Here is a 115,343-nt window from a genome sequence, read left to right as displayed (position 1 = left end):
CTGGCAACACCTGCTGAAATTGACATTATCACCGATATTGATGACAAACCGTTCTCAGCTAAGGGCATCAGTATATTGATTATCGATGATAATGAAATGGCGTGCGAGTCATTAGTATCAATTCTTCAGCATGACTTTTCAGTAGAGTATACAACATCTCCGGAAAGAGCATTGGAGAAGTTATATCGGAAATCATTTGATCTTGTTTTGAGTGATTTACAGATGCCTATTATCACTGGTGATGACTTATACAGAGAGGTCAAACAGAATAACGGTCCAAATAAAAACACACCGTTTATATTCATTAGTGCATACACCAGTGAAAGCCCAATCAAAGATGTGGATATTTTAACAAAACCAGTAAGATTAAATGATATTAAAAAATCCATAGAATCCGTATTTGCGAATCAGCCCATTCTATAAATCGCACATTATATTTATAGAACTAAAAGATAACCGCCCATACTGGGCGGTTTTGGTCAATTACCTGAATGGTACTGCTGTATTCTAACTGGCCATTTTTCCAACCAATGCATCGGAGTGTACATCACCAATCGGCGCTCATTGGCCAATACGTTTCCCAATACAATTTCACCGGGTATCCCCAGTGATGACAGCTGGATATAGGCCATCGACACAGCCACTACATCGATGTCAACGCAGGAAACCCACATATGCTGTGAAGGTTCGTATCCCAATGTTTGCATCTCTACCGCTGCAGCAATCATCATGCCGCCGGCACCACAACCAGGTTCACTGATGGTGACAAACGGCTGAGTTTGCAACTGTTGCTTCAATCCTGTGAACTGTAACTTGGCCATCATCGATGCCACGCTCCAGGGCGTGAAAAACTGCCCACGGTGTTTATCCCCGAGCTCCAGTTGCATGAACGTCATCCCTAGAAAATCACAAGCCTGGGCATTCAGTGCAATTCGTACCAGGGCAAGTAAGTGCGCTAGGCGTTCGACGTCTTCACGTTCATACCCCTTGATGATCGTCAGATACTGTTTCTCCAGTCTTTCGTCTGGACAGAAGCGATTGTGCATCGCTATCGCGCCACACTGAACGAAGTCAGAAAAGACCTTATACCGATGGTGGTAGCGTGCAGTTTGGCCAAAGAGGCCGACGAATTGTTTCTGTGCTTCACTAAACGTCAACATGGTGAACTCCTTTAACAAGGGAGCTCACCCGTAGTGGGAGAACTCCCCCACGGGAAAAAAAAGACCACCGAACATCGGTGGCCATAGGTTAATGCGTTAACAAAACTCGATGATTAGCCAGCAGCTGAATTCAGTGACAACGGCACAGAACCCTTGTCAGCGTAGGTCAGGTGGATCACTTCACCGACCTCTGTTTCTGCCGCTATTCGTCCGCCGTCGACATGCTCGCCGCGGTCGTAACGATCATAGCCACTGCGCTCTGCGTCGGGCATATACCAGGTATGCTCTACCTGGCAACTGAACAACTCAGATACTGTCCCGATAACTTCGCCAGCAGGCGGGTACCAGGGAGAGTCAAAGTGAACCGTCAACGTGTTGATGCCGTCCCGTATGCAACCGACATTATGGCCTGATGGCCATTCAACGCCGTACTGACGACCATATAGATCGGCCGTGGCCGGCACCTCACGTAACAGGGCCCCTGAACCATTCAGTTCGGATGCCAGGCGTGTAGGTATCAGCATCAGCATGTCACAGGGCACGGTATACTCTGGCATCACGCCCAAACGTTCCCAGCATATGCCGGCATCAATGTCAGGACTCACCCCCACCAGGCCGAACCAGTCCGCATACTGGCGAGACAGTACATCCGCCATACGCGCCTTCGCGACGTTAGGAATGTTTTCCCATTTCACGGCGTCAATTCCCGACTGGCGATAAAGACGCTCAATCAAACGAATATTTTCGGCCGTTAACGGGATATCTGCCTTCAGCAACCCGAACCAGTGTTCAAAGGCCAGATTCTGAGGTGATGCGATCCCCGGATGTGATAACAGATCCGGATAGGGCACATAAACCCCAGGTTTTGTTGTGGCCGGCTTCAGTATGCCGGCGCAGCCGGCCAGAAATAGCCGGCAACTCTGTTGAATGGCATGACGGTAGTCAGGCACAACATGGCCATTGACCCATTGCTGCAGTTCATCCACAAACACGGATTGGCCAGTGATCACTAAACGGTTTTTGCACCAGTTGGACATGGTCGTTCTCCTCTTCATAAAAAAAGAGGGAGCTTTCCCCATCGGGGGAAAGTCTCCCCCGATGGGTTAGGTGTTAAATCATGATGGTCAGGACGATGATTCAGCCCTGCCCTTAGTGGCCTATCTCCTGCTCTATTTCATCGATCACGCCCAGCTCTTCCACCTGGCGCAGATACGGTGATGATGGGGTAAAGGGATTGGTGCGCAGGCGTACCAGGTGGTATTTATCCACCAGGTTGTTGATCGCCTCAAACGGCCGCACTCCCGCTTCCTGCAAAGCCATCACGCACTCCGCCTCACACAGATCGGTATCGTTTAACGCCAGGCCAAAGTATTTGGCCAGTAACCTGCCGGCAATGGTCTGCCAGTAACGTTGTTCAATCGTCATCACCAGACTCCTCATGCCGCAACGGCAGGATCGGTTGTCGCCGGTTTCGCCAGGGGCTTCAGCAAAAACTCTGATGCCTCACGGGCCTGTTTGGCCGCACGAAACAGCGCGCGCTTATCTTCACGTAATACCTTGAGCCAGTGCTCGAGGTAGCTGTCGTGCTGGATGTCGCCAAAGATGCCAAGCTGCGCGCACATAAAAGCACTGCCCAGTTCCGCCACCAGTTCCTCGAACGCATACACCGGATCTCCGAACGCCCGGGAGGAAGACGTGATCCCCTCCCGGTTGAGCCGTGTTGCATGACCGGTGCTGTGCACCAGTTCATGCAATAACGTCGACCAGTAATCCGCCTCGGTCCTAAATTGTTGAACCTGCGGCAGGACAATCTGGTCGCGGATCGGGGAGTAAAATGCCCGGTCCTGGTACACCTGTTCGAGCCGAACGCCACTGGCATCAACGAGGGTGCTGACCTGAGCCTGCGTTTTCGTATCAACCAACGCCCCATCCTCTTCCGGCACTTCTGCCGGCGTAACGCCGACAACGATTTCCGGGAGGTTGTCGCATTGGGCAACGTTAAACAGGTACAGCGGCTTCAGCATGGGTATTCGCGTTTTCAGCGGGTTCCCCTCCTCGTCAAACAGCTGCCGGCCATCAGCATCCTCCACCTGCTTGTCCCAGGGTTTGAATACCACGGCCAGGGTGGCTGTTTCGCCAGCGCGCACATGCCCACCGACGGCTTCCGCCTGCTTGTAGGTCAGCCAGCGATTGGAGTGAAACCCCCTTTCGTCCGCGGCCATCCACAACAGCAGCACATTCACACCGCTGTAGTGATAACCGGTTGTGCCGTTCTGCGGCATGATGCTGGTCGACGCACTGCGGGCCTTATCGGTCCGCCAGGGCTTACGCCAGGGCAACGTTCCCGTCTCGATAGCGGCAATGATTTTGTCCGTGACCTGTTGGTACAGGTCAGGACGTTCGCGACGGGCTTTTGCCGGCCGACGTGATGATGATGATTTCTTCATGGAATGCTCCTCGTAAAAAAAGCGCATTCCTCCCCTGGCGGCGAAGAATACGCCCCAGGGGACAGAAAGTGGTTAGAACGCAGGGTAACGCAGTGCCCCTTTCGGGTTTACCGTGTCAACACGCTGTTTCAGCCGTTCGAACAAGGCCTGATAGTCGTCCCGATCGGCGGGCTTTGCCCGCTTGCAATCGGTATGGCAGGCCGTGGACAACAGGTTGATAGCCCGCTCACGCCAGTGTTTAAACTCTTCCTGGCTGACACAGACCGAGTAATGGACCTCGGCCAGCTGCAGCATACGGGCGGTCATACGGCGAAAGTCGGCGACACACACCCAGTTGACCACGGCGACGTGCATATAGACCGTTTCGGGTAACAGGTGTATCCAGAGCTCATGGCCTTGCGACAGTATTCGTTCGATGCAACTGTCGGTCAGCACCAGCTCCTCGCCAAAGTCATCTCCGCCGACAAGCTGCCGGGACGTCTCATACCAGGCTTCATCCTTTTCGGGATGGCAACCGTCGGCATACGCCAGGTGTTTAATACGTCCGGTAGCATTTCGCTCGCCCACGGTCGGCATCAGATAGACGCCTTCGTCTTTGGCCAGCATCAGCGCACACTGATTGGCGCGAACTTCAGCAATGACAGTGCGCAATTCTGCAGGGTTAAAATGCAACATGGTAAGTCTCCTGTGTGTTGGAGACGGACTTCCCCGAGAGGGAAAGCCCCTCCAGGGAAAATGAGTTAACGCGTTGAAGTCCTGTCGTACTCAACAAGACTGACAGTGCGGACTACAAGGTTGAGATCACGTTCACTTGCTCCTGCTCAAACCCGGGTTTAGCCAGACGTTATCCATCAGGGTGATCACGCTCCAGTGATAGGAGAGCTCGTCGTTATTGATACTGTCCCTGAATTGCACCAGGTGTCTGCGGACTGAATCGTCCGTGAGTATCCGTTCATTCACCGCATCTGGAGCCTTGAGCTCAGGACGCTGCAGATGATGACGCAACCAGATAAGCGGCTGTTCCCAACCACATCCCGCAGTTTGTGTATCCCGCTCTATTCGGAAGCAGCCGGGGCACAGGTTATGTATCAGGAGCAACATCAGCCGGCCGAAGAAATCCTGTCGACTGTCGATCCAGAGAGTCTGCTGTACAGATTGCATGTGTCCCGGCTGCTGAGAAAACTGCAGACCGGCCACATCGAGTACCGCACCGCTGAACAGATCACTGGCCTGGTTAATATCTACAGGCCAGGTCGTCGCCGGCAAAAGCCAGTACACCTCGGTCACCGCAAGCGTTAAATCAATCCACGCGTCCTCTGACGGCGGCTTGTCAAAATACACAGTCGTTATCACGATAAATCCTCCAGAAATAATGAAGGGGGATCTATCCCCCGGACGGGAATAAATCCCCGTCAGGGTGTGTGTCTGCAAGTTGTCAGGCTGTCATGCCGATCACCAAACCTCGAGCTCACCAATAGCGATGTCGGCTTCAACATCGCGCTTGCCTTGCTCCACGGCCTGCGCCCAGTAAGACGCGTGAATATCTTTGCTCAGCGTATCCAGGCGAGTCAGTAGCGCTTGCCCGTTAGCGGAAAGTGTCGGTAAATAGCCGTACTGCATGACCAGCAGGAAACCACCATAGGCCTCTCCTGCATTGATAACGGCATTTTCGACATCATTCAGCTCAGTGGGGTCTTCACGTTCAAGACCCAACCCCAGACGCTGGCAAGCCCGAATACTCATGAGCTTACCTTCAACCAGGCAAAGGAAATGAAACGCATCAAGCGCGGTTTTCACGTTAAGTACGTTGGGTAACTGGGTATGCATCGATAAATCCTCCACAAAAAAGCAAAGCGGGATTTATCCCCAAACGGGTGTAAATCCCCGTCAGGGTATGTGACTGCATGCGACTTAAGCGGCCGGTTTGCAGGCCAGCTGCTGTGCACCGTGATGGTAGCGATGACGCAGATGAACAAACTGTTTCGCCAGTTGTTCCGCTGCACGAACCGCTTCTATCCGGGATGAGAAGATTTGCGTAAACGAATTCAAAGAGTAGGAAAAATCCCTTTTAGAATATCCGGTACGCGACATAAAGGTGGCGCACCAGCCGCCGGATTCCCGAGGAAAAATGATAGCCTTACAACTGACGTTGCGGGTTTCGTTGGTAAACCACTCGGTATCAATGACGTCTTCTGCGCCCGGATGGCCCGGGTATATTCGGCGCCAACATGCACACAGGCGGTCAATGAAGGAGAGTTCAGGCTGAGAAGGCCACAGTGAAAGTACAGACATGGTGTTTCTCCTGTAAAAAAGGGAAACACCGTCCCCAGGGGAAAGGTATTTCCCTGGGGGAGTCGATTGCTAAAAGCGCAATCAGACGATGGTTACTGTATGTAGAAAATGTATAACACCTGCCCTGACGGGATATGATTACCGTCAAGATAATTGCATCGATTGGACACGGTGCCCGGAAGTGAAATACTGAAGGAACCTTCATCACCGCTAAGTGATCCCCGTTCTCAAAGGCTAAACGGAGTTACCGCCACATGGGCTTCCTCTTTCAGGCTACGAGGCTATTGGCAGTCACCCGAAGGCGTTTCTCACAGACCGCTGAAACTTTGGTTGGCACTCACCCGAAGGCGCTTCTCACAGAGTGCTGAAGCATTAGCTGGTTGTCCGAAGACAACAAGTAAGCCTGTTCATTTTCGAATCAAAAGAGAGTTATGTCAACCACAGGGGAACTAAAATCATGCGAGGATTGTACAGTTATTTCAATCTTCAGCAATTATGACCAAGAAGCCAATAGCAGTAATGATTCATCCAAAGAAAAAAGGCTTCCCTCCATACCCCTGTATAAAACTGGTGCATTCGGGTAGAAAACCGTAAAGGTGGAATGACTATTTATCCAGTTGCAGTTTGGGCTATCGATGGATATAAAGTAATCGGATTCATTTATCTTTTCAAAGGGAGAAGCCCGGAATTACTCCCACAACCGCCAGAATATACATACCAATATGTACATCATGATCAACTAACTTCAGCAGTGTAATAGACATAAAAAAATTGCATTATTTTTAATTGAACAGACTATATAGAGAGTTGCACAAGTAAAATCGCCTTACAATTTTAGAGGTCGCAGCCCTGTGAGTGCTGCGACCATTTTGCACCACTCATTCAACGCCATTTTTAAAATAGACCTGCTTGATATAACGGCCTCGCCCGTCACCATGCCCTAAATCCATAGAAACCAATGCATTTGCCTCTTCTCGACTCATACCATTATTAACGTGATGACTTACTGCATCCTTGGCATAAGCATAACGTAAACTATGAGGCGCATCTTTTCCGGTCATACCAGCTTCACGCACGATATTTCTGTACCGCTCTATCGCCGTATGTAACGAAGGTTTATCAATCAGTTTCCCATTATGTGAATCACAATGTTTTATCGCTTTATCTAAAATAGACAAAACTTTCTCACGATTAAACACTGTAGTTTCCCGAGGGCGACCACCTTTTGTCCCGAACACCACCTTTACCCTATCGTTACCATTCAAAATAGTTTGCTTCCATGTTTTTAGTGATTTAGCCGACTGAACCGTCTCCTCCGTTCTAAGCCCCAAATAACGAGATAATTGCATACAGATTGCTACCCCCTCATCTTTTTTAAAAACATGGCTAACAATTGCTGATAACTTTTCATCGGAGAGTGGTGTCTTTGTCCCATCACGACAAGCTCCTGATATACCCAGCGCCTGATTGCTCAACTTATCATGAGAGGGGTCAGCGAGCTTATTACGCCCTGCTGCTGACATGATTGAACGCACTGCTGACATTTCATTTTGGAGTGTCCGCGTTGATATGTTTTCAGCCTTGCGACTATTAATATATTTTTCGACATGGGACGTTTTAACATGCTTAACATCCCTGATTTGGATATTTAGTTTCGCAAGACGTTCAGAAAAACGCTCTGCTAATCTTGAACGGTCTGCAACGGTTTTAAAACTGCCCCGGCCCTGGCGGGCGAGCGTAACCAGCTGCTTGCTGAGCTTTGACATCAACTTTCCTCCCACGGCATACACAACCCTCTGCTTTCCACAAAGCAGACAGATCTGTATCCCGATAATTTCAACCCCGACGGCACGGTTACTTTTGCGCTTCCTGCGTCTCGACTGGTATCTGTGCATCGGGGCGGCGAAATGTTGAGTTATTTCGAGGCTCCCCAGGTCTCTGACCTGTTCGCGGCTTTCGCCGGCCTGACGTTAGTCACGTCTGCCTCCACACACTACTGTTCGTAGTGTCGCCATCGATACCGAGTCGATTTCCTCCTTTTAGATAGTGAAACGTCCAAAACGGTGTTTTCCGTCGTCATTACGTTTAAGTGAATGCGTGTTTAAAACCGTACTGACACAACTACGTGTTGGTCAGATGGTATTAAAACGTTGAAAGCCACGTCATGCGTGGGTTGAGACGTTATGCGCTACGCGCGTCACTTGGTAGTGTCTTCGCCACTTCACAAGTGACGCGCGCTCCTCTGCTCCTAATGAGACTCACGTAAGCGGCCAAATGTACCAAATGGCCTTATACGTGCGTTCAAAAGTCACATAGTCAGCAACAAGTCGTAAAAGATAAAAGAATCAAAACGTTGAAGCTTAAAACCCACCTTGGCGAGTTCCATAGCTGAAAGACGTAATATATACGTTATTGGTGAAAGAAACCGTACCAGGACTGGCGCGGTTGAGTCGCTAATGAACCTTCATCACTGTTGTGATCTCCGTTCTCAAAGGGTAAACGGAGGTACCGCCACATGGGCATCCTCTTCCAGGCTACGAGGATATTGTGACTACCCGAAGGCGTTTCTCACAGGTCACATGAAACATTGGATGGCACTCACCCGAAGGCGCCTCTCACAGAGTGCTGAGACATTGGATGGTCGTCCGAGGGCGACAGTACAACGTAGATAGGTTAAGCGATCTTACTGAAGTCCGTCAATCGCTTGACGCATCCCCCCACTCCAGCCACTGTGCATTACACTACTCAAATAAACATGAGATATGATAGGATGAAAAATAAAAGCACCCTCATCATTCAGACTCTCTGAACGCTTAATGAATAGTTTAAATGCTCGTTCAGAGTCCAGAAATAAACCTCTTACTGAGCATGTGCAAACTGTTCTAGAGGCCACAATTGATAAATAGGATTTTTAAAAACTATTGTAAGATTATAGAAAACCCAGAGGTTGGGATTTTAAATATTCAACAAAAGATTTCCCGAAAATAAAAAACCCACCCAACCCCTCATTAAATAAAAATAACCACCCCTTCCACACTCCTATTTTCACCACAACTACGCAGTTAGTAATTAACATATAAAACAACGACCCACACTACGAAAAATTCGGCAACAAAATAAAAACAGGAAACAATTAATTTTGATTGGTGTTATGTATATCAATGTATTGACCTATCCAATGGTGAAATAGACTCATGCATTGTTAGCATCAAAAAAAACATAGGGGATAATTTTAATCATGACGCCTATTGACAATATTAAACCAAGCTAATTAAAAGCAGATAATTTAACTCCACATCGTATTTACCAGAAAGTATTTATTTCACACCATCAAGTAAATACTGCAATGATTAACTCCATTGGTTGTATGGCGGGTAGCCGAAGGAAGCACAAACATAGGATGGTAAAATACCTTTCGCAACAATTAAAATCTTACCAAATTAGATTTATCGCGACTGAGGATATTTTTTAACTTGTATGCTATGGAAAGGATTTTCTTCATAACAAAACCGCCTCAGCATTCATTATAATAGGAACAAACTATCGCATTCCTATTTATAGCATTGATGTACTACTTGCACTAACAAAACATCTCAGACGTGATAAACTTGACGACTTCAGGATTCCTGGCAATGAGTTAGATAGAATAAATGTGACCACCCAAGTCCGTATTTTACCTCGAAATAATAAATATTAGCCAATTCAGATTGCAATATAAAATAGACCGTTATTCTGAGTTTACAGAGAAGTCCATGCCCGCTATTAATGATGAAAAAACTACAGGAATTATAAATACAATGCCATTGAAATATGTGATGGTTCTCCAATGTGCTTCATTGAAGAACAAGGTCAAAGCAGTGCTATCCGATGACTTTCCATCAGGCTTTATGTGTGGAAAGCAAGATACTGGTTTCGGTGTTGTGAATACCTTCAATACGACGGAGCCGCCCCAGAATACGGTCAAAATTTTCCAGTGAGTCGGAACGTAATTCAACCAACAGATCCCACTTGCCATTTGTGCTATGCAGGGTATAGACCGCCGGGTCTCCCCGCAGCTGCTGCACAATCGCCAACGCTCGGGTGCCTTCCACTGCCACACTCATCCAGGCGCGAATGCGATTTTGCTCAACGCCAGGTTTTACCTTCACGGTATACCCAGTGATGACGCCCTCCTGTTCTAAGACCCCAATACGCTTTTGCACCGTTGCCCGTGATATTTTCATCCGGCTGGCTAATGCCGTTATCGATAAACGCGCATTGTCGCGTAACAGCGCAAGTAATTGCTGATCGGTTAAATTCATTTCAATCTGTTCTTTCTAGTTGCCATTTTGACAAATTTATCATCATTTTGAACACTTATACAACTTCCTGAAGTCAAAACGTTTTCGCATACTGTTGTTTTATGACAACAGAGAGAGTTTTTCATGACACGCTTTATTGATATTGAAGATATGCGCATCCTAGTCGGGCTGTCTGGTGTGGCGAAGTTCATTAGCCTGTTGGTCGATTACATTGAGCAGGATTTCCGCCGTTGGCCTGAATTTGACAAAACACCACGCGTAGCTAGTCATTCCGACATTGGGGTGATTGAACTGATGCCCACTGCTGATACCAATCTTTATGGTTTTAAATATGTCAATGGCCACCCACAGAACGCTCTGCATAACCAACTGACCGTGATGGCATTTGGGGCGTTGGCAGAAACCGCCACCGGTTATCCGCTACTGCTAAGTGAATTTACCCTGGCTACGGCGTTAAGAACTGCAGCCACCTCGGTATTAGGTGCAAAATACCTGATGCGCAGCAATGCCAGGAAAATGGCGGTGATCGGCAATGGCGCTCAAAGTGAGTTCCAGATTATCGGTTTCAATGAGGTACTCGGCTTCACCGACTTCTGGCTGTATGACGTTGACAACAGTGCGACCGAAAAGCTGATAGGTAATCTTAATACCTACCCGGGTATTCGACTGCATTTCTGCCGTTCAGTGGATGAAGCCGTCTCACACGTTGATGTCATCACCACCATCACAGCAGATAAGAGCTATGCCAACATTATTGCCGCATACCAGGTTAAACCCGGTATGCATCTGAATGCCGTCGGTGGCGACTGCCCAGGTAAAACCGAGCTTGATGCTGACATCCTTAACAACGCCGACGTATTTGTCGAGTTCACGCCGCAGTCACGCATTGAAGGTGAAATCCAACAGATGCCAACCGACTTCGCCGTCACCGAACTTTGGGAGGTCATCAATGCTCAGAAAACCGGACGACGCAGCGATGATGCGGTGACCGTATTCGATTCGGTTGGCTTCGCCATCGAGGATTTTTCCGCGCTGCGCCTGATTAACGATATCGCCAAACAACACAATATTGGCAGTAATATTGCGCTAGTTCCCGCGCCAGCTAATCCCCGAGACCTATACAGCCTGCTAGCCCGCCCGGAGTAATGATCACTATGCAAACTGCCCAAACAGTCATGATGGTGCGACCTGCCGCTTTCAAAGCTAACCCGGAGACACTGGAGAGCAACGCTTTCCAGAAGCCATTATCGGCGGTTGAGGACGTTGCAGAAAAAGCGTTAACTGCTTTTGACGGCTACGTTGCAGCACTGCGCAACGCCGGGGTCGAAGTACGTATAATTGACGACAGCGCCGAACGTGAAACCCCCGATTCACTGTTCCCCAACAACTGGATTGCCATGCTAGAAGATGGCACGATTTACACATTTCCAATGGAAGCGCATAACCGTCGCCGCGAACGCCGGATGGATATTATCGCCGATCTGACGCGGGACTATCGGGTTATGCGCCGCATCGATCTTTCCGACTTTGAATCCCGCAATATTTATCTGGAAGGCACCGGCTCATTAATTCTCGATCACGTTAGCCGTATCGCTTATGCCTGTCGATCATCGCGCAGCTCCGAAAAAGCGGGACGGGAATTCGAACACCATTCAGGCTACACCATTCAATGGTTCGAGGCACGGGATCGCCACCAGCAATTGATCTACCACACCAATGTCATGATGAGTGTAGGTGAAAGATTTGCCATCGTTTGCATGGAATCGATCGCTTCGGAATCGGAACGACTGAGGCTGATGAAGCTTCTTGAGATAACAGGTAAAACCCTTATCAACGTCAGCTTTCAGCAGATGGAAGCCTTTGCCTGCAACGTACTGGAGCTGAGAAACCTTCAGGGTCGACCGGTGTATGCCATGTCGACTCGCGCCTGGTCCTCCTTTACGCTTGAACAACAGAAGCTGATTGAGGACTATGCGTCGCTGGCACTGGCACCGATTGATATCATCGAGGATCTCGGTGGTGGTGGTGCTCGCTGCATGTTGGCCGAAATCTTCCTTGAAAAGAAGAGGGTGTTCTCCTGAGGTGTTCCCTTTCAGAGTCTCAATACATGCCCAACCGCCCCGGCTGGGTCTTTGATAATTTCTGACTGCGGACTCAGCGCAGTCAAAAGGCATCTCGTATAACCGGAGTGAATTATGCAGAATAATAAAACCCCGGGGAGCCTGCATCAGGCCCCAGTTGAAAACCGGAAGCTCGCACAACAGTTAGATAATCGCCACATTCAGTTAATCGCTATTGGCGGCGCTATCGGCACGGGTCTGTTTATGGGATCAGGAAAAACCATCAATCTGTCAGGTTCCTCCATCATTTTTACCTACATTATCATCGGTTTCTTCCTGTTCTTTGTCATGCGCGCGTTAGGCGAACTCCTCCTTTCCAGTTCACGCTTTAACTCCTTTGCCGATTTCGCTAGCGAATATCTCGGCCCCTGGGCCGGTTTCTTCATTGGCTGGACCTACTGGCTGAGCTGGGTGGTGGCCTGCATCGGCGATGTGGTGGTGATTGGTGGTTATGCGCAATTCTGGTTCCCACATTTGCCGCTGTGGATCCCTGCCTTTGGTTCTCTGGGGCTGATGCTGGTGATGAATATGCTGTCAGTCCGGATTTTTGGTGAAATGGAATTCTGGTTTGCCCTTGTCAAAGTGGTGGCAATTGTCGCGCTATTGCTGGCTGGGTTTTTTATGGTGATGTCGGGTTACACCTCGCCCGATGGCGTAAAAGCCTCTTTCAGCCACCTGACTGAGAGCGGCACGATGTTCCCTCACGGCATTTCCGGCTTTATTGCCGGGTTCCAGATTGCGCTGTTTTCGTTTGTCGGTATTGAGTTGATTGGCGTGGCGGCAGCAGAAACCAAAAATCCAGAAACTAATCTCCCCAAAGCAATAAATGCAATTCCAGTCAGAATCCTGCTGTTTTATGTTCTTTCACTGGCCTGTATTATCTCAGTATCTTCCTGGCAACATATCGCATCGGACAAAAGCCCCTTCGTTGGCCTGTTTTCGCTGGCTGGGTTGCCCGCTGCCGCTGCTATAGTCAATTTTGTGGTGCTGACATCCGCTCTCTCTTCAGCTAACAGCGGCGTGTTCTCAACCAGTCGGATGCTGTTTGGCCTGGCCAATGAAAATGCCGCCCCCAGAGCATTGGGAAAACTATCGGCGCTCAATATTCCCTTGCGCGGCCTACTGTTGTCCGGATTCTGTATGTTCAGCGGCGCGGCATTACTGTTTCTCATCCCCAGCGTGATGGGCGTTTTCACCCTGCTCTCGACGCTTTCTGCAATCCTGTTAATCTTCATCTGGAGCATTATCCTTTTCTCCTGGCTGGCTTACCGTAAGCAGCACCCAGACCTGCATCATAAGAGTCACTACCGCCTGCCAGGGGGGAGCGCGATGGTCTGGAGTTGCCTGGTCTTTTTCCTGCTAATGCTGGTTGCATTGTCACTGCAGGCAGATACGAGAACCGGGTTAATAATCGCGCCGCTATGGTTTATCTGGCTGGCGATTGCCTGGAGGGGCAGGCAATCGATTACGTCAGCCTTGCCGATCCAGAATAGGGCTAATAAATAGATGGCACAAAAATAGGCTGCCTTAACGGGCAGCTTATTTAATACAAGGTCGGTATGCGCCGGTAACTGAAACGCCTGCATTCGAGGGCCAGCTCAGTGTTTACCGATGATATTTTGCATACCTAACAAATTCATCGCTAATTCGCATGGAATGGGTAACCAGCCCACGAATATATGGTAAGCGGGCAATTTCAAAGCGCTTAAATACTGTCGATATGGGTTCATCTGATGCGCGCTGAGAAAGCATCTGAGCCAACATAGCAGCATCTTCTACACCAGTTAGATAGCCACGCCCCGTCATTGGCGACACAACATGTGCGGCGTCCCCCACAATGGCCAATGCCCCTTTTGCCAGACGAGGCGGGTTATACTCGGCGATAGGTGCCCCACTCAGTACTGCATGCGAAAGCACCCCTTTTACAACGGCTTCGCGCCATAACGGTGGCCATATATCTTTAGCGATATCTGCCAATTCCGCCCTGACCGTACTATCAATTTTACCGCGAACGAGTGAGCCTATAACATGGCCCTCCTCTGTCAAACAGCCCGATTGGTGTAGTAATGTACCTTGGTGTGTATCAAACCAGGCAAATGTTATCTGCCTTTCTCCAGCTTTAAGAGATCCGTCTCGCCCAGGAAGTGTTGCGGCAACGAGTCTGTAACCCTCTACAAATTCGATCCACAATCCTCCATTGGAGGACCAGGCGACTGATCTTTCCAGTTCCCTTTCTTCCACAAGACCTCGCCACACCAGATAGCCGGAATATGTAGCGAAAGGATCTTCCTGCGTAATAGTCTGGCGAACAAGACTCCGATAACCATCAGCACCAATCACTGCTGCAGCATTTCTTTCAGACCCATCGGAAAAACTAATATTGACATATTCGCCCATATCACTAATAGCAGTGACGTTCTTGCTCTCTTCCAGAACGATGCTATGTGTCTCAATCGTGCGAGTTCGGAGCCAGGCATAAAGTGCAGGCCAGGTCGTTAATTCACGATAAGCGGGTACCACTGGCAGAACTGGTTGAGCACGCGGGTCGTAACCTGTTGTAGTAGCAACCAAATCCAAATCGATGCTGAGACTATCACCACCTAAAATATGTCCAGCAGAGCGTTCGATAACACGCACAGGGATCCTATATTTTGCACATGCCAAAGCTAGAGTCAGGCCTGTCAGGGAGCCCCCAATGATGACAATCTCGTCAGACATGGATCCTACCTTGAAATTATTTGACGTCAAACTTAACCTTTGCGCCCCCCTGAATGTAGGGGGCGGTCATTTATAACTTTAACTGGTTAGCCGATATTTAGTGCTTAATCATGAGGTGGAACGATTTCAATTCCATATTTCGGCCCCAACCGGATCATCTTCTCTATTTGTTTGTCATCCATCTCCGGTGGATTTTCTTCGGAGAAGGTTCCCGCCGGTTGACTGACCTCAATGAAGTAATCCTCAAGGCCTGCAGGAACAGCCAAAATGAGCATTTTGGCTGGGGTCGTGCCGATATTTTTAAAATAATGCAGAGACCCCCGAGGTAAAGTCACCCAAGTCCCAACGCCGCCAACGCTTCGAACACCATCGGCAAAGAACTCCAGTTCTCCTTCTAGTACAAAGAAAGACTCTTCCTCGCGAGAATGCCTGTGTGGGGGTGGCCCCTTTTGAGCCGGAATAATCGCTTCCATGACGCTGTATGCCCCGCCCGTCTCACTACCACTGGTCTTGATAGTGTAAATATCTCCAGCGACCCCGGTGAGTTGACCTTCACCAGGTTTCAGTATGCGTGCGCTCATAGTTCCTGACTCCTATACAGACGATTAACGTTTAGGTGGTGTTTGGGCGAAGAAATCAACTAATACAGACGTCAGTTGCTCCGGTTGTTCTTCTGTCAACCAGTGGCCACTACGTTCAATAACCACGCTCTGCACATTGTCAGCCAAAGGCGCCATGATGAGGCCCATTTGATCTCCCATGCAATATTGTCCCCCTACGGCAAGAACAGGCATTGGCAGTTTAGTCTGGGCATTTTGTTGATTGTTAATGGCGTCGATATCAAAAGCTCGGTAATGCTCAAAACTTGCGCGTAAGGCACCTGGGGCACTTAACCGCTCAGCGTACTCATTAAGATCTTCATCGGTTACGGCATAAGTATCGTAGGCCAAGTGGCGAATGAAATCAGTAATGAACATTTTTTCACGCCCGGCAACCAGTGCCTCTGCCAGTCCCGGAGCCCTGAAGAAACCAAAATGATAGAACTGTGGGAATGCAGCGCTGTCAAACAGAGCCTCAAGCCCAAGGCCCGGCAGACCGGCTTCAAGCATCGCTAGCTTGCTGACTTCGTTCGGATGGGCTGATGCATATTCATAGGCAACCATCATACCAATGTCGTGCCCAACCAGATTGATGTCTTCAAAACCGAGGTGATGTACCAATTGGTAGATATCTTCAGCCACTGTGCGTTTGTCATAACCCGTGCTGGGCTTGTCTGAATCGCCAAAGCCACGCAGATCAGGTGCAATCACGGTAAATGTCTTGGCCAATGTCGGGATCATCTGGTGCCATTCACGCCAGGTTTGTGGGAAACCATGTAGTAAAACCAGGGGCTCACCTGATCCGGCCATGACATAGTGAAGGCGAACGCCGTTGACTACCGTAGTCTGATGGCTGATTTCATTTCCTGGTGCTGTTAAAACATTTTCAGTGCTCATAGCTTGTTCTACTCTTTTGTGTTCAACTTTAGATGAACCGAGGTGAGTCAGTGGCTCATGGCTGCCACCTCAGATTTTGTTAAAATCATCTTAGATAAAGTTTTACACTCGGAATATAGAGATAAATGGATTACACCAATCCATCTATGAAGCAATGACAGAGATCCTCACTATTTCATAAGGGCTTAATGACACGCTAGTTGTGGTACTTAAACAAAAAAATTAGTGACTAAACAAATTGTTCCATGGTCTGAGCTTCAGTTTCAATACTTCAGTCCTTGCGTAATTGGGGGCATTAGAAAGGCAGCCTCTGCGACTGCTGACGGCTCGGCAAACTAGTGGTCTGCCTTATCAGGCATGATTACATGCGTTCTTGGGGAGGTCGACATGCCATCAATGATCGCCACTGAAACGTGTATACCTTCTAACCACCGTTTTCTTGCCATCGACTCCGCCAAACGTGTTATCTCAATTTCAGGTTGCTAATCGAAAGTTTTATACTTCCTTACGACAACTCAATTTGACTGGACAAACCAATGTCACAAATACACGATCGCCTTGACTGGAACCTGTTACGTACATTTCTGGCTATAATCCAGGAAGGCAGTATCAGTCGGGCAGCTATCCGATTGCACGTGACACAACCTGCCGTGAGTCTCGCCCTGAAAAGGCTCGAAGAACAACTGGGTGAAAGTCTGATAACTCGTAATGGGGCGAACTTTACAATTACCACAGCAGGGGAACTAGTTTACAAAGAGGCGCTGGCAATTTACGGCAGCATTGCCCGTCTTTCTTTGGCGGTCCAGGATATGCCGCAGGATCTGAGCGGGGTCGTTAGGCTAGCGGTGGTATCAGCTGTTAAAAGTGACATTCTGGACCAGGTATTATCGGAATTTCACTTAGCACATCCGCGAGTAACCTTTGAGATAATGACAGGATCCAGCTCTGAAGTTCAACATGCTTTGCTGCATTTTCAGGCAGCATTGGGCATATCTTTAAAGCATAAAAACGTGCTCGGCCTAGCATACACTCCTCTTCTTCATCAGAAATATTTTTTTTATTGCGGTAAAAGCCACCCTTTGTACGGAAAGACTGATTTGAGCATGGAGGATTTAAAGAGCGAAAAATTTGTCTCATTTGCGAGTGAACAACTTGATGGTGTACTCGCGCCTTTAGCACTTTTTCGTGCTAAACAATCCCTTGATGGCCATACCACAGGTACCAGTTCCAGCCTGCATGAAGTCATTAGGATGATCCGTTCAGGTTTAGGCATCGGCGCCCTGCCTGAACATGTTGTTTCCGAAGAGGCAGCATCGGGAAATTTATGGAAATTACCTCCCTATGAGGGTATGGCAAGGGTCACGCTGTATCTGATGTGGAACGACTCTTTGAAGATCAACAAAGCTGAAGAAACCTTTCTTGATTACCTCAGAAAAAATCTCACCGTGGCAGGCTATTAGCCTGCCCAGCAAACATCCCTCTATGCATTATTGCCTTTCCACCGTAATTAGCTCTGCAATACAGTCAATTTCAAGAGCCCCCCATAATGTCACACATACAGTAGTCCGGGCTGGCGGGGCATGTCCTAAAAGTTCTTGGTAAACTTCATTATAGGGCTGGAGTTGTAAGGGATTTGTCAGATAGCCATTGACCTTGATTACATGGTCAAAATCAGAACCTGCTGCATGAAGTGCAGCTTCAAGATTCAACAGAGTTTGTCGAACTTGTTGTTTAAAGGTTTCAGGTTGGGTTTCTGTACCAGGGATAATGGGGATTTGCCCTGCGGTGAAGACCAGATTACCACTAATGACGGCCTGAGAATATGGTCCTACGACTGCAGGTCCACCAGAGGCAGTAGTAATACGTTTCATGAAATATCCTTTAAAGGGCAGAAAAATGACATGTAGGTGGTTTTTTAAACATTGTTGGTGAGTATTTTATCGGGACAGAGCTTTTTCTCCCCCGGTAATTGATGATTGAGTTTCTGTGAGGTCTTTTTTGAAGGTCTCGGTCAAAAGCAACAACGCAATAAGCGAAACCAGTGCAGACCCAATCATGTACCAAGCAACTGAAGAGCCTTTACCAGTCCAAGACAAGAGCGCTGTGGTCACAATAGGTGTAGTGGCACTGCCTAACAGGCCGGAAAGCATGTAGGAAACAGAAAGCCCTGAGTATCTAACTCGGGTGCCGAAGAGTTCGGCCAGGAATGTTGCTATAGGTCCATAGTTAGCGGCAAAAGCGGTCATCAACAGCCCATACCCTAGGAATACCAGTGGTAACTCTCGTGTGTCCATCAGCCAGAACATCGGAAATGCTACGACGGCCTCAGCCACAATCCCGGCAATGATCACTGGCTTACGACCGAAACGGTCTGATAGAGCCCCAAAAGCTGGTAGCAATACGATACACAGGGCGCAAGAGGCGAGAACAACGGTCAGCATTATGGCCCGGCTAAAACCTAACGTCTGAGTACCGTAGGTTAGTCCAAAAGCAACAATAATATTAAATGATGCTCCGGTGGACATAGTGGCAATACCTCCCAATAACACCTGTTTCCAGTGTTTCCGAGTAATCTCTAGGAGAGGCATTTTTACTACAGATTCTTTTTCTTTAGTTTGTTTGAACACTGGCGTTTCATGAATGTTCAAACGGATATAAAGACCGATACCAATGAGTAGTGCGCTTGCCAGGAACGGAACACGCCATCCCCAGTCGACTAAATCTTCCTGCGGCAAAAAAGCCGACATAGCCAAAAAGGCAAGATTCGCAATCAACGTTCCTACCGGCACTCCAATCTGGACCCATGAACCATAAAGACCACGCTTATTTTTTGGGGAATGCTCAACAGCCATTAATACCGCTCCCCCCCATTCACCGCCCAGTGCAAGGCCCTGAATAAGGCGAAGGGTCAATAATAACACGGGAGCCCATACACCGATGGTGGCATAGTTAGGCAGCAATCCTATTGAAAAGGTCGAGAGTCCCATTGCCAGCAGTGAGATAAGAAGCATAGACTTTCGGCCCAGTTTATCACCGAAGTGGCCGAACAGTGCAGCCCCGACAATACGTGCACCATAAGCAGAAGCAAAAGTCCCGAAGGCTAGTAGCGTTCCGATTAATGCATCAAATGCGGGGAAAAATATTTTGTTGAAAACCAATGCTGATGCAGTTGCAAAAATAAAAAGATCATACCATTCAACTGTTGTACCAATGACACTCGCCAACGCGATCTTGCGCATATTGACTTCAGGTGCGACTTTGGGTATTTCCAATTTAAAACTAGTGGAACTCGTCATAATTCATCTCCAGGGTGATGGGCTGAACGTGATTGCTCAAAGGTTGAGTTTCAACTGCGATAAATCTCGGCCAAACTTTGTCCCTGTTTTAGTCGTCCTATAATCAGCGGCTCCTGTTGCTGTATGTATAATGCTTGTTCCAGGTACTGTTTCATTTGCTCCGCAGGAAGCGATAACACCCCATTTTCATCAGCCAGAATTAGATCACCAGCCTGCACTCTGACACCACCACAATGGATAATTTGGTTGACGGTTCCACCGGTTTTGCCTTTCTTGGTCGTTAGTGGAGAACGTCCTTTGCACCAGACAGGGAAATTTTCGGCAAATATCGCGCTCAGATCTGTGATGTAGCCATCCAACACCACGCCAGCAATCCCAGCTTGTTGGGCAGCTACTGTCATTACCGCCCCCCAGCAAGCATGTTGATCATCGTCCAGGCGTTCGATAACCAAAATGTCACCCGCTTTGGCCACGGCAATCGCCAAGGGCAGGCTATAGCCGTCATTACCCGGCAGAGAAACAGTGACTGCCGGGCCACAACATCTGATCCCTGGAATGACACACTGCAATTGTGGTGCCATAAACCCTTCATCTATCAAGTGACCTAATGTGGCAGTTTCTACCTGAAGAAGTTCATTTATAAGCTGTTGGTGGCCTGTATTACTATCACCTGTTGGCTCCTGATTTAACAAAGACAATTCCACCTCCTCACGCCAACCAGAGAATATATCACTCATGATTTATGATTATTTAATTCCGTAACCACCAAGAAATAACCTAATGATTTGCCCGAGCCAATACTGAATTAATTAAAACATTTGCACCTTGTTCTGCATGTATTGGCTCAATACTTTCAGATTCGTTATGGCTAATACCTCCCGCGCATGGGATAAATATCATAGCTGATGGACAGTGTTTGGAAATATTAATTGCATCATGACCTGCTCCGCTGAGCATACGTTTATATGGATACCCCAGCCTCTTAACCGATTCATCTACCAACTCGATACATTGATGATCAAAAGGCGTCGCCGGGCTTAGCCAATGTTCGGATATAGACAGCGCCATTCCACGGCGAGAAGCAACAGAGACTATGGCCTGACGACATGCCAACTCAAACTGAGTTAACTTTTCATCCTCTGGATGTCGCAGATCAAGGGTAAAGGTCACTTCACCTGGGATAGTGTTGCGTGAAGGAGAAGCTATAGTCAGCTCACCAATGGTCAGCAATCCCAGTGGAGCGAACGTCAAGGCTACCTTCTCCAAATCTCCGGCCATTTCTGCTACTGCCAGTAAGGCATCGCTACGATTTTTCATCGGAGTGGTACCTGCATGGGCAGAACACCCTGTGACGGTAATATCAAGCCAACTGATGGCTTGCCCCCCCGTCACCACGCCGATATTCACCTCGAGCTCTTCAAGGATCGGGCCTTGCTCAATATGTGCTTCGAAGTAGGAATCAAATCGACGCCCCAGGGGGCTGCCGCCAATCCATTTTTCGGCATGCAGTGATTCAGCTACGCTAATCCCTTTGGCATCTTTGCGACGCAATGCATCATCAAGTTTCATCACACCAGTGAATACGGCCGATCCCATCATCGCAGGTGTGAATCGAGCCCCTTCTTCATTGGTCCAGACGGCAATTTCTATGCTGCGCTTAGGGATGATCCGCTTTTCACTCAATGTACGCACAGCTTCCAGGGCGGCAAGTACGCCATAGACACCATCGAAACGCCCTCCCTTGGGCTGGGTATCAAGATGACTGCCTACAACCACAGCATCAAGCTCAGGTTGAGAACCTTCGTAGCGGCAAAACATATTACCAATAGCATCCGTGACGACGGTCATACCCAATCGCTTGCAATCGTTGATAAATTTGTAACGCCCCGCGCTGTCTTCAGCTGACAGTGCTAAACGACTATTCCCACCATTTTTTGTCGCCCCGATAGCGGCCATATCCATGAGGTTTTCCCACAAACGTATACCATTGACGGTTAAAGGTTTGTTTTGTTCTTCAGCATTACAGGTATTGTTTAGATGATTCATTTTTTCTCCAAGTACAACAAGGTGAGGAACGATCACCATGTGAAAAGATCTATTTCACCAACCACTTTCCCGGTTCAGATGACTTTAGAGGCTCAACATCTGAACGAGGCTCATGAGAGAATTAATATCCCAGAGACGTGTTAACGACTTTATTAAGCTGTTTACCTGCCCGTAAAAGGTCAATATTGCTACCTACTTGTTTGACAATGACCTCAAAGGAAGCGGCAGAAGCCATGTGTGGTGTCACCAGGATCCCCTCTGTTGACCATAACGGATCATCGGAAGGCAATGGCTCAACCTGAAAAACATCAATGACAGCCCCTTGTAAATGACCAGAAGTCACACACTCGACGATATCGGACGGGATCATATGCATCCCGCGGCCACAGTTAATCAGGCTTGCCCCTTTAGGAAGTTTCATAAACAGGTCTCGGGATAAGATGCCCTGAGTATCCTGAGTGAGGGGTAATAAGTTGATTAAAATGTCCGTCTGCGACAAAAAGTCATCCAAACCACCCTGCCCATGAAAGGTGTTGATACCCTCAATGACTTTAGATGAGCGTGACCAGCCATTAACCTGATACCCCATTCCGACCAGGCTTGTCCCTACAAACTGCCCGATCTCGCCCAATCCCATAAGACCAACCCGCAACTTTTCAGCAGCTACCTGAGGGTATCTAATCCATTTTTTATGAAACGCATTTTTTAGAACATCATCGAAATTACGATGAAAATAGAGAACGGCCCAGAGTATATATTCATACATACCCTGCTTTTGGCTCATATCAACAACACGGCAAACCTTAATTCCAGAAGCAAGGATCTCTTTGCCGAGGTGGTCAACACCGGCCGCGACGGAATGGACAAGCTTCAGCTTTGGAAAATAACGCATCGCCCCTTCTTCAGGAAACCAACACACTGCGACATCCGCATCCAATGCAGCTTTGTCGTTGGGCAAGACTAACGATATATCCGGCCTGTGAAGCGCGAATGCCTCAATGAGTTGGTGCTGAAAAGATTCAATCGACGTTACAATGACTACATGATTCATGAGCAATAAGACTCTTTCTGATCATCGATAAATGTCTTGGCTGCTTCCCACCCATCGTTGATGATTGTGTCAATGCCATCTCGCTTGAACTGCAATGCAGCATGGCGACAAACTTCTTCATCAGGGAATACCAACTCGCCCCCACCGGAAAGCGCCTTAACCTGAGCTTGGCATGCACGCTCCAGGAAATAAATTTCATGGAAAGCCCAGGCAATATCTTTTCCCGCACCAAGAAGCCCGTGATTACGCAGGATCATCGCATTGTGAATACCGAGATCGTTCACCAGACGATCCCTTTCACTTAGCGAAAGCGCAATACCCTCATAAGTGTGGTATCCGATATTTCCGTAGAATTTCAAAGCATGTTGAGTGAGTGGCAGTAGCCCCTGTTTTTGCGCAGAAACGGCCATGCCATCCGAGGTATGGGTGTGGATGATACAGCGAATGTCTTCACGAGCCTGGTGAATGGCTGAGTGGATAACGAAACCTGCAGCATTAACTTTTTTGTTTTTCTCATATTCTTCAACGATGTTTCCATCGAAGTCGATTTTCACCAATTCTGAAGCCGTCATTTTTTCGAAAAGCACACCATATTTATTTATTAAAAAATGGTTAAACTTTCCAGGGACATGCAGAGAAATATGAGTATCGATCATATCTGTCATTTTGAAATGTGCTATAAGACGATATAAAGCGGCTAACTCGCAGCGAGCCTGCCATTCTGGTGAAGATACTTTTTCACGTAGGGTCATAAGTGTTTCCTTACTTACTGGTCAATATTTAAGTCTAGAATATGACTCTCTGCTTTTGAGTCGGCTTCAGCCTATAATCCCAATTCATGACATTGCAGAAAGCAGACTGGCGACTTGATTGGCTTGATTTATTTTTGTCATCACACCCTCACAACCTCAAGCTACCTTGCCTCTCCCAGAGGGTTATCTCCTTATATCAAAAACAGATCAAGGTAATTATTTTTATAATAGGCATTAATCTTAATTATAATGTTTTTGATCGAGACATTGGCACCAACCTGGTGCAGCTCGATTAAATGATGATTTTCAACATATTGATAGTTAATACTTTTTTGTAAAAAATCAAAAAAATAAAAAAATGCACCAAATAATCTCAACCGTCGCCCTATAATGGGGATTGGATTTTTTGTAAAACGAAGGTCTTATGTCGAATGACATTGAAGGTATTATTTAGAAAGATCAGGATTGAGCAATTATTCATAACTAAAGAGAAATTCTTGTTGCGTAAGTATCTATCTGAACACGTTAAAAAAAAAGCCCTGCATCCATTAAGAATGAGGGCAAAACTGCCAGTACAGGGAATGGCAAATAGTATAATTCTCTAAGTTACTTACTTTCGTTAGCCCTGGGTCACACATTATCCAGGCTATTCTTCAGCACAGCTTTAATCATCTTCTCACTCTATTACTCATCCGCCTGCGGCTGACTCTCCTCAGCCAATGTTCCGGCGCCCTGGCTGACGGTTATGCGATACTCTTCCAGATCAATGGGTAACATCCGAGCAGGGGTTTGACCCCATTAAAATAATGGAGTGTTCTCCTAGTCACTGTAAGCCTAGAGCCAACTCCTGCGACGCTATGTTGCCAGTATAGCCATTCAGGTCCTCATCGCTAACCGCATATGGAGTCATAGGCAAGATTGCGTATGAAATGCCACAGAAACAATTTTCCTCACCCAGCGCGTTGAAGAAACACATAGCCACCATTCAGCGGTCGATAAGACATCATCACCTGAGTTCCATTTGCAATAAATAGGGATTTATGGATCACATTGTTCCATAAATGGGCCATTTAACGCTTTGGTGTACCTACTTTCTTCTAAGAGATAAGAAAAGACATAAGGAAAAAGGCTTTTTTACACGACTATGTATTCCCGCTTGTATGTTCATACCTCTAACTGCCGGTGACCAAACTGGCCAATTAAGCCATTAATGGGATATTCAATTCTTTTTTTGCATGTTTATTCCATAATATTTCGATATATAATTTCGGCATTCACAAGCAATGATTCAGTTAAGTCTCAGAAAATTTGACTCAAGGAGTATTTATGACAGCAATGATTAAAGTTGACCGAACTAAAAAACATCAGCATGGGGCAGGGGAATTTGGTATCGAGATCCTTTGGCCTGGAATGGCCGAGTCATCAGATGACAGCGGTATTGGCGCAATAGGCCGGATTGATCATGCCAAGATCAAACCCGGGACGGTTATCGCCATGCATCCACATAAGGATGATGAAATTCTTACGTATATGCGTAAGGGTCGGATGCTGCATCTGGACACGGTGGATAATGAGGAAGAAATATCCAATACGCGTTTGATGCTGATGAATGCCGGTCATACATTCCAGCATGAAGAACGTATTCTTGGCGAAGGCAATAGCGCTATGGAATGCTTGCAAATATTTGTAAGACCAAAGGAACCTGACCTGTCACCACAGGTTCAGTTTCATGACTTCGATACAGTTTACAGTGAAAACGCCTGGCGGGTTATTGCGGGCCCAATGGATGCACCGTTGATTTTCCGGGCTCAGGTCTGGTTACATGATGCTCATCTGCAACAAGGTAATCAATTGACTCTACCAGCAACGCCGACAACGGGTGTGGTTAGGCTGCTGTATGTTTTTAAAGGCAGTGCGACTGTTGGTGAGAACCACTTGAAAAGTGGCGAAAGTGTCATTATCAATGATGATAATAAACATCAAGTTGTTGCAGATGAAGATACCGACCTGGTTCTTTTCACCACAGACCCAACAGCTAAGGTCTTTCGTGGGGGCATGTTTAGCGGGAATGTACTTTCCAGATAGCTTTCTCCATAGAAATTCAGGCTATAACACCTTGAGATGGTTGAGGGATCCCCACTAATCAGTGCTAATAAATCAACGGACTAGGCCTGTTATATGTTTACACTTTCCAACACTATAACGCCCGATGAACCTCATCGGGCATTTTGTATTGTAGCGGCAGGTGCGGTCGTCTTGTATTGGAGGTTCCCACCAACTTCCTACCTCCTCTTACTACCTGCTCGATATCTTCTGGTCTGCCATGAAGGAACCGGCCAGCTCCATTCTAAACCTCTTGCTCACATGCAGGGTATGCCAGCTGTCATGGAACATGATACCCCACAATTTTCCTCGCCCAAATATCCGTCACCAGACTCACGTATGCCTCTTCCGTTCTTAGAGGGCGGTAGGTAATATCTGCGACTCACAACTGTTCCGTGCGGTTGGCTATCATCTACTCTTCTCCCGCTTTCAGCAAGTTGGGATGACGATAAAAACGATGGTGGCTATGGGTTGCCCTGTGATATACCCCTTTGGGTATCACCAACAACTGTGCGCACCGCAGTATCCGGAACAACTGCTTCAAAGAATTGAGCTTTGACTTCGGATTCAGCCAATCGCTGTTCCAGTTCTTTAATTCACTGTTCTGGCGTCAGGGGACGTTTAGGCATATTACCTCCGTACTGTCTGTTGGAAGGAGAAGAACATCAGTTTAGTTGGCCGTATTGTCGCAGCAAGTTCATCACGGTTACTTGGCCCTGAATACCATAACGGTAAATCATTTCGCCTTTTTCTACCTGTTCGCCATCACCCAATCACCATACAAATCCTCTTACCTCCTGAATTTTATTTCGAAAAATCTTTACGCATCTCATATAGGTAAAAACATTATTATCTTAGTATTTATATCTATTTTAATTAAAAATATAGAATTTATAACCAACCCAGCAATCTTGCACAACAAATTAGAAACACTTCATCATAAAAATGCATATATAGAATTAATCCTAAAAAACACACTCATCCCACAGCTAAAGAAAACAACACAACCATTTGAATTAACAAAAAATAATATAATAAACACCATAAAAACCATATCTTTTCGTAGATTTATACTTAATTTAAACTTGATTATAAATGTGATCATTATCTAACTTTACAGGCAAAGGATTAACGAGTTTGGCTTGGATGCATACTTTGTTACTTCAAAACCCCTGCAATATTCAGGAGAATATATGTCTGAGAATATCGTGAAAGATGTAGTTGATAATGTGTCTGATTTCGTTGATTCCACCGTTGACAGCGGCACCGAAGCAATCGGCGGTGTAGTTGATGCAGTGACTTCCGGTGAAGGTGGCCTATGGGGGTTACTGAAAGGTGTTGCGGGCAGCATCGGGGATTTGGCAGGCGATGTGGTGCAATCCGTACTCAGCCTGGTAGGTGACGTGAGCGGTACCGTCGGTGATTTAGCCAGTAACATTACTGATTTTGTTACAGGTGCACTCGATAAAATCGGGGGAGTAACCGATGTTGTCACTCATGTCACCGACAGTGCGAGCGATGCGACTGATGCACTGATCGCTGCGCTGCAACACACCGGCGGTGACGCACTGACAGAAAGTTCTCCAACAGCAATTGAAGTTAATGGTGTTTCAGCCACTACGGATGCAACTGTACATCACATCGCATAATAACCGATTTAATAAAATTGCTCTATTGGTTTAGGCCGATGCAACCATAGAGTCGGACAAGACTAAATATCTTCATCATTCGCTAGGGATTTATTTCATCATATATACGCATAACAGTAAGTGTCATCTAATTTTTATTCGTGGGGTGGGAAATGAAACCAGAAACAGAAATTATTAAAGTAGGCCAATGGCAGATCTACGTAGAGCGATATATTTACCCTAACATCAGCGACACCGTAATATGTGTCAATGGTGCACTTTCAACTACACTAGCATTCCGTAATTGTGTTAAAAATTTCAAAAATCGTGTTAATGTCATTCTATTTGACCTACCTTTTATTGGAAATTCCAGACCACATAATATGCTAGCTCTTCCATTACCGAAGACGGAAGAAGTATTCATTCTACAAAGTTTGATTAATATATATAGACCTGACTATATATTATCCGTATCTTGGGGAGGGTTAGCTGCGTTAATGACATTATCTACTCGCCCATCCTCAATTCGAAAAGCCATTATTGCATCATTTTCAACCCGAATCACTCCTGCCATGCACAGTTATATCAACCGTGCCAGAGTGTTGTTGGATGAAGGGAAAAACCACGAAGTCGCCACATTGCTTAATGACGAGGTTGGGAAATATTTACCAACATTGCTAAAAAAAGCTAATCATCAACATATTAAAAACCTTGACCATGAGACCTATCGGCAAGCAAGCTTCCATATTGGTCAGATATCTTCTTTATGCCAAGAAGATTACATTGATATTTTTCGACAAATAGAAACTCCGATTTTATTTATAAACGGAGAGATGGATGAGTACACCACTGCGGAAGACATTCGAGATATCAGAAACTATATTACGAACTGCGACTTTATTACCATTCCAGAAACTGGCCACTTCCTCGACATGGAAAGCCGACCAGCCGCACAACGCATCAACGAATTGCTTAACAGTTACTTTTTTGTCGAGAAAGCTATGGCATCCTGAGGTTTTCAAATCTCGCTAATTTGGCTGTACTAAATTATAGTGGCGGCTGGTCTAACAGTCATAGGCATTAGCATTTTTGTGTCCCTGTACGCCACCACTACTCTTGCATTCAACTATGGTGAACTACCGGCAAGTATATACTTGAGCAATAATGACGGATGATGAAATTCATATCTCCTCCAGAGGAATCCCCAGAACAAAAACAAGCATAGAGTTTTGTGACCTACTAATCGTGCTAACAAATTCAATGAGTTCACCTCTATGCCTATACTCGTATTATGCCCGAAGTTTTTACGGGCGCTCTGACTCCATTTCACTCACACTAACGAGTACCGGACTCTATCTCCCAGGCTCTGCACAGGTTAAAAACCAGATAAAACGGATGACCACCTGTTGAGCAATACGTCTTTGCATGATGAGCTTGCTGGATTATCACGCTGAAAATAAAAGACTACATCTGATGTATCAGGCCAATAGCCTGAAATAAAGGCGAGCAATTTCGTATCTGATATTAGCGGATAGCGTCTTACGCCATTCTCCGCTAATTTTCAAACGAACACTGGATGCTGTTCTTATCCACTAAGCCAAAGTTTACCGAAATATAGTGTTGATTTATTAACACTGATTAGTGGGGATCCCTCAGCCGATATGGGTATTATAAATTGATTATAATCAGGAGACTCACGTCGTTGTTTTGCTATTCCCCAATCTCTCACGCAGAAACTCGATAAATCGTTGGGTTTTTGCGGGCAATAGCCGGGTCTCTGTAAGGGCATATACAGGGATCGTATTGCCTTGCCATTGTGGCAATACCTGAATCAATCTTCCCTGTGCCACTTCTTCTGCCGCCACCTGTGCTGGCAACAATACGATCCCCAGAGCAAGGCTGGCCAAACGCCTAATCATACCTACACTATTAAGCGCAAACCTCCCGCTGACAGCGACTTCAGTCATTTCCGAATCTTGATGCAATACCCATTGACCACTCTTGGGAAATCCCAGGCACTCATGTCGTATAAGATCGTCGGGGTGCTGAAGTTCAGAAGCATTTTCCAAGTATTTTGGCGATGCATACAGGTAGGTCGGTAAAGTGGCGAGTTGCCGGGCAATCAAATTAGAGTCTGGCTGTTCTCCCATACGTATCGCGATATCGAAAGGTTCTGTGACTAGATCAACTCTGCGTGGAGTCAGGTCAAACTCAAAGCTAATACCAGGGTATTGTTGGGAAAATTCGGCAATCAGGGCTGACATATAAATAACGGCAAAATCAACTGGTAATGAAGCACGTAACACCCCGGTGGGTTGCGCTAGCATCTCTCCTAACTGTTCATGTGCCAGACGAGCCTCTTCTATAATACGGCGGCAACGATCGTAGTAAATAATCCCTGCTTCCGTCAGCTCAATCTTGCGCGTGGTGCGATGCAAAAGACGCAGCCCGATGGCTTTCTCCAGTGAGCTGATCCTGCGCGAAAGCGTCGAGGTTGGGATTGCAATCGCCTCTGAAGCACGACGAAAACTCATCGCCTTAACGACCTCGACGAACAGCGCCATATCATTCAAGTGTTCCATTCCATTATCCCAATGATGGATCAATGTTTATCACTTTAGCATATTTATCCCTAGTGCGTTTTGATTGATGATTAATACATCACGATAACAGCACAAAGCGCAAGCAAGCCACTGTCAGCGGCTGTTAAAAGTCACAGTAAAAGGTATAAAAATGAATCAGTTATTTACGCCTGTCCGTATTGGATCGTACGTTTTACCTAACCGCCTTGTCATGGCCCCCATGACCCGTTCCCGCGCCGATGACGCTGGAGTGCCCAGCGAATTGGTCCCGATCTACTATGGACAACGTGCCACTGCCGGCATGATCATCACCGAAGGTGTGTTTCCCGCCGCCATGGGTAAAGGGTACGTTCGTTCTCCAGGGATTGAAACTGAGGCGCAGATCGCTGCTTGGCAAAAAGTGACATCAGAGGTGCATGCGCGCGGTGGCCGTATCTTTATGCAACTGATGCACTGTGGCCGGGTTTCACACCCTTCCCTACTGCCGGAAAATGCGCGGCCAGTCGCCCCTTCAGCCATCAAACCTGAAGGTCAGGCATGGACTAATAGCGGTCTGATGGATTTTGTGGTGCCACATGCACTAAGCGTGGCAGAGATTGCCGACGTGGTCGACAATTATCGTCAGGCAACACGGCGAGCTCTTGAGGCTGGTTTTGATGGTGTTGAACTGCATGCAGCCTCCGGTTATTTGCCAGAACAGTTCTTATCATCCGGTAGCAACCAACGCAGTGATAAATATGGCGGTTCTGTTGAAGGCCGCGCTCGTTTTGTGCTGGAAGTGCTGGCAGCCATGGTTGCCGAAGCCGGCGGCGAACGTGTTGGCATTAAGATTTCACCGGAAATGAACTTCAACAGTATCACAGACACAAACCCTCAAGAAACCTATGAGTATTTGGTCGAAAACCTGCAGGGTCTCAATCTTGCCTACCTGCATGTCGCGCTGTTTGGCACCGCTGTGGACTATCACGTTTTACTGCGCCCTCGCTTCAACGGTGCTTATCTCATCGGCAGCGGGCTCGACAAAGATACGGCTGAATCCTTACTGAACGATGGCCAGGCCGACGCCGTTGTATTTGGTTCGGCCTTCTTGGCCAACCCAGATTTAGTAGCACGCTACCATCAAAGTGCAGCGTTGAATGTCGCAGACAAATCGACGTTCTACAGCCCAGGAGCCGAAGGGTATATCGACTACCCATTTCTGCCAACAACCAACAACGTTTGATGCATCACGTTAAGCGCCCTTTAGGGCAACATCATGGGCATGCGTTTTAGCAAGCCTTATTAAATCAAAAGAAATAAGGACTTTATATGACTGCCAATCGTTTTACTGCCGAAAACTCCGCGTTGCTACTGATCGACCATCAGGTCGGTACCATGCAACTGATCAAAAATATCGATCGCGAATTTGCCGCCAAACAATCAATTGCGCTGGCAAAAATGGCGAAAATACTCAACATGCCGGTTGTGATCACTTCCAGCCAGGAAGACCACGCCCAGGGCCCGATTTTACCTGAAATTGCCGCAATCTTACCTGATGCGCATGCAGCTCGAATCAAACGTCCTGGCGTGGTCAATGCATGGGCTTATCCTGACTTCCGCAATGCGGTGCTCGCTACCGGTCGCAAGAATCTGATCATGGCCGGTGTAACGACTGACGTTTGCCTGATTTTCCCAGCCATTGATGCTGCACTTGAAGGGTTTGCCGTACAAGCGGTTATGGATGCTTCTGGTTCGCCGAGCGATCTTTCCGAAGAATTCGCCCGCCAGCGTATGCATGATGCAGGGGTTGTGCTCACCGCCACCAATACGCTGATGGCTGAAATCGGCGATGACTGGTCAACCCCTGTTGGTCAACAGTTGATCGGTTTGTTGTTCAGCGATGTATTCCCAGCTTTGGGTGCCGGCATTGCCTGAGAGCGGAATTAGGCCTCCGTAACTTCAACGATACAGGTAAATATCAGGGGTGATTCCGAATAGGAATTGCCCCTGATGATATTATAACGTTAAAAATCAACTCCGATTATTTCCCCACCACAGAATGACTATTATCTCGCATATAAACTGAGCTGTTTTTTTAATTTAGTTTAGGTGTCCGAAGTGTTTCAGGCAAGTGGACGATAAGATAATCTAAAAACGCCCTGACTGCGGGGTTCATATTTTTCCGGCTAGGGAATATGGCATGAATAATATGATTATGAGTAGCCCAAGGTGTTAACACTTGAACTATCTTTCTCTCCTGCATTGACTGATAAGCGATGACGTCGGGTATCAGCCCTATGCCAATCCCATGTATTACGGCTTCTAATTGAACACGCGGGTTTAAGCAAAATAACAAAGGGGTATGATTTATTGTTAAAATTTCCCCAGTGTTATTATTGGTCAGCTCCCATTTTTGTACACCTTCAAAACGGTCGAGCACTGAACTCAGCGTTCCCATATTCGCCAATTGAGCGGGCGACTCCGGTACTCCGTGTTGCTCGAGGAACCCAGGACTTGCGACTAGGATCAGGCGACTAGTCGCCAACGGTCGAGCAATCAGACCGGGCTCATCGTCAATACGTTTTCTGGCGCGCAGAACCAAATCCATACGTTCTTCAATTACTTGAACAGGTCTGTCGGTCGCATCAATAGTGACGCGGACTTGGGGATAGAGGGTCATGAACCCAGGCAAAATAGCGGCCAAATGGTATTGCGCTAAGACTGTGGGTGAGCTGACACGAATCAAACCATTAGGCTCAGACGTTAAAGCAGATAACGAGTCATAGGCCGCAGTTCCCTCCTTCACCATATCAATGGCATGCAGGTGCAATACGCGGCCTGCCGCCGTCAAGGCAAAACTACGCGAGTTTCTCTGAATAAGACGCACATTTAGCCGCTCCTCAAGCTGCGCGACGCGACGACTTAATAAAGACTTCGTTAACCCTGACTGCCTTTCTGCAGCAGCATAACCTTTATTTTCCGCGACCAGATAAAAATAATAGATATCGTTAAAATCCATGGTCTTGTCCTGTCTTTGAGATCCTGCGTCACATAATTGTTTATTTAAAAATATAACAATACCGTTAAAATTATAACTCTCAAATATTAAAGAAAGGACAATGATGAAAATTTCATTTTCTAACGTAACTCCTATGGAGATGCAAATGCTCAGCAGTCATTTTTCTGCAGCCCGCATTGATATCGAGCAACTGGATAAATTTATGAACCCAGTCATGGGGCTCGATCATTTTCTGATGAGTGGCCCTACCTTTGCGCCTCACCCACACGCTGGTTTTTCTGCCATTTCTTACCTGTTCGAAGATTCCAAAGGTGGAATGCTCAACCGCGATTCCATGGGGCATAGCTTTATCGCACAACCCGGAGATGTCATTTGGACCCAAGCTGCTCATGGACTTGTCCATGATGAGGTTCCTGTGCAAACAGGTCAAAAGGTCCATGGCATTCAGCTATTTGTTAACCTGAGAGGAACAAACAAAAATCTGCCTCCTGAGGTGTTCCATCTCAATGCGTCGGATGCGCCGCAGATTGGCAACAATGGCAACCGAGTACGTTTGTTAGTCGGCTGTTATCAAACATATGTTTCCCCGCTTAAACCGGCTGAACCTTTCTTGATGACAGATGGTTATTATAAGGTAGAAGATGAGCTTGTGCTTCCGCCAGACTGGCGCACCCTATTCTTCCAGCTTAAAGGCGATATGACGATAAACGTTGATGGACATCAGCGTCGTCTGCAAGGCCCCGGGATAGTTGGTTTGCATAATCGTCAGATCACTCAGGTAAAATTGATACCTAATACGGACTCTCATCTGATGGTACTGGCGGGACCGGTCAATAACGAACCTGTTGCCAGTTACGGCCCGTTTATCATGAACAATAAGCAAGAAATAGAAGCTGCCATAACACGATACCGCAATGGCGATATGGGCAGTCTATCCCCACGTCACGGGTGAAGCATCTGCCGCAGACATCCTGCTCTGCGGCAGCGTTAACGAAATGGCAATCATCAATACTATTTCATCAACCGCTGCATAGCCATCACCATCGCCCCCACAACACCAATCATGGCGACAAGCAGAAAATAATCAAGGCCGGCCAACAATGTTGCCTGTTGCTTCAACATCTGAGCTACCCAAGCAAAAGCCATATTATCCGCTACCGCCGTAGTGGCCTGACGGGCATAAAGCGCGCTGACCTGCTCAATTACATCGGTATAATGCGGGTTATTATCACTGATGTAAGTGTTTAATACGGCATAGTGTACCGTGGTACGCCACTGCATGCCGATGGTCGCCGCCGAAATTCCCAGCGCCATACAGAACTGCGCTGCCATATTTTTGACCTGCTGCGCATGAGAGAACACGGTTTCATTGTGTTGAACCTCGCGAAAAGTATGCACGGCGGTGGTGGCCATCACCAACATGATGAATATACCGTTGCACAGCAGCGCCGGTAAAATATCGGTCATGATATTGGCCGTGGGAGTAAGGCCTGACATCAGCCAGCCATAGGCCGCCAACGCGAGAAAACCCGTCACAAAGAATTTTTTTGAGGCGGGACGTTTAGGCATAATGCGTCCCATGATCAACCAGGCGACTAACGCGGATGACAGCCCCAGCGCGTGCCAGTTCCCCACCGTGCTCCAGCTGTATCCCAGAGCCTGTTGTAGGATTTGTGGAATGATATAGTTATTGGCCCCCAGCAGCAAATAGCAAAGAGAGAACAACAATAACCCGACGATGTAGCGTCGATTGGCAAACAACGTGCGCACCATCAACAGCGGTTCTCCCTGGAAGCGGGCCATGCTGTTAAAAAAGTAAATTAAAGCACTCAATCCCGTCAACGCGATAACAGACAGGATCAGCAGGTCACTGAAAAAATTGTAGTTTGAACGTTGTAGTGCCCATAACATAGCGAATGCCCCACCCGCAAGCCACATCAGTAGGAAGGGATGAGACTGGCTTTTGGTCTGTTGCGGCGGTGTCTGCCAAGGCAGACAGAACGATACGGTCATAAAGGTCACTATAGCGACAGCTATCAGGATAAAGAACAATGCTGACCAAGTGTCTTCACTAACGGCCAGTGCCGCAAGGAACGGGGATAACGCGGTGCCCAACGCAAGCCCGGTGGCAAAAACTTTGATACCTGTAAAGCGAAGCGGGCTGGGAGGTAACAGGTTGACTAACACTCTGGCTCCCGTCATAAATGACGCGCCACCGAGAGCCATAACTACCCTGCCAAACAGAAATACATGGTAGGTGTCGCTTTGTGAACAAATCCAGGCTCCAAAGCTAAAAATGGCCAATGAGCTCCAAATGTAAATTCGCCAGCCAATACGTTCAACCAACCAACGTTGCAGCGAGATCATCACGATCGCCACGCAGGCATAAGCCGCTGTGACAAAGCTGTACTCTTCAGGAGAACTACCCGTTTCACCCATAATGGGTGCGGCGGCGAAAGCGATCATACCTGCCTGCAAAAACTCTAACGTCGTCAACAGAAAAATTGTCAGCAGCAGCAGTGTTTGGTGTTCTGGGCGAGTAATATGCCAAGAGGATGTATTAGCCATTTTGCTTCAGGATCTCCTGAATTATCGCCGTTGCCTGGGCATCTTCTTGCTCATACACCGGCGTACTCCAGCGTTGGCGGCGCGTTGGCAAGGCTGATAGCGGAGTTCCCTTTGAACGCGTATCAACGGAGACTTTCATCGACAAGCCCGGCCGCAGAGGATGCTGACGTAATTCCTTGGGATCCAAGGTAATTCGGACCGGAACGCGTTGCACTACTTTTATCCAGTTCCCGGTAGCGTTCTGCGCTGGCAATAAGGAGAACGCACTGCCTGTACCCGGTTCGATTCCAATAACCCGACCGTGGTAGCGTACGTCTCGACCATAAATATCTGAGATCAGGGTCACTTGATGCCCGGCTCTTAATTCGCCTAACTGCGTTTCCTTAAAGTTAGCTGTCACCCACACCGAGTCCAGTGGGACCACCGACATCATTGACGCCCCTGCAGTCACATGTTGTCCGACCTGGACCTTACGTTGCGCCACGACCCCCCCCACAGGTGCAATAACTTGCGTTCTGTGATAATCGAGCCAGGCTTCTCGCAGGGCGGACTCTGCTTCAAGTACGTCAGGATGCGTTTGCAAGGTTGTGTTCTGGGTCAGGGTCTGCGCTGCCTGATATTGACGAATGGTAACATTCAGTGCCGCCTGGGCGTTGTTCAATGCATCGCGCGAATGAGCAAGTTCTTCTGCGGAGATAGCAATACTCTGTCGTAATCCAGAGCGGCGGGTGAAGTCCGCACGTGCTTTATCTAATGATGTTTGGCCAACAGCAATCGATGCTTTTAGTTCTTCGAGGGTTGCATATTGGTTACGCACCTGACGAACCGCTGTAGCAAGTTGTGACTTAGCTTTCTCCAGCGCTAAACGTGCGTCGACCGGATTGATAGTGACCAAGCTATCTCCTTGTTGAACGTAGTCCGTATTGTCTGCTGATATGTGTGTAACTGTCCCCGAAACCTGGGTTGTCACCTGAACCAGGTTCCCTTCCACATACGCATCTTCAGTCGTCGTCGATTGACCGTTCAGGTTTTCCCAAACCGCATACACCACGATCCCTATCAAAAAGATGGAGAATATGAACATAAAAGCTCGCATTTTTTTAGATGGGAGCTTGGTTTTGTTTTCTTCATTAGTCATTGCAGCATGCTTCCAAGTGAGTTACGCGGGAAGCTTATCGGTGTATAGAAATAGGAACAATAATGAAAAATGTGACGGTGAGTCCTGAATACGGGACGCTGAAGCCAGGCGGCCAAACATCACGCACTTTTACTATTAATCCATTTATGAAATAGTGAATTCCATAGTTATGCATTTAAATTAAACTTTAATTACACGACGATAGATAATACTAAAAAATTTTACACATTGTTTTATAAGTGATTATTTTCACTTGGCGATTTGCCGTAATTATTCATTATCAATACTCACAATGTGCATTGAGTTGCCTCTAATATCAGCGTTCTTGAACAAGAATGTGTCATCACCTCATACTTTGAGAAGTCTATGAAATTGAATACATCTGTATTTGCGTTAGCCATGGGAGCTTTTGGCATTGGTGTCACCGAATTTGCCCCCATGGGCATGTTGCCCCTTATTGCTAATGATCTGCATATATCCATCCCTACAGCAGGTGTATTGATCAGTATCTATGCACTGGGAGTAATGATCGGCGCCCCTCTAATGACGCTGCTCACGAGACGTGTGCCAAGACGCACACTGTTGATCGGATTGGCGGCCATCTTCACGGTAGGCAATCTGCTATCTGCAGTTTCCAGCAGTTATGGAATACTATTAGTCGCCAGGTTGATCACTTCACTCAACCATGGAGCTTTTTTTGGTATTGGCGCTGTCGTAGCGGCTAGCCTCGTCCCTGCACATCGCCAGGCTTCAGCAGTTTCCGCCATGTTTATGGGGTTGACGATTGCTAATGTGGTCGGTGTACCTCTGGCGGCGTGGACTGGGGAAGTACTTGGCTGGCGAGCCGCATTCTGGGGGATCAGTGGGATTGGCATCTTCACTATGGCTGCTCTGTGGGTGACGTTACCGGTTATTCCAGCACATGCAGGAAGTAATGTATTGATTGAACTAAAAATTCTGCTACACCGTCCTGTCTGGATCGCACTCGGCCTGACAGTGTTAAGCTCAAGCGCTATGTTCACGGTTTTCACTTATATTGTGCCTATCTTGCGAATAGAGACAGGAGCATCGACATCCTTCGTTACGGCCATGCTCGTCACCTATGGTATTGGCCTGACGGTTGGAAACTGGATCGGTGGACGGTTTACAGATCGCTACCCCAACCAGACACTGATCATATCACTCGCCGCCCTTTCAGGAACACTTGTCCTTTTTGCCCTATTTATGCCCTATATCGTACCAACTACAATACTCGTGTTCCTATGGGGCGTAACGAGTTTCTCCTTGATGCCGCCTTTGCAAATGCGCGTCATGGCAGCCGCTGAAAGTGCACCAAATTTGGCCTCATCGGTGAATATTGGTGCTTTCAATCTGGGCAATGCGGTGGGTGCAGCTCTTGGTGGATTCATCATCGCTGCAGGATTACATTATCCAGCAGTTGTCGTGGCAGGTGCAGTAACTGCAGGGCTTGGTTTGGTTGCGGCACTACTGCTTCATCGCAAATCGGACCGCACCAGACTGTCCCATGGGGATGAAACTACCCTCTAAAATGTACAAATCTACCCGGGTTGCGCATTTATAAATGCGGGCTGTTACAACACGTAGCGGCCCCCTTTAAGTCAGGTGACAAATGCTCTCTGAAGGTAATAACCGTTTACTGACTGGTGAACATTTAAATTTCCGATGTTACCTTCTATAGTTGGCGCAAGAAGATTGGCAATATGGAAGTACCTGACGTAAACGGCTCAAATCCCCTGAGAAAAAGAATGCCCGACTGAATTAGCAGGTTAAAAACTATAGTCAAAACTGGGTCGGGGAAGATAATCATCACCAAAATATTTTCTTTTTAGATCAATCTAATAAAAGGAAGTATTGCACAGAGTACTAGGGGCGCTGTTATATCTCGGGTTCCAGCTGTCGGCGTCAATCATCAGCGTTTCCGACTGTAGCGCGGCCAGAAACTCGTCACGGCTATGGAATTGCGCAAAGCGGCCACATATTAGTCGTTCCTGCTGTGATCTATCGGTACAATATAGCTCATAGCTCATGTTCGCGTACGTACATAGGTGGACGCATGAATGGACATCTTCAACCAACATGGAGGTGTGATTATGAACAAAATGCGGTTAGTCGTATTTACATTGATGCTTGCATTCTTGGCCATCGTTTTTTACACAAAGTGAGATAAGGACATCAATGTCCGCGTTAGCCTTTTCAATAATTAGTGCGGTACCGCCGTCCTGATGCTTATAAACTACGGTTTATCTGGGCGACGACAGGAAGACAAGCGTGTGCAACACGCCTCCTGCAGAGCCAGGCAAATAGCCATTGGTTGTTATTTCAGCTATAGTGGTGAAAAGGCCCAATAATATATAGGGTGACATTATGAGCCAAATTCGAAACCAGCAAGCCTACCAACGTGGCATTAGGATAACACGTATGTGGAAGCGTCTTAAATGCACGATTCTGAAGTGGGATACCAACTGTGTAACTAAAGTACGTAGCCATAAGCTACCAGGTTGGGTCGGACATATTCCAACAACATTTGTAACCATCGGTGTTATTTTCTTCTTGATTGCATATGCGCTTGTTAGCTTGGCTGGCGTTAGTTGTGTTTTTGCTATGTGGGCTATTACTTATATCGTCAAAAATATTTTTAGACCAATCCCCACTGAAATAACAAATTGGAACGATAATAAAAAAAGCAGTTTCGAGCGTTTTTCATGGGAAAATGAGCAACATAAAAATACATACGACAAGCAGTCATGGCATCAAAATGATTAGGCCGGAGGTATCCCGGCCCTCCAATCAACCTTTACTTGCTTTATGTGTGATAGCGCTACTAGCCGCACTTCCCAATTGGCTCCCAGCAGCCTTTGAATCCTGAGTCCCTGTAGCAATCGCGGCCCCAACAGCATGTCCTACACTTACCCCGGCCCAGGACAGCGCCCCCAGCCACAAGGCTGGTAACACGATAAACATAGCCCCCATAACGATGTTCATGATCAAGTCATCAGAGCTGTTCTGAAAACCAGCCACGTTCCAGCGGCTATGCGTATCCGAGCCATATAGCGCCTCCAGCAGCCAGCTGTCCAGCCAACGTGCCAGTTCCCACCAGAAGGTCAGGAAGTTCAGCGCAAACACCACAAACGTCACCGTAATCACCGTCTTATACTCGTAGGCTGCAAAAGCCAGGATGAGCGGCACCATGATATACACCGCCATCAGCATGACAGCCTGTACCATCGGCAGCGCCTGACGCATCGCATCAAATGCCGGATACGCTGCCAGACTCCCCAGCGCGGTCCCGCCCATCGAGGCAATACGGTTAACCGAGTTGTCCAGGGTAAAGTCAGCGTTGCCACCATAGCCGGCATACGCCCGTCCGCCCTGGGAGACGGTCAGGTTATCCGGGCTGACCAGGCGACGTACCACCGCCTCTTTATAGTCCGCGTCCGGTTGACCCATCATCTTCAGCGCAGCAGACATCCGCAACATCACGCCCGGGTCAACCTGCTTTACTACCCTGGCCTCCAGGCCCGTTTCGCTGGCTGACCACCACTCGCTGCAGGTCGGGTACCCACCCCGTCCGGTGTTTGGCCGGCCGCTATCCCGCCCCTCATTCCACGGGAAGCTGGCGCGCGGCGTTTTCGACTGCAGGTTGTTATAGTACCCGCCATTCAGGAAAGTCTTCGACCCCAGCCACTCGATATCACGCAGCATAGCTTTGTCCGTCGTCTGCCCCTGGTCGCGGTTCTGCCAGGTATACAGCGCCAGCGCGTAGCAGTCATTGGTGAAGTCCTGCAGCTCCTTCGCCAGCCCCGGGTTGTTGACCCGACTGTGCTGAACTTCAAAACGGACCTGCCGCAGATCCGGCCGGCACGGAATGGTGGCCACGGCCGCTGAGGTGATGCCTTTTGAGAGCTTATGCACTACCAACCACCATACCGGCACCTTTGCCGTCTGGCCGTTCATGCTCGACATGATGTTGGCGTACCCGGTTTCATCCGGCTTTTTGGGTGTCCAGGTACCGCACATCGCCGCCCGGCTGCTGTCATATTTGATGGTGTCCAGGCTGACATTCATCAGCGGCAGGCAGCAGGCAAGCATCACGAAAAACGCGCCGTAAAGCAGGTTTTCGATGCGCGGCAGGGACAGCATCCCTTTGTTGCCTTCATCTTCCCCTTCCTCTCGCACCTTCAGCCAGATGGCCACCACCTTGAACAGTAATGGCAGCACAAACAGCCCCGTACTGACCAGCAGCTCCCACAGGCCGTTGTTAATCAGCCAGCCGAGCAGCGTCAGGAAATACTCCAGATAGCTGTTGGTCATCATAAGGTCAGCCCTCCCCCAAACAGCGAGTATTCGCACAACAGTGCAAATACCACGCATGCGATGGCCATGCGTTTGAGGGGGGGCCGGTATTCCGGCTTGCAGCCCGGCGCGTGCCAGATTTTCCAGAATCCCCAGGCCAGCACGGCGTATAACGCCAGGCGCCAGCTCAACCAGCCATAACGGGTGCTGTGCACCCAGTCACGCAGCGCAGTACTTTCTCCTGGATGATTGACGCCCCAATGGGCCATCCCCAGTGCTATCACCATGGCGGCCACGAGCATGCCCAACATCTGCAGGACACGCTTTGCCCGCTGGCCGAATCTGCGCCCCTTGCGGGGCGACACACCTTTATTATTTTCGGTTCCAGTCATTGTTACATCCCCACGGTTACTGGTCGCTTTCCGGTACGGCCAACTGGTTGAACTTGGTGTCCGGGCTGTCAACCGATTGACGCTGCGGGTTGGTATCTGCACGGTTGTTCTCACGATCAATGATGGTCAGCACTGCGTTACGCGCAATCTCACGCTTCATTTCCATCTCGTTCTTCAGCGCCGTGATCTCACGGTCCAGTGCCTCGATACGCCGATCGCCCTCTTCCATCGCCACTTTCTGTGCAGAAGCATTGGGTTCAGACATCCCGGTGGTAACCATACGGCGCATGATAAAGGCCGTTTCAATGGTGTCTGCCATCGCCAGCTCGCTGGCCAGGCGACCAACCAGGGCAGCATTGTCCGGGTCGCGCTGCAGCGCCTTGATGACGCCGGCGGTCACTGCCAGGCTGCCCGTTTTGAGTTTGGCCAGGTTGGTCGAGGTGGGTTTCTCTGCTCCGTTGACCAGTTTGGCCAACTGCTCGTTATTTTCTTTGGTTGCCTCTTCCAGCATCGGGGCAAAGCCAGTGCCGGCCACGGTACTGCCGGGCTGTTCGCTGCCTTCACCACTGGTACATTGCGCCGCATCCTTGCAGGTGCGCAGGGAAGAATCCCCCAACACCTTGACCACTGCCGCCGCCGCCTCTTCGCTGCTGGCATATTTTGCACAGGCGCCCCCCGTACAGCTGCTGCCGGAAACGCTGGAGGTACTGGTAACCGGTAACGCATTCATCATGTTGTAGCCGGCCGCCGCCAGGTCATGCGTTGGCTTGATGGCCGGCTGGCCGGCGCCACCCCGCTTTTGCCCGCCGATCCAGGTCTGGCCGGATTGCCCGGTTACCTTCTCCGTGGCATTCATCGACCGCACCGCATCCGCATCCCCGTTATTGACCAGGCTCTTGGCTTCCTCCATCGCGGCAGCCTGGCTCCAGCCGCCGGAGTCCGCCATGTCCATCATCCGCCTGGAGAGGTTCTGACAGTTCAACTGCGCCTTGTCGAACGCGACACCGCCCTGCAGCACCCCGTTGGTCAGCATTTCATACAGGCCAGGGTTAGCACGCTGGATAGCCATCGCCGGCAGGCTGGCCACCGCACCGGTGGCGCCCTGTATGACGGTTCCCATTAGGTTCTTAAACCCGTCGGTGACCCCATTAAGCTGATTACCGATCGTCGTCTTCAGGTCGAAGTTGCCGCACATCAGATCCGAGCTCCAGCCCAGGTTCATGCCCAGCCGCTGCATGTTGCCACGCGTCGCCGGCTGTGAGATCACCGACCCTCCGCCCAGGGAGTAAAACAGCTTGTCAGAGACTGCGCCGCTGGTGTTCTTCCCATATCCCACATTACTGTCATTGACTTGCGACAACGAAACACCAAACAGGGTACCGTTATCGTCATTGTCGTCAGCGTGCACGTTCACGCCGGCTAGCGCCAGGCTGCCTGCAATTAGCAGAGACAGCAGGCTGCGGCGTCCCCAGAGAGATTTATTCATCGTGTTATTCATCGTGTTATTCATCGTTCATGCCTCAAAAGTCCGTGCTGTAGAGGAAACGCTGCCCGCGGCGCTGGCAGCAGCTGTAGGGTTGCCACAGGGCAAAGGCAGCGTTCGCATCCGCTGCCGGCGAATGGTCGCCGTCCGGGAACACTGCACAAGATTGACTGAGCTGCGGTGCCAGCCGCTGCCATTTGTGGTTGCTGGTTCCGGTGTTTTCCTGAACGGCACCTGGTGGCCAGTACCCTTCCGATCTCTGGCCCATCAGGGGCTGATAGACATGGGGCTGGCCAGAACGGGTGATGATATCCGCCACCCGCTGCGCCACCAGGGCGCCGGCTTTGTCGTCATCAACCTGGGTCACAAATCCAGATCGGGGATAGACGTTGCCCCACATATTCGCAGCCGACTGACTGCCGACCTCACGTTGGCCAGGCACCAATGCTTCGGGATAAAGGGATTCGGGCATGCCGGTACGCCATGCCAGGCTATCCAGCGTGCTGAGGAAATACGGCACAAAAGGGGTCGCCGCGCTGCGGCACGAATAGCCGGCAATGCTGCCGCCAATCAGGGACGTCGCCGGGTGGCCAATGGCATCGGCATACTTGAAGTGGAGGTTGGTTTTACGTTGCCCGGGCGTTTTCAGCTCATTATTGCCGCCGCCAGCAGACACGCCGCTCAGCGCGCTGGTAATACTGCTTTCCAGCCCGCTGGCGGCTTGGCTCACCATCGACATTTCACTCCATGGATTGCCTCCCTGGGTGTTATACGCTGACACCACGGCTTCCGGGATAAAGTGAGTGACCTTGACGGAGGTCCGCACCTTGCAGCCAAACGGCGTACACAGCAACCAGTAGCAAATACCGCTGACGCGCCAACTGATGCAGGCCTGCGACACGGCACTCGCGACAATCTGCGCGCTGTTGAGCGCGGCGTTCGCCGCCGGCACGCTGGCCGCGGACAACATAATGGCCACACTGAGGGATTTAAGGGTAAGCCGGGGTTGCCCAAGGGACACCCCATACAAAGAGGGTTGTTGCATATCACTGCCCCCCTTGTGACTGGGTGCGCAGTGCCGTTGCCTCGGCTACGTCAGCCGTGCCATACACCACATCCCTGTCATCAAACACGACGGCCGGCACTTTTGTAACGCCCAGTTCCCAGGCACGGACCACCGCTCGGTAGACCGTGGCCAGTTCCTGCTCATGGGCCTGCCATTGCGGTGACAGCAGCACGGCCTTTGCCTGCCGTTCGGCTTCATCCGGATTCGATGACAGCTCACCAAACGTCTGTGTTTGCAGTTGATCCGGACCGTCAAGGTAGATAACGGATACCGATGCATCGACGTTACTCGGGGGATGGTGGGAATCGGTATAAAGTACCGTGCCGGCAAGCACCGATGCCGGCGTCAGCAGAGGGAACAACGTCAGCAACGTGCTGATTTTCATGGCGTGCACTCCTGCATGGATAGAATCCACACAGGGTGCTACGACGTGGTCAGAAAGGCAGCAAAGAAGTCTTTATTGGATTATGAAAATTTTATCCGTTGATGCTACAACCGACCTTAAGTCATCACGTTCGTAATCGTCATCTTCATTAGTCGCGACTTGATCTGACGATGCTGTGTAGTAGGGCGCAATAAAACATGAGCGTCAGTTAAGAGTGAAGAGCGGAAGTTTACAATTTTTTACTTACCGCAGAAGGCGGCGTAACAAATATTTCTGTGTATTAATTTTATGGGAACCGATCAACATATCTATGATTAATACAAGTATAGGAAACAAGATTGACTAAAAGCTTCAATGAAAGCGTAGACTAATGTTGATTTTGAGAGGGAATGCATGAGCGGTATTGGTATAGCGCAATGAATTGATAAAAATCCGCTTTAAATCAATGTTTTAGAAAATTCATTCTGCTGAGGGGTCTGAGCACTTATTGGGGCAATTTGTGCCACGTCGAAGGTGCCAAGATAGAATATGGCGAGAAGCATGTTGAGGAAACTTTCAGCGGGTAACTTCGCGAAGTACATCCGCGCGGTCAATCTTGATGGCATGATGAGCACGATACTAAATTAGGAGTTTTTCGATGTCAGGAGTTGATTACCAAAAGCAGGCTCAAGATTATTATGGCAAGGCACCTCTCATCATCCTGGGCAGTGGTGCGTCGGCGGCCCATGGCATGTCTGGAATGGGTGCGCTTGCGAAGCACTTGGTCGCAAATACCGATACTTCTGGCTTGTCTGCTGCTGAGATTGTGGCTTGGGGGAAATTCTGTCAGGTTTTATTAGACGGTGTTGATCTGGAGTCGGCGCTACATCAGGTAGCCGTTACTGAGGAACTGACCTCCAGAATTATCACAGCAACTTGGACGCTCATCAGTTCAGAAGACATTCAAATCTTCCACTATAGCCTTCAGAACCAAGCTATGTTTCCGCTGAGTCGCCTGCTGCGCCACATGTTCAAAAGCAGTCTCACCAAAATAAATATCGTTACTACGAATTATGACAGGCTGGCAGAATATGCTTGCGATCAGGAGGGGACCCATCATTACACGGGCTTCTCACACGGATTCTTTCGACGACGCGCTGCACCGAATGAAATAACATCTGCGCGCAGAGTGAATATCTGGAAGGTGCACGGTTCTCTGGACTGGTTTAAGTCGCCCCTTGAAGACATCGTCGCCCTTTCAAACACCCAGGGGATACCTGCTAACTATAAGCCGGAAATCGTGACGCCGGGCACTCAGAAATATCAAACTACGCATTTGGAACCATATCGCTCGACTATTCACAATGCCGACTTGGCAATCAATGCTGCCAACTCCTTCCTGTGTATCGGCTACGGCTTCAATGACGAGCATATTCAACCGAACATCATGGCTAAATGCATTCGTCAGAATACGCCTATCACGATTATTACTTATGCGCTCTCAGACGCTGCCAGGAAGCTCATCCTTGATGGTAAGGCGCAAAATTACTTGGCAATAGAACGGGGAGCCACAGACGAGCAGTCCATCGTCTACTCCTCTTTGGATAAGGCTCCTCTAATAATTGAAAGAAATATCTGGAGTCTTGAAAATTATCTATCACTAATCATGTAGGAGGAAGAGATGCCGATATTTAATTTTAGGGATGAAGATGCACTTGGAAAGGTGGCCTCCGTCGATACAACAAATGTTATCGTTGACGTGGAAAATGTCGACCAGCTAAAAAGGTTGCAAGTCAACCATCTTGCCGTGCTCCAAAGCAGCAAGCCTGGACAGCATCTCATTGGCCTCATCACCCAGGTAACCCGCAAGCGTGGCATCGAGGACATTGCCAACGATGGTATTAGCGAAAAAACCTCAGAACTCAATCTCTGCAAAATCGCCCTGATTGGCACGATGCTAGATCGTGATGGAGAAAGAGAAAATGTGTTTCGCCGCACTCTGGAAAGCGTTCCAGAAATCGACGCGAATTGCTTTTCGCTTGAGGGCGAAAACCTTACGAACTTTATGCGTACACTCTCTAGCGTCTCAGCCGATGGCAATGCCCTGACGCTGGGAAAATACACGCTGGACGAGCATGCCGTTGCATATCTCAACGGTAACAAGTTTTTCCAACGCCACGCCTTCATCGGCGGCAGTACCGGATCAGGTAAATCTTGGACGACAGCCAAGATCATTGAGCAGATGACAAGGCTCTCTACGGCCAACGCCATCGTTTTTGATCTTCATGGTGAATACGCACCATTGGTGGGTCAAGGTATTCAGCATTTCAAGGTGGCCGGTCCCGCCGATGTTGAGGCCAAACGCACCATTGATGACGGTGTACTTTACCTGCCTTACTGGTTGCTTTCGTATGAAGCACTTGTTGCAATGTTTGTTGACCGGAGTGACCAGAATGCGCCCAACCAGGCAATGATCATCTCCCGTGAGATCAACCAGGCCAAAAGAAAATATCTTGAGGAAGGTGACCAGAAAGAAATTCTGAAGCACTTCACCGTAGATAGCCCAGTTCCATTCAATCTAGATGTTCTGATGGGCAGGCTGAACGAGATCAATGTAGAGATGGTTCCGGGGGCATCGGCTGGTAAAGAAAAGCAAGGTGATTTTTTTGGAAAACTCGCCCGGATGATCTCTCGGCTAGAGAACAAAATCTCTGATAGGCGCCTAGGATTCATATTCAGCGGCGGTGGCGACGTTTTGGATTTTTCTTGGCTTGAAAAATTCACCACTGCCATGCTCGGAAGCTCTGTAGAGAATGGCAAAGCTGGTATCAAGGTCATCAACTTCTCCGAGGTTCCATCAGACGTTCTCCCACTGATCGTTTCTCTTGTCGCTCGAGTGACCTTCTCTGTCCAACAGTGGACGCCATCCGAGCTGCGCCATCCTGTTGCGCTTTTGTGTGACGAAGCCCATCTCTACATGCCTCAACGAAACATGGCTGTGTCCGCCGACGATATCTCCTTGGATATTTTCGAGCGCATCGCCAAGGAAGGCCGTAAGTATGGTGTCAGCCTCATCGTGATAAGCCAGCGTCCCTCCGAAGTGAATAAGACGATGCTCAGCCAGTGCAGCAACTTCGTGTCCATGAGGCTGACCAACGCCGAAGATCAGGGCGTGATCAAAAGGCTTTTGCCCGATAGCCTCGGCGGGTTCAGCGACATCCTGCCGACCCTTGATACAGGAGAGGCCTTGGTTGTTGGCGATGCGAGTCTGCTTCCAAGCAGAATCAGGATCGATGAGCCCATAAACAAACCGAATAGCGGCACGGTCAATTTCTGGGATGAATGGCAAAAGCCTGTCAAAAACAAGCGACTGTTGATTGCGGTAGAAAATTGGCGTAAGCAAAACATCCAGTAATTGCTTCACTGGTTGTAAACCTTATTGGCATAGTATCGCAGTTCCCTGAAGTCTCATGCGTGCGATGCCCTTGAGACTTCATATGCAATGTGTGCTGTACAGTGAATCGTCGAGTCCGAGCTTTGCTATCCATTCATCAAAAATACGGCGGTATTGACCTGCTCACACGTAATTATTGCTGTGTAGCGTCAGTAATGCCCGCTCTGGCACATAGCGGACAGTCATATGCTGTACATCAGAACCAAAGGCATCAGCCAAACCACCACTCTTTTTCAGCAGGACGTAGACGCAGAATTATCATACTCTCCCTTGTATGGCCCCTTAAAAAACCGGCCAGAAAGCCGGTCAAAGAATAATAACAACTCAAACTAATTGACCCGAAACCGCTCGCACAAGTCACTCAGATGTAGCAACAAATACACCACATCAGCCGCATCCGGCACGGTGATATACCAGCGCGGGTGGCCATACTCCTCCGGAAGGGGCCACAACGTACTGCCAGTCACTGTGATCAGCACATCGATGCAACGCCCCAACCGGCCCTCCAGATGCAGCGCCACGCTGGTACGGCTCCCGATGCGATGCGGGTGGGCAGTCAGTGTGATCGGCCCCAACAGCCGATCGCGGATAGCCGTACAGAACGTCTCAAGCGCCAGCGCATCCGTTTCGCTTAAGGTGGCCATACCCTGTGGAGGAAGGGAAAACAACGCCGGTTCACGACAAATCTGGCCATGCGGTCGAACAACAGGTTCCGGGTATTTCAGGGTCATCATGCTTCCGCAGCCTCCCCGTTCACCGCCAGACCGCGCAGACGGTCAAGCTTTTGCGCCACCTTGCGGGCCGCCTCAAGTTCGCTGCAACCAAACTCCTGCATCAGCGCGCGGCGCTCGGCCTTCTCTTCTTTCTCGGTCATCCCCAATGCCAAATACAGGCTCGGCGGTACAGCACGAAACAGCGCCTCGAGTTTTTTCGACAGCACTACGCCTTCGGTATAGCAACCGGACAGCTTACTGGCTGACAGTAGCACCGCTTTTTGCTCCTCGGTCAGCGCCTTGAAGCGGGCAATGTCGTTGACCTCCTCCGGCGGCATGGTCAGACAGACCCACCACTCCGCCATGTTCAGCATCTTCTCGGCAATGTCCGGGAAGTCTTTCAGGTTCTGTGTCGCCAGCCACAGCCAGGCGCCGAGCTTACGCCACATTTTGACGATTTTGGTCATGTACGGCGCCAGCAGCGGGTTCACCGTCACGATGTGCGCCTCATCTACCGCGAACACAATGTCCCGCGCCGAGTACTGGTCTCGTTCGGCAATGTTGTTGATGGTGTTGGTCAGGCTCACCATCGTCAGCGCCATCTGCGCCTCATACCCCTCACGCGCCAGATGTCCCAGGTCAATCAGGGTCACATCGGCTTCTGGCCACAGGCTGCCCTCGCGGTTAAACAGCTCCGCCTCAAAACTGCCGGTCTGGGTAAACATCCCGAGCGACTCGGCCATTTCTGCCGCCTTGGCCCGGCGCTGCTCATTACGGATATCACTCCCTTCATCCTTGGAAATGATGTACAGCGCCTTCTGCAGATCTGCCGGCAACATCTGCCGCCCGTCATCATAGGTCTGACGCGCTGCCATCAACAGGGCTTCACGGATCATCGCGCGGTCAGCACGCTTCAACTCGTGCTCTTCCTTAGCGTCACCACCGGTGATCATCATGCGCGCCGAGATCTCCATTTCACCCAGGTAATCCCGCTTGTCGTCATCATCGTCATCATCGGCATCGATGTCCGGCAGGTCATTTTCATCCAGGGCCAGCGTCGTTAATGCATCTTCGACCAGCTTGTGCGCGTAGGAGAACGGTGGCAGCGAGACGCCACTGCTAGGCTTGATACTGACTTTGTTAACCGTCAGCCCCTGGCTTTCAAAGTAATCAGCCAGCAACCCAAACGAGTTACCCGCCTCAGCAATGAACAGACGAGGCCGGTGTATCGCCATCAGTTGCGATAAGGTGGCACACAATGTTGCAGACTTTCCCGCGCCGGTCGGCCCAAAATACAACATGTGTGCATTCTGACTGCGGTCATGCTTGTTGAGTGGGTCAACCGTCAGCGTATCCCCACCGCGGTTGAAGAAGCTCATGCCGGGGTTGCCGGTTCCGGTCTCACGGCCGGTCACCGGCAACAGCCCCGCCAGGTGCTGTACCCAGGTCAGGCGGGTATACCAGTGCTTTTTGTCCGTCTCCGGGTTAAAGCACATCGGCAGCGCCCGCAGGTAAGTATTGAGCGGTGCCACGTCAAATTCCGGCCGGACCGGCTGCAGGCCGGCGCCCAGCAACACGTTGGTCAGATCGACACGTTTGTGATTGAGTGCCGTCAGGTCACCGGCACGCAACAGAAACGTAATGCCGGCACGGTAGAGCTTGTGGCGATTACCCAGGTACTCTTTCACCTGCGTCACGTCCTGGCGCACGCGCCCGGACTCGGTATTTTCGCCGACGGCGTTTTTCGACAGCTTGTTGAAATCATTCTCCAGCGTGTCCTGAGGCTGTACCACGATGGTCATGCACAGCATCGTCCCCTCCGGGAACAAATCCATCAGCGCATTGATTTTCTTCTCGCCGCGTTTCATTTCACCGGTGATGGTGCCGGGTTCCGGTGGGCGGCGCAGCTTCTCGACCGGAATGGCACAATGCGCCTGATTATCGAACCACCACACCCCCTGGTCCGGATCGGACACCGGCGGGGTGAACAGGAGGGTCTCGGCAAAATCATTCTGCACCGGCATGGCACCGTCCGGCGTGTCACGGCTGTCGAAATAGGCGGCGTCTCGGTACAGAGTCTCTTTATCCACCCACTCCGGACTCGGATTAAAATGACGCAGCAGCCAGTCATGGACCTGTGCCCCGTTCTGGCGCACGCAGATCACACCGCCGCCGACGAGCGCGCCGGTCACCCGCTCACAGGTCTGATTCAGCATGGCAATCGGCGGCATCGGATCATGATTGCCCTTGCCAATCCAGCGATACACCACCATGCGAGTGCGACGTTGCTGCCCGCGCCACGGCTGGTCGGTGATCAGTGTGTCCTTGAACAGACCTTCCGGACGGGCGATACCGCGCATATGACGTTCGGTTTCTTTCAGCCAGTCTTCGCTGAACGCGCTGCCCTGGGCGTGGGGTTTGACGTAATTTCTCAGGCGCTCGATGTACGCCTCGACGTTGTTCTCGTCCTGGCAGAAGAACTGTACGATCCAGGGGTTTTCGTCATGCTCGTCAAACGAGTCCTGCAGGGCGTCCTCCACCGTGTCGCGCATCTGCTCCAGGCGATCGTCCGTGCGTCCTTCGGTGGCCACCGGTGTAATATCAAAGACAGCCCCAACGGACACCCCATCATCGAGCAAAATACACTGTTCACGGTCGAGAAATTCCGCCCAGGGCAGGTAATCAATGATTGACGGGTTGGCGTGATACACCTGCTGCTCTTCCTTTACCGTCATTCTGCCCGGGCGCCGTAACGGCTCACACCCGTCGACGCTCAGCGGCACGCCATCCTCGGTCGTGGTCAGGGTGTCCTGGACACCCACTGCCGGCTTCTTGCGCGTCAGGCGCTTTTTATCAAACAGGGAAAATCGCATCAGTAGGCCTCCGTCCGTTCACCCGGCATCGCATACTGCACCTGGCTGTAAAACGGGAACACGGTGCTGTACCCCGGCACCGGTGCGTTACCGTCCGCCAGGTGCGGGAACACGTACATCACCAAGTCGGGGTTCGGCAGCCGTGGGAACTGCTGGCTGATTTCGCTTTCCTGCGTGCGGCTGTAGCTGCGATCGTCCGTCGCTGTTGCCTGGCGTTCGTTGTCGGTGAGCGGCCGGCGCAGACTGTCGCGAGCCGCCACCGCATTACGCGCTGAACCGCCACCGTCTTCACCCTGCCACAATTCCAGCATCGAGCTGTCGCCTGGCGGCAGCATTTCCTCTTTCGACGTCGAACAGCCGGCCAACGCCATGACGCTGACGATGACAGCGATCGCCAGGACTCGGTTAAACAGATTTTTTCTCATGATTATCATTCTCTTATAAGCCAACACAGCAGGAGCAGCACACCCAACCAAAACGCGCTGCAGGACAGTAAGATCAGCGCCCAACTCTGTGGGCGACTCATCCTTTCGCATTGACGCCACAGCATGCATCTCCTCCTCTGAATGACGTGTTAATCCAGTCCGCCGGTGCTGCCGTTTTCGCCGGGCAGGCTAAAGTCGTAACGCACCTTGCGCCCTTTGGCCTCAAAGTCGATCGCCAACTGGCGGGTAATGTGCACGGCCAGTTTCTGGCCCGGGGGAACGTACACGGCGTCGAACATCATGCCGTAGCGCTCACGCACCCAATCGGCGGTCTCTTTCATCCCGCCCGACAGCGCCTTGCCCAGCACGGCCTGGCCGGCATTACCGGTCATAGTCGAGGTGATGCCATTCACATTGTTTTGCGTGGTGTATTGTCCCTGGCTGACCCCCTCACCGGCCGCACTGGCGGCCGACAACGCGGCAATGGTTGGCAGGTAGGTGGAGGCATTGGATTTACGCTCCCCGCCGATGCACGGAATGCCGTTGTCATCAGAGATCCAGCCAATACCGGCGGTCGTGCTGACGTCTTTCCCACTGTTGCCGCTATTGTTATTGCTGTTGGCCTTCATATTGGTGTCAGGATGCGGCAAGGTGCGTACCGTACCGTCCGCAAACACAAAGGTAATGCTGTTGACCTGGCCACGTACGCAGGACAGCGTCCAGTCGCCGCTGGCGGTCCCAGAGACAATCGCCCCCGCCACGTCCGGCAGTTCGATACCGTTGGCGGTCAGGTTGTCTTTGCCAATCATCAGTTTGAAGGGATAGGGGTCGGTCACTGTGCCGTTGATCGGCACCCGGCCCAGCAGCGCCGTCATGGAACGACTGCCCACCAAAGTCGAGTTCTCGGGCAGGGTAAACACCGGCTCAGCGTTCTCCTCCGTTCCTTTTTCATTGGTGCGACCTTTTACCTGTTGCTCATAGGCGGCTTTCTGGCGCGTGATGGCATTGTCAGACAGGAACGACGTCGGGAACTGCGGGCCGTCTTTGATGCTGTTCGGATTGCGCGGGTCGGGCTCTTTCATGTCCTTCGGTCCGACCCACATCAACCCGTCCTGGCCAGGTGCCGCACTGCCCTCGCCGGCGCCCATGCCATCCAGTCCCAGACCGAGCGGGATATCGCTGTCGCTTTTCGCCTTGTCTTTGTTCCCGGCCAGTTGCTCGGTCAGTGTCTGGATTTTCCCCATCAGCGTCTGCTGCTCCTGCTGGAGCTGCTGCTGACGCTGCTGCGCCTGTTTCTGGAAACCGGCCACGGCCTCATTGACCTGGCCGGACACATTGGTATTGCGCTTGCGAAGCGCTTCGTTTTCTTTCAGTACTTTGTCAATGTTGCTCTGCAGCTCGGCCTGCTGGGTTCGGGTGGTGCGCAGGGTGCCCACCAGGGTACGCAGTGTGTCTTCCGGGGTATCCCCTTCAACGCCCAGGGCGCGCAACTCCTCCGGCGACATGTTGGCCAGGATGTTATGCGCTTGCTGGGGCTTCTCCGGCGCTTTATCGTCTTTGCAGGCTTTGAGCCCGACGACAATGGACGCGGCCAGCACGCCGAACACAATCACCTTCGGCAACATGTTGGATTTAACATCAGCCATGGTTTGCCCCCTTCTTCGCCGCTTTCACCGCTTTGCGCACCACTGACGGTTCCGCAACAAACGCCCCGTCCGGGCGACCGGCGGTGACCAGGTACAGCGTGGTGGTGTCCTCCGGCGTGCCAACAGGCCCCAGGTAACGGTGCTGGAAGGTCGCCGTCACGAATTGCCCCTGCAGCACCCGCGGATCCAACGTGATTTTACGGCTGGCGGTGTTCTGCACCTTCAGCGCCACCACGTTGCGGCTGCCAATACCCCAACTGCCCAGCGGCGTGATGGCCACCGGCTCTGACGGGTACAATGTGGTGATGCGTTTCGGCAGGTGTGGGTTAACCGGATGAATGCCCGGCACCGCTTCAACCGTGCGTACCGGGCCATACAGGCTTTGGGCAGCAAAACGCGTCAGGACGACCGGCTGCGGCGCGTTGTATCTGATTTTTTTACGCTTCGCCTGGGTGCCGTCATCCGCCCCGGGTGTCGCGTTAGTTCCCCCTGAAGCCGCAGGCGTGTCGTTACTGCTGCTGACCGATGTCACATCACCGCTGTAGGCAATGCGCACCGGTTCGGCGGAGCCTTTGTCCGATGCCGTCACATCAAGGAGGATGACCTCCCCGTTCTCCACGTCCTGCAGCTGCAGCCGCGTTGATGGGAATGCCGCATCGGCTTTCAGATAAACCGCACCGCCACTGCTTTGCACCCGCAGCTTGCCGTTCAGCGCCGGCGGGAAGCCGACACGGACATTTTTATCGGCAAACAGCACCCGCTCCTTGCCGACAGCCAGCGGGATTTGCAACGGGATGCGCTCCCATTTCATCAGCTCTTCCGCCTGGGTAACCGGCGCGGTGAACATTGCCGTCAGGGGAAGCACACTCAGGGAAAGCGCCAGTACGCGTACTTTCATCATTGGAATACTCCTTTCTTCTCAGGTGCGGGTTCCGCCGGCGCCGCAGCCAGACGCTGTGGCATGCTGTCGTAACAATCCAGGGCCAGACCAAACTCATTGCGCTCCGGGTCCCCTTCTGCGCGCACCACTTTCAGGGGGTAGCGTGTCAGTGCGCGCTTCACCGGTTCGCCGGCAAAGGACTCGTCCGCCACCAGGTCAAGGCGCACTACCCAATTATCACGGCCTTTTACCGTCACCGGACTCTGGTTATAACGACCGTTGTAACCATGCTCAGGAATTTCGAACACCACGCGCGTCCTGCCGGCGAGCTCACCGCTTTCGCTGCGCTTTTTGGCATCCGCCTTCAGGAAGCGTGCACAGGAATCCGTCAAATAAGGGGACAGTGCGGCAATTTTGGCCGGGTAATCCGCCTCACCGTTCTTTGGCCAGGCATTGAGCTGCTGGAAAATGTAGAAACCAAAACTGTAAACCGTGGAGGGAGGCACCTCCCACCAGGCGCGGGTTGAACCGCTGCGCAGATCGGGGGGATTATGGATAGTCAGGTTATCCGGCGCCCGCATCCAGCCGATGCTGGCCACCAGGAGGAAAACAACCAGCACACCGCAGGCAACACGCAACGTGAGAATGTGCTGGTCACGGTTTTTAACCGCATGTCTGAAACGGCTCATGTGGACCTCTTAACAACGCGGCTGCGACGCAACGACCAGCCCTGTTTGTCGATAATCAGGGTGGGATCACCCCACCCCATGCGACGTTTACGCGCCTCAAGGCGCTGCCAGATATAATTCTCCGGCTTACCGCGCTTGAGGCGCGTCAACCGGCTGCCACCAAACCAAATAACCGCCAGCGGGGTGAGCAGCATGCCGGTAGGGATAACCACCCAACCGGCAAGGGGGATAAACGGCAGCGACACGAGCAGACCCAGCCCCACACCGACCAGCACCGCCAGCCCCATCTCCGGGGTGGTAAACCCCCGGAAGACAACAGGTTCGGCGTTGAGGCGGTCGGGTAAAAATCGGATAGTCTGCATAGCGGACGACCTTAGAACAGGATTTCAGCGGACTTACCAACCAGCCAAATCACGGCAACGACCAGCACAATGCCGACCACAACAATGGCACCGAACTTGGCCCACACGGCCTTCCCTTCCCGTACCTCATGGAACGTCGAGACCGCGGCATTGGCCACCACGATAAAGGCCACTGCGGCCAACACCAGGCCGACCAGCACAATCCCGTCCTGCAGATAGCCTTTCAGCGTATCCATCAAGCCACCGCCGCCGCCGGAGGATGGGGGTTCAACTGACGGCAACGCCGCCTGCACCGGTTGACTGGCGGCATACACCAACGAAGTCGCTACCGCGACACGCGCAGAAACATGACGGAAAAAACGAACGACAGCATTCATAAAACATTCCTTTTTGCAGTGTGAAATTAACAACATGTAAAACAGTCCAGCGTTTCACCAGGTCAGTTGGCAAACATCCAGGTAACAACGACCAGCAGCAGCACGAGCCTGACGGCAAACTGCACCATTGCCGCATTGCGGATCTTTTCGTTGCTCCACCCTTTCCAGATATCGGTCAGCGCCCAGGCGGCCCAAACAAACATCACCGCCAGCAACCCGCCGATGCAGATCAACGACAGGATGTTGGCTTCAACCCCACCGCTGGCCGCATTGAAGGCCTGTTCCTGTGCAGCGGTCATGGCCATCAGGGACGCTCCCGACGGTAATTGCCGGCCACGGCGCTACCATCACGGGGTTGCGCACGTGAGGGCTCGAGGTAACGATCAATACCGGCATTGATGGTCTTGAGGTCGGCAGTGGCGCGGGCATAGTCGAAAAAGAAACGACCACGCTCGGACGGGTCGGCCTGAACGGCAGCAACGCGCGCACGTTCAAGCGCTGCCTGCACCTGAATCAACATGCGCTGGGCAGACGCCAGCTCATCTTTTTCAGCCGCCTGGGCAGGCAGTGCGGTCAGCAGAGTCAGTCCCAGCAAACAGCCGGCACCGAGACCACGAACAACGGGGATAGGCATACACAAGCACTCCTTGATGATTTAGGGTGCTGTCAGGGTGCGATAGATGGTGCGGGAGGTCAGTGGATAACTCTTTATGGGATTTTGATAATTTTTACACAGTGGTTGATACAAGCACGGGGGTTTGGCAATCTGGAAATCTAATATTTCACAGATAAAACTCCATCGCATGTAACTAACCCAAAGGTAGCCAATTAAAATATGAATACAGTTGATATAATTACAAGGGTAATATTTCCTGTCTTGACATTAGTTCTGGCTGGCATTGGACACAAAGCAAAATGGATCATACAAGCTGATAGTATATTTGAAAGATACTCAAAATTAAGCAAATTCACCCATGAACTTGCGAACCAACTAAACGATGAAAGATTAAAAGAAATTTCCGGGGAGTATGGTTATGCAGCAATAATAAGGAAAAAAGGATTGAGTCGTGATGAAAGATACACTTTACTGAACATGCTTAACCCCGTAGAAGGGATTGAAGAGTATCACACCTGCTCAGACTATCTGAAGATAGACGTTGTACGTAGTGGATTTAGTTGGAAAAGAAAACGGTACAGCAGCCATCTCTATAGAAGATTAGTTTCTCTAATAAACTCTATATTTTATTTCATCGGTTCAATTATGTTGTTCTGCCCTATATTCTACCAACCTTTCCAAGATACCATTGTAGGTAATACCTTTAGGTCTTTATCAGTGAAAATGCAAATTGGAACCACCACGTACATCATGTTGGCAGGGTTGTTTTTCGTTGTCGTCAGCTTAAACAGAATGTCTAAGCAACATCGTGCTGGTAAATTAATCCAAAACTCCCACTCTATCCGTTAAATTTTATATCATAGACTGGCGCGCCAAAACTACTCACTCCATGGCTTGCCTGCTGACGGCAGCGCACAAAAACCAGTTTTGTACGCCGCCGTCCAGCCTGGATTTCAGAACTACAAATACTTCTTAAACGACGCTGTGGTTACCGTCACCGCAATTCCGAGCAGGATAGCAGCCGGCAGCAACAACAGATTGGGATATACCGCGGTTGGCCAGGACAGGTACAGCATGCAGGGGATATACACGGCCGGCTTCACCATCCGCTTAGCATGGTGGTAGACAAAGCTCGATTCATAGCCGGCGCCATAACGCCGCACATCACGCCGCCCCAGGCCTTCAGTCAATGCGACCAAAACCACCAGGATAAACAGTGGGATAGACAGCACCAAAATAGTCGTCCGCACCATGGTGATGACGGTGACATACACTGTCGCCACGAGGTACTCTTTGAGCGTGCCGGCCAACCAACCACTCCAACTGTTCAGTTCCCTGGCCACGGCATTCTGGCTGTGTACCTGCGAGTCATACGCACGTTGGATCCAATCCCAAAAGCCGCTATCCACAAAGGTCCATTGATACGCCACCATAATCCAGCGGGTGACGGTCACCGAAGGTTCAGACAGCAGCAGGCTGCGCGTAAATTCAGAGGACAGGTATCCCAGTTCGGTGTTCATCACCGCTTCACTGTGCGACGCGCCAAGCTCTGGCCAGAAGAAGGCCATCCCGACATATTCAATCACCAGGCTCACAAACAACGAGGCAAAGAACATCCCGATCAGCATCCATGGCCAGCCCCACAGCACGTTGTATAGGAGTCCATGTTTGCGGGGTTGCACCGGCTGCTGAGGCTGATTATTCACCGCTTGTGACATTCAGCCCCCCTTTCATAACCGCATCAGGCATGACCTGACTTGCCGACCACCAGGATTCACTGGTGCGGTAGTTACGCTGCATCTCCTCGGCAATCTTCTGCAGGTTGGGTGGCATCAACGCATCATCGCCGTCGCCACTTGGCAGCGGCATACGAATTTTCCACAACTGCCCGCCTTCCAACAGCGCGAACGCCTGCCCTTTCGGCAGGTTAATCACATCCGCCGGCATCAGCAGCGGTGTTTTCACCGTACCAACGCGGTCCTGCGTGCTGGACGTGAAGTCCTGCCCTTTCTCAACGTCGGCAGTATCAGCGTGCCCGGATACCAGGGTTTTGGTGTAAACATCGACCTCCGGGAGCTGTGTCGTCAGCAACTGTGCAGTCCGGTTCTCGCGCACGCGCAACATGATCAGCGTATTGAAGTTGCCCGTGACCTGGGCCGCCTTGGCGGTACTGCCGATGCGCGCCTCAATGTCTGATTCAGTTTGCGTGTAGGCCGTCACCTGCATACCGGCGCCACCCCCTTTGTTGATAAGAGGGATAAATTCGTCCCCCATCAGCTCATTGAACTCGTCACAATGGAGGTTGATCGGCAGCTTGCCGTCGGCACGGGTCGGTAAGCCACCATGCATGCCGTGTTTATAGATATGACCAGCTACGGACACCAGATCAGCAAACATGCTGTTGCCGACGGCAGAGGCAACCACGCCGTCCGACAACGCATCAAGCCCGACGTAAACAATGCCGCGCTTGCGGATGACCTGCTCCCAGTCAAATATCGGCCGGGGGTCATTCATGTCCATGTAGTTCGGTGCCAGCAGCTCTGCCGTTTTGCCGGTGGTGAGTTTTTCCAGCAGAGGCAGCAGGGAGGCGACGATTTTATCGAAATAGGTGCGGTCATAGCGCACGGCCGAGCGCAAGCCATCCAGAATAGGGTCATACAACTGCTTACCGGCTTCCGAGCTGAGAGCCATTTCAACCGCGAAGATTTTGACCGCGTTCGGTTGTCCCTGCATGTTGCGCGGCACGTCCTCCTCCGTCAGCACCTTCAGGTTGTTATCTATCTGTTGCTGCAGTGCCGGCATACGCGTTTCAATGACCTTTTTCGCGTAGGTCTCATACAGTTCACTGATGTTGTTCACATAACGAGTGATCAGGGTGTAGTCCGGTCGCTGCCCCAACGCGACCAGGGCACGCGCGACAATGTTGACGAATCGCCAGGCAAACTCACGGAACGCCGCACTGTTGCCCTCCCCACTCAACTGCCCGGAGATACGGCCGGCCACTTCCGACACACGCTCAAAACGCCCGACGGCGTTATAGCGTGCCGAGATATCTGGCCAACCCAGATGGAAGATGAACAGCTCATCCCCGCGGCCGGCACGGTGGGCTTCAGCCCAGACACGCCGTAGCAAGTCCGCATCGCCTTTCGGATCAAACACGATGGTGATGTCACCGCGGCGAATATCCTGGGTGATCAGCAACTCGGCGAGACGCGTTTTGCCCACACGGGTGGTGCCCAGAACCAGGCTGTGGCCCACGCGTTCACGCAAATCCATCGAAACATCGAGCTCATCGGGTTCAATACCGTGAATGGCGGGATTACCGCCTACAGGCGGCAGAGGCCGTACCGGATTGAGTGGGGAGTCCTTACGCAGCAACTGCGACAACCAGGGCAAGCTGTATTCAGTCTGCAGCTCGAGACGGCGTGCCATTTGATAAGCCTTGGAGGGCTGGACATACTTCTCTACTTCCGGCCGGCGCGTATCCATCAGACGCTGGGTATGTTTTTGCTGCCAACGGAACCCCTTGCCCAGGAACAGCCGTTGCCGGCTGACCGGGATTTGGGCGCTGGTCATCACATAGCGCGGCAACCGGCGTAAGTTACGGCGATAGCGGATCACCTGCATCCCCTGTCGGGCGCGAATGGCTGACAACACTGCAAAGCTGCCGGCAGTGACATAGCTCACTTCAGGCGCCAGCGCCACCGACCAGGGTGCTACCGCACAAACCACAGCCGCGCCTCCGGCCACAATCGCCGTGTTGAGCTCCACGGCCGGGCGCAACAAGGCTTCCATCACATGCCGGTTACTCATGGCGACCTTCCTTATCATTCGCAGGCTTGTCATATTGGAAGAGCATGCTTCGCTCCCCTCGCGCATTGATACTTCCATAGTGAACAGCACTCCGATTATTCTGACGGCGTCTGATCAACAATGAACACAGCTCGACCAACACACCAAATGCGAGCAAGGTGCTCCCAATGCCGAGAATAATCCGTCGCTCCTTCACTGCAACGTCAGTAAACGTCTTTGGATAAGGTCGACAGCCCTGCTTTTTAACCGGCGCCACCGACGGTGCCAAGAATAGTTTTGACTCAGGGGCGTCCGGATGCGGGCATGGCTGAATTATCACCATGCCCGCGGGCGCTGTACGGTAACTCTGAGCGGTGGCGGCCATCCGTGATGCCGCCCGCTGCCCGCCGTCATCACCGAGTGTTGACATAAAAAACATGAAGCCAAAAATCGCCAGAACCACACCGGGCCAGACCAACAAGACTCTGAGTATCGCTGACAAAAAGCGGGTAGCGACGACAACATAATTAGGCCGATGAAACATGTGAGGTACTCCGTTTGGTTACCGTGCTCCCAGTCAGAAATGACAACCACTCTGCATTGCCGGCAAGCAATGCCAGCAGCTTCTGACCGCTGACCAGGTGCACGTGGGGATGATTCTGCAGCAAAGCCCGGCTCAGTTGGCCGGTACGGCCGGTATGGATGAAAAAACCCTGACAGTGGTGATACCGCAGCAACGCGCCGAAACTCTTGATATGGGACGGCGTGATAGTCCTGCCGTAACGTTTGGCCTGGATAAGATATTTTTGGTCACCGATGATGACCTGACCATCCAGACCACCGTCACCGCTGTAGGAAGCATTGCGGATAACCGCATACCCCTGCTGCTCGAACGCCAGGAGCAGCAACTCTTCAAAGACATAGGGATTGATTTTGCGAAGGTACACCAGACGCTGAGCATCGCCACCCAGTTGCGGCAGCCGCTGCAGAACACGGTCGGCAGTTGCACGGTAACGCCGGTGGCGGCGTACGGAGGCCGACTCGCGGCCATGCAGATTCAACCCGGCCATCACCGCAATAAACAGCCCTATCAACAGGACAGCCAGCACCGGATTCGCCATCAGCGCGATACCGACATGCTGCGGAGACATCAACATCATGGCGTGACCTGTTGTGACAAACCGGTATCAGTGATGAGTACCGGGTAATTCGACAGCTGCAGCCGGCGCGCCAGTTCACTGCCGGATGCGGGTGCCATCGGTACACCCGGCGCCAGCTCACGCAGCGCCTGCAGCGCAGGCAGGTTGCTGACGTTAACGACGAGTCCCGCGGCGTGCAGGGACTTGAGTTGTTCAGCGTGCGCCTGCAGCCAGATGCGGCTGGCATCGTCATCCCCCACAATGAACAGCGCGCCAATCCCCGGTAACTGCAGCGGTCGGTCAGCCACATCGCCGGGCGTAAGTTCTGGCGTTGCCACAGGCAACGCGGCCGCCTCGGCCTCAGCGGGCGATGCCGGAGCCGGCGGCACGATCGGAGACGATTGCACGCCTTCCTGACGGTTGATACCTTCAAAATACGGCGAAGCATCTTCGCCACCGACATCGGCGATCACGTTCAGGTTGGCCAGCGCCGTGGTGGTCACCAGACTCAGGCCGAACAGCAGAAAATTCACTTTTTTCATGATTATTGGCTCCGTGGCTCAATCCAGGTCAGCGCCACCGTTTGTGCCGGTAACGCCGTGGGTACTGGGGTTGTACTGGTCACCCGGACCGGGGCGGACGCCCTGCCGTTGAGGCGTGCCAGCTTGCCGCTCACGATGGATTTATAACGGGCAGCGGGCGCACCGCCGGCCGGGTGGTGGTAACACCCGGCAGCAACCAGCCAGCTACCGGGGTTGCGGTCATAGCATTCCCGCAGGATGGCCGCCGCCGCGTTGAGATTGGTGTACGGATCAAACGCCTCCCAGGTCGACGTGAAGTGATGGCCGTTCCAGCCCAGATTGACCTGGGCAATCCCGACATCGATGCGTTTGCGAGGATGTGTTTTCAAAAAGCGCTGCAGGGCTTCCCAGGCCTGCAGGCGGCTGGCGTAGCGATACCCTTTGCCGGCAACATTGATGGTCCAGGGCCAGGGACGCTCAACATCCGGGGCCGGACCGGCCCCGCGGGTCACCGAGACAATGCTTTTCGGCGCCATCGATGTCTCGGCCAGCGCCACCGAATACAGGGACTCCGGAGGAACCCCGTGACGCAGCGCCACCTCCCGATAGCCGGAAGGGACCTGTTGAGTGGCAGCATGAACAGCGCCCCCTGCCAGAACGCTGAGGAGGGCAAAGAGGGGCAATAGCCCCCGAGTCAGAACGCGGCGAGTGTCCATCCGTTTTCCCCTTGCTGCAGCACCACAGGCATCAGACCGTTGCCGAACTTCATCCAGCGGCCACCGTCGTGATTCAACGTAATTTGACGTGCGCGTACCTTGTCGATGGGAATGTGATGCGCCCGAGCCCAGTCACGCAGCAAGCTGTCATTGCCCTTGCTGTCGACCAGGTAAATGTCGACCGGCCGGTTATCTGCCAGCACAGCCGCCAGTCGCGCATCACACTGACCGCAGTCCTTCGCTTTCACGAACAGCGCCAGCCGCCCACCGGTATCGTGGGCAATACCGGCCGCATTGCCCATGTTGACCGGCAATACGCCGAGGCGCTGCCAGGCCGCATCCACCTCACGCTGGAACTTGAGTTCTTTCTCTGTGCGGACAAACTCTTGTTTTACCCACTGCTCGGCGTACTTTTTGCGTTCGGCATCGCTCTGAGCCTCAATACCAAGGGCGGTTAATGGATCAAGTCCGGGGGATTGGGTCCCGCGGGGGCCTTCCATCAACTGCTGGTAACGCTGGTACTCTTCCCCACTGAGGCCCCACTGCTTGCCCTGCTCAGCCGTTTTGTTGGCCTGGCTCTGCTGAAGCTGGCTCAGGGTAGACTGGCTGCTCTCGATGGTCGTCTGCTGCGCCGCCTGTGATAACGGACTCAGTAGCACCAGGGCTATCACGCTGTATTTCAGTTTCATCACGCTCTCCTTATTGGGCGCTGACGGTCTGCAGGCGACCGTTCACACGAAACGTCGCCTGCCCGTAGCCGGCACTGACCAGGGTCCAGCCGGCGACCGACTCACCCTCGCCGATTAACCGCACCTGCGACAAATCACTGAATCCTTGCGGTGCCACAGCCGCAAAGGCCGATGTCCCACGCTGTTCCACCCCGGTCAACACGAATGGCGCTTTGCGCGCCACACGGGGTACCGCATTACACGGGGAAGCGGTCATCGGTGTAGGTTTATGCTTTGGGGTGATTTTGGCGGTGGCTGAAGGGGCCGCAGGTACGGACGTTGATGGCGACACAGTCGGTGCCGGCTTTTCAGTCGCTGACTTTTTCACGGACTCAATGCTGTCTTTCAGCGCATTCAGCTCAACCTGTTGAGCCTGCAGCTGCTGCTCCAGTTTTTCTGGTAACCCATTGGTTGGCGTCAGCTCACCCATCTGTCGCGTCAGCGAATCCTGGCGTTCAGCCAGGCTTTGAAGCTGTTTTGCCTGCGTCTGCACCATATCGGCCATAGCGTTCATGCCATCCTGCGGCGCCAGTGCTTTCTGTGCCTGCTCAAGCTGGGCAATACGCTGGTCGATATGCTTGATAGCCCCTGTACCGCCGAGACCTGCAACCAGGACGACAACGACACAGGCCGTTGCCCCCCAAAAGGTTTGGCTTTGCAGCAACCCTTTTTTGGCCGGTGTCATCGGTAGCATTTCTTCATTATGTTCTGTCATTTTTTCAACCACCCGCCGGTTGCCGGTACCGCGTTAACGGCTTGAGGCGCAATGAACGTCGCCGCAGGACGTGCTGATGGTGCCACCGTCACTGACGGAAGCTGTGTGGCTGGCAACTGATAGCCATCACGCAGGCTGTGGCAGACAACACGCTGCACGTCGTCGACCTCGAGCTGCCACGCGGGGCCTGCCAGTACCTGCAGCGCGGTACGCAAACGCATCGGCCCCAGTTGGTACTGCACCGCCGGCAACGCCTGGCGGTACAACACGCCGTTTGCCGGTCCGGTCGCGCACAGGGAATAACCCGACTGGCGCAGCGCATAACGCAACGCATCCGCCACCGTCGGTTTTACTGACGCTGGAATACGGATATCGATGATTTGCGAGAGCGGATCACGCTGAACAGCCGCGGGGTCAGTGCTGACCAGTAAATAACGGTCGTAGCGCACCACCTCCGGCGCCGGCCCGTAGGCATCCGGGCTGATCGGTTGGACATTGCGATTGACGGTGACAGACGGCGTAACAGGGGAAATATCACGCTGCTGCAAAGGTTGCTGAGTAATGCACCCGGTCAGCATGAGTGCTGCCAGGGAAGAGACGAGAATTGTTTTTTTCATCCGGAAGGTTTCCTGTTCAGTGACAATTGACAGGTGTCACTGTGCGGTTACCGTCCGGGACGCTCAATTAACAACTCTTTATTGCTAATCAAAAAAAAACGCCAACCCGAAGGTCAGCGTTTAGTGTCAGATGTTGAGGAACAACGTCAGGATAATGAAGGGGTACGGCTAATGCCTTTTGCCCCCATCAATAACCCTTCCGTACTTAAGTCCTCATCCAGATCTGGCCAGTGTATACCCATTCCAGCCCCGCAGAGCTCCCAGTTATCCCGTTGCGCTGGCGTACCAGCCGCAAGCCGGGGATACCAGGCTAACGGTGCCGAAATAGTACGGCCATCCATCAAATCAACCGACAAACGGTCATCATCGATGCGGACATTCATTACACGCAGATCATTTTCATTGCGTAAAGTAAGCATCCCAGGCCTCCTGTAAAAGTGTCCGATGTTCAGTCACCAGACGCTGCAGTATACGTAGTTCATGTGATGCAAATCCCACACTACGCGCAATACTGACATCATGTAACCATATTTTAGCGGTTGCATTGCCCTTATCAATATGGACATGCGCCGGTTCGTTAGGTTCATGACTGTAAAAGTAAAAGCGAAAACCACCTACTCTAAGTATTGTCGGCATAATGTCTCCCGACGATCACAGAGCGTAAATGGCTGATTTTGCGATACCGTAACCAAACCCAAGGAAAGGCAGTTCGCATAAAATAGAAAACAAATCATTCAATCTATTGAAAATATTGTTTTTTACCATAAGTATAAACAAAACCGTTAAGCTAAGACAAATATTGTCAACTTTCTGGGCAGGTACTGTGGGAATATTAGTCGCCAAGCGTAAAGATAAAATCTTGACACTTTTAGCGACAGCACCTGACCAACTCAGGCGGCTTCCAACGCCCAAAATCAAAAAGGAGGGTATTGGAAGGCAGGTTGTTTCCACCAAACATTGGACAACATTTAGCAAGATCTAGGCGAAATAAAATCCATGTTCCGCTCTTGCCATCAACTCTATGTCAAACCTTATTATTTGTGAGCAACATGGCAGCGAATTAGCTGCCATACAATTTAGTAGTTTTCAAATGAATACTTTTGCATACTTTGAAATATTACCGGCACAGCTCCCGTCTCATACTAAGGTTTGGAATAGAGTTACCCCAAATTACGCGCAATTACCTGCCTTATGCGTAATTACGCATGTCGTGCGTAACTCGGCTATCCGCAGCTCACTCTCAAAGCCACATTCAAAATTAATCTGCTGAAACCAATTATTATTTTCTACTCAGCATCCTCAAGATATCGAGGGCTTTTGAGCAGGTGTAGTATAAATAGGGCTCCAGGATACAAAGCCTTTCAAGCATCACTTCTATTCTCTCAATAGTGTCCTCGCCGATTGGAAGATATGCCAACTCCGTACACCATTGCCCTATATATTCCGCCCAGCCCTCTTTATCCTCAAAGGCCGCTCCTGCCACGAGACCTATTGCCAGATAGTTTTCGGGCTCAGAATTCACATCAATATAGTCCCTATACAGCCGACTTAAGATCGTCACCGATGCAGCAAGTTTTTTACTTCTGGTCATACAGGCAACCTGAGCCAGCCCGTTTAACACCTGGTAGACAGAATCCTTGTCATTAACTGCTGCTAATTTGTGCTGTGCGCTTTCGAGAAGTAAAACTACACGCTCCAAATATTCATCATCAATTTTCCAGAAGGGTGTTGAATTCATCAAAACCCTGAAGGACTCGAATGAAGCCTCGCTGTTAATATGCTTAGCAAGCAAATTCGAGATTTCATCCGGTACAACTGCTGGCGTAGAGTTACCCTCCAATGGCCCAGGTAAGAATGAGTGCATATTTAATCGCAAACCAGGTATAAGCTCCTTTTTTAGGTACTCAACAACGTCACACTGATTGGCCTCTTGGCATACGTTATTTACCCGTCCATACAACTCATTAATGAACTGTCCTGCGGTTAAGTACATTGGCAGCCATCTTGGCTCTTCTATCAGATCGATAACACTTTGACAGAAAAAGTAAAGCCCCCTTTGTTGAGTAGCCCACTGCTCTACTTTGTCAAAAGCAACGCCCTCGTCCAGCCCCACCTTGACAATTAACGCTGACTGGGAAAATGCAGCAAGGCGCCTGTAGAATGGTGGTTTCCCCTTGAATATCTGCAATCGCGCCAGTTCTCCATCAACAAAAACTGCCATTGAGCAAAATATCCGAAGATTATCTAACGTTTTTTCAGAAGATATGCTTTCAAACAGCTTTTTAATAATTTCGGCTGATGAATCCTTGAATTTCAGTATGCCTACTTCAAGGCATGATATTAAAAGTATCGGATGACAGGTTTCGATTGCTTGGTTTGCTATTGCATGATACTGAGCCTCATCAACAAGACCATTGGAAACAATTACTGATATAGACTTATGGAAGCAGATCAAGAGATCATTAACGCCCACTTTATTTTCTATTCGGTTGTCAAAATACTGTTTTAGCTCGACCTTACAGTACTCATAAATATTTTTACTCCCGCAATATTTCCCCACAAGCCTTTCGTAATAGCGAATATTATCGGGAACTAGGGTAGAAATTTTATTTAGCGACCCTTGAAACTCCTGCCTCAATAAGGCCTCAATGTGACTTGGTGACCGCTCCAAATCAAGTAATAAATCTGATACGTCATCATCACTGATCGTTGGCACCGAAAGCACAGCCCCCCAACGTTCCAACTCATCTTTCGAAAGCGACCTATCTTTCGCTTCTGTTTCAAATAGGCTAAACCTCTTGTCCGCATCATTACAAAGCGGCCAAAAACTGTGATTAAGTAATCGCTCGCCTCCCCTGCTTAAAGAAAATGCAGGACGTTCACCTGGATGATGGCGTAGAGACCAAGAGTTGCCATTAACATCCTCCAAATAAAATTCTTCCTCGGTATTTTTAAAAGCACTGCGGATAGCCTTAAAGAGAGCGCTTCTGGAAAAGGCTATATCTTTATAACCAAAACTAACGGTGGCATCAGTCGCAAGACCGATCTCTTCCGACAACGTAGAATCAGATAATAATTCCGTCCTGACCAAGCTGGGGAATAAATTGATAATATGGGAGGCCATATAAGCTCGCATCGAATCATAGTTAGCCATTCAGCTCTTCCTCCAACATTGATTGCTTAGAAATGCTTTTAACCTGTTGCTTCATAGAGTCAATCACTTTTTTAAAACTCCAGGGGTCGATATCCCTCAGCGGCCCCAGAACAAACTCATCTAACCATGCTTTGTAGCCTTCCTTTTGCTCATTAGATAAAGACTCCGGTGCGATCAACATGGAATTCACCTTTAAAACCTCACCCATATAGGCCATCCCTCCATCGCCCCTTATTTGGTGGGCCTGAGCCCACTCCCGATAGCCCATCAGCTCATAAAGCCAGCAGGATCTCGCACGGCTCAGTTCAAGTGGGATATCAGCCGACCACTGAGCCATTATGGTTTCTGCAATCATTTTCATTGTTTCGTGTAGCCACTGCGCATCTCGCGGGAGCTGAACCAGACCACTAATCCTGATCAAAAGCAGATTTTCTCTTATCAGTCTTAGCTGTTTAGTTGGTTTAAACTCGCCATTTGAAATGACCGAGTGATTTAGATGATATTCAAGCTCTTCAGCAGAAATGCCTACAAACTCAAACCCAAATTCCCGAAGTGATGTTCTGGCATCAAGCTTCTGTTCTTGAGAAATAATCCCTTTATGGTGTAGAGTCTCAATAAAATCTAATGATGTATAAATAGGTGCGGTTCTTCCATCAAATGTAATATTTTGATACTTGTTCATAAATCGATCATCGATCAAGGCTGTATCGCATATTTTAAGTGCCTCAAAAAGTTCCTCTGTTGGCCTAGCATAATTATTCTTAGACGAAGCTACTTGCTCTCGATTTAGCGGCATTTCAGCAAGGAGTACTTTCCCAGACATGAGCCCATTAGATAATATTTTCCTTATATTTTCTATTTTCGAATCTGCCTGTTCGATGATTGAATCGTAGTTTACCAACGATCTATACCTATCACGCTCCCCCTTAAATACATACAAGTCGAATCCGGCATCACTGAGCTTGTCGAGCATTTCAACTGTCATCAAATAGGTAATTGACAGTGAATCAAGATACAATCTTGCACCACTTGCTACTTCAATATCTGTAGGCCACTCTTTCTCGTGTTGGCGCAGGTAGTTTAAGGCTTTAACACACTGAGCTTCCGTTATTACAGCCAGACTTTCGAGTTTTTTAATTAATTGCGTACATGAAATCAGACTGTGGTGAAATGAAGAAAGGTCTGCTTCCACCTCCCTGAAGGAGCCACCTACCTTATACACAGGGTTGGAGCACACCACCAGTGCCTGCAACTCATTTTTAGGACTAGCGTGTGCCTCCTCAAGCATATAAGCAAGTTCATCACCTACATCCAGGACCAACCCCGGATTGTTGATCGTTTTAGGATGAAAAACGGAAATTCTGCCGTTAGATACCATTCGCTCAAAATATTTTGCCTTTTCGATCTGGCTCGGTTGGTGAAAAGCAACTTTTTGCTTTTCTTCAAACAACCAGCGCATGAACGAGTGAGGGATAACAATGCTCTCGAAGCAATCTAATAAATAATGTAGCACCCCTATATTTTCCATAACCATGGCACTGGAGGCATCGATGGCAATCGTCTTACCAACAATAATCTGCACAGGTCTTGTCCCAGAAAATATTGGGACCAAATTTTTCCGACGTATATCTTTCGCGCTTTTGTTTTCCTGAGGCTGGACTAGGTAAAAGTCAGACATAGTCCTGTTTAATATCTCCGCCACTGTAAAAATGGGCGAATCACCATCATAATAGGCCTTATAAACTCTTTCATTTCTCTCCCTAGCCTCGGACATCATCTCTTTTAAGTCGTCAAATGAAGCCCTATGCAATGGGCCATTATCATTGGAAAGAGCCATCGCCTTATTGAGCCATGCGGATGCTTCTTGATTGTTCTCCCAGCCCATCATGGTCGCCGTAAGGTATGATGCCGCTAACACCTTAGGGTCTTCAGTGTTTTTTCCAGTACAGTACTCTACTATTTGCCTTGCCCGACCGGGTAAAACCGCCTTCGCCAACTGGGCAGCATGCAAAAGATCATCAACCTTCAATTCCTCCCGGCTATTCCAACTATCCTCTACAAAAACGCTAAGAGATTCCCAGTTACCACCGAATATGGCCAAATTGATTTCAAGTGCTTTAAGATCAGTCAGTTGTGATTTAGATTGCCTCAACAACGCAATCTGTTGTTGAGCGCCGCTTAGGTCGCCTTTTCTAAATAAAGACCAAGCCCAGTGAGCCTGCAACCCCTCACTTATCTTGACGAGATCCATCCTATCTGACAGAAATTGATGAAGCTCAGAAAATTTCCCAAGCGAAGAGGCGGCATTACAGACTCTGATAGCATCAGATTCCTGGCCAGTGCGATCAAAGAGCTCCTTACAATATGAGTAGTATCTATCCCCAACGTTTTCTCTTTCCAGTAAATTAACCAAATGAGAAAGATCATTGGTAGCTTTACTTTGTTGATATTGGCTTATAGCTAATGCAACTGGATCTTCCCCCTTGGCCGACTCAATAATATTTTGCAGATTCCTTACTTCAGCATCAGGCGCACCAGATCCCTCTATCTTTTTTAGGAGCAGTTCTGCATCATCAACCAATCCTGAACGCGCCAATGCCTCTATTTCAAACATGCTAATGGCAATGGGATTAACCGCTCTCTCCATTTGAACTCTGTGGCGAACGATATACTCCACTACTGCCGAGACTGGTTTTTTTGTTTGTGCCAATACAAACCTGGCTAAACCAAGAATTGGATCATTATAATAGCTTAGTGCCGTTTGCCTATTTACTTCCTTTTCAATGGACTCAAAATCAATATCAATTCCAAACGCGAATGCCAGTGGCAAATACTCAAGAGTTTTTTGAGTGTAACTAACGAAGTAGCTCTGAAGTTGAGCCTTTGCCTGCTCATGTGTTTCACTGTTTCTAAGCTCTAACCACAGCCCATAGTTATCCGCCATATTCGCGACATCTTCAGCACCAAGACGCCTCGCCAGTTCAGAACAAACTTTAAACAGATCAACAGCGCGATTTCTAAGCACTATAGAGTCAGAATCATCTGCCAGCGGAAATCGCTCTGCCGCTAATGGAACAGAATTCATTACGATTTTGCGAAGTTCAGTGGCCTTAATTGCATTTACCAAAAATGTGAATGCAGAAATCTGAGCCAGCGCTGGAGACATAGACAAGGACTCATCGCCTATCGCCTGCACAAAACCTAATGCCTTTTCCCATCGATGTTCTGACAGCAATGCAGAAACTAAAACGACTTTTCCATCGTTATCTAAGTCCTGAACACTTAAACCTGAACCGTCAAGCCAGTCAAAAGCAGCTTCGTTTCCCTCCACTGTTTTTGTAATCATGAAGAAGGCGGCATAATTGGATGGGCTACTTGTCTTAAGCAAACCAGACGCCGCATCTACATTGTTCGATCCAATAGCATCAAAAAAGGCCTGTGCTATTACCGCCTCCTCCGTTTGGCACAGTTTTTTAGAACTTGATAACCAGCTTTTCGCCTGCTCAACTCTTTCCCCCATGCACACGTACCTTGCCAGTAGCGCTAGTGCCCTAGCTTTTGCTTGAGGGGTACCACCGGACAGCTCTCCATCAATAATGCTTTCTGCTAAAGCAGTCGCTTTTTCTTCCTTAGGAAAAGATCCAAAAAAACGTAATAAGGTAATTTCGTGAGAAAGTTTTTCTATTTTCTCGTCTTGAAGATGCTGAGCATTAAATCCTGCACTCTTCATACGTTTTGTTATTTCATGGGCTACTTGTGATGGGAGTTCGGTTAATTGATTGGGTAGCTCATTATTTTTCTTTAGCCACACATCAAGAAAATAAACAAGAACACTTAAAATTATAAGGGAGGCTCCCAGAGGGTAATTTGGCTGCGCAAGAGGAAACTGATAACCGGGGAAAAAATTCTGGTGGACTAACACCCAGTTGGCAATATCAATCCATATAGGGACACTAAGCGACGCTAAACCTACAGTCATTGACGGCCAAATAATATACTTCGCTAATGAGGGCTTCCAATGTGTCTTCAGAAAATCTAACACATCACGGATTGCTTCATTTAGATCAAATTTCATTAAACTCTCCCTAAAGGTGGAATTTCTTTGTCAAACGGCCGGAGGATTTGCGCAGTTTCAGTATTAGAAGGCAGCTCAGCTCCTTCTAGCGGGGCTTTATCAACATTAGTCATTTGTATGCCTTTCTGCCGTACGTGGAAGGCGATTTGCTGCCAGCGGCGCAGCCATTGAGCTTCTTTTCGCTTGTAGGCCTCCAACTCAGCCTTGAGGCGATCTACCTCCACCTGAAGCACCTCAGCCTCTTTAGCGGCTTGCTCTTTGGTTTTCACCAAACCGCCCGACAGTGCTCGTTTAGCGTTATCATAAGCGGCTTTGATCTCGGATTTAGCCTGGAGCGACTGGCGACTAAAGCCAAAGCGCTCTTCTAGCACCACCCAGGTAAGTTTTGACCCAAGCTCGCCCAGTGCCCAGCGATCCAAATCGGCAACGATTGTATTGATATCACTGTCGGACATTCGTCTGAAGCGCTTAACCATGCTCTACCTCGTTTAGATATTCTTCGGGATCAAAGTGCTCAACCCCGTTGTCGGCCAGTTGGGCAGCCAGTGTTTTAAGTTTTTTATCGTTGTGTGCCAGCCAGTCCGCACTCTTTTTCGGCTTGGCACTATCCAACTGCTTTTCAGCATTTTTTCGCGCCAGCGCAGTAAGGGCATACTGGCGCTTCTGCTCGTCCAGACGACCCTTATCATCCTTAGCCCACACGTAGTCTTTGCAGTCCGCCGAACATTGCAAATGCCGCTCGCAGGGTGTTTGAGAAAAGTTGTGAATGCAGATACCCGTACCAACATCATGCACCGCCTGAATTCGCGCTTTCAGAATGGCATCCTGGACTGCTACCGGAGCTACTTTGATTTGCTCAGCTAACTGGCCTCCAACCAAGCCTTTTTTGATGTCTTCACGGAGCATCAGTGCTCGTTTTTCGCGGGATGTATGCTGATAGGCTTTGGTATCCCTTGGGTTGGTTCGGCCAAACCATTCGGTTTGCAGCAAATCACTTAACCCGCCCTCATCAAGCAGGGTATTAAGCGTGTGACGGAAATGGTGACTGGTAAAATCCACCTCAATACTGCTAGATGCGTATTCGGCGGCAAGCGCAGGGAAATAGCGAAGAAAGGTAGTAAACATGGACTGGCTACAGCTTGTAGCCAGCCAATGAGCGTAGCTCCCACTAGAAAGTCCCAGCGGACGAATGAATAAAAGATCTTTTAGATAATATTCTTTACCAAACTGATCGATATGAAGTGGTCGTAGTGATTTTTCAGAAAAATCTCGAAAGCAATAGGCCCTGACCCCCTCTTTGTTTGTGTAACAAATTGGGTTATTTGGCATTTTTCCTTTCTTGGTGACACGACCATAGTCCTGCCAAACAAGCCCTTCCTTCCTGATCCACCCAGTAGAACCAATCACAGTGTGACTTACCCCTATACTTAGCAAGTCATCGATGTATAGCTTCTTGTGCTCTGGAATTTTATACAGAAAACGAAGGTCAGGTCCTTTAGTACGATGCATTTCTTCTGCTGTTATTCTCGCCACAGCTGTTGCCTCAAGTGCTTCACCAAGCACATCTCGAACGATTGGCACAACCTCTGATGGCAAATAGAGATTTCTTATAGGCGTAAATAGATCACCACGGCTTGCCTTCCTAGGGAAGTATTGTATGAAGACATTTTGCTCATCATCCAATTTAATTTCTTGAAGTGGAAGCAATGAAATTTCACTAAAGCGGCGACCTGTGCAAGCAAGCAGAGTCAACATCAGGATATACAATCTGTATTTATGCTCTTTTGGAATTTTCAAATAGAGCTCGCCGATAACTCGAAACACAACAGGATCAACAAATTTGTCAGATTTTGTTTCCAAAACCTCAGGATCATCCAGCCGCTTATGATTCAGTCCTCCTGTGCTCGCAGGGCGTGCTATCTTGGAATATTTGTACTGCAATAGAACCCTGCACAAACCATTGGCATCAGAGTGTGCAGCGAACTCTGCAACATGTTTGTGAAGGTTGTAGGCCGTGGTGTCGCTGTAGTGTTTTGAAATTAACCCACACGCATTGTCTAGCGCTTCTGGCGTGAGTCTGGCTAGATCCTGCCCAAGTTGGTTAGCTGCAAATGAGATATATCCAACAGCGGTAACGAAGTTACGCTGATTGGGTGTTGATTGGTGTTTTCTGTGGTATCGAAGAATCAATAATGCTTTGGCAACCTCCTCCCAGTCAGCACGTAGAGGTTCAGAGCCGAGTTTGGGGGGAAGTGTAAAAGCAAACGACGCTGTTTTGGCGTTTTTGCCCGTAAGTTTGACTAGGCGGCCAGCATTGACTTGCCACACAGGATTACCCCAAACAACCGACTCAAACCCTTCCAACTTCATTAGCTTAGCTTTATCGACCAAGGCTTGGGTATTTGCCTTTCTATCGCGCTCAAGACGATCAATGAAGGGGATAACCTTGGCCTTCCGATTCGAGCGACCATCAGACATTCCGGCCCCCTTCTTCACAAAGCTGAGCTACCTGTGCGACCGCAGCGATTACCTCATCAAGCTGTATACCCAATCGCGCATTCTCGTATTTTTTTAAACGCTCTTCACGGCCTGCCAGCAAACATTCCAAGACATGCTCATGATTAGCATGACGATATGGCTGAAACTTGGGACACAAATAACATGAGTAAGGTGGATCAAGATGGCAGACGTTGGATTCGCCACAAACACCAATAGCAGATTGATCAGCAGGATTTTGCTCGTCTATGAACTTCAGATGTTTGTCATCTCGCCCTCCATTAACAGCTTCCTCATCGCCATCGACCAACTTACCTTTGAAGAAATTGAGGTACTTCGAGAATCCTTTTGCCATTGCGCTGTCGAGATGCTCAACGACTTTACCGGCGACATCGAAATATACCCCCACATGCTGGGTATCGGTATGATCTAATATTCTGGCCAGCTCACGTCTGCTGATTCCCTCTGCCGCTAGGCCTGTTGCCAAGGTATATCGCAACCTCCTTGGTGTAACATGCATTAGCTCACCAGTAAGCGGGGAAATTATGTTATGTCGTTTTATAAAGGCTGTAATTAAACGAGATATATCACCGCTCGTCATATTGAAAATATTCTCTGCATCTAGAGAAAACATGGCAACGCGGTTACCGCCAGTTCTAATTAGAAGTGGTCGATTCTCAGGGAGCGAGAAGTCTCTACCTTTAAAGCTAAGAGGCACTAAGTTATTTTGCTCAACAAGATTTTCTAGAATTCTTCCGAAATGGGGATCTAAATATTCATCCATCAGGTCATCGCGAGGATTAACAAATCTCTTCTTAATACGCGGCATCCGAATGATATAACAGGGGTCTTCGCGTGACGGATCAAGCTTAACGAGATCGCTTTCCCTAAGATATGTCAGGTTTGCGGGATTTCGACCGAAAGCCAGTGACAAAGCCATAACAGCCTTCTGCTGGAGATGCTCAAACTCTAAACTCTCGTCCTCCTTAAGCGCAGCAATCAAAAGAGGGAGCTCTAATGATTTATGTAATGGCCCCATATCGGGATCGGACATCCTAACTGCCTCCCCTTTTGGTCCACCGGGGATAACCATTGCCTCAAGCTCAGCTGCATATGCATCTGAAAATGTACTGCCTGAAATATTGTCAGAACACCAGATATACCACCTAATAGGCTCGTACATCATCCAAAGCTTGTGATGGGAACGCTGGGAATTGATAGATTTTTCAAATAAATCAATAAGATGAACTTTAACAGCTGATGACTGAATATCTTTATCCCAATACCTAAGAACTTGCCTCCATACATCCTGAAATACTTTGTATCCAGCGGATGTTGAAATACGCCTCAGTCGATCAGACACATAGTGCTTCAAAGCATTTCTCAGCTGCAAATCTGACACTTTGCCAAAATCGATCACTGAGTGATCGCGAATCACTATGGGGAGCAACCATTTATCGCCTGATATATCAATTTTCTTCCCCTCTCGGGTAACTAGGCTCTTTATTTCAGGCCAAGACCGCTCTACAGCTTGCACTCCCGATAAACTCGTGATCACAATAGCCGCCTCCCTGACATTATTTCAGCCTGGTACCGCTTCAGTGACTTGATTGCCTGCTCCTCCACTTCCTGAGCTATGTAAGTATCTTGTGAATCCAAACTACTATCGCCACGAAGCAAGGCTAGGGCTTCTCTTCTGCGCTGCTCATCCATTCCTGATGCACGCAACACCCGTTCAAGCAGAGATGAGAATGTATGCCTTAGAGATTTAGCCGTTAAGTTTTCAGGAAGATGGTCAACGTATTGCGATCGCAACAATTGAAAGAACTGTGTAATTGAGGATTGCGACAAAGGCGAACCCTCATCACTCAAGATTAAATAGTCTGATTCGGCTTGGCTTTTACTTTCAAGTACTTCACGCCAAGTAATAATGTACTCATTCAAAGCAAATGCAAGCTGCCTATTCTCAATCGGGATAACTCGACCATTGCGCTTTATTTGAGGCCTCGGTCGTCTTACATCTAGTGGGTCCGCTGCTCTACGCTCAACCTTTATCGCCGAAATCGCACCAACCTGGACATCCTCTACCCTGAGGCTAAGCAGCTCACCTGGCCTTAAACCACAAAATAGCATCAGCCCAACAGATACATAATTTCTAAATTTTACAGCAGAATCTCGCCCATAACCCTGCTCATTATCGGGGTTCAATACCGCAAACAAGAAATCAACTTCTGCCTCGTTTAGGCCCTTTCGAAGACTCTTTCTCATTGGTGTAGCAGACATAAAGCTACCATCGAGCGTTTTAAGCAAAAATGACTTTCGCTCCCTTAAACGCTCATAGTCTAAGGAAGATAAGGGCAATTGACTTGTCAGTACGTCCATGCACCAACTGATAAATTGCCGGATAGTTGTTAACCGTTGATTGAAGGTATTAGGCGCTACTGTACTTATCCGTCCATTGGACTGGTCGATTCTTAACGCTTCGACTAAACCACCTTTTAATTCCGCTTCGTTGAATGAGTTTTGAGCCAATAATTTCGCAGATAGGTCACAATTTGATTTATCCAACCAACGATAAAGCACTGACAACTCTCTCAGATTCCGAACCAATGTATTGGTACTAAGGGATCGTCTGGCAAGGATAAACTCATTAGGTAAAACTACTGGCATACCAGAAGCATCAAGCATTATTGGTATCTGCTCACCCGTCTTGTGTGTGACTAGCTCTATTTTCATTGCACCACCCTCATTGACAAAACAAGAATAGCCAAAGATTTCTAAGTTTACAATTTTTTAAATTATACGATTTTGTAAAGTTACAGGGACTTATAAAACAATAAAACCCTTCAAATGCTTACACATTAAAAGGGTTCTATTTTTCATTTATCGCTACTAAAACCAATCAGTTAAATAAACCAGATCAAAATTTACTTAACAATATTAAATTTATGTCATTCAGAAAGGTATGTCATCGTCAAAATCCATCGGCGCGGCATTCCCACCCGATTGAGCTGGCTGGGGTTGCTGGGCCGGCGTACCGCTGTGCGAAGGTTGTTGTGGTTTTCCCCAACTGCCCTGCCCAGGTTGTCCAGCGTTGGCTGGTTGTGAACGTCCCCCCAACATCTGCAGAGTGCCGCCAATGTTAACAACGATTTCAGTGGTGTATTTTTCAACACCGGCCTGATCGGTCCATTTGCGTGCCTGCAGGGAACCTTCTATATAAACCTGCGAGCCCTTACGCAAATATTCACCGGCAATTTCGGCAAGCTTACCGAACAGCACGACACGGTGCCATTCGGTTTTTTCTTTCTGCTCACCGGTCGCCTTATCGCGCCAGCTCTCTGAGGTCGCCAGGGTAATGTTAGCAACCGCACCGCCATTTGGCAGGTAACGGACTTCCGGATCTTGGCCGAGATAACCGACAAGTATGACTTTATTTACGCCGCGAGACGCCATAATCGAATCCTTATAGGGAATAGAATTAGAAAGGGAAAAACGCCCCGAAAAATCGAGGCGTAGAGGGCGTTATCAGAAAGAGTTTTCCGCGTATTGTTGCTGTGCGGAACCTTGCTGAGGCGGCGTAGAGTCGGATTTCTCGGCCTGAAACACCTTCTCCTGGCCGATCTTGATCCAATCGACCTTGATAAGGCGGGCTTTGAGGCTGACGCGTTGTTCACCGGCATGTTCGCCGCTGTTGAGCGTGAAGATGTCCGGTTTGAGATTGCTGAGCACAAAACCAATCAGGACTTTCTTGTCTTCATCAACCGACTTTTGGCAGCGGTTGATCAGGCTGCTGGCTTCTTTACCGGCGACCGTCACATCGAAACGCGTGTAACTGGCGTTATCGGTAGGACCGGAGAGTCCATTGACGACACAGCTGATAAAGGTGCCATTCGGGCCATTGACTTGACGAATGTTACTGAGATACCCCATCCCTTTGATAGTCAGGTTGAAGTATTCAGTTTTGGTGGGTGCTTGTTGCGTTTGGCTAGACATGATGTTTTCTCCAGAAGTAAAAATTCGATGACGGAGAAATACACCTTCCCCGACGGGAAAAGTATTTCCCGTCGGGAGTCTGCAAAGTCGTACGTCAGTGCAGACTGTCTTGATTGTGAAATGGACCTTCATCACCGCTAAGTGATCTCCGTTCTCAAAGGCTAAACGGAGTTACCGCCACAGGGGCTTCCTCTTTCAGGCTACAAGGCTATTGGCAGTCACCCGAAGGCGTTTCTCACAGACCGCTGAAACTTTGGCTGGCACTCACCCGAAGGCGCTTCTCACAGAGTGCTGAAGCATTGGCTGGTTGTCCGAAGACAACAAGTAAGCCTGTTCATTTTTAATGCAAGCACTGAGAGTGTCAACCGTAATGTTCCGTTTTGAGATCCATAAAATAAAAACGGCGTTGATCCGAAAATCAACGCCGCACGGCCGGTACCTTAGCCTTCAGTGAATTCTGTCTAACTCCGGGGAGGAACCTAGTCTCCCGACGCGTTTTTCACGGAGTTGCATGCGTCTTGACAGCCAACCTGAGTGTCGAGGCCGCTGACCGAACTGAAGCAGAAAAAAACCATGGAAGAATTTTCCCACCACCGCAGTTACGGGGTACCTATGCATTCTGCACGAAAGCCAGATAACCTTAGCAAATCTTTCTGAGATTAACATCAGACAATCTCTTACTCTGATTTGGTTGTTTTATTTTTGGCCGGTGATTTTGCTTTATAGCGCTTAGCCTTGCGCCCACCTTTTGCATCGATGTTAATGATGCCCTGGCAAGTGGGGTAATTACTGCAGCCCCAGAAGGCTCCACCGCCTTTCTTACCGGCACGCCGGCGCATTGTCCCGCTGCATGTCGGGCAAGGTGGCGAAGGTGGCGCAGTAAATTTCACGGCTTGCGCCTTCCCTTTCTCTACCAGGTGCCCCGTCCACTGTGCCTGGCGGCTCATGAACGTATCGAGTGTCATCTGGCCCTGGGCAATCTCGTCCAGCGCCTGCTCCCACAACGCCGTCATCCCTGGGTTGATCAGCGCAGTCGGTAACGCATCAATCAGTTCGCCGGCGATCGGCGTGGAGAGCAGATATTTACCCTTCTTCTCCAGGTACCCGCGTTTAAACAGCGTTTCCAGGATACCGGCGCGCGTCGCTTCAGTACCCAGCCCCGCGTTCTCTTTCAACACCTTCTTCAGTTGCGGGTCACTGACGAACGCCGCTGCATTTTTCATTGCGGCGATCAAGGTCCCGTCGGTGAAATGTCCCGGAGGCTTCGTCTGCAGCGTTTTGAGCTCAGCGCCGGCAACCGAGACGGTTTCACCTTTTACCAGGGCAGGCAGACGAACATCATCTGTGTCAGCCGGTTCCTCTTTCGCCTCGCTCGCGTCATGCTGGAACAGTGCTTTCCACCCGGCAACCACCTCAACTTTGCCGCGGGTGCGGAACAGTTGGCCACCGATATTGAAGGTGGCCTCCGTCACATCCACTTCATGTAAGGGCAGGAACTGTGCCAGGTAATGCTGACGGATCAGCTGATAGACCTTGAGCTCGTCGGCAGACAACTTGCTCAGGTCGAACGGCTGTTTGGTTGGGATAATCCCGTGGTGCGCCGTGATTTTTTTGTCGTTCCAGATACGGGAAACAAAAGTCCTGTCGAGCCTCGCCACGCTTTCGCTCTGCGTTGGGTCCGTACGGGTAACGGCACTCAGCACGTCGGCAACCTCTTCCCGCATCGATGTCGGCAGATAGCCGCAATCCGTGCGTGGATACGTGGTGGCCTTGTGCGTTTCATACAGTGACTGTGCGATACTCAAGACCTGGTTGGCGCTCATCCCCCACTTGCGTGAGCAAGCCTGCTGCAGGGTGCCCAGGTCAAATGCCAATGGCGCGGACTCTTTCTTGCGCTCGGTCCCCACCTCAAGCACAACGGCATTAGCCGTTTGCTGACACAGCTGCACGACGGCCTGCGCCACATTTTGTTGAATACAGCGCTTCTCTTCATCACAGTAGTTGACAGCAGGTACCCAGTTTGCCGGGAAGGCGATGCCGCCTTTCTGCAGTGTCGCCCTGACTTGCCAGTAGGGTTTCGAGATGAAATTGGCAATGTCGCGGTCACGGTTCACGACCAACGCCAGCGTGGGGGTCTGCACCCGCCCGATCGACAATACCTCGCCATATCCCTGCTCACGGGCTTTGAGCGTGTAAAGCCGGGTTAAATTCATCCCCGTCATCCAGTCAGCCCGTGATCGCGCCAGGCCGGCTTCATACAGGGGCGCTGTCTTCTCGCCAGGGAGCTTGTTCGCCAGGGCATGCCGAATACTGGCCTCGTCCAGCGCTGACAACCAGAGCCGCTGGACCGGGCCGGTAAAGTGGCAATGCTCCAGTAACTCCCGCGCGATCACTTCGCCCTCGCGATCCGCATCGGTCGCAATCACCACAGAATCAACCTGTTTGAGCAACCCACGAATGACAGCGAACTGATCGGCAGTGTCTTTTTTTACCATCATTTTCCACTGGGCAGGGACGATAGGCAGTACGGACTCTCGCCAAGGGCTGCCATACTGCTCGCCGTAGGTCTCCGGCTGGGCCTGCTCCAACAGGTGCCCGATAGCCCAGGTAACGATGACACCGGCGCCCGTCAGGTAACCCTGCTTACGCTGCGTCGCCCCAAGAACGGCGCCGATATCTTTACCCTGGCTAGGTTTCTCGCACAGGTAGAGTTGCATCCGATAACCTCCCGTCAGCCCAGTTGACCTTTGGCAACCTGCTGTAGTTGCGTCATCAAACGTCCGAGGTAAGCATCGGTCAGGTGCGACGCATCCGGTGAGCTGTACGTCACTTTCAGGCGACTGCCGGCGCCGGACTTGACCACTTCGAGTTCAAGGCGATCATTGCCTTTCCATTCCTGCCCCATCTTGTAATAACTGCCCTTGTTTGCTGACCAGACAGGTCGCGCCTCATCAATGGAACTCGCGCTCCAGTCGCCATGCTGATCACGCTGTCGCAAACTTTCCAGCTCTTCGGAGGAGATAAACTGATAATGGCTTTTCAGCCGCGCCGCCGCGGTATCAACGTCCACCGGGAACGTATACGTATGACGCACATCCTGCCGGGGTCCGGAAATACCGGCACGGGTCATCCAGGGCATACCGCCTTCGCTGGAGCCACTGCTGCCACCGCTTGCCATGGAATGGGCAGCGTCACTGATTTTTTGGTTCCATTCACCCAGCTCGGTGCCTGCACACCCCGTTAACAATAACGCGGTGCAGAGAACACCCGGCATCAAAAGAGACTTTACCTGTCGATTCATGCTCATGCTTTGGCTCCTTTTTTTGAAGAAGTGGATGACGTTAACACCGACGTTTTATTGAGTGGCGGCGAAAAGGCGGAACGTGATGCACCCGACATAATGTCTGCGTCAGGCTCCCCCAGCCGCTTTACTGCATCCATACCGACCTGAGTTTGGAGGCGAAGATCATCCCGCGTAACGGCTAAAGAGCGATACTGTTGCACCACCCCATAAACCTGCCGCACCCAATGCCCCCCTTGACTCAGTAAGTCATCCCGCTTCTGGCGGGAAATCAACCCGTAGTGCCAGGCCTGGAATGCTTTCATCGCCAATTGGTCAAAGCCCACGAGTAACCAGACACAGCGATACCCGAGCGGGGTACGACTAAATACACCGATATTCAGAGGAGAGACTGATGAGACTTCTGACATCGAGACCTGACCTGGCAAGCTGGATAAAACGGCATCAAGTTCTGCTACTGCGCTCTGCAATCGCCCAGTGCCACGTTCAATAGCCTGCTCCAATGACAACATCGCGCCATCGGCGTAAGGATTGTCAGCGTTTGAATCAGCATTAATTTTTCCTGCGCGAGCGATAACCTGGGGCATGCTGACTATTTGGGGTTTATTTGACTCTTTCTCTCGCTGCCGTCCTTCCCATAACAAAATTGCATACTGAGTATGTAATTGGACGGTTAACGTCGATTTGAGAGCACCTGCGCGGGTTGGGGAGGGTTTGTTTTCTTTATTGCTTGATGAATCAACCATTTTAAGCATCCTGTTGAAATTATGTGTGGCTTGAAATAGTTGCGCCAGCCTGTCTTGACAACAATCCAAAACTCTTTTTGCACGACGAACAAAAACTCAAAAGAGCAACCTGTTCACTTTTCAACCACTGCTGTCAGTGGCAGCAGTGGTCGTTTTTTAATCACTGCTGCCAGTGGCAGCAGTGGTCTATTTTTGAACAACTTGATTATCTGCACTCATGACTCATTTTTTACCCGCATCATTTGTTGGCGCAATTTGGCCACAACACCGCTTACATGGTCCCGCGACGCTAAGTGTTGGCGGACTGGACCTGTTGGTTTTACTGGCACCGCAGGGCAAGGTATTTGGCGTTGCGGTACAGGCCTGGCTTGTTCTGGGGATTTTGCACTCGCATACAACTCACCGTTCCGGGCGCGCTTGATCACCGCCAGTAGCCAGCCTGTGGGGTTATTCAGGCTGCCTCGGGCCATCGTCTGCGCCAGGCTCTCCAGTACCTGCCGGGCGTAGGGTTCGGGTAACGCTTGAAGCTGAGCCACGATCTGTCGTTGGTCATCCGCAGCCATGCTGTTCTGCAGTTCGGTCGGCAACTCAGGTACATACGTTGTTTTATTCACACTCTGTGTGAAAGAACGTACGTTACAGTTCGGTTTCGTTGATTCACCGTAAGTGACTGATTTCAGCATGAGTTCGGAAAGCGAACTCCGTGGTTTGCCCCCCTGCTTTACACTGAGTTCGGTATCCGAACCGGGCGTATATTTACTGAGTTCGGTATCCGAACCCGGGGATTTTTTACTGAGTTCGACGTCCGAACTGGGGGTGTTTTCTTGTCGATGAGACACTCTGGCGGCCATCTGTTGCGGGGTTTGTGGTGAGCCCAGTCGTTCAGCAATTGCCGCCATCTGGGAATGCTGATGACGCATTGTCGGGTCATTTTGAATATCGGACAGTACTGACCAGGCCGTCTGGCTGATGGTGCGGTTTTTATGCGCACAGCCCATGGCGACCGTATCCAACCAGGTCGGATCCAACGTCTCCGCATCACGGGCCGAGAGCGGCTCATCGTGTTGGGCATAGATATTGCCCTTCACCCGGCCCTTGTCGTCACGCACACGCCGGCACAAGCTGAGCCAACCGGTCAGGCGTAACATCAATAGCACGCGGCTGACGGTCTCGCGTGATGCCTTACCGTTAAACGGCGAGGCAAGTTGCAGCTGCAGTTCGTCATAGGTCGGAAACACGGCGCCCTGGTTCTGTTGTGCGTACAGACGGATCATTATCCACGCGGTTTTATCCAGCGGTGACAAACGGGTGTCCAGGAGCAACCGGCGGGGGATGGAATCATGCACATTGCCCATAAACAGCAGACCACTGCGCAGATTCGTGACATCGGGAGTCCCCGCCTGCTTTTCGGCCCCTATTCGTTCCGCCAGACGGGCATTCATTTGTTCGAGCGTAAAGGTGATCAGGCTGTCATCAGGTGTTTTATTTATGCTCATCGATTTTGCGCATCCTTTTACGCTGCCCCGCCCACAGGGCGAAGACATCAAGCGATTGTCATGCAGACGTTGCTGCATTCGGCCTAACGGCACTCAGGCCTGTACCCGACATCAGGTACAGGGTGAATGTCATCACTTCCACAGTTCGTTGTTATAGCGTTCATGGGTCAACAACTCCCAGTCATCACCACTGTTTCGGCTGAGCAATCGCCAGCTGGTACCGATATCAATCTTCATCCAGGCACGCCCTGGGGCGTGCTTGCCTTTAACATGCAGGTGCTTGTAGTTACGTTCCCCGCGGCGGAAGCGCCTGACCTGCTCCTTCGCCTTTTTCTGACAGGACGGCGGCGCCGAACGGGGAACCTGCAAACCCGGCATTAATATCACCGGCTTCATGCCAGCCTCCTTGCATTTCCTCCCGGCGTACTGCGAGGCGTACGCACGGCCTGAATGGCTTTTCTGGCGGTAGCGGTCTGAGGGGCATCGAAGCTGCGAACGGCGTGCCAGACAGCCGTCAGAGAAACATCCATCTGCTCGGCGGCCAGCATCATGACGTCCAGGCCATCAGCACTGGAGGCATCATCGACGTCCGCTTTTTGCCACTGACGCCACAATGCCGCGTTCTCGTCGTCGCTGAGCGCAGCACAACGCCCCTGACGAATGTTGATACCGGTCATACGCCGGCGGGCGGCAACTTCAACGGTGGAGAGACCGAAATAATGCTGCATCATCTCGATAGAGCCCCCCAACGCCAAAGCCCGGTCAATCCGCTGCATACGCTGCTGTTCACGGCGTGCGTGTTGCAACATCAAGGAGAAATTCTCGTGATGGATTTGAAACGTCAGCACCGATACCGAGCTGTTCATCAGGTAATGCAGATCTTCAATGGTCACACCGTGCAACAGCTGCATCTCTTCCGTGGTCAGCCCCAGGGACTCACAACGGCGGATATAACCTGATTTCAACTCCATCACCAACTGTGTGAGCAGGCTGTTCGTTGCCTGCGATAAGCTGTTACTCATTGTTTACTTCCCCCAATCCTGTGCGCGATAGCCGCTGGCCCGTCCCCCTGAACACCTTGATGCAATCGGGCATTCTTACCGGCCTCATATCCCCGTAAACGGGCAATACCATCACCCCGACAAGCTTTCGGCGCGCGGGTCTGCAACTCACCCATCTTTTGGCTTTCCAGCCAGGACCCCATCAGTTCACCTTCCTGATCAGAAACCGTAAACGTCGTGATAACTCGCCGGACACCGACAACCCAGCCGGCACGAAACTGCTCTGCCCGTGCACGGCGCGTACTCATTTTCAGGCGCTTATTCTGGGTTTTCAGGTAGTCTGCAGTCGCATCTTTCAACTGCCGGCTCAGCACATCGAACGCATAAGCCGCAACGGCTGGCCGTTCACTGAAGCCGTAGAACGTCACGTTGCGACGCTGGCCAGAAGGGGTATCCCGCCATGAAAAATACAAACGGCATCCAAAGGTGCGGGCAATTGCCCACGCCAATCCAGACATCCACTCGGGCAGTTTTTGTTTCGCTTCGGAAGGAGCACCCTGGCTCGGTGCCGTCTGAATAGAAGAAAGGCTGGCTTCCAGCTCGCTGATGCCGTATTTCTGCATCAGTTTTTGCGCCCGGCCTAACGCCAGCCCTGCCTCATGCGCGTTGCTGTTGCTGCGGGCCAGCTCGAGGAGTTTGCGCACCAGTTTCACCAGGCGCGCCTGTCGTTGTGAATGGCTCATCAGGCTGTCTCCTCTGTTGCAGGCAAGTCACGCTGCAGTTCACGCAGACGACGCAAAACGCGAATAAGGCGCATCAATTTCACGGCATGAATGTCGTCAAGCAAAGGCCAGTCAGCAGCATTTTCCGACCCGATGAGGGCTTCATTGAGCGAGCAGGATGAGGCACTGTCGGGGTGGTTGCCGGCAAGGGTAAGGAGTAACGCGGTAAAGCGAGATGGGCGCCCGGCAGTCAATGCGTAGCCGGCAGCCTGTAAGTCGGCTTTATCGGCTTTGATTTCAGCCTCGCAGCCCGCCACTTCGGCCAGTTCAAATGCCAACCGGAAGGTGACCACCTGCAGGTGCTCGATATCATCCTGCAGGGCAGAAATGGCCCAAATGGAGGAGACCGGTTCAAGTCCTACCTCTGCAAAAGGTAGCTCTGCAGCAGGGGTTACACCTTGCTGTGGCTGTGTATCGGTATTGCTGTGAGAGATGGTCGACTCATGAGTGCCGGGCAAGTGGCTTTCATTGAAGGTGGTATTCTCACCGTCTAAAACCGTTTCAACGTCACCTGATAATACTGAGGGGGCACCGTATAAATCAGGTTGCGTTTCAACACGGGGTTCAGTTTTAGTTGTAGGCGTTTCCTCGTTCTGAGTCTCCTGTGATCCCTCTTCAGAATCCCCCGTTGACTCATGTAACGCGCTGTCCAGCACCAAAGAAGAGCCACCGCCGCGCACTTCAGGTTCCGTTTGCCCACCGGTATCTTCCTGCTGCTGTGCTGGCGGCAACTCGACAGTATTGCCCTTGCCTGACAACTCAGGCGTTAACGTCGGCTCACCGAGGTGCTTGCGCCGGTTTTGTTCTTTGGGATCCAGCTCCAGTAACCAGCGGTCATAATTGAGCAACGGGTGCGGTAATGCGTTGATGAGGGCTCCAATCAACTCATCACGGAACATAGCCAGCGAATAGTCCTCAGGTGAATCAAAACGGCCGCATACATCACCAAAAACGGTGTCAAATGGCTGGTTCGGTTCTTGGGTAATGCAGTGCTTCTGCCACGTGGCTTCAGCGTGAGAGCGCATAGCCAGTAATTGAAGAATTTGCGGACGCCCCAGCCCAGTCTCCAATAAATGAGGCATGTAGGGATACAGGTACTGCACTGCATCCTCCATCCGACTGATACTGGAATTATGGACGGGGTAACCTTGTGCGGTTAGGAGTGTTGAAAGCTCACGTAAAGAGACAGGCTTACCCAACTGCGCTTCATATAATTCCCGAGCCTGTCGAATGCCAAAAGCTTTTTCAATGAAGCTCAGGTCACCACGTACCTCATTCTCGGCAAGGTGACCAATCACGCAGGATAATCGTCCCGGCCAGGGTTTGAACACACAAGAGAAACGATAAAATCGTTCTTCACCTGTTTCCTGCCAGAGCTCGGAAAGAATGGTATAACGCGTATTCCCCCCATCACTGAAGAAGTACCCCAGCTCCGGACGTTCCGGATCACGAGTCACCTTCGGCACCGTATCCAGACCCCGGGCTCGGATTGACGACTTTATTTCCTCATATCTCGGGTTACGCGAGGTTCGTGGGTTATCCGGGTTAGGGTTGACCTCATCCAGTGTCAGCACCAATGGCATTTCACTAACGGGGGTCTCCGCCACCACGGAGGCTAAAGGTTGTGTACCTGCTGCAGTCTTGCCCTGCTGGAGCAAAGCACTGTTCAGATCGAGGATCTTGGTTTTAGGACGTGCCATACTTACGCCCTCCCCGAGTATTGGTCATACTGACCGTCGTGGAAGTCACTGAACGCGGTGAATTGCCCTTCAAACTTGACGCGAACGGTACCCGTTGCCCCCTGCCGTTGTTTACCAATGATTATTTCTGCCGTACCGGCATCATCAGAATCCGCGTAATACACCTCATCACGATAGATGAACGCGATCACATCAGCATCCTGCTCCAATGCACCGGAGTCACGCAAATCACCATTGAACGGGCGTTTGTCAGCACGACTTTCCAACTGACGGTTCAGCTGAGACAGCGCTACGACGGGACAGTCGAGTTCTTTGGCCAACGCTTTCAGACTGCGGGAAATTTCCGCAATTTCCTGGGTGCGGTTCTCCTGCCCTGGGCAACGCATCAACTGCAGGTAATCGACCATGATTAAACCCGGCTTACCGTACAATCGGGTGTAGCGCCGCGCCCTGGACCGCAACAGTGCGGGGGTCAAAAATGACTCATCGTCAATAATCAGGCGGTTTTCCAATGGCAACAACCGATCCATCGCTTTAGAAATACGGGCCCAGTCTTCATCATCCAACTGGCCACTGCGCAGACGTGAAAGTTCAACCCGCCCATCTACAGCAATGAGGCGTTGAAGCAGCTGTTCGCGCGGCATTTCCAGGCTGAAGAAAAATGCAGGTTTTTCCGTGCCACGAAGCGCGCCGGTGTAAGCGCTCAATGCAAAGGCGGTTTTCCCCATCGACGGCCGTGCAGCAAGCAAAACCAAATCGCCGGGCTGCAGACCACACGTCATCACATCAAGCTCTGAGAAACCGGTCGGGGTACCGGTGATACCATTGCCGCCGTTCACCGTCTCCAGATAGGTCACCACAGCATTCAACCCATCCGTCAGGCTGACATTCTGCTGTGACTGGGTTTGCTCGGAGAGCTGGAACAATTGCTGTTCTGCCCGTTCGGTCAAAGCAGCAGATTCTGCACGGGGATTGGCCGCATCAGCGCTCAATTCACGCCCGAGTTGTAACAGGCTGCGCAGTCGACTGCGTTCAGCGACAATCTCGGCATAGGCGACAATATTGGCGGCGCTCGGCGTGTTTTTAGACAACTCCGCCAGATAGGCAAAACCACCTACCTGCTCGAGTGCACCCTTTTGTTCCAGTGATTCATGGAGCGTTATCAAATCAATCGGCTGCTGGACAGCCATCAGGCGAGCCATAGCCTGGAAAATTCGGCGATGTGCCGCCAGATGAAAATCACGCTCGCCAACCAATGGGAGAACGTCATCCCACCGCTCGTTATCCAACATCAAGCCGCCGAGAACGGCCTGCTCAGCATCGGAGGAATAAGGGATATTGGCTGTGGTCTGGTTCATGGCTGCACCTCCGACTTTCCGGCCAGTAGTGCATCAAAGTCTGATTTCCATAGAGGGAACAGCTCACAAGCCAACCTATGCATGGTGTCAGCGGCTGCCGGTGTAGATGTGCGAACTGTGGTTTTTTCGAGACGGTGAACGGGTTGACCAGAAGCATGCCCCATTTTGTAAATTTCAAGCTTGGGGATGATTGTGTCGAGGAGGGAGACATCGAAGGCATCTGCACGCAGATATTGGCCGTTTGCGATAATGCCGCGCAAACTTTCCAGAGTCTGCCAATCCAGATTGGTGTACTCCATGCAGTTGGTCAGGATACGGATACGGGGTAACGCGATGCCGTAGCAGGTCAGCGGCAATAATCCTTCCATCAACCCCAATGTGCCACGCAGAAACTCACGGGTGTCCGGCAGTATAGGCTTGATAACCCCAACAGCGAATTGCGTGCTGGCAACCAGAATCAGCTCGAGCATCACAGACGCCGCACCTTTGGAGTCAATAATGATGACGTCGTACTCGTTGAACAAAGGGTGCTGCAGAACATTCCGCAGGCGCATGCGGCCATCAGGGGCATGCAGCATGGCGGAAGATAAACGGTCATGGGGATCGTTGGAAACAATGACATCAAGATTAGGGATAACAGAACGGGAGATGATTTGTTCGGGATGGCTGAGGTCAACTGTCTTCATCAACAGTTCATACAAACCGTTGGGTGCTTCATATTCCAGGGAGAAAATGCTGCTCGCGGTAGGTTGGGAGTGGTCGCCGTCGATAAGGAGGGCCTTTTTACCTGCATCGGCAAGGAAGCCGGCAAGGTTGGCGCTTTGAGTGGATTTACCTTCTCCGCCTTTGGTTGAAACCATAGGCACGATTTGCGGCTTAGTACTGTTAGAAACAACAGTGTCTTTTGTGACGATATTTTCCATGTGTACACTCGAATAAAGTATTCGATGAGTACAAATTCGATGCAGAAACTAATTTCACACTGCGATAATTCAACTTGCTAGCGAAGAGAGGATTGAAAATCCCCGTGTCCTTGGTTCGATTCCGAGTCCGGGCACCATATTTAGAAGAACCCGCCCATGGCGGGTTTTTTGCTTTCTGGGCCGCGGACTCTCCATCGAACTTCGTTCGATTATTCGGCCTGAAGGCCTCCCCCTGCGGGCCAAGGCTGCAGCATTGTTCAATCCGGCGCAAATTCCGACCATCATTTCTCTGATGTTGTTCGGTACCGCAGGCCTCGCCAGTGGCTGATACTCCGGCAGAGTTAAACGGAGCCTGTATAAAGACGAAGATCTCTAGTTTTGGTTTGCACTGAATTTGGACCAAGGTCAGGAGATCAGAAGCAACGCGGAAGCGTTATTGGCTCGTAGAAACTTTCGCTACGCCGGACCTGCGCCGCAAGAACATATGCAAACGAACACACCTTGTTATATGCTTTTGGCCGACGCTATCACAAATCGTTAATAAGGATATAAATGGATATTTCACTCCTTACAGGACAACGGACTAACGCTTGGTCGGCGACCATGATTAATCTGGAAGCTCGAAAACTCATTAATACCGCGAACATGGTGGCGGCTAATCACCTCCAGGATGGGCTCACCAGAATTCAGTTTATGGAAGACATTAAGTCTTTCATCACTCAGCAATTTTCTCTTGCCCGCAAAGCGAAGTCCGACGAAGAAGGTATTTCCTATTTAAAAAATCTAAGGGCAGAGAACGAAAGCCTCCTTGAACAGGCTCGCTTACTCAAGACGAAAGCAGCACAGCTTTATGCCAAGGTTGAGTTCATCAAAGAAGACAACAACGTTGTTGGCTATGTAATCTCAGCAGTACAGGTTGTTTTAGCTGGCCTGCAGGCTGCAGGTGGGTTGATCCTTGTGAGTTCCATGACACCTGTAGGCGTCTTGTTAGGCGCTACACTCGTGGTCGACGCAGCTAATACCGTATCCAGAGAAGTGAATCACCAATTGTTGAACAAAACTGACTCGCAGGGATTTGTTGCGGACACAGCGATGTCTGTAGCGGAATTTATGGGGTTTCGTGGAGATAGTGGCCTGGCAGCCTATAAAACGGTAAGTCTTGCTGCGAATGCGTACAGTGTTTTTGGTTTACTTCGAAAACCTGGTGCCTGGCGTTTGTTCTATTTTGTGCGCTCGGATTTTTACAGAAAAATGGACTCAATGAGCCGACCAAAACTTACCATGAAAGTCATCGGATACGGTATAAACGCAAAAATCGTTTTTGACTTGCTGACTATCGATAATAACCCCTCTTAAAACGCCAGGCTTTGTAAGCCAGTTTGAGTGGGGTCATCCAGCAGAAGATACCAAAGATAAACAGTACTGAAACACCCGATGAGATAATATTTTCTGGGGAAGCGAAGCATACCGCCAGAATGAACAAAGCCATAAGTATGGCTGAGAGAATACCAATCCCTTTGAAACGATTTGCAAGCGCAGGGAGCAAAATATCAAGTGTAGAACCTTGAGAGTCCATATAGTACCTGAGTTTTTGCAACTCTTCTTTTGTGAAACCAGACCTAAGCAATGCTTCTTCAGTTATCGTCACGCAATACCCCCTCCCTGTCAGCAAAGCCAGTATACCGTGATCTTAGTAAAAAAAAACCGGCCTACTGGCCGGTGGTTTATGTTGTAATCCCTAACAAGCCTAATTGCCTCCAAATCTCTCGCACAAATCGCCCAGGTGGAGCTGTAAGCTCACCCGATTTAGTTCTACGCACTTTTTGAGGTTTCCGGTTTTTCTGTCATCAGCCGGTACTCTTCCGGTGTCAGGCTATTCAGGGATTCATGAGGCCGCTCGCTGTTGCATTCCGTCAGCCAGCGCTCTGTGATTTCCCGGTTTGATAAATTCCAGCATCACGCCATGCTCTTCGGCCCACTGCGCCAGCGAGACCAGTTCCGGGCCGTTGTCCATCCGCAGTTTCAGCGGATAAGCGTTTGCCTCATCCGGCAACAAATCACTGCTTATTTTTCAGATCGTGGACCGAAGGCGCAGCGTCGCCGGATCGGCCCAGCACATCCTGAACACAGGCTTTAAACACTTTAACGCCGAGCGCCAGTGCGTCGCGATCAAAGTGCATTTCCGGGTGATGCAGCCCTGGCGTCAGGTTGGCTCCCAGCCCCCAAAAACCGCCCTTAACCTGCGGGCGCAAACGCAGGTAGTGGAAGAAATCTTCACTGCCCGGTGTCGATTTTGGCGCGGTCAGCCCGGCGTCTCCGAACACGCTGCGAATAGCGCGGGAGACAACTTCGGTTGCCTCGTCATCAATGATCGCTGCCGGCATCTCTTTCAGAATACGTATTTCAGCCCGTGCGCCGTAGGCTGCTGCACTACTCTCGATAGCGCGCAACACCTGCGGTTTTAACGCATCCATGGCTTCGTTTTCAGCCGCACGCAAATCCCAGCACACCAGCGCTTTGTCCGGAATAGAGTTGGTGACCCCGGCGTCGCAGAGAAAACGCGTGGCTTTCGCGCTCCAGGTCAGCGATGGCGCAAGGTGAATACCGTTGACCGCCTGTACCGCATGAGCGGCAGCATCTAGCGCATTCACGCCAAGATGAGGGCGCGCGGCGTGCGCTGCTTTTCCATGGAATATAACTTCAACGGTGGCTGAGGCTGAGTAATACATCGCCGGCACCGCCTGCCCCAGCGGGCACTCTTCCAACGGGCGCAGGTGGAAACCGAGCAGCATATCAACATCCTCCAGTACGCCGCCCTCGGTCAGGGCGATTGCACCGGTGCCCAGCTCCTCGGCCGGCTGGAAGATAAACTTCAGTTTGCCCTTTTTCACCAGGCCCTCCGCTATCACTTCCTGGGCGGTGGTCAGCACCACAGAGGAGTGACCATCGTGGCCGCAGGTATGGCGCGCCACATGCTCGCCATCAATAATATGTCCGAGCGCATCCATATCGGCACGCAGCGCCAACACTGGCCCCGGTTTGCCGCTATCCAGAACGGCCATGATACCGGTAGTTCCATTAACCTGGCGCGTGACCTGGTAGCCCACGGCCTCCAGTACCCCCGCGATATACGCGGAGGTTTTATACTCTTCGAACCCGAGTTCCGGGATCTGATGCAGGTAATTAAAGTGATCTAGTGTGCGTGACACGTCTTACTCCTTATGTGCTTCATTCAAGCAATAACTCGCATTATCAGCATAGAGATAACCGCGTTGAGAATGCTGACGACCATCAGTAGCGGCCAGTACTTCTTCGGGACATCGGCTACCCCCAAAAGACGGCCCATATACTGTAGCTGCGAACCCATTAAAAAAATGGCTGGCGCGAGGATGGTGATCTGCCCGATATCCAGCGTGCCTTTGCTCAGCAGGCTGATAGCAACGCCAGTGCCTGCCGACGACGAGAGCCAGGCCGTCAGCAACACGGAGATAGCTTCGCCCGGCAGGCCGAACACCCCCATTAACGGCGAAAAAATATGACCGATGGCCTGCATCACGCCGAGTAAATTCAGCATTTCAGCAATCACATATGCCATTAATACATTCGGCATCAGGTTATTGATGGCGATATTAAATCCTTTACGCGCACCAATAACAAAAATATCGAACGGGTTACCAGAGACTTTTGTGGTATTACTCATTGTCGAAATCCCCCCTATACACAGTATTTAATGCCAGGCGAACCATGACGGCGCCAACGAACTTCATAACGAACATCAGCACCAATGGAATAATTATCGGGATGGTCAGCGAAGCGAACATAGCCGAACCGATGGAGAAATAGTTGTTAATTAACCCGGCACCTGAATATTGCCACGCCCCCATAATCACCACGTCTTTACGCGTAATTTTTTCGCTGTCATACAGCTCTTTAGTCAGTGCCGCGCCGGCATCGGTACTTTGCAAATCGGTGATCAACGCCAGCCCGGTGTAACCCGGGATCCCGAGCAGCGGTTTCAGTAGCGGTGTCAGCAACTTATGCGCCGCACGGATCGCTCCGTAGTGGGTGAAAATTTCCAGCAACCCCAGCGCCAGCATCACCGTGGGCACCAGCGACAGCGCAAAAAGAAAACCGGCTTTCGCGCTGATGCCGCCGCTGCCGATAAAGGTGTTGGTTTCCGGTGACTTCATGGTGCCGAACGCGCCGCCCAGCGTAGTGAAGTCGAACGCCCCCAGCCACGCCATACCCTCGACTTTGAAAAAGAAGCCGGAGAAAACCAGCAGGACAATAACCAGGGAGAGCCAGGCGCCAGGCCCGACTTTCCACTCATCAGCAGGCTCTTTTTCGGGCTTCTCCAAGATTTTCGATTCGCTCATAACATCTCTCTTCAAAATAATCAGATGACAATCCCCTGTTACCAAGCAGGATCCGTGCCTGAATAGCCGGTAGATAAAATTAAAACCTTTTGCCGGGATTTTTTACGCGACAACCCCCTCCCATAAAATACAGAGAACAAAAAGAAACATTAACGAAAAATCATTTAAAAAACGCCGAACACACGCTCTAACAAAATGCCCGCTCACCATTGCCGGGCCCCCTTTTGGGGCGAATCGGTTTTTTCAGCAGTGTATTTTCATTCATATCAAGAAGTGAGCGGTTAATTCGATTATCACCATTCAATCATGATGATAAATATCCGATTAATGATGTTATTGTTGCCCTCAGGTCAACGATCGGGGAGGAAGGTAAAAATGTATCAGGACAGACAGGTCGGCTATCTGTATGAAGTGGGCAACCAGGGCGGTATCCGCCGTGCGGCAGATATTCTTGGCGTTAACCCGTCGGTGATTAGCCGACAGATTGCCCAACTGGAGCGGGCACTGCAGTTGCCGCTGCTGGAGCGACGTGGGCGAAATGTGGTACTGACCGAAGCGGGCCGCTTGCTGGCAGAGGACCATTTTACCAGCCGCCAGAGACGTGAGAAGTTGGAAAGCCAGCTCAAAGACCTACGCCATATGCGCGGAGGTACCATATCCGTACGCATCGGCGGCGGGCTTATCAGCGCATTTATCGAAGGGGTGATGCGTGAGTTTGCCCGGTCTTATCCTCAGGTTTTTGTCGACATAGTGGTCGGCAGCATGCAGGAGATGCTCAACGATATTGTCAGCGGCGAAGCCGATATGGCTCTGGCATTCGGACCGATTGGCACGCCGGAACTTAAACGGCACAGCGTTCAGTGGGGGCCAATCTGCGCGGTAGTCTCGCCGCAGCACCCGATTGCCGGGCGCAGTAGCATTACCATTGAAGAGCTGGTCGATTATCAGCTGATTGCGCTGACGGAAAATTTCGGTCTTCAGCGGCACATGAATGCGATGTTCAAAAGTCTGGGCTTGCAATTTCACCCGGCGTATCGCTGTAATCAGTTTTCCACCGCCATGGGGCTGAGTCAGGCAGGGTTGGGGATTTCGTTTATGACTGCCTATGCCGCCGCCGATCCTGTCCGGCAGGGTTCTCTGGTGGCGGTGCCGCTCGATCACCCCATCGCCAGCAGCGCCCAGTGCCATCTGCTGCGCAGCTCTGACCGGCGCTTTACCCCGGCGGCTCATCATATGTGGCGACTGCTGCACAATGCATTTCGCGACAGGTAACGCAGGGTGATATACCGGCTTGAGGGCCAACGCTGAAGCGTTGTTCAACCCGGCGCAAACACTGGTCGTCCGGGTCCGGTCGCCCTATTTAGCACAACCCGCTTAGGGCGGTTTTGTTGCTTTCCGGGGTATGGCATCGCCATAAGCCCCCCCATGGCACTTTCAGGATGCCGCCAGCCGCGGATTGACGAAAAACAGGCAGACGGCCGCCAGCAGCGAAGGCAGTGCGAAAGCCATAAAGTTTTGCTGCAGCGTCAGCTCCCCGTCAATCAACAGGCCGCCAACGAACGGCCCCAGAATGGCGCCAATGCGGCCAATGCCCAGCCCCCATCCCAGGCCCGTTGAGGTCATGGTTCCGGGGTAAAAACGCGCGACATAGGAGCTCATCGCTATTTGCGTACCAATGGTGCTGGCACCCGCAACAATCAGCAGCGAATACAGCATGAGTATCGGCGCCTGAATGCCCAGCAGCAACAGAGTGATGGCCCCCAGCAAAAAATAGCCGATGAGCACGCGCCTGCCGCATAGCCTATCCATCAGCCAGCAGCTGCTCAGCGCGCCGGCGATGGTCCCCAGGTGCAGGGCAAACAGGAACGACAGGCTCGAACCTAATGGGTAACCGGCCTGCAGCATCAGCTTGGGCAGCCAGGAGGTCATGCCGTAAATGACAAACAGCGACATGAAAAAGACCAGCCAGAACATCAGGGTGCTCAGGCCCCGGCGCTGCGCAAACAGGTCCTTCAAGGTTGCCCTTCCCGGCTTTAGACCCGTTGCCGACGGGTTGATAAACTCGGTCCCGGGCTGATGGATATAGTCGGGGGCTATCTTTTCCAGCAGGCACTTTAAACGGTCAACCTGTCTGGTTTTAACCAGAAAGGCGGCAGACTCAGGCAGGTGGATCAGCATCCAGGGCAAGAAAATAAGGGGTAACGCCGCAATATAAAATATAGATTGCCAACCGGCGAGCGGAATTAAATAGATACCGCACAGGGCGGCGAGCATCCCGCCGATAGAATAACCGCTGAACATTAACCCAACCATCAGACTCCGTTTGTTTTTAGGTGAATATTCGCTCGTCAGGGCCGTCACGCTGGGCATTACGCCCCCCAACCCCATGCCGGCGATAAAACGACACCAGCCGAATTGGCCGGCATTAACGCTAAAACCGCAAAGAAAAGTAAACAGGCTGAAGATAATAATGCAAAGACTGATGGTTTTCTTTCTGCCTATTTTGTCTGAGAGCGGGCCTAAAAAAATCGCCCCGAGCATCATGCCAACCAGCGTATAGCTGCCCAGCAGGCCGGCCTGTACGGCGGTGATGCCCCAGTCGGCCATCAGTCTGGGCAACACCACCCCCAGCACAGCGAGGTCGAAACCGTCAAAAACAATAATAAAAGCGCACCAAAACACCGTCAGTCGGTGCGTATTATTCAGCTTTGCATTATCTATTATTGGGTTAATATCCACGAAACATATATCATCCTGAGACATAACGGCTCCTGAGCAGTGCATCCGCGCTCAACCATGAATACATCGCAAATAATAAATAACAGGTTGAACTTATACGTTCCATTTATATATAAAAAGAATAAACATTAACGATGATTTCACTCTGTAGTAAAAGCCAAAAAACGCCTATGATGAGTTGATCAATTCCTGGGTTAATTAGCCCTACCCGTGCATTCGCGACGATATCGCCCACGGCGGCGCTCGTCTAACATTCATTTTGCATCGTATTGATACCTTGAAGGCATAATCGTGGAGCTGCGTCATTTACGCTATTTTATCGCCGTCGCCGAGGAACGGAATTTCAGCCGCGCGGCGGAACGCCTGCATATCAGCCAACCGCCGCTCAGCCGGCAAATTCAGCAGTTGGAAGCCAGCCTGGGGGTGACGCTGTTTGAGCGCGGTTCCCGCCCGCTGGCGCTGACCGAGGCCGGGCGCTTCCTCTATGGGCACGCGCTGCAATTTCTGGCCCACAGCCTCGAATTGAAGACCATGACCCAACGCGTGGGGCTGGTAGAGCGCCCGCTGTCGCTCGGTTTTGTCGCCTCAACGCTCTACGACATTCTGCCGCGGCTGATACGCCGTTTCCGCACCACCCACCCCGAGGTGGGCCTGACGCTGCATGAAATGACCACCCTGGAGCAGATCCGTGCGCTTAAAGAGGGGAAAATCGATGTGGGATTTGGCCGTATTCGCCATGATGACAGCCATATACGCCGCATAATCCTGCGTGAAGAAGCCTTAATGGCGGCTTTAGCGGCCGATCATCCGCTGGCGCGTTCGGTGGGATTAACGCTGCGCGCGCTGCAGGCGGAAACGCTGATCGTTTACCCGCAGGCGCCCCGGCCAAGCTTTGCCGATCAGGTGCTGGCGATATTTCGCGATCGCGCGCTGGTGCCGCGAAGAATTATGGAAGTACGGGAGCTCCAGGTCGCATTGGGGCTGGTCGCCGCAGGCGAAGGCATCGCGTTGGTGCCGCACTGCCTGCACAGCCTGCAACGCCCGGACGTGGTCTACAACGCGCTGGACGAGCAACGTCTGGTTTCCCCGATTATCATGAGCACCCGGATGCTGGATGAGTCGGAAGATATCAGGACGCTGTTGCGGATGATCTACGCCTTATATGACGAACAAGGCATCGCCTATATAAAATCGGGGCCGGTGAATTGAAAAGCCAGCGAACCTAAAAAGCCCGCCGCAGAGGCGGGCTTGCTCACATTAGCCTTACTGACAGATGGCGGCGTATTTCTTCATAAACGGGCTGGCGCAAATCGAGGCGTAAATGTCTTTTTGCAGCTGGCTGGCGGAAGAACCCGGTTTCTGAGCGCCGTTTTGGCCGCCGATGTTCACGCCGGTGCCGTTGTTGCCGTTGGTGCTGCCGTTAATGCCAACGTCGACGGAGCTTCCGCCGCCACCGCCGGTATTGCCATTAATGCCGCCCTCAATCACCAGGCCGGCATAAGACAACTGGGAACACACCAACAGCGCGCAGCCCAACAGCATGGTCTTTTTCTTCATACTCTCTCTCCTTTTACCTTGTTGCATAACCCGGTATGGGTTATTTCCCTGTGGTACAGATGGCGTAAGCGGTGATTGTCAGCTTTACATATTATCGGCTAACGCTTGTCGGAAAAAACTTTCCTTTTGCTTATCGCCTTGAAATGCATACGAAATGAAAACACGCTGGTTAATAACAAAAACAGCGACAGTAAAATAAAAAAATAATCAGACATAATTTTAAACCAGAAAAAAAATAAAAAATAGAAACTCGTGCAGATAAGCAATGGCTCAGCGACCTGTCAGTTAATAAATGCAAAATTAACATTTTCACACTCGAAAAACTCAGCGAGTATTAAAGCACTCGTATATTGATGGGAAACACCTTGCCAAGGCTAACGGCTATATAAAGCATATTCATGCTACTTCCACGATGGCTACCACTGATGCGGAAAATGGTCCGACATGCGAAGTTTTATCATTGCTTAATTCAGCATCAATAAATATTTTTTGTTCGCCGGCAGGCAACTTGATAAAACTTTCCAGTTCTGTCGAACCGGGGGTCGAGTTACGGATTTTCAAACCCGCGTTGAGTTTACCGTCATCGCTTAAAGATATCTTGGTTGAATTGGATAAGAACTTAACGCGTATATTAGAATCGTTCGCGCAGTGAACACGGAATGACCCATTAGCCTGCCGGGTCTTAACGTCATTACTGAAGGTACCAAAATCAATAATTGCATTATCGTCATTAATATCACAACCTGCATTAGTCTCTTTAACTGGACTACAGTCAACATAATATTGAGAAGTAGTTTGCGCCTGAACCCAAGTGACGAGAATACAGGTTCGATAGCGCTGAGAGTACGCAGCAAATTGTGTACTCGGTTTACCGAATGCCCCGCGGTATTTCATTAAAGGGACTAACTCACCGAGGGTTCTCGCACCTGTAAGAGAAACATTGCAATCCGCTGTATGGCACGAACTGGGTGGGTTTTTATCAACCAAAAGATTCGAAGCCATAATGTGTGTAGGGTTCCAGCCGATTACCGCTTGCATAATCAACCGTACGTCACAAGCATACTTTGCCCCATTACACATATTGGGAATATCTAGCAATGGGGACACGTTATACGTAGTTATCGTGAAGCTATAGTAGCCTGAAGCGGGACCATTGTAACGAACATCCGCCTCATGGAATGTAGAATTAGCGCCAAATGAGCATCCTAGCAACATTATTAAACAGAATTTTTTCACATTGTCACCCTCACCGAAATTAATTGTTCCATGTCGTCCATTAAAGCTAACTAACTATATATCAGTAAGATAATCGGCTACTCGGCGGCCTGCCCGTTAATCATCCAATGAATAAAGTCGTGTTTTTTAGAGATGTTCATTTTCTGCATCACCGAACGTTTATGGCTATGAACCGTCTTCACGCTGACCCCCAGCACCCTGGCGGTTTGCGATTGACCGAACCCACGCCGCAGGTAGCTCACCACCTGCTGTTCACGCTGCGTTAACCGGCGAAGCGTGCTGGCGCGCGCGTACTGCGCATGGGCGAAGATTTTCTCCAGCAGTAAAAACAGCTCGCTTTGCCGGGCCGTTCTGCGCAATATTCGCCGGGTATCCCTGGAGACGGCGCTTCTTCTCTCCTCAATGGCCACGTTCTGCGCCACTGCGCCGGCGTGCCATGGCGTGCAACCCCGCTGCGCGCAACGGGTGGATGAGGCGAACAGCACGTCCGGACATTCTTCGCTGTCCGGCGTTAAAAAACAAACCGCCTTATTATTGGCCCGCGCATATTCTGCAATACTCAGCCGCAGGCCCGTGGCGAAATAGCGATTGTCGTCATCAATAATAATATTAACGGTTTTCATTTTTAACCTCCCGAAAATTAAATAACGGCATTGCAATGGTTACGACAATTTTATCAATATCAGACTGTGCCATTATCCGGAAAAATGTCGTTTACACTATGTCGACAATCGCCACCACAGAGGCGGAAAACGGACCGGCATGTGAAGAGTTGTCATTTTTCAATTCGCCGTCGATAAACACATCTACGCCACCGCCAGGCACTTTGATCAGGCTCTCCATGCTACTATTCCCAGGCGTGCTGTCGCGAATTTTCAGGCTAACGCTTAATTTTTTATCCTCGCTTAAAGCGATATTATCGACATTGCTGCTAAACTTAATGCGCATAAAGGCATCGTTTGAGCAGTCAATACGGAATGAACCGTTGGCCCGCCGCGTTTTCTCATCGTTACCGAAAGTGCCGAAATCCACAATGGCGTTGCTGTCAGTGATATTGCACGTCGTTTTAAGTGGTTGGGCGGGGCCACAGTCATACGCTTGAAACGCAGATATTACCCCATTCTTAATTTTCTGATGAACTATACAAGTCTGGTATCCCACTATAGCAGGGCTATAGTATATAGCGCTGCTAGACGTTTTCCCAAACCCACCGAATAACTGCATGGCAGGTACTAACTCACCTATGGTGTCACCAGGACGAGCGCCCGTAATTTTAGTATCTAGTAGCGATCCAGAATAAATTGTAGAATGCCTACCCCCGCTGGCATTTAAAGTGTAAACGATTATGGCTGTCTGACAGGTATAATAGGGTTGACCGGGACTGCCGTTGCCGTTGCTAGCGCAGTAGTTTTTAAATGGTGCTAATGGTGAAATACTTATCGGGGTTATGTCATACTGAGCATAACCTCCCGGCGCTGCATTGTTGGTATTAAAATTAAAGCTGACATCATGGTAGGCGCCATTTCCCCATGTGTAGCTGCTAAACAGCAAAGCGAATAAACAGTAGAACTTTTTCATTCTGGCACCATTTTTAATATGTTTATAAAAGCCAACGTCAGGTATTTGTTATTTATGCGAATTATGCTTTTTTTGGCTTTCGCGCATAGGCTAAAGCCAACTTGAAATTAAGCTGCCGAGGACCAGCCCCAGCAGCAAAGAACCCATCACTCATACATGGCGGTCATGGTGGCCGAACCGCTGAAATCGCCTGCTGCCAGGAACGCCCCCGGGCGGCCGATCGGCACGGCGTACAGCTTGGTCGGGTTGGCCTCGTCGGTCGACAGCTTGGTCTTGCTGACGTAGGTGGTATCCCCCGCGCCCTGAACGATGCGCAGCCCCAGGTTGGGAATGGTGGTCTGCAGCGGGTTGTAATCCCCCCAGGATACCGGGGTGAAATCCAGCATCACCTTCAACTGGCCGCTGTTCGGCGAACCGCCGGAGCAGGAGACGGTATAAGGAATTTCCATTTTCTTGTAGCTGACGCCGTCGATCTTCTTGACCGCGACATCGGCAAAATTAACCGCGATATCTTTACCCGCGTTCAGCACGCAGTCTGGCTGCTCCACCAGCCTGCCGCTAAATTTCACCTCTACCGCCTGCGCAACGCCGCCGGCCAGTAACCCCATGCAGGCCAAGGCGGCCAACCCCGGAAAGTGTTTCATGTTCATCTCCTTATTGAACCTCTACTAGTAATGTGGCGGAACCGGAAAAGTCCCCCCCTCGCAAAGTGGCGCCGCTGCGTTTGATCGGTACGGCATGCAGTTCCGGCAAAATGGGATAGTAAAAATTCAGCCATTCATTCAGCTTCAGCTGCTGGGTATTTTGGAACAGCAGCTTGATCGCCAAATCGTTGTTGTCGGTGCGCAGCAGGCCGTCGCCAAAATCCGGGCCGTTGCCCTGCAGTTTCACCTTCATAAACCCATTGACGCCGGAGGTATCGCCATTGCAGACCACCTGATAGGGGATCTTGCGTTTGCCGTAGTTGACGCCGTCGATATCCGCGATATTCAGTTCGCCGAACGACACCTCTATGTCCTTGCCGCCGTTGATTTCACATTTTGGCTGCGCTATCACCACGCCTTTTACCGTGATATCCACCGTGGCGGCCCGGGCCGGCTGGCCGATGAACAACACCGCCAGCAGGGTTAACGCCGAGGCGGCGGCGGCGGTCGCCGCCAGCGTGCAGCCCAGGCGCAGATATTCAGCGCCGGTTTGCAGCCTGCGTCGCCATAGGTAGCCCATTGCCTTCACCTCAGTCATAGTTCATCCGAAAATCAATCGCGGCACGGTAGGCCCCCGCCACCAACGGCGCGCGGGTGCGCTCCGCCATCACGTAAAACCGCAGGCCGTTATCGCCCAGCGCCAGCAGCTGCGGCCGGCTGCGGCTGCCCAGCCGCACGTCTTGCTTATCGGCATCCAGCAGGCGCAGCCCCAGGCCGCTGGCGCCCTGTACCCGCACCAGCTGCGGGTTATCCGCATCGGCCGGGGCGGTGAAGCTCACCGTCACCGCCGGCTGGTAGGCATCCCACAGCCGATAACCCAGGCGCGGATCCCTGATGGCGGCTCCCATGCGCATGCAGTCGCGCAGCCGCAGCTGGAAGGCCACCGGTTCCGTACGGCTGCCGGGCGTGGCCAGGCTGCCGGTGGTGGCGTCGCCCAGCCAGATATCCTGGCGGGCCGAAGACATTTCCAGCCGGCAGGCGCCTTCGGTCAGGGCGCCATGCACCAACAGCATGCCGTTATTGCCTTGCTCCGCCTGCACCTCGGGGTTCATCATCAGGGCCAGCGTCAGCAGCGCCATCTGGCCTGCTCGCCCCGTTACCCCTCCTTTCCTGTGGCTGCCGTAGCCCGTGCCGTTCCTTTTCATTATTTTCCCCTGCCGCTTCAACTGATGGAGCGCCGTTGCCGGCTCCGGTTACCCTTGCTTCTCTGGCACCGCCTGGCATTCGCCGGCGCCGCACTTGAAGGCCAGATCCGGGCGGCCGCCGTAGTCGTTGACGTAGGTCAGCACCGGTGCGTTGCCCAGGCCGGAAGCGCCCAACGCCACGCTGCCCTTCGGCGGCACCATCAGCGGCTCAAAGCCGGCGGCGGTTTTGCCGCTCTTGCTGCTGCGGGCATCGACCAGCGTGATGTAATACGGGGTCGGGTTATTGACCTTAAAGCCGTCGCCCTGGCGGGTTAGCGTGAGTTGCTCCTGCCACGGGGCGAACGCGCTGCTTTTGCTCGGCACGATCGCCGCCGGGCGATAGAACAGCTTGATGCGCGTTTGCAGGGCGATCTGCAGCGTGTTGGCCTTGTCGCTCTTTGGCGGGATCTCGCGCAGGTTGAAATAGAACAGGCTCTCGCGGTCCTGCGGCAGCGCCTTAACGCCCGGCAGCGCCTGCACCTTGACCTGGCTCTGCGCGCCCGGCTCCACCCGTTGCACCGGCGGCAGCACGATCAGCGGGCTGGTGATCTTGTCGCCCTGCTCGTTTTCCAGCCAGCCCTGCGCCAGATAAGGCAGCTGGGTATTTTTATTGCTGATGGTCATGCTGACCGCGCTATCGCCGCCGTTTAAAATCACCCGGGTGCGGTCCAGCGCGATGGCGGCCTGCGCCTGGCCGCTCAGCAGGGTGGTGGTCAGCAGGCCGGCTACCGACAGCGTGTTTACAGTGTTGTTTCGCATAAAAAGGTTCCATTTGGTCAAGGTTGCACTTACTGGTTTTCAGGGGGCGGCTGCGGCTTAGCCTTCCTGCGCCGCAGTCACCGGCCGGCACGGCAGCAGCAGGTCGCTCAGGGCGACGTCCGTGCGTACCGCCGGCAGGTCAATCTCGCATTGCGCCTTCCCTTCCCAATGCACCGTCATCCGTTCATCGGCGCGGATACCGCTCAGGTACACGCTGCCGCCATCGTTCACTATCCCGGTCTGCTGCCGGCGGCGGTTGAACACCTCGGCGCCGAACGGCGGCGTGGAGCCGTCCGCCAGGCGGATCACCGCCATGGCTTTCTGGCCGGCGATCACGTTGAAACGCCGGTAGCCAATCGCGCCTTCGGTGAGCGTGGCCTGCACCATCGACTGCGTCGCCTCGGCATCGTCCGCCAGATTGTTCAGATCGATGCTCGCCCGGCTGCGGTAATAGCTGCTGACGTCCGCCACCACCGCTTTGCCGAACATGTTGGTGCGGGTGGTCGCGCCATAGCCGCGCACCGGCACCCCGGCTACGCCGTCGGTGTCCAGCAGCAGGCGGGTGCCGCCCAGGGTGCCGTTGCGGTGCAGTGCCGCCCCCTGGCCGGTGAAGGTCGCGCCTCCCTGTAGGCTCATGCCGACGGAGGAATACTGGCCGCCCTGATAGTTGACGTTGGCGTCGATACGCGCCGCGTCGCCCTCATGGCTGTAGAACGCGCTGGCGGATTCGCCGCTGCGCGAGCTGCCGGCGCTCAGCTGATAGTTGTTGTGCTCGTCCAGCCGTTGGTAATACCCCACCCGCTGGCTGTTGCTGTTGCGGTTCCACGCGCTGCTGTAGCTGAGGTTGGAATCCACCCCCCACGGCACCGACAGGCTCAGATACATGCCGTCGTCGTTGGCCCCGCGGGCCTTGTTGCGATAGGCGGTTAACGACGCGCTCATGTTCCTGAACGAGCCCAGGTCGAAATAGCGTGACATCGCCAGGCTGTAGCGTTCGCTGGTCGGCTTATCCCAATAGGTCTGGTGGTCGTAGTTGAGATAGGTGCTGACCCCCAGATCGCGGAACTGCTTGTTAAAGGTGATGGTGTACATCTCCCGGCTTTTACCGTTTTGCAGGCCGTGATAGCGCGCATCCAGGTATTCGCTCATGGTCATGAAGTCCTGCTCCGAGAAGCGATACCCGGCGAAGGTGACCTGGCTGTCGTATTCGTCAAAGCTTTTGGAATAGCTCAGGCGGTACGAGCCGCCGCTTTTGGTGCCGTCTTCACTCGGCAGCCTGGCCCGCGACTGGGTGGTATCGAACGACAGCGCGCCGAACGCCAACAGGTCGCGCCCCAACCCCAGCGACAGCGCGTTGTAATCGCCGCCGGCGATGGCCCCGCCGTACAGCGACCAACCGTTGCTGACCCCCCAGGAGAACTCGCCGGCGGCAAAGGTTGGCCCCTGCAGGTTATGCTCCCAGTTCGACGGCCTGCCGCCGGCGAGCTTGTAGCGCACCATGCCGGGGCGGGTCAGGTAAGGAATGCTGGCGGTATCCACCTGGAACTGCTGCACGCTGCCGTCCTGTTCTTCCACTTTCACGTCCAGCTTGCCCATCACCGAATCGCTGAGATCCTGGATGCGGAACGGCCCGGCGGCGACCTGCGCCTCATAAAGTACCCGCCCCTGCTGGCTGATGGTGACCTTGGCGTTGGTTTTGGCGATGCCCGTCACCTCCGGCGCATAGCCGCGCAGGTTGGGCGGCAGCATGTTGTCGTCCGACACCAGGCTGAAGCCGGTAAAGCGGAAGCTGTCGAACAGGTTGCTCTGCAGATAGTCCTCGCCCAGCGCCAGCCGCGCGCCCAGCTTCGGCAGGGCGCGAAATGCATAGTAACGGCTCCAGTCAAACGTCTTCTGGCTCGACTCGCCCGAACCGGTCTGATGATTGAGACTGGTCTGCCAGTCGGCGCGCAGCCGCCAGGCGCCGAGGTTGGCGCCCACCACGCCATTGCCGCCCAGCCGCTGCGTCTGGCCGCCGCCGTTTCTGTTGCTCTGCGCCTGGCCATTCAGGTTGTAGTCCAGCAGCAGCCCGGGAATGCCGTTGTCCCAGCGCGCCGGCGGATCCCAGTCCGGCGAGGAATATTCCAGATAGGCCTGGGGAATATTCAGATACAGCGCCGATACCGCCAGATCGCCCCGCGCCTCGATACCGTTGAGGCTGGCGAGATCCAGGCACTGCGCGTCATGCCACCAGCGCAGCTGCTTGAGGAACTCGGCCTTAAAGCCCACTTGTTCAACCAGCTGCGGCGAAACGCAGGGCACGCTGCTGTCGGGATCGTTTTCCGGCGGATAGAACGCCACCGGCTGTTCATCCAACGACTGCTTGTTCATCAATACCGTCATGTTGTACTTGCCCGGCATAATAAAGGCGCCCTTGGAAAAGCGGCTGAGATCGATATTTTTTCGATCGTTTATATCCAGGATGTCGGTATTGAATTGAATCGCGTCATCCGCCCGGCCCTGAAACGCCAGGCTGCACAGCGCCAGAGAAATGCATAGTCCTAATAAGCTTAACGGGAGTGCGCCCGATTTTATTTTTTTCGCATCCATGGTTCCGCCAACCTTTATCAGTAATAATCCAATTTAAAACGAATGGCGGATCGGTAATCCCCTGCGCGTAATACCTGGCGGTTAGCCACCAGTTGCATTGAATAATTCAAGCGATAATCTTTGGTCAGGGTATTTTCTATCGACATCGGTACCCCGGGATAAACCTCTTTGCCCGCGCTGTCGGCAATGCGCAATGCCACGCCGCGGGCATCGCCGATTACGCCGAAGGTTTTCCCTTCTGCGTTGCCGTCAAATATCATGCGAAAGTGCTGGCGCCCTGAAATAGCCACATCATCACCCGACAGCCCGCAGTTCACTAATTGCACCGTGAAGGGTCGGGTTAACCCGTGCCCATCGCGGAATATTTGCTCCACCGGCAGGCTTTTCATGTCGATGGTCTGGTCACGGCTTGCCGATTCAATTGCGCAGGCTGCGTTAACAATAGCGCCTTCCATATTGACCCTTCCCCAACCAATAACCGCAGCCGTCGCCGGCATCGTTTGAGTCATAAAAACTACGGCCAATAGGGAAGGCGCCATTAAACTTTTGCCAATGGGGGCCATATGCGTTATCCCTTATAAAAATGAATCCATTCCGGGGAAAAAGCATGCGGGGTATCCCGCATGCTGGCATCAATGGGGTAAAACTATTACTGGTAGCTCAGCGCGAAGTTAACCACGCTGGTGAAGGCGCCCGGGGTGATGGTGTTCAGAGAACCGCCGTTACCTTTCAGGAAGGCGTGGTATTTCAGCTCAGCGCCAGTGTCGCCCGCCTTGATGATCTGGCCTGCAGTTTTGGTGCCCAGCTCAACCACGGCGTTAGCGTTGTGATCGTCGGTGATCACGATGCTGGCGCCCTTGGCGGTGCTGCCGCTGCCCAGACCGACCATCTTCATGTCTTTGCCGTCGGCGCCGCCGGCTTCACCGGTGAAGGTGGTCTGAACCATCTGAGCGGTAGCGGAAGTACAGTCTTCCAGTACGATTTTGAACGGCTCTTTGACTTCAGACTCACGGCCGTCTTTCAGGCTCAGGTTGGAAATCTGGCCCAGAGGGATGGTCTGGTCGATATTGCCTGGGGCGATGGAGCAAGGCGCATCAATGATTTCACCGGTGAAGGTAACGCTGCCGCTGCCCTGGTTCGCTGCCTGAGCCATCATGGAAGAAGCGCCGAAAGCCAGTACGGCTGCCATCATAATTTTATTCAGTTTCATAATAATCCCTTACATTCCTTAGTAAGCAGAGGTTGTAATAAATGACAATTAATTCGATAAGCAACAGGCGGCTCCTGTGTTTGCGCCCGGTGATTATCGCGCTCGGTTAGCTGTTTAATTGTCGGTGCATCGGTTATCTCGCTGACACACGGCATTTCCACGCTCCGTATCAGTGGCAACAAATTTACCGCCCTCAACGCCAAAATAAAATGTTATATCGCAAAAAGACAAAAACACAGGATTTGTACAAAGATAATGCAATTTACATAGGTTTTAATGCTGATAATTATCCATTAAATATAGAAGATTATTTTTTTAAACTTATAATTCCGCATGCGCCTAATAGTAATTATAGAAATATAGGGATAAATCTCATTGACCGGTATTGGAGAGGATTGAAAAAAGAACACACAGGTCTCAGAATCATCTCTCGACAGGTAAGTTGATAGGTTGAAAAAATGATTTTCTATATAAACAACAATGTCCTCTACAATGAGGAGGAGTGCGCGCTGGCGCATATCGATAATTCGACGACTAAAATAGTTCTGCTCAAGCCCAGCGCCAGATTGCTGTCGCTGTTTATCCGCAATAATAATGTTCTATTGCTGCGCGATAAGCTGCTTAATGAGGTGTGGGTAGAGCATGGGTTGAAAGCGTCCAACAATAATCTGAATAATTATGTTTCTGGGCAGCGCAAATCGCTGGCGCAGTTCGGCGAAGAGGAGCTTATTATCACCTACCCGCGCCAGGGCTTTAAGTTTACTGCCGATATCATTCATGAAATAAATACTAATGACGGCGGAAGCGTAAAGGGAAAGACCGCGGAGGAGAGCGCTGCGCCGAATGAGCCGACAAGCTCGGGGGATAACACGCATGGCGCGCCGCGCTCGCTGCGGCGAATGATCATGACGTTCCTCGTCTGCCTGGTGCTGTTTTCCGCCATGATGATTTATCAGAACAGCACCCGCGTCAGCATGTACCCATTAGGCAATTATGAACGTTGTCAGATTTACGGCATGAATTATGGGGGCGGGGATCTGGCGAAGATAAAGCAGATTATTCGGCAGGCCGGTTTTAACTGTCGGGGTAAGGCCGACGTGTATTATTACGATAATATTCGCGATGAGGCTACGCAGAACGACACCGAGCTGCTGACCTTCTGCCCAAGAGAAATCAACAGCCCGTGCATTTACAATTATATCGATAAAAAACAGCCTTGATATTGTAAGAATTATCCCGCCAGGTCCCTGATGTACTCGATCCCCTTGGCATCACCAAGGGGATTTTTCTTAGGGTGCGACGCACACGTAAAACGGCGCATGGTTATCGGCCACCAGGAAATGCCGGCTGTCGATCTGCTCAATGCGTAAATGCAGCCGCTGGCCCTTCTCCGGCAGGCGGCGGTTCAGGTCCGCGCGTTCCACGTTGTCCTGCGATTTTTTGATATTTTCCTTCACCAACAGGGAATAGTTGTTTCCCTGCCGCTGGTAGTCCATCACCAGGGCGCGTTCGACCACGTAACGATCCTTTCCGTCGGCAATTCTGCCGTTCAGCAACACCGTCAGCTGCCGGCGGCCATCGGGCACCAGGCTAATCAGCAGCACGCGTTCAATGGTGCGCCCGGCAACGTTGTCGGTCAGGTGTTCAACCGCCCGGCATTCAGGAATTTGCGGCTTGAAAAATAACAGGTAAGCGGCGACGGCGCAGCCGCCGATAGCCAGCAACGCCGCGGCCCCGTAGCCGTAACGCTTGATCAAATTAGCGGTCCCAGCTTTCATAGAAATTCTCACATTGCGCATTGCCATCCGCCATTTGCGACTGCGGACAATAATAAAAATAGGAGGTTCGGGTCTGTCCGGAGCCGTTTGGCGCTATCGTCTGCGTATCGTAATAGAGCAGCGTCGCCGGTTCCTGGCATTGAATATGCGGCCGGCGCTTGAGCATGTTTCGCAGATGCTCCAAATCGATCTGGCGACTCCCGGGCTTATGGTAAGAGGTGAGGAACCGCACGTCGCAGCTGTCGATTTTGCCCGCATCGATGGCGCTGAGCTGCGGGTAGCCCGTGTCCCGCCAGGCCCAGGTCAGGCTGCCCGCCGCCAGCACCGCCAACGCGGCCAGGCCGGCAAGCCTGCCGCCTGTATGGCGGCGTGGGGGGCGGGGCGCCAAAACGGCGGCCGGCTCTGGCTCCATCGGCGTTTCGGCCTGGCTGTCCGCCGTTTCCAGCGTGGCGGCGGTAAACATAAAGCCCTGCCGCGGCAGCGTGACGATAATCTCCTCTTCGCCGAGCGAAGCGAACATTTTGCGCAGGATAGAAATGGTATTATTGAGGTTGTTGCCGGAGGCGACCTGGCCATGCGCTTCCCAGACCTGCATCAACAGCGTCTCGCGAGACAGCACCTGATTATTGTTTCTTACCAGGGCCGACAGCAGGCGGTTCAGGGTCGCGGTCAGTTGCAACGGCTCGACATGGTCATGCAGCGGGGCCAGCTCTGACCTATCTTCATGATACTTAATATTATTATTAATTATATACTTCATGACTCCCTCGCCGTGAACAGCTAATTAATCAATAATTAGCCCGCATTAAGCAGGGGAATTTTAGCACAGCGCCTGGTATAAGAAAATTCTTACAAAAATAAAAATAATTGATTAATAACAAAAAGATAAATGAGTCGCATAAAAAAATGGTCACCCGATTGGGTGACCATGACGGCGGCCGATAGGGCGGCCGATTACACCGGCCAGCGGCTCAGCTGAATGCCGCGGTTGGCCGCGCCGGCACCGAAGTCCGCCAGTACGGCTCGGACGTCCGGATCGATATAGTCGGCGTTGTCATGCTCGGCGATCACCACGCAGTTATCCGGGATCTGCGCCAGCAGGCTGTGCAGCCGCGGGTTATGCAGAAACGTCAGGTTCTGGTGGAAACGCACCACATAGTGGTCGTCATAGCGGCTCAGCTGCAGCGCATTGCGGTGGCTTTTGTAAGTGCTGCACAGCAGCTGCGCCATCAGGCCGAGGGCGATGCCCGCCAGCATGCCGAAGACGATGATGCCGCCGACGGTGATGATAAAGGGCGCGAACTGCGGCAACCCCTGGCGCCACTGCGCACGGAACAGCGCCGGCGCCGCCAGCTTATAGCCGGTGTACAACAGCACCGCTGCCAGGCTGGCCAACGGGATGGTATTGAGCAGATCGCTGAACAACAGGCCGCTCAGCAGCAACAGCACGCCGTGCAGCAAAATCGACACCTTGCTGCGCGCGCCGGCGTTGACGTTGACCGAACTGCGCACGATCACCGCGGTGATCGGCAGGCCGCCGAGAAAGCCGCTCAGCATATTGCCAACGCCCTGCGCGCGCATTTCTTTGTCCGGCGATGGCGCCGGCGTTTGCGACTTCAGCTTCTTCAACGCTTCCTGGCTCAGCAGGGTTTCCAGGCTGGCCACCAGCGCCAGCGTCACCGCAATCAGGTAAACCGACGGGTTACGCCAGGCGCCCTGCCAGTCGGGGCGGCTCAGCTGCGCGCCCAGCGCTTCGGCGCTGTCGAATTTAGGCAGCGCGATGCGCGGGATATTGCCCAGGCTTTCCGGCATCATCCGCTCGCCAAACACCACCGCCAGGCTGCCCCACAGCACCGCCACCAGCGGGCCGGGAATAAAGCTCATCAGCCGGATGCGCTTGATCGGTGCGGTGGTCCACAGCCACAGGATAGCCAGCGCCACCAGCGTTATCACTATCGATGCCGGCGACAGCAGTTCGCTGCCCTGGGCCAGCAGCGCCGTCAGGCTCTCCTCCCCCTGATAACCGAGCGCCACCGGCACCTGCTGCATTATCAGCAAAATACCGATCGCCGCCAGCATGCCCTGGATCACCGTACCGGGCACCAGCGAGATCCAGCGGCCGGCGCGCAGCAGGCCGAAAATCAGCTGCAATGCCCCGGCCATGATCAGCGCCACCAGCAGCAGGGAAAAGGAACCGAGGGTTTCCATCGCCCCAACGACGATGGTGACCAAACCGGCCGCCGGGCCGCTGACGGCATAACGCGACGGGCTCAGCAGGGTCACCAGGATGCCGCCGATCACCCCGGTCAGCAGCCCGACGAACGGCGGCAGCCCACTGGCCTGCGCGATGCCCAGGCTGAGCGGCAGCGCCACCAGAAACACCACGATCCCGGCGGGAATATCGTTACGCAGAGTGCTTAAGTTCATGGCCCACCTCCGCAGCGTTCTGATGGATAAGCTCTTTCAAATGCCCTTCCTGCAGATCGTAAACGCAGCCGAAAACGTCCAGCGCCTCCCCCTGCGCCCAGCGGCGGCGCACCGGCTCGCTGGCGATCAGATGAGCAAACTGGGTCACCACGTGCGCTTCGATCAGCTGATTCAGGCGGCTGGCGTCGTCGGCGTCCGATTGCTGATAGGCCTGCAGGTTATCCGCCAGCGAGGCGCGCAGGTGCGCCATGCGCCGGGCCAGCGCGCTGTTTTCCTGCGCCAGCGGCATCTGCGGCAGCGCCACCGCCGCCTGAACGCCGCCGCAGCCGTAATGGCCGCACAGCACGATCGCCGAGACGTGCAGGTATTCCAGCGCATATTGCATGACGCTCATCAGGCTATCGTCATCCTCGAGCACCATGTTAGCGATATTGCGATGAACGAACAGCTCGCCGGGGTGTGCGCCGGTCAGCACCTCGGCGGGGACCCGGCTGTCGGAACAGCCGATCCACAGCGCCTGCGGCTGCTGGCCGGCGACATGCTTATGGAAGTATTGGGGATTCCGCTGACGCTGTTGTAGCGCCCAACTGCGGTTTCTGGCTAATAGGGGTTTGAGTATCGTCACAGCAGGCTTCTCTCGTAGGGGGACAAACAGGCTCGCGCCTACCCGCCCAGGGCCAATTACATGAGTAAAAATGATGATTTTCATCGTGGCTTGAAGCTGACACATGGCGTTTTTGACACGCACAGAACCATCCCACAATCGGGAAAGTCCACTATTAACCATAGAGGCTTGGCGATATCTGGCAAGAGGAAATCGCCGAGAACTTTTTACAAAAACACCTAAACAAATTGATTTATATAAAAAATAAAATATGACAGCCCAATTAAAAAACTAAAGTAAGCGGCGCTGAAGATTCTTTACATTGAACCGGATCCCCCGCTGGCAACCGGCATAAAAAAACCCGCCATAAGGCGGGTTTTTAAATAATTATACCTTATTAATATTAAGGTTTACTTGCCTTTAGCGACGTTATTTGCCGATCCTGCCAGCCGCTAAACAGCAACAGGCCGCTCAGCGCGCCCAGCAGCGCGCAAAACATGTCGGACTGGGTATCCCAGGGGTCGCCCTGGGTGCCGAGAAACTCATCGGCCCCCTGCCCCAGCGCCAGCGCCGCCCACCACTCGATCAGCTCGTACAGGGCGCTGATGGCCAACGCGATGCAGCACACCACGAAGCCCAGCATCTTGCGGCCCCGCACATAGCCGCCGCGCTGCAGGATCTCGCGCGCCGCCAGCGCCGGCACCAGCCCCTGAAAGAAATGCCCCAGCTTGTCATACGGGTTGCGGCCGAGATCCAGCCAGTGTTGCACTTCAAACCCCAGCGGCACGCGCGCATAGCTATACAGGCCGCCGAAGATCAGGATCAGCGCATGAAAGAAGATCAGCGCGTACAGCAGCGGCGTCAGCGGGTAACCGCGCCGGGTGAGCCACAGCAACGGCAGGACGATCAGCACCGGTGCCACCTCCATCAGCCAGGTGGCGCGATCGTAAGGACTGATGCCGCTGTAGGCCAGCGTGGCCAACAGCAGCAGGGTGATGACGAGCAGTAATCGTGGCGATTGATAAACGGACATAGCCGGAGTTCCTTCAGGGCTGAAATGACGATCCAGTATAGCCCGCACGGATTTCAGGCGAAAAAAACGGGCGAAGCGTTGCCGCTGCGCCCGTTCGATCGGCAGGATCCGTATGGGATTACTTCAGCGCTACGCGGATCACATCATCCGGCGCGCTGGCTTCTTTCTCGCGACTGGAGGCCTGCTTCACGCTGACGTACAGCGTCTGGCCGTCCGGCGACAGCGCCAGGCTGTTCGGGTGGGTCGGCGTCTTGACGGTATTCAACAGCTTGTAGCTCTTGGCGTCGATCACGCTCACCTCACCCGCCTGGCGGTGGGTGACGTAAACCTCGTTGCGCGCCGGGTTGAACAGCACCGCCAGCGATTCAGGCACTTCGATTTTGCCGAGGACGTTGCCGTTGCGGGTATCCACCACCAGCACCTGCGGCTGCTTGGAATCGGTGATGAATGCGCGGTGGTTGGCGGTATCCAGGCTGATGTTCAGGAAGAAGTGCTCTTTGGACTCGTCCAGCTTCTTGCGCGACAGCACCTTGTTGCTCTGGGTGTCGATGGTCACCAGCTCGCCGTCGGCGTTGGTGACGTACAGGCGTTTGGCGGCGGCGTCCAGCGCCAGGCCGGTACCGTATTTGCCGGTGCCGGCAATGGTGGCGCGCAGGGTCAGATCCTTGCCGTCCACCACCCACACCACGCTGGATTCACCCAGCCCGGTGACGTACAGGGTGTCGGTGTCGGCATCCGCCACCAGTTCACGCGGCGCCAGCGGCTTCACGGTCTCGGAGCGTTTGCGCGCGTCCAGCACCAAACGGCCCTTCACTTCGCCGGTTTTGGCGTCGATCGCCGTGACCGAGTTGTTCACCGTGTTGCCGAAGAACAGGGTGTCGGTTTTGCCGTTGATGGCGGCGCCGAACGGCTTGATGTCGTTATGGATAATCTGGGTCACGTCCAGCGTGGTCGGATCCAGGCGATACACCACGCCGCCCTTGTCCAGCTTGCGGCTTTGCGAGGTCGCCAGGTACAGCGCGTTCTCGCCCTGGCTGTACACCATTTCATAGGCGCCTTTGCCAACCGGCTTGCGCAGCACTTCCGGCGCGGTTTGCGCCAGCAGCGGGGCCGAAAACAGCAGCGAGGACAGCAGCATCAGCGGGAATGCCGCACGTTTTCCCTTATTAATCATAGCATTCATTATAATTTCCCTAGGGTATCGTTCGAGTCAAATTACCGCCCGGCCAACGCCGGGCGGCGGCAACAACGCCGTGGTCAAAATCAGTTCCGTTCGGCAGAGAGCAGCGCCCACCAGCTGTCGATGGTCGGGTTGCGCGCCAGGGCGATGAAGTCGATATCGCCGCGGATCTTGCGCCAGCGGGTGGCCAGCTCCATGATGCGCACCGAGTCCAGGCCGTAGTCGATCAGGTTCTCGTCGTTGCCCATGTCTTCGCTGTCTTCATCCAGCAGCGGCAGAATTTGCTGACGCAGCGCCTCTTTGCTGGCGATGCCCGGCAGCAGTGAGGCGGTGGTCACCACCCGGCCGCAGCGCCCGGCGGTGTAACGCAGCGCCATCAGGTGCTCTTCGCGCGAGAAGTCCGCCAGGCCGTCGGCCACCATAAACGGTTGGATGTTGCGCATGAAGGCGTCGATGGCGGTGGTCAGGCAGCCGATGTGGGCGTACACGCCGCAGATGATCAGCTGGTCGCGGCCGGATTCCTGCAGGATTTCCTGCAGCGGCGAGCGGTGGAAGGCGCTGTAGCGCCATTTCACCAGCACGGTGTCGTCCTGGTCCGGCGCCAGCGCCGCGGTGACCGCCTGCTGTTCCGGATGCTTGTTCAGGCCCGGCCCCCACATGTCGTTCAACAACGCGCGGTCTTCATCGCTCTGCTGGTTCGGCTGAGCGGTATAGAACACCGGGATGCCCTGCTGCTTGCAGTAGCTGCGCAGCTTGGCGATGTTTTCCACCACCTGTTTGATC

The 115,343-nt window shown here is 51.6% G+C and carries 110 protein-coding genes and 2 pseudogenes (2 of these 112 only partly in view); 20 read left to right on the top strand and 92 right to left on the bottom strand.

Features of this window, described 5'->3' with window-relative positions; genetic code table 11:
- Positions 1-423 carry the 3' end of a hybrid sensor histidine kinase/response regulator gene (locus CKW09_RS02075; RefSeq protein ID WP_095095379.1) on the top strand. It extends 1,290 nt beyond the left edge of the window, so the window shows 423 of its 1,713 coding nt (coding positions 1,291-1,713); its start codon lies off the left edge, out of view; its stop codon occupies positions 421-423.
- Between the two features lie 56 nt (positions 424-479).
- Here the strand turns inward: CKW09_RS02075 and CKW09_RS02070 are convergent, their stop codons facing one another.
- The 10 genes from CKW09_RS02070 to CKW09_RS02025 form a co-directional block, all read right to left on the bottom strand.
- The gene (locus tag CKW09_RS02070) at positions 480-1,160 is read right to left on the bottom strand and encodes an N-6 DNA methylase (protein WP_167387231.1); all 681 of its coding nucleotides are present in this window, start codon (positions 1,158-1,160) and stop codon (positions 480-482) included.
- A 113-nt stretch (positions 1,161-1,273) separates the two neighbouring features.
- On the bottom strand, positions 1,274-2,197 hold the full coding sequence (locus CKW09_RS02065; RefSeq protein ID WP_095095376.1) for a DUF1281 domain-containing protein: 924 nt from the start codon (positions 2,195-2,197) through the stop codon (positions 1,274-1,276).
- 112 nt (positions 2,198-2,309) lie between these two features.
- Positions 2,310-2,585, bottom strand: a complete 276-nt coding sequence (locus CKW09_RS02060; RefSeq protein WP_095095375.1) for a TA system toxin CbtA family protein — start codon at positions 2,583-2,585, stop codon at positions 2,310-2,312.
- A gap of 11 nt (positions 2,586-2,596) precedes the next feature.
- A complete protein-coding gene (locus CKW09_RS02055; RefSeq protein ID WP_095099980.1) occupies positions 2,597-3,607 on the bottom strand; it encodes an ArdC family protein in 1,011 nt (336 codons plus the stop codon).
- A 72-nt stretch (positions 3,608-3,679) separates the two neighbouring features.
- Positions 3,680-4,282, bottom strand: a complete 603-nt coding sequence (locus CKW09_RS02050; RefSeq protein WP_095095374.1) for a DUF3085 domain-containing protein — start codon at positions 4,280-4,282, stop codon at positions 3,680-3,682.
- Positions 4,283-4,414: 132 nt separating this feature from the next.
- Entirely contained in the window at positions 4,415-4,960 is a 546-nt protein-coding gene (locus CKW09_RS02045; protein ID WP_095095372.1) for a hypothetical protein, read from the bottom strand.
- Positions 4,961-5,059: 99 nt separating this feature from the next.
- The gene (locus CKW09_RS02040) at positions 5,060-5,434 is read right to left on the bottom strand and encodes a hypothetical protein (protein WP_095095370.1); all 375 of its coding nucleotides are present in this window, start codon (positions 5,432-5,434) and stop codon (positions 5,060-5,062) included.
- An 84-nt stretch (positions 5,435-5,518) separates the two neighbouring features.
- Entirely contained in the window at positions 5,519-5,899 is a 381-nt protein-coding gene (locus CKW09_RS02035) for a hypothetical protein (RefSeq protein WP_095095368.1), read from the bottom strand.
- Positions 5,900-6,777: 878 nt separating this feature from the next.
- Positions 6,778-7,665, bottom strand: coding sequence for an integrase domain-containing protein (locus tag CKW09_RS02030; RefSeq protein ID WP_095099977.1), 888 nt, complete (start codon positions 7,663-7,665; stop codon positions 6,778-6,780).
- 2,112 nt (positions 7,666-9,777) lie between these two features.
- Positions 9,778-10,200, bottom strand: coding sequence for an Lrp/AsnC family transcriptional regulator (locus CKW09_RS02025; protein ID WP_095095366.1), 423 nt, complete (start codon positions 10,198-10,200; stop codon positions 9,778-9,780).
- A 123-nt stretch (positions 10,201-10,323) separates the two neighbouring features.
- On the opposite strand from CKW09_RS02025, the gene CKW09_RS02020 reads away from it, so the two are divergent.
- The 3 genes from CKW09_RS02020 (at position 10,324) to CKW09_RS02010 (ending at position 13,826) form a co-directional block, all read left to right on the top strand.
- Positions 10,324-11,346: an ornithine cyclodeaminase gene (locus CKW09_RS02020; RefSeq protein WP_095095364.1), complete on the top strand. Its 1,023-nt coding sequence runs from the start codon at positions 10,324-10,326 to the stop codon at positions 11,344-11,346.
- Positions 11,347-11,354: 8 nt separating this feature from the next.
- Entirely contained in the window at positions 11,355-12,281 is a 927-nt protein-coding gene (gene ctlX, locus CKW09_RS02015; RefSeq protein ID WP_095099974.1) for a citrulline utilization hydrolase CtlX, read from the top strand.
- A gap of 114 nt (positions 12,282-12,395) precedes the next feature.
- Complete coding sequence (locus CKW09_RS02010) at positions 12,396-13,826, top strand: amino acid permease (protein WP_095095362.1); 1,431 nt, start codon at positions 12,396-12,398, stop codon at positions 13,824-13,826.
- Positions 13,827-13,925: 99 nt separating this feature from the next.
- Here the strand turns inward: CKW09_RS02010 and CKW09_RS02005 are convergent, their stop codons facing one another.
- The 3 genes from CKW09_RS02005 to CKW09_RS01995 form a co-directional block, all read right to left on the bottom strand.
- Positions 13,926-15,038, bottom strand: a complete 1,113-nt coding sequence (locus CKW09_RS02005) for an FAD-dependent monooxygenase (RefSeq protein ID WP_095095360.1) — start codon at positions 15,036-15,038, stop codon at positions 13,926-13,928.
- Between the two features lie 104 nt (positions 15,039-15,142).
- Complete coding sequence (locus tag CKW09_RS02000) at positions 15,143-15,619, bottom strand: cupin domain-containing protein (RefSeq protein WP_095095358.1); 477 nt, start codon at positions 15,617-15,619, stop codon at positions 15,143-15,145.
- A gap of 24 nt (positions 15,620-15,643) precedes the next feature.
- Positions 15,644-16,534, bottom strand: a complete 891-nt coding sequence (locus CKW09_RS01995) for an alpha/beta fold hydrolase (RefSeq protein WP_095095356.1) — start codon at positions 16,532-16,534, stop codon at positions 15,644-15,646.
- A gap of 536 nt (positions 16,535-17,070) precedes the next feature.
- Here CKW09_RS01995 and CKW09_RS01990 point away from each other — a divergent pair.
- Complete coding sequence (locus CKW09_RS01990) at positions 17,071-17,994, top strand: LysR family transcriptional regulator (protein ID WP_095095354.1); 924 nt, start codon at positions 17,071-17,073, stop codon at positions 17,992-17,994.
- Positions 17,995-18,021: 27 nt separating this feature from the next.
- On the opposite strand, the gene CKW09_RS01985 is transcribed toward CKW09_RS01990, so the two are convergent.
- The 6 genes from CKW09_RS01985 to CKW09_RS01960 form a co-directional block, all read right to left on the bottom strand.
- A complete protein-coding gene (locus CKW09_RS01985; RefSeq protein ID WP_095095351.1) occupies positions 18,022-18,405 on the bottom strand; it encodes a RidA family protein in 384 nt (127 codons plus the stop codon).
- Between the two features lie 66 nt (positions 18,406-18,471).
- Positions 18,472-19,830 (bottom strand): MFS transporter, encoded by a 1,359-nt coding sequence (locus CKW09_RS01980; RefSeq protein WP_095095348.1) that lies wholly within the window; start codon positions 19,828-19,830, stop codon positions 18,472-18,474.
- A 50-nt stretch (positions 19,831-19,880) separates the two neighbouring features.
- The gene (locus tag CKW09_RS01975; RefSeq protein WP_095095344.1) at positions 19,881-20,567 is read right to left on the bottom strand and encodes an RraA family protein; all 687 of its coding nucleotides are present in this window, start codon (positions 20,565-20,567) and stop codon (positions 19,881-19,883) included.
- A gap of 40 nt (positions 20,568-20,607) precedes the next feature.
- Positions 20,608-21,915, bottom strand: coding sequence for a Zn-dependent hydrolase (locus CKW09_RS01970; RefSeq protein ID WP_231922111.1), 1,308 nt, complete (start codon positions 21,913-21,915; stop codon positions 20,608-20,610).
- An 82-nt stretch (positions 21,916-21,997) separates the two neighbouring features.
- On the bottom strand, positions 21,998-22,927 hold the full coding sequence (locus CKW09_RS01965) for a 2-hydroxyacid dehydrogenase (RefSeq protein WP_095099971.1): 930 nt from the start codon (positions 22,925-22,927) through the stop codon (positions 21,998-22,000).
- Positions 22,924-23,679: a class II aldolase/adducin family protein gene (locus CKW09_RS01960; RefSeq protein ID WP_095095337.1), complete on the bottom strand. Its 756-nt coding sequence runs from the start codon at positions 23,677-23,679 to the stop codon at positions 22,924-22,926. The genes CKW09_RS01965 and CKW09_RS01960 overlap by 4 nt, the downstream gene beginning before the upstream one ends.
- A gap of 1,326 nt (positions 23,680-25,005) precedes the next feature.
- Between CKW09_RS01960 and CKW09_RS01955 the strand changes: the two genes are divergently transcribed.
- Positions 25,006-25,764 (top strand): pirin family protein, encoded by a 759-nt coding sequence (locus tag CKW09_RS01955; RefSeq protein WP_231922110.1) that lies wholly within the window; start codon positions 25,006-25,008, stop codon positions 25,762-25,764.
- A gap of 304 nt (positions 25,765-26,068) precedes the next feature.
- Here the strand turns inward: CKW09_RS01955 and CKW09_RS24975 are convergent.
- Positions 26,069-26,320, bottom strand: a pseudogene (locus CKW09_RS24975) (IS3 family transposase); the annotation flags it as partial.
- Between the two features lie 655 nt (positions 26,321-26,975).
- Here CKW09_RS24975 and CKW09_RS01945 point away from each other — a divergent pair.
- Both CKW09_RS01945 and CKW09_RS01940 read left to right on the top strand, forming a co-directional pair.
- Positions 26,976-27,431: a hypothetical protein gene (locus tag CKW09_RS01945; protein ID WP_095095330.1), complete on the top strand. Its 456-nt coding sequence runs from the start codon at positions 26,976-26,978 to the stop codon at positions 27,429-27,431.
- A 152-nt stretch (positions 27,432-27,583) separates the two neighbouring features.
- Complete coding sequence (locus CKW09_RS01940) at positions 27,584-28,423, top strand: alpha/beta fold hydrolase (protein WP_095095327.1); 840 nt, start codon at positions 27,584-27,586, stop codon at positions 28,421-28,423.
- 681 nt (positions 28,424-29,104) lie between these two features.
- Here the strand turns inward: CKW09_RS01940 and CKW09_RS01935 are convergent.
- Positions 29,105-29,992 (bottom strand): LysR family transcriptional regulator, encoded by an 888-nt coding sequence (locus tag CKW09_RS01935; protein ID WP_095095325.1) that lies wholly within the window; start codon positions 29,990-29,992, stop codon positions 29,105-29,107.
- Positions 29,993-30,143: 151 nt separating this feature from the next.
- On the opposite strand from CKW09_RS01935, the gene CKW09_RS01930 reads away from it, so the two are divergent.
- Positions 30,144-31,214, top strand: a complete 1,071-nt coding sequence (locus tag CKW09_RS01930) for an alkene reductase (protein WP_095095324.1) — start codon at positions 30,144-30,146, stop codon at positions 31,212-31,214.
- A gap of 86 nt (positions 31,215-31,300) precedes the next feature.
- A complete protein-coding gene (locus CKW09_RS01925) occupies positions 31,301-31,906 on the top strand; it encodes an isochorismatase family protein (RefSeq protein ID WP_095095323.1) in 606 nt (201 codons plus the stop codon).
- A 160-nt stretch (positions 31,907-32,066) separates the two neighbouring features.
- On the opposite strand, the gene CKW09_RS01920 is transcribed toward CKW09_RS01925, so the two are convergent.
- Positions 32,067-32,990 (bottom strand): LysR family transcriptional regulator, encoded by a 924-nt coding sequence (locus CKW09_RS01920; protein ID WP_095095321.1) that lies wholly within the window; start codon positions 32,988-32,990, stop codon positions 32,067-32,069.
- Between the two features lie 100 nt (positions 32,991-33,090).
- Here CKW09_RS01920 and CKW09_RS01915 point away from each other — a divergent pair, with 100 nt between their 5' ends.
- Entirely contained in the window at positions 33,091-33,942 is an 852-nt protein-coding gene (locus CKW09_RS01915; protein ID WP_095095318.1) for a pirin family protein, read from the top strand.
- Positions 33,943-34,001: 59 nt separating this feature from the next.
- On the opposite strand, the gene CKW09_RS01910 is transcribed toward CKW09_RS01915, so the two are convergent.
- Both CKW09_RS01910 and CKW09_RS01905 read right to left on the bottom strand, forming a co-directional pair.
- Positions 34,002-35,558 carry an MFS transporter gene (locus tag CKW09_RS01910; RefSeq protein WP_095095317.1) on the bottom strand — a complete coding sequence of 519 codons (1,557 nt, stop codon included), beginning with the start codon at positions 35,556-35,558 and terminating at the stop codon, positions 34,002-34,004.
- A complete protein-coding gene (locus CKW09_RS01905; protein ID WP_095095316.1) occupies positions 35,551-36,696 on the bottom strand; it encodes an HlyD family secretion protein in 1,146 nt (381 codons plus the stop codon). The genes CKW09_RS01910 and CKW09_RS01905 overlap by 8 nt, the downstream gene beginning before the upstream one ends.
- A gap of 366 nt (positions 36,697-37,062) precedes the next feature.
- On the opposite strand from CKW09_RS01905, the gene CKW09_RS01900 reads away from it, so the two are divergent.
- Both CKW09_RS01900 and CKW09_RS01895 read left to right on the top strand, forming a co-directional pair.
- Positions 37,063-38,244 (top strand): MFS transporter, encoded by a 1,182-nt coding sequence (locus CKW09_RS01900; RefSeq protein WP_095095315.1) that lies wholly within the window; start codon positions 37,063-37,065, stop codon positions 38,242-38,244.
- A gap of 837 nt (positions 38,245-39,081) precedes the next feature.
- Positions 39,082-39,480: a hypothetical protein gene (locus tag CKW09_RS01895; protein WP_095095312.1), complete on the top strand. Its 399-nt coding sequence runs from the start codon at positions 39,082-39,084 to the stop codon at positions 39,478-39,480.
- 24 nt (positions 39,481-39,504) lie between these two features.
- Here the strand turns inward: CKW09_RS01895 and CKW09_RS01890 are convergent, their stop codons facing one another.
- The 5 genes from CKW09_RS01890 to CKW09_RS01870 are packed head-to-tail and all read right to left on the bottom strand — an operon-like array spanning position 39,505 to position 44,336.
- Positions 39,505-41,031, bottom strand: coding sequence for a conjugal transfer protein TraG N-terminal domain-containing protein (locus CKW09_RS01890; protein WP_095095311.1), 1,527 nt, complete (start codon positions 41,029-41,031; stop codon positions 39,505-39,507).
- A complete protein-coding gene (locus CKW09_RS01885) occupies positions 41,028-41,402 on the bottom strand; it encodes a hypothetical protein (RefSeq protein ID WP_095095310.1) in 375 nt (124 codons plus the stop codon). Before CKW09_RS01885 ends, CKW09_RS01890 begins: the two co-directional genes overlap by 4 nt.
- Positions 41,403-41,418: 16 nt before the next feature.
- Positions 41,419-42,900 carry an integrating conjugative element protein gene (locus CKW09_RS01880; RefSeq protein ID WP_095099964.1) on the bottom strand — a complete coding sequence of 494 codons (1,482 nt, stop codon included), beginning with the start codon at positions 42,898-42,900 and terminating at the stop codon, positions 41,419-41,421.
- Positions 42,901-42,922: 22 nt separating this feature from the next.
- Positions 42,923-43,930, bottom strand: a complete 1,008-nt coding sequence (locus tag CKW09_RS01875) for a TIGR03756 family integrating conjugative element protein (RefSeq protein ID WP_095095308.1) — start codon at positions 43,928-43,930, stop codon at positions 42,923-42,925.
- Between the two features lies 1 nt (position 43,931).
- A complete protein-coding gene (locus CKW09_RS01870; RefSeq protein ID WP_095095303.1) occupies positions 43,932-44,336 on the bottom strand; it encodes a TIGR03757 family integrating conjugative element protein in 405 nt (134 codons plus the stop codon).
- 637 nt (positions 44,337-44,973) lie between these two features.
- On the opposite strand from CKW09_RS01870, the gene CKW09_RS01865 reads away from it, so the two are divergent.
- Both CKW09_RS01865 and CKW09_RS01860 read left to right on the top strand, forming a co-directional pair.
- A complete protein-coding gene (locus CKW09_RS01865; RefSeq protein ID WP_095095300.1) occupies positions 44,974-45,987 on the top strand; it encodes an SIR2 family protein in 1,014 nt (337 codons plus the stop codon).
- 9 nt (positions 45,988-45,996) lie between these two features.
- Entirely contained in the window at positions 45,997-47,730 is a 1,734-nt protein-coding gene (locus tag CKW09_RS01860; protein WP_095095299.1) for an ATP-binding protein, read from the top strand.
- 368 nt (positions 47,731-48,098) lie between these two features.
- Here CKW09_RS01860 and CKW09_RS01855 read toward each other — a convergent pair whose 3' ends face one another.
- The 10 genes from CKW09_RS01855 to CKW09_RS01810 form a co-directional block, all read right to left on the bottom strand.
- The gene (locus tag CKW09_RS01855; protein ID WP_095095296.1) at positions 48,099-48,503 is read right to left on the bottom strand and encodes an acetyltransferase; all 405 of its coding nucleotides are present in this window, start codon (positions 48,501-48,503) and stop codon (positions 48,099-48,101) included.
- Positions 48,500-51,355, bottom strand: coding sequence for a conjugative transfer ATPase (locus CKW09_RS01850; RefSeq protein WP_095095295.1), 2,856 nt, complete (start codon positions 51,353-51,355; stop codon positions 48,500-48,502). The genes CKW09_RS01855 and CKW09_RS01850 overlap by 4 nt, the downstream gene beginning before the upstream one ends.
- Complete coding sequence (locus tag CKW09_RS01845) at positions 51,355-51,780, bottom strand: TIGR03751 family conjugal transfer lipoprotein (protein ID WP_095095291.1); 426 nt, start codon at positions 51,778-51,780, stop codon at positions 51,355-51,357. The genes CKW09_RS01850 and CKW09_RS01845 overlap by 1 nt, the downstream gene beginning before the upstream one ends.
- Before the next feature lie 149 nt (positions 51,781-51,929).
- Positions 51,930-53,426 (bottom strand): TIGR03752 family integrating conjugative element protein, encoded by a 1,497-nt coding sequence (locus CKW09_RS01840; protein ID WP_095095288.1) that lies wholly within the window; start codon positions 53,424-53,426, stop codon positions 51,930-51,932.
- Positions 53,419-54,327: a TIGR03749 family integrating conjugative element protein gene (locus tag CKW09_RS01835; RefSeq protein WP_095095285.1), complete on the bottom strand. Its 909-nt coding sequence runs from the start codon at positions 54,325-54,327 to the stop codon at positions 53,419-53,421. The genes CKW09_RS01840 and CKW09_RS01835 overlap by 8 nt, the downstream gene beginning before the upstream one ends.
- Positions 54,324-54,995 (bottom strand): PFL_4703 family integrating conjugative element protein, encoded by a 672-nt coding sequence (locus tag CKW09_RS01830; protein WP_095095282.1) that lies wholly within the window; start codon positions 54,993-54,995, stop codon positions 54,324-54,326. The genes CKW09_RS01835 and CKW09_RS01830 overlap by 4 nt, the downstream gene beginning before the upstream one ends.
- Entirely contained in the window at positions 54,992-55,357 is a 366-nt protein-coding gene (locus tag CKW09_RS01825; RefSeq protein WP_095095279.1) for a TIGR03750 family conjugal transfer protein, read from the bottom strand. Before CKW09_RS01825 ends, CKW09_RS01830 begins: the two co-directional genes overlap by 4 nt.
- A gap of 11 nt (positions 55,358-55,368) precedes the next feature.
- Positions 55,369-55,734, bottom strand: coding sequence for a TIGR03745 family integrating conjugative element membrane protein (locus tag CKW09_RS01820; protein WP_095095275.1), 366 nt, complete (start codon positions 55,732-55,734; stop codon positions 55,369-55,371).
- Positions 55,735-55,796: 62 nt separating this feature from the next.
- Positions 55,797-56,039 carry a TIGR03758 family integrating conjugative element protein gene (locus CKW09_RS01815; protein ID WP_095095272.1) on the bottom strand — a complete coding sequence of 81 codons (243 nt, stop codon included), beginning with the start codon at positions 56,037-56,039 and terminating at the stop codon, positions 55,797-55,799.
- Positions 56,039-56,368 carry an integrative conjugative element protein, RAQPRD family gene (locus tag CKW09_RS01810; RefSeq protein WP_095095269.1) on the bottom strand — a complete coding sequence of 110 codons (330 nt, stop codon included), beginning with the start codon at positions 56,366-56,368 and terminating at the stop codon, positions 56,039-56,041. The genes CKW09_RS01815 and CKW09_RS01810 overlap by 1 nt, the downstream gene beginning before the upstream one ends.
- A 201-nt stretch (positions 56,369-56,569) precedes the next feature.
- On the opposite strand from CKW09_RS01810, the gene CKW09_RS24405 reads away from it, so the two are divergent.
- Entirely contained in the window at positions 56,570-57,199 is a 630-nt protein-coding gene (locus CKW09_RS24405; RefSeq protein WP_145957238.1) for a hypothetical protein, read from the top strand.
- A 110-nt stretch (positions 57,200-57,309) separates the two neighbouring features.
- On the opposite strand, the gene CKW09_RS01805 is transcribed toward CKW09_RS24405, so the two are convergent.
- From CKW09_RS01805 to CKW09_RS01665, 29 genes are all read right to left on the bottom strand, one after another.
- Positions 57,310-58,068: a TIGR03747 family integrating conjugative element membrane protein gene (locus CKW09_RS01805; protein WP_095095267.1), complete on the bottom strand. Its 759-nt coding sequence runs from the start codon at positions 58,066-58,068 to the stop codon at positions 57,310-57,312.
- Entirely contained in the window at positions 58,049-60,163 is a 2,115-nt protein-coding gene (gene traD / locus CKW09_RS01800; RefSeq protein ID WP_095095264.1) for a type IV conjugative transfer system coupling protein TraD, read from the bottom strand. Before traD ends, CKW09_RS01805 begins: the two co-directional genes overlap by 20 nt.
- Complete coding sequence (locus tag CKW09_RS01795) at positions 60,156-60,686, bottom strand: hypothetical protein (RefSeq protein WP_095095261.1); 531 nt, start codon at positions 60,684-60,686, stop codon at positions 60,156-60,158. Before CKW09_RS01795 ends, traD begins: the two co-directional genes overlap by 8 nt.
- Positions 60,670-61,296 (bottom strand): restriction endonuclease, encoded by a 627-nt coding sequence (locus CKW09_RS01790; protein WP_095099961.1) that lies wholly within the window; start codon positions 61,294-61,296, stop codon positions 60,670-60,672. The genes CKW09_RS01795 and CKW09_RS01790 overlap by 17 nt, the downstream gene beginning before the upstream one ends.
- Before the next feature lie 2 nt (positions 61,297-61,298).
- Positions 61,299-61,823, bottom strand: coding sequence for an integrating conjugative element protein (locus CKW09_RS01785; RefSeq protein ID WP_095095258.1), 525 nt, complete (start codon positions 61,821-61,823; stop codon positions 61,299-61,301).
- A 2-nt stretch (positions 61,824-61,825) separates the two neighbouring features.
- Positions 61,826-62,518 carry a transglycosylase SLT domain-containing protein gene (locus CKW09_RS01780; protein WP_095095255.1) on the bottom strand — a complete coding sequence of 231 codons (693 nt, stop codon included), beginning with the start codon at positions 62,516-62,518 and terminating at the stop codon, positions 61,826-61,828.
- A complete protein-coding gene (locus tag CKW09_RS01775) occupies positions 62,497-63,207 on the bottom strand; it encodes a TIGR03759 family integrating conjugative element protein (RefSeq protein ID WP_095095252.1) in 711 nt (236 codons plus the stop codon). Before CKW09_RS01775 ends, CKW09_RS01780 begins: the two co-directional genes overlap by 22 nt.
- Positions 63,208-63,217: 10 nt before the next feature.
- Complete coding sequence (locus CKW09_RS01770; RefSeq protein WP_095095249.1) at positions 63,218-63,961, bottom strand: ATP synthase mitochondrial F1 complex assembly factor 1; 744 nt, start codon at positions 63,959-63,961, stop codon at positions 63,218-63,220.
- The gene (pilL2, locus tag CKW09_RS01765) at positions 63,958-64,578 is read right to left on the bottom strand and encodes a PFGI-1 class ICE element type IV pilus protein PilL2 (protein WP_095095246.1); all 621 of its coding nucleotides are present in this window, start codon (positions 64,576-64,578) and stop codon (positions 63,958-63,960) included. The genes CKW09_RS01770 and pilL2 overlap by 4 nt, the downstream gene beginning before the upstream one ends.
- A gap of 146 nt (positions 64,579-64,724) precedes the next feature.
- Positions 64,725-64,997: a DUF2442 domain-containing protein gene (locus CKW09_RS01760; protein ID WP_041418734.1), complete on the bottom strand. Its 273-nt coding sequence runs from the start codon at positions 64,995-64,997 to the stop codon at positions 64,725-64,727.
- The gene (locus CKW09_RS01755; RefSeq protein WP_012146806.1) at positions 64,978-65,214 is read right to left on the bottom strand and encodes a DUF4160 domain-containing protein; all 237 of its coding nucleotides are present in this window, start codon (positions 65,212-65,214) and stop codon (positions 64,978-64,980) included. The genes CKW09_RS01760 and CKW09_RS01755 overlap by 20 nt, the downstream gene beginning before the upstream one ends.
- A 643-nt stretch (positions 65,215-65,857) precedes the next feature.
- Positions 65,858-67,732, bottom strand: a complete 1,875-nt coding sequence (locus tag CKW09_RS01750) for a hypothetical protein (protein ID WP_095095243.1) — start codon at positions 67,730-67,732, stop codon at positions 65,858-65,860.
- Complete coding sequence (locus CKW09_RS01745; protein ID WP_095095240.1) at positions 67,725-71,807, bottom strand: HTH domain-containing protein; 4,083 nt, start codon at positions 71,805-71,807, stop codon at positions 67,725-67,727. Before CKW09_RS01745 ends, CKW09_RS01750 begins: the two co-directional genes overlap by 8 nt.
- Positions 71,807-72,283: a protein kinase gene (locus CKW09_RS01740; protein ID WP_095095237.1), complete on the bottom strand. Its 477-nt coding sequence runs from the start codon at positions 72,281-72,283 to the stop codon at positions 71,807-71,809. Before CKW09_RS01740 ends, CKW09_RS01745 begins: the two co-directional genes overlap by 1 nt.
- On the bottom strand, positions 72,276-74,285 hold the full coding sequence (locus CKW09_RS01735; RefSeq protein ID WP_095095234.1) for an integrase: 2,010 nt from the start codon (positions 74,283-74,285) through the stop codon (positions 72,276-72,278). Before CKW09_RS01735 ends, CKW09_RS01740 begins: the two co-directional genes overlap by 8 nt.
- Positions 74,278-75,861 carry a site-specific integrase gene (locus tag CKW09_RS01730; RefSeq protein ID WP_095095231.1) on the bottom strand — a complete coding sequence of 528 codons (1,584 nt, stop codon included), beginning with the start codon at positions 75,859-75,861 and terminating at the stop codon, positions 74,278-74,280. The genes CKW09_RS01735 and CKW09_RS01730 overlap by 8 nt, the downstream gene beginning before the upstream one ends.
- The gene (locus tag CKW09_RS01725) at positions 75,858-77,039 is read right to left on the bottom strand and encodes a tyrosine-type recombinase/integrase (RefSeq protein WP_095095228.1); all 1,182 of its coding nucleotides are present in this window, start codon (positions 77,037-77,039) and stop codon (positions 75,858-75,860) included. The genes CKW09_RS01730 and CKW09_RS01725 overlap by 4 nt, the downstream gene beginning before the upstream one ends.
- A gap of 219 nt (positions 77,040-77,258) precedes the next feature.
- A complete protein-coding gene (locus CKW09_RS01720) occupies positions 77,259-77,759 on the bottom strand; it encodes a single-stranded DNA-binding protein (protein ID WP_095095225.1) in 501 nt (166 codons plus the stop codon).
- 72 nt (positions 77,760-77,831) lie between these two features.
- Positions 77,832-78,299 (bottom strand): STY4534 family ICE replication protein, encoded by a 468-nt coding sequence (locus CKW09_RS01715; RefSeq protein ID WP_033636009.1) that lies wholly within the window; start codon positions 78,297-78,299, stop codon positions 77,832-77,834.
- 677 nt (positions 78,300-78,976) lie between these two features.
- Positions 78,977-81,016, bottom strand: coding sequence for a DNA topoisomerase III (locus CKW09_RS01710; RefSeq protein WP_095095222.1), 2,040 nt, complete (start codon positions 81,014-81,016; stop codon positions 78,977-78,979).
- 14 nt (positions 81,017-81,030) lie between these two features.
- The gene (locus CKW09_RS01705) at positions 81,031-81,606 is read right to left on the bottom strand and encodes a hypothetical protein (RefSeq protein ID WP_095095220.1); all 576 of its coding nucleotides are present in this window, start codon (positions 81,604-81,606) and stop codon (positions 81,031-81,033) included.
- Positions 81,603-82,346: a PFL_4669 family integrating conjugative element protein gene (locus CKW09_RS01700; protein WP_095099958.1), complete on the bottom strand. Its 744-nt coding sequence runs from the start codon at positions 82,344-82,346 to the stop codon at positions 81,603-81,605. Before CKW09_RS01700 ends, CKW09_RS01705 begins: the two co-directional genes overlap by 4 nt.
- Positions 82,347-82,561: 215 nt before the next feature.
- Entirely contained in the window at positions 82,562-83,842 is a 1,281-nt protein-coding gene (locus CKW09_RS01695) for an STY4528 family pathogenicity island replication protein (protein ID WP_095095218.1), read from the bottom strand.
- Between the two features lie 132 nt (positions 83,843-83,974).
- On the bottom strand, positions 83,975-84,238 hold the full coding sequence (locus CKW09_RS01690) for a ParE family toxin-like protein (protein WP_041418736.1): 264 nt from the start codon (positions 84,236-84,238) through the stop codon (positions 83,975-83,977).
- Complete coding sequence (locus CKW09_RS01685; protein WP_095095214.1) at positions 84,235-84,864, bottom strand: DUF2857 domain-containing protein; 630 nt, start codon at positions 84,862-84,864, stop codon at positions 84,235-84,237. Before CKW09_RS01685 ends, CKW09_RS01690 begins: the two co-directional genes overlap by 4 nt.
- Positions 84,861-85,586, bottom strand: coding sequence for a DUF2786 domain-containing protein (locus CKW09_RS01680; protein WP_095095208.1), 726 nt, complete (start codon positions 85,584-85,586; stop codon positions 84,861-84,863). Before CKW09_RS01680 ends, CKW09_RS01685 begins: the two co-directional genes overlap by 4 nt.
- Positions 85,586-87,325: a ParB family protein gene (locus tag CKW09_RS01675; RefSeq protein ID WP_095095205.1), complete on the bottom strand. Its 1,740-nt coding sequence runs from the start codon at positions 87,323-87,325 to the stop codon at positions 85,586-85,588. The genes CKW09_RS01680 and CKW09_RS01675 overlap by 1 nt, the downstream gene beginning before the upstream one ends.
- Before the next feature lie 2 nt (positions 87,326-87,327).
- Positions 87,328-88,683 carry an SPI-7-type island replicative DNA helicase gene (gene dnaB-PI / locus CKW09_RS01670; RefSeq protein WP_095095202.1) on the bottom strand — a complete coding sequence of 452 codons (1,356 nt, stop codon included), beginning with the start codon at positions 88,681-88,683 and terminating at the stop codon, positions 87,328-87,330.
- Complete coding sequence (locus tag CKW09_RS01665) at positions 88,680-89,606, bottom strand: ParA family protein (RefSeq protein ID WP_095095198.1); 927 nt, start codon at positions 89,604-89,606, stop codon at positions 88,680-88,682. Before CKW09_RS01665 ends, dnaB-PI begins: the two co-directional genes overlap by 4 nt.
- 552 nt (positions 89,607-90,158) lie before the next feature.
- Here CKW09_RS01665 and CKW09_RS01655 point away from each other — a divergent pair.
- Positions 90,159-90,962, top strand: coding sequence for a DUF4225 domain-containing protein (locus CKW09_RS01655; protein ID WP_095095195.1), 804 nt, complete (start codon positions 90,159-90,161; stop codon positions 90,960-90,962).
- Here the strand turns inward: CKW09_RS01655 and CKW09_RS24400 are convergent.
- The 5 genes and pseudogenes from CKW09_RS24400 to CKW09_RS01635 all read right to left on the bottom strand — a co-directional run bounded on the left by CKW09_RS24400 (position 90,940) and on the right by CKW09_RS01635 (position 93,982).
- A complete protein-coding gene (locus tag CKW09_RS24400; RefSeq protein ID WP_129543568.1) occupies positions 90,940-91,254 on the bottom strand; it encodes a hypothetical protein in 315 nt (104 codons plus the stop codon). The genes CKW09_RS01655 and CKW09_RS24400 overlap by 23 nt on opposite strands.
- Before the next feature lie 164 nt (positions 91,255-91,418).
- A pseudogene (locus tag CKW09_RS24775) lies at positions 91,419-91,635 on the bottom strand (IS3 family transposase); the annotation flags it as partial.
- 28 nt (positions 91,636-91,663) lie between these two features.
- The gene (locus CKW09_RS01645; RefSeq protein WP_061799668.1) at positions 91,664-92,815 is read right to left on the bottom strand and encodes a M20 peptidase aminoacylase family protein; all 1,152 of its coding nucleotides are present in this window, start codon (positions 92,813-92,815) and stop codon (positions 91,664-91,666) included.
- 23 nt (positions 92,816-92,838) lie between these two features.
- Positions 92,839-93,306 carry a YjiG family protein gene (locus CKW09_RS01640; RefSeq protein WP_061799669.1) on the bottom strand — a complete coding sequence of 156 codons (468 nt, stop codon included), beginning with the start codon at positions 93,304-93,306 and terminating at the stop codon, positions 92,839-92,841.
- Positions 93,299-93,982 carry a nucleoside recognition domain-containing protein gene (locus tag CKW09_RS01635; protein WP_061799670.1) on the bottom strand — a complete coding sequence of 228 codons (684 nt, stop codon included), beginning with the start codon at positions 93,980-93,982 and terminating at the stop codon, positions 93,299-93,301. Before CKW09_RS01635 ends, CKW09_RS01640 begins: the two co-directional genes overlap by 8 nt.
- 375 nt (positions 93,983-94,357) lie before the next feature.
- Between CKW09_RS01635 and CKW09_RS01630 the strand changes: the two genes are divergently transcribed.
- The gene (locus CKW09_RS01630) at positions 94,358-95,254 is read left to right on the top strand and encodes a LysR family transcriptional regulator (RefSeq protein WP_095095192.1); all 897 of its coding nucleotides are present in this window, start codon (positions 94,358-94,360) and stop codon (positions 95,252-95,254) included.
- 162 nt (positions 95,255-95,416) lie between these two features.
- On the opposite strand, the gene CKW09_RS01625 is transcribed toward CKW09_RS01630, so the two are convergent.
- Complete coding sequence (locus CKW09_RS01625; RefSeq protein WP_095095189.1) at positions 95,417-96,745, bottom strand: MFS transporter; 1,329 nt, start codon at positions 96,743-96,745, stop codon at positions 95,417-95,419.
- Positions 96,746-97,012: 267 nt separating this feature from the next.
- On the opposite strand from CKW09_RS01625, the gene CKW09_RS01620 reads away from it, so the two are divergent.
- Entirely contained in the window at positions 97,013-97,930 is a 918-nt protein-coding gene (locus tag CKW09_RS01620; protein WP_095095186.1) for a LysR family transcriptional regulator, read from the top strand.
- Between the two features lie 54 nt (positions 97,931-97,984).
- Here CKW09_RS01620 and CKW09_RS01615 read toward each other — a convergent pair whose 3' ends face one another.
- The 11 genes from CKW09_RS01615 to CKW09_RS01570 all read right to left on the bottom strand — a co-directional run bounded on the left by CKW09_RS01615 (position 97,985) and on the right by CKW09_RS01570 (position 107,538).
- Complete coding sequence (locus tag CKW09_RS01615; protein WP_095095183.1) at positions 97,985-98,278, bottom strand: hypothetical protein; 294 nt, start codon at positions 98,276-98,278, stop codon at positions 97,985-97,987.
- 396 nt (positions 98,279-98,674) lie between these two features.
- Complete coding sequence (locus tag CKW09_RS24385) at positions 98,675-99,316, bottom strand: MrpH family fimbial adhesin (RefSeq protein WP_145957236.1); 642 nt, start codon at positions 99,314-99,316, stop codon at positions 98,675-98,677.
- 275 nt (positions 99,317-99,591) lie between these two features.
- Positions 99,592-100,137: a helix-turn-helix transcriptional regulator gene (locus CKW09_RS01610; protein WP_095095180.1), complete on the bottom strand. Its 546-nt coding sequence runs from the start codon at positions 100,135-100,137 to the stop codon at positions 99,592-99,594.
- Between the two features lie 91 nt (positions 100,138-100,228).
- The gene (locus tag CKW09_RS24380; RefSeq protein ID WP_145957235.1) at positions 100,229-101,092 is read right to left on the bottom strand and encodes a hypothetical protein; all 864 of its coding nucleotides are present in this window, start codon (positions 101,090-101,092) and stop codon (positions 100,229-100,231) included.
- 146 nt (positions 101,093-101,238) lie between these two features.
- A complete protein-coding gene (locus tag CKW09_RS01600; protein ID WP_061799679.1) occupies positions 101,239-101,736 on the bottom strand; it encodes a fimbrial protein in 498 nt (165 codons plus the stop codon).
- A gap of 10 nt (positions 101,737-101,746) precedes the next feature.
- Positions 101,747-102,334 (bottom strand): fimbrial protein, encoded by a 588-nt coding sequence (locus CKW09_RS01595; RefSeq protein ID WP_083950390.1) that lies wholly within the window; start codon positions 102,332-102,334, stop codon positions 101,747-101,749.
- Positions 102,327-102,941: a fimbrial protein gene (locus tag CKW09_RS01590; protein ID WP_374188961.1), complete on the bottom strand. Its 615-nt coding sequence runs from the start codon at positions 102,939-102,941 to the stop codon at positions 102,327-102,329. The genes CKW09_RS01595 and CKW09_RS01590 overlap by 8 nt, the downstream gene beginning before the upstream one ends.
- A gap of 48 nt (positions 102,942-102,989) precedes the next feature.
- On the bottom strand, positions 102,990-103,739 hold the full coding sequence (locus CKW09_RS01585; RefSeq protein ID WP_061799682.1) for a fimbria/pilus periplasmic chaperone: 750 nt from the start codon (positions 103,737-103,739) through the stop codon (positions 102,990-102,992).
- Positions 103,740-103,796: 57 nt separating this feature from the next.
- On the bottom strand, positions 103,797-106,328 hold the full coding sequence (locus CKW09_RS01580; RefSeq protein ID WP_061799684.1) for an outer membrane usher protein: 2,532 nt from the start codon (positions 106,326-106,328) through the stop codon (positions 103,797-103,799).
- A gap of 17 nt (positions 106,329-106,345) precedes the next feature.
- Complete coding sequence (locus CKW09_RS01575; protein ID WP_095095171.1) at positions 106,346-106,891, bottom strand: fimbrial protein; 546 nt, start codon at positions 106,889-106,891, stop codon at positions 106,346-106,348.
- A gap of 86 nt (positions 106,892-106,977) precedes the next feature.
- Entirely contained in the window at positions 106,978-107,538 is a 561-nt protein-coding gene (locus CKW09_RS01570; RefSeq protein WP_061799686.1) for a fimbrial protein, read from the bottom strand.
- Between the two features lie 458 nt (positions 107,539-107,996).
- Between CKW09_RS01570 and CKW09_RS01565 the strand changes: the two genes are divergently transcribed.
- Positions 107,997-108,758, top strand: a complete 762-nt coding sequence (locus CKW09_RS01565; protein WP_095095167.1) for a winged helix-turn-helix domain-containing protein — start codon at positions 107,997-107,999, stop codon at positions 108,756-108,758.
- 69 nt (positions 108,759-108,827) lie between these two features.
- On the opposite strand, the gene CKW09_RS01560 is transcribed toward CKW09_RS01565, so the two are convergent.
- From CKW09_RS01560 to CKW09_RS01530, 7 genes are all read right to left on the bottom strand, one after another.
- Positions 108,828-109,316 carry a hypothetical protein gene (locus CKW09_RS01560; protein ID WP_061799688.1) on the bottom strand — a complete coding sequence of 163 codons (489 nt, stop codon included), beginning with the start codon at positions 109,314-109,316 and terminating at the stop codon, positions 108,828-108,830.
- Entirely contained in the window at positions 109,297-110,076 is a 780-nt protein-coding gene (locus CKW09_RS01555) for a winged helix-turn-helix domain-containing protein (RefSeq protein ID WP_061799689.1), read from the bottom strand. Before CKW09_RS01555 ends, CKW09_RS01560 begins: the two co-directional genes overlap by 20 nt.
- Positions 110,077-110,270: 194 nt before the next feature.
- The gene (locus tag CKW09_RS01550; RefSeq protein WP_061799691.1) at positions 110,271-111,743 is read right to left on the bottom strand and encodes a SulP family inorganic anion transporter; all 1,473 of its coding nucleotides are present in this window, start codon (positions 111,741-111,743) and stop codon (positions 110,271-110,273) included.
- On the bottom strand, positions 111,721-112,368 hold the full coding sequence (locus tag CKW09_RS01545; protein WP_231922109.1) for a carbonic anhydrase: 648 nt from the start codon (positions 112,366-112,368) through the stop codon (positions 111,721-111,723). Before CKW09_RS01545 ends, CKW09_RS01550 begins: the two co-directional genes overlap by 23 nt.
- 382 nt (positions 112,369-112,750) lie before the next feature.
- Entirely contained in the window at positions 112,751-113,380 is a 630-nt protein-coding gene (locus tag CKW09_RS01540) for a DUF2238 domain-containing protein (protein WP_095095161.1), read from the bottom strand.
- A gap of 118 nt (positions 113,381-113,498) precedes the next feature.
- Positions 113,499-114,563 carry a 7-bladed beta-propeller protein YncE gene (gene yncE, locus CKW09_RS01535; RefSeq protein WP_061799693.1) on the bottom strand — a complete coding sequence of 355 codons (1,065 nt, stop codon included), beginning with the start codon at positions 114,561-114,563 and terminating at the stop codon, positions 113,499-113,501.
- Between the two features lie 80 nt (positions 114,564-114,643).
- Positions 114,644-115,343 carry the 3' portion of an isochorismatase gene (locus CKW09_RS01530; RefSeq protein WP_061799694.1) on the bottom strand. It continues 155 nt past the right edge of the window, so only the last 700 of its 855 coding nucleotides appear in the window; its start codon lies beyond the right edge, outside the window; it ends in the stop codon at positions 114,644-114,646.

Source organism: Serratia ficaria, assembly GCF_900187015.1.
GTDB classification, from domain to species: Bacteria; Pseudomonadota; Gammaproteobacteria; order Enterobacterales; family Enterobacteriaceae; genus Serratia; species Serratia ficaria.
This window is presented reverse-complemented; position numbering and strand designations above follow the sequence as displayed.

Excerpts from the sequence above, each read along its gene's own strand:
- CKW09_RS01760 (WP_041418734.1), bottom strand. The coding sequence starts at position 64,997 with ATGCTTACTTTACGCAATGAAAATGATCTGCGTGTAATGAATGTCCGC.
- CKW09_RS01810 (WP_095095269.1), bottom strand. The coding sequence starts at position 56,368 with ATGCCTATCCCCGTTGTTCGTGGTCTCGGTGCCGGCTGTTTGCTGGGA.
- CKW09_RS01565 (WP_095095167.1), top strand. The coding sequence starts at position 107,997 with ATGATTTTCTATATAAACAACAATGTCCTCTACAATGAGGAGGAGTGC.
- CKW09_RS01665 (WP_095095198.1), bottom strand. The coding sequence starts at position 89,606 with ATGGAAAATATCGTCACAAAAGACACTGTTGTTTCTAACAGTACTAAG.
- CKW09_RS01625 (WP_095095189.1), bottom strand. The coding sequence starts at position 96,745 with ATGTCTCAGGATGATATATGTTTCGTGGATATTAACCCAATAATAGAT.
- CKW09_RS01850 (WP_095095295.1), bottom strand. The coding sequence starts at position 51,355 with ATGCGATTTTCCCTGTTTGATAAAAAGCGCCTGACGCGCAAGAAGCCG.
- CKW09_RS02065 (WP_095095376.1), bottom strand. The coding sequence starts at position 2,197 with ATGTCCAACTGGTGCAAAAACCGTTTAGTGATCACTGGCCAATCCGTG.
- CKW09_RS01750 (WP_095095243.1), bottom strand. The coding sequence starts at position 67,732 with ATGGCTAACTATGATTCGATGCGAGCTTATATGGCCTCCCATATTATC.
- CKW09_RS01585 (WP_061799682.1), bottom strand. The coding sequence starts at position 103,739 with ATGCGAAACAACACTGTAAACACGCTGTCGGTAGCCGGCCTGCTGACC.
- CKW09_RS24405 (WP_145957238.1), top strand. The coding sequence starts at position 56,570 with ATGAATACAGTTGATATAATTACAAGGGTAATATTTCCTGTCTTGACA.
- CKW09_RS01815 (WP_095095272.1), bottom strand. The coding sequence starts at position 56,039 with ATGGCCATGACCGCTGCACAGGAACAGGCCTTCAATGCGGCCAGCGGT.
- CKW09_RS01740 (WP_095095237.1), bottom strand. The coding sequence starts at position 72,283 with ATGGTTAAGCGCTTCAGACGAATGTCCGACAGTGATATCAATACAATC.
- CKW09_RS01540 (WP_095095161.1), bottom strand. The coding sequence starts at position 113,380 with ATGTCCGTTTATCAATCGCCACGATTACTGCTCGTCATCACCCTGCTG.
- CKW09_RS02070 (WP_167387231.1), bottom strand. The coding sequence starts at position 1,160 with ATGTTGACGTTTAGTGAAGCACAGAAACAATTCGTCGGCCTCTTTGGC.
- CKW09_RS01990 (WP_095095354.1), top strand. The coding sequence starts at position 17,071 with ATGTCACAAATACACGATCGCCTTGACTGGAACCTGTTACGTACATTT.
- CKW09_RS01780 (WP_095095255.1), bottom strand. The coding sequence starts at position 62,518 with ATGGACACTCGCCGCGTTCTGACTCGGGGGCTATTGCCCCTCTTTGCC.
- CKW09_RS01825 (WP_095095279.1), bottom strand. The coding sequence starts at position 55,357 with ATGCAGACTATCCGATTTTTACCCGACCGCCTCAACGCCGAACCTGTT.
- CKW09_RS01885 (WP_095095310.1), bottom strand. The coding sequence starts at position 41,402 with ATGACTGGAACCGAAAATAATAAAGGTGTGTCGCCCCGCAAGGGGCGC.
- dnaB-PI (WP_095095202.1), bottom strand. The coding sequence starts at position 88,683 with ATGAACCAGACCACAGCCAATATCCCTTATTCCTCCGATGCTGAGCAG.
- CKW09_RS01895 (WP_095095312.1), top strand. The coding sequence starts at position 39,082 with ATGAGCCAAATTCGAAACCAGCAAGCCTACCAACGTGGCATTAGGATA.
- CKW09_RS01905 (WP_095095316.1), bottom strand. The coding sequence starts at position 36,696 with ATGACTAATGAAGAAAACAAAACCAAGCTCCCATCTAAAAAAATGCGA.
- CKW09_RS01960 (WP_095095337.1), bottom strand. The coding sequence starts at position 23,679 with ATGACCCTACGTGAAAAAGTATCTTCACCAGAATGGCAGGCTCGCTGC.
- CKW09_RS01865 (WP_095095300.1), top strand. The coding sequence starts at position 44,974 with ATGTCAGGAGTTGATTACCAAAAGCAGGCTCAAGATTATTATGGCAAG.
- CKW09_RS01910 (WP_095095317.1), bottom strand. The coding sequence starts at position 35,558 with ATGGCTAATACATCCTCTTGGCATATTACTCGCCCAGAACACCAAACA.
- CKW09_RS01725 (WP_095095228.1), bottom strand. The coding sequence starts at position 77,039 with ATGAAAATAGAGCTAGTCACACACAAGACGGGTGAGCAGATACCAATA.
- CKW09_RS01820 (WP_095095275.1), bottom strand. The coding sequence starts at position 55,734 with ATGAATGCTGTCGTTCGTTTTTTCCGTCATGTTTCTGCGCGTGTCGCG.
- CKW09_RS01575 (WP_095095171.1), bottom strand. The coding sequence starts at position 106,891 with ATGGCCCCCATTGGCAAAAGTTTAATGGCGCCTTCCCTATTGGCCGTA.
- CKW09_RS01965 (WP_095099971.1), bottom strand. The coding sequence starts at position 22,927 with ATGAATCATGTAGTCATTGTAACGTCGATTGAATCTTTTCAGCACCAA.
- CKW09_RS01630 (WP_095095192.1), top strand. The coding sequence starts at position 94,358 with ATGTATCAGGACAGACAGGTCGGCTATCTGTATGAAGTGGGCAACCAG.
- CKW09_RS01980 (WP_095095348.1), bottom strand. The coding sequence starts at position 19,830 with ATGACGAGTTCCACTAGTTTTAAATTGGAAATACCCAAAGTCGCACCT.
- CKW09_RS01975 (WP_095095344.1), bottom strand. The coding sequence starts at position 20,567 with ATGAGTGATATATTCTCTGGTTGGCGTGAGGAGGTGGAATTGTCTTTG.
- CKW09_RS01970 (WP_231922111.1), bottom strand. The coding sequence starts at position 21,915 with ATGGTGATCGTTCCTCACCTTGTTGTACTTGGAGAAAAAATGAATCAT.
- CKW09_RS02035 (WP_095095368.1), bottom strand. The coding sequence starts at position 5,899 with ATGTCTGTACTTTCACTGTGGCCTTCTCAGCCTGAACTCTCCTTCATT.
- CKW09_RS01770 (WP_095095249.1), bottom strand. The coding sequence starts at position 63,961 with ATGACAGAACATAATGAAGAAATGCTACCGATGACACCGGCCAAAAAA.
- CKW09_RS01955 (WP_231922110.1), top strand. The coding sequence starts at position 25,006 with ATGACAGCAATGATTAAAGTTGACCGAACTAAAAAACATCAGCATGGG.
- CKW09_RS01875 (WP_095095308.1), bottom strand. The coding sequence starts at position 43,930 with ATGCAACAACCCTCTTTGTATGGGGTGTCCCTTGGGCAACCCCGGCTT.
- CKW09_RS01775 (WP_095095252.1), bottom strand. The coding sequence starts at position 63,207 with ATGAAACTGAAATACAGCGTGATAGCCCTGGTGCTACTGAGTCCGTTA.
- traD (WP_095095264.1), bottom strand. The coding sequence starts at position 60,163 with ATGAGTAACCGGCATGTGATGGAAGCCTTGTTGCGCCCGGCCGTGGAG.
- CKW09_RS24385 (WP_145957236.1), bottom strand. The coding sequence starts at position 99,316 with ATGCAAGCGGTAATCGGCTGGAACCCTACACACATTATGGCTTCGAAT.
- CKW09_RS01580 (WP_061799684.1), bottom strand. The coding sequence starts at position 106,328 with ATGGATGCGAAAAAAATAAAATCGGGCGCACTCCCGTTAAGCTTATTA.
- CKW09_RS01920 (WP_095095321.1), bottom strand. The coding sequence starts at position 32,990 with ATGGATTTTAACGATATCTATTATTTTTATCTGGTCGCGGAAAATAAA.
- yncE (WP_061799693.1), bottom strand. The coding sequence starts at position 114,563 with ATGAATGCTATGATTAATAAGGGAAAACGTGCGGCATTCCCGCTGATG.
- CKW09_RS01655 (WP_095095195.1), top strand. The coding sequence starts at position 90,159 with ATGGATATTTCACTCCTTACAGGACAACGGACTAACGCTTGGTCGGCG.
- CKW09_RS01675 (WP_095095205.1), bottom strand. The coding sequence starts at position 87,325 with ATGGCACGTCCTAAAACCAAGATCCTCGATCTGAACAGTGCTTTGCTC.
- CKW09_RS24380 (WP_145957235.1), bottom strand. The coding sequence starts at position 101,092 with ATGAAAAAGTTCTACTGTTTATTCGCTTTGCTGTTTAGCAGCTACACA.
- CKW09_RS01835 (WP_095095285.1), bottom strand. The coding sequence starts at position 54,327 with ATGATGAAAGTACGCGTACTGGCGCTTTCCCTGAGTGTGCTTCCCCTG.
- CKW09_RS02005 (WP_095095360.1), bottom strand. The coding sequence starts at position 15,038 with ATGTCTGACGAGATTGTCATCATTGGGGGCTCCCTGACAGGCCTGACT.
- CKW09_RS01745 (WP_095095240.1), bottom strand. The coding sequence starts at position 71,807 with ATGAAATTTGATCTAAATGAAGCAATCCGTGATGTGTTAGATTTTCTG.
- pilL2 (WP_095095246.1), bottom strand. The coding sequence starts at position 64,578 with ATGAAAAAAACAATTCTCGTCTCTTCCCTGGCAGCACTCATGCTGACC.
- CKW09_RS01570 (WP_061799686.1), bottom strand. The coding sequence starts at position 107,538 with ATGAAACTGAATAAAATTATGATGGCAGCCGTACTGGCTTTCGGCGCT.
- CKW09_RS01935 (WP_095095325.1), bottom strand. The coding sequence starts at position 29,992 with ATGGAACACTTGAATGATATGGCGCTGTTCGTCGAGGTCGTTAAGGCG.
- CKW09_RS01550 (WP_061799691.1), bottom strand. The coding sequence starts at position 111,743 with ATGAACTTAAGCACTCTGCGTAACGATATTCCCGCCGGGATCGTGGTG.
- CKW09_RS02010 (WP_095095362.1), top strand. The coding sequence starts at position 12,396 with ATGCAGAATAATAAAACCCCGGGGAGCCTGCATCAGGCCCCAGTTGAA.
- CKW09_RS01880 (WP_095099964.1), bottom strand. The coding sequence starts at position 42,900 with ATGAATAACACGATGAATAAATCTCTCTGGGGACGCCGCAGCCTGCTG.
- CKW09_RS01930 (WP_095095324.1), top strand. The coding sequence starts at position 30,144 with ATGAATCAGTTATTTACGCCTGTCCGTATTGGATCGTACGTTTTACCT.
- CKW09_RS01560 (WP_061799688.1), bottom strand. The coding sequence starts at position 109,316 with ATGAAAGCTGGGACCGCTAATTTGATCAAGCGTTACGGCTACGGGGCC.
- CKW09_RS01900 (WP_095095315.1), top strand. The coding sequence starts at position 37,063 with ATGAAATTGAATACATCTGTATTTGCGTTAGCCATGGGAGCTTTTGGC.
- CKW09_RS02000 (WP_095095358.1), bottom strand. The coding sequence starts at position 15,619 with ATGAGCGCACGCATACTGAAACCTGGTGAAGGTCAACTCACCGGGGTC.
- CKW09_RS01805 (WP_095095267.1), bottom strand. The coding sequence starts at position 58,068 with ATGTCACAAGCGGTGAATAATCAGCCTCAGCAGCCGGTGCAACCCCGC.
- CKW09_RS01785 (WP_095095258.1), bottom strand. The coding sequence starts at position 61,823 with ATGAAAAAAGTGAATTTTCTGCTGTTCGGCCTGAGTCTGGTGACCACC.
- CKW09_RS01695 (WP_095095218.1), bottom strand. The coding sequence starts at position 83,842 with ATGAGCATAAATAAAACACCTGATGACAGCCTGATCACCTTTACGCTC.
- CKW09_RS01945 (WP_095095330.1), top strand. The coding sequence starts at position 26,976 with ATGTCTGAGAATATCGTGAAAGATGTAGTTGATAATGTGTCTGATTTC.
- CKW09_RS01985 (WP_095095351.1), bottom strand. The coding sequence starts at position 18,405 with ATGAAACGTATTACTACTGCCTCTGGTGGACCTGCAGTCGTAGGACCA.
- CKW09_RS01995 (WP_095095356.1), bottom strand. The coding sequence starts at position 16,534 with ATGAGCACTGAAAATGTTTTAACAGCACCAGGAAATGAAATCAGCCAT.
- CKW09_RS02050 (WP_095095374.1), bottom strand. The coding sequence starts at position 4,282 with ATGTTGCATTTTAACCCTGCAGAATTGCGCACTGTCATTGCTGAAGTT.
- CKW09_RS01830 (WP_095095282.1), bottom strand. The coding sequence starts at position 54,995 with ATGAGCCGTTTCAGACATGCGGTTAAAAACCGTGACCAGCACATTCTC.
- CKW09_RS02055 (WP_095099980.1), bottom strand. The coding sequence starts at position 3,607 with ATGAAGAAATCATCATCATCACGTCGGCCGGCAAAAGCCCGTCGCGAA.
- CKW09_RS01610 (WP_095095180.1), bottom strand. The coding sequence starts at position 100,137 with ATGAAAACCGTTAATATTATTATTGATGACGACAATCGCTATTTCGCC.
- CKW09_RS01890 (WP_095095311.1), bottom strand. The coding sequence starts at position 41,031 with ATGATGACCAACAGCTATCTGGAGTATTTCCTGACGCTGCTCGGCTGG.
- CKW09_RS01855 (WP_095095296.1), bottom strand. The coding sequence starts at position 48,503 with ATGATGACCCTGAAATACCCGGAACCTGTTGTTCGACCGCATGGCCAG.
- CKW09_RS01925 (WP_095095323.1), top strand. The coding sequence starts at position 31,301 with ATGACTGCCAATCGTTTTACTGCCGAAAACTCCGCGTTGCTACTGATC.
- CKW09_RS01845 (WP_095095291.1), bottom strand. The coding sequence starts at position 51,780 with ATGAGAAAAAATCTGTTTAACCGAGTCCTGGCGATCGCTGTCATCGTC.
- CKW09_RS01840 (WP_095095288.1), bottom strand. The coding sequence starts at position 53,426 with ATGGCTGATGTTAAATCCAACATGTTGCCGAAGGTGATTGTGTTCGGC.
- CKW09_RS01735 (WP_095095234.1), bottom strand. The coding sequence starts at position 74,285 with ATGTCTGATGGTCGCTCGAATCGGAAGGCCAAGGTTATCCCCTTCATT.
- CKW09_RS01600 (WP_061799679.1), bottom strand. The coding sequence starts at position 101,736 with ATGAAACACTTTCCGGGGTTGGCCGCCTTGGCCTGCATGGGGTTACTG.
- CKW09_RS02060 (WP_095095375.1), bottom strand. The coding sequence starts at position 2,585 with ATGACGATTGAACAACGTTACTGGCAGACCATTGCCGGCAGGTTACTG.
- CKW09_RS01640 (WP_061799669.1), bottom strand. The coding sequence starts at position 93,306 with ATGAGTAATACCACAAAAGTCTCTGGTAACCCGTTCGATATTTTTGTT.
- CKW09_RS01915 (WP_095095318.1), top strand. The coding sequence starts at position 33,091 with ATGATGAAAATTTCATTTTCTAACGTAACTCCTATGGAGATGCAAATG.
- CKW09_RS01870 (WP_095095303.1), bottom strand. The coding sequence starts at position 44,336 with ATGAAAATCAGCACGTTGCTGACGTTGTTCCCTCTGCTGACGCCGGCA.
- CKW09_RS02025 (WP_095095366.1), bottom strand. The coding sequence starts at position 10,200 with ATGAATTTAACCGATCAGCAATTACTTGCGCTGTTACGCGACAATGCG.
- CKW09_RS01635 (WP_061799670.1), bottom strand. The coding sequence starts at position 93,982 with ATGAGCGAATCGAAAATCTTGGAGAAGCCCGAAAAAGAGCCTGCTGAT.
- CKW09_RS01680 (WP_095095208.1), bottom strand. The coding sequence starts at position 85,586 with ATGAGCCATTCACAACGACAGGCGCGCCTGGTGAAACTGGTGCGCAAA.
- CKW09_RS01685 (WP_095095214.1), bottom strand. The coding sequence starts at position 84,864 with ATGAGTAACAGCTTATCGCAGGCAACGAACAGCCTGCTCACACAGTTG.
- CKW09_RS02030 (WP_095099977.1), bottom strand. The coding sequence starts at position 7,665 with ATGTCAAAGCTCAGCAAGCAGCTGGTTACGCTCGCCCGCCAGGGCCGG.
- CKW09_RS02020 (WP_095095364.1), top strand. The coding sequence starts at position 10,324 with ATGACACGCTTTATTGATATTGAAGATATGCGCATCCTAGTCGGGCTG.
- CKW09_RS01555 (WP_061799689.1), bottom strand. The coding sequence starts at position 110,076 with ATGAAGTATATAATTAATAATAATATTAAGTATCATGAAGATAGGTCA.
- CKW09_RS01590 (WP_374188961.1), bottom strand. The coding sequence starts at position 102,941 with ATGAAAAGGAACGGCACGGGCTACGGCAGCCACAGGAAAGGAGGGGTA.
- ctlX (WP_095099974.1), top strand. The coding sequence starts at position 11,355 with ATGCAAACTGCCCAAACAGTCATGATGGTGCGACCTGCCGCTTTCAAA.
- CKW09_RS01715 (WP_033636009.1), bottom strand. The coding sequence starts at position 78,299 with ATGTCTAGCCAAACGCAACAAGCACCCACCAAAACTGAATACTTCAAC.
- CKW09_RS01720 (WP_095095225.1), bottom strand. The coding sequence starts at position 77,759 with ATGGCGTCTCGCGGCGTAAATAAAGTCATACTTGTCGGTTATCTCGGC.
- CKW09_RS01705 (WP_095095220.1), bottom strand. The coding sequence starts at position 81,606 with ATGAGCATGAATCGACAGGTAAAGTCTCTTTTGATGCCGGGTGTTCTC.
- CKW09_RS01940 (WP_095095327.1), top strand. The coding sequence starts at position 27,584 with ATGAAACCAGAAACAGAAATTATTAAAGTAGGCCAATGGCAGATCTAC.
- CKW09_RS01755 (WP_012146806.1), bottom strand. The coding sequence starts at position 65,214 with ATGCCGACAATACTTAGAGTAGGTGGTTTTCGCTTTTACTTTTACAGT.
- CKW09_RS01690 (WP_041418736.1), bottom strand. The coding sequence starts at position 84,238 with ATGAAGCCGGTGATATTAATGCCGGGTTTGCAGGTTCCCCGTTCGGCG.
- CKW09_RS01795 (WP_095095261.1), bottom strand. The coding sequence starts at position 60,686 with ATGTTTCATCGGCCTAATTATGTTGTCGTCGCTACCCGCTTTTTGTCA.
- CKW09_RS01595 (WP_083950390.1), bottom strand. The coding sequence starts at position 102,334 with ATGACTGAGGTGAAGGCAATGGGCTACCTATGGCGACGCAGGCTGCAA.
- CKW09_RS02040 (WP_095095370.1), bottom strand. The coding sequence starts at position 5,434 with ATGCATACCCAGTTACCCAACGTACTTAACGTGAAAACCGCGCTTGAT.
- CKW09_RS01710 (WP_095095222.1), bottom strand. The coding sequence starts at position 81,016 with ATGCAACTCTACCTGTGCGAGAAACCTAGCCAGGGTAAAGATATCGGC.
- CKW09_RS01700 (WP_095099958.1), bottom strand. The coding sequence starts at position 82,346 with ATGGTTGATTCATCAAGCAATAAAGAAAACAAACCCTCCCCAACCCGC.
- CKW09_RS01615 (WP_095095183.1), bottom strand. The coding sequence starts at position 98,278 with ATGAAGAAAAAGACCATGCTGTTGGGCTGCGCGCTGTTGGTGTGTTCC.
- CKW09_RS01860 (WP_095095299.1), top strand. The coding sequence starts at position 45,997 with ATGCCGATATTTAATTTTAGGGATGAAGATGCACTTGGAAAGGTGGCC.